The following is a 115,343-nucleotide window of genomic DNA, read 5'->3' as shown; positions in this document are numbered from 1 at the left end:
TTCATCCTTCAATTTTGATTTAGTCAAACCAACTACTAACGGATTTGAAGACTGATTTCCCAAAATCCTCAACTGCTCCACCAATCTTTTTACCAACATCCTCTGCGAATCCAGCTGCTTTCTGACCAAAATCCTTAATTTGATTACCATACTTAGAGCTAACAAATCCACCTACTAGTCCTCCAACAGCTCCACCAACTACGATTCCCACAGGGCCACCGAAGCTTCCAATCATAGCGCCAAGCTTCGCACCACCGGCGATTGCAACCATATCTGCTCCAACTCCTGCACCAAATCGGCCAAATTTTTCAGTCATTGATAAATTGGCGTTATTGGGGTCTACAAACTCTGTTGCATTCGCCCCTACAGAGATGACCTGACTCAAAATTGGTATTCTCTTTGCAACACTTGTAAATCCTCTTGCCTTAGCTAAGCTCTTCGCTACGTCTTTTGAACCAATTGTAATACGCTCTTGGAAACGCCCCATTAATGTTGAGCCGTGCATGGCTGCATTTACATTCTTCGAAAAACCTGCAGCATGCTTTAATAGAGCAGCTGGCCCATTATAGGAACTAACAAAGGAATGTATGGCTCTAGAAACAGCATTCGTAGGTGTGGACCTTGAAAAATTGTGGATATACCTTGCTATTTTCGAACTATAGCCACCTCGACTCGTCCAGGAAGGCTTTGCAGTTACAGTGAATTTATATTGGCCGCGAAATCTTTGCCCTTTAGTTGGCTTTCCACCAATATAGTTTATTTTTAAATTGCGCATTAAGAAAGAAGAAGTTGCCACAGACAATAATTGTGACCCTACTAATGCGACGTCTCCTGTACTCAGTCCTTTATTGACGGCATCAAAGTAAGTAAGGATTTTATGTGCTAGTGAAGATGTATCCTTGCTTGAGGTTTCAACATTTTTTCCATTTGCTGGCTGATTCGCCGGGGCCATACCCCGAACTGCCTCCATCGCCATAAACGAAGAGTTTAAATAACGCTCTGTTGACGAATAGCGAGTTACAGCTAAATTTAAAAAGGACTGCAGCTTTCTTACTTTTGCTTCCAATTGATCGATTGAAGAAGTTACCTCTGTTAGTTGCGACCGGATGGAGGTTCTAGCCAAGATTCGATAATCAATGGAATTTCTGACAGAAGCCACGCCTCCCTCAACCTGCGAAAGTTTTGAGGCTACAGTCCCTACCATGGGACTTATTCCGATAACTTGATTCGGCTTAATCGTGATTCTAGACAAAACGATGCCTCCTTTTATTCTAACAAACTACTTTTTCTAAAAACAGGCATCCGCAAAATGCGAATGCCTACATTTTTGTTACATATCTTTCTCATCTTTTCTGCGGATGATGGTTCTGCGGAGAGCGACAGCACCTGCTGCTGCAATTCCAACAAGACCTACCATTGCGCCCGCAAATAATGGTTTATTTTCATAGAACTTTACAAGTACGCTTTTTTCAACGATTTCGAATTCAATGACTTCGTTCATTTCATTACCCGCTTCGTCTTCGGCTAATACTTCCACCTTGTATTTGTTGATATCAGATAGTGTTACGGAAATGACTTTCGTTCCGTTCGTGTCTTTTACCTCACCATTGAAGAGTTCCCCATTAATCATGACAGACTTGAGTGTATCACTAGGATTATCAAGGCTGATTGAGAGTGTTACAGGGTCACGATATGTTTCGTTTTTCTTGACTCCATCGACAACGACTTTCGGAGGAGTTTTATCAATAATAAACTCAACACTTAGCTGTTGGATATTTCCTGCTTTGTCCTTCACCTCAAAGAAGAGCACGTGCTTTCCTTCTTCCTCAATTGGGTCACCAAGATTATAAGGCTGACCGTTCAAGGTTTGTGAGATGATGTCATATGCATTTAAATCCTCAATTAGCAATTCAGGAAGTAAGCTTTCCTTGAAATATCCCTCAGAAATAGCTTCATTAAATTTGATCACTGGTGCTGTTTTATCAATCGTAAACACAATTGTTCGGGATGAAACATTGTTAGCTAAGTCATAGATCTCAGCTTTTAAAATGTAGTCTCCCTCATCACTTAGCTGTACCCCATTTACAAACGGGCGACCATTTAATGTGACACTTGAGCGACTTGAATCGAGGTAACGATCCGAGTAGGTCACAGTCGGCATTTGATTGTTATTAAAGAATCCATCAATAACACCTGTGATATTCAAGTTCGGCTTTGTCGTATCAAGGATAAAGCTGATATCAATTGTTGACTCGTTACCTGCTTTGTCTCGTGCAAGAACACTGAAATCGTACTTCATTTCCAATGTAGCCGTTGGAATTCGACCTGTTACATTTGAGCCATTCATTGTTACTGAAACGATGGTGTCCTCACCTTGGTCTAGCGCAAATTCCGGTGTGAATACTTCATTAATATATTCGCCATTCTTGATTACACGGCTTTGACCTTTAAATTTCGGTGTGATGACCGGAGCTGTTTTATCAATTGTAAAAGCAATCTGTCTGCTAAATTGGTTACCCGCTTTGTCAATCGCTTCTACGTTGATCGCATAATCACCTTCCTGGCTAAAGTTGTGGCTAAGTCGAGCAGTTTGATTCGCTACTCCAAATCCTCCAGCGCTATAGCCTCTACCATTTCGTGTCACGGTGATGCGGTTCACATCTAAGTTCACATCACGAATTTCCACACTCACTGGCTTATCGACATTATAGTGTGCTGCATTTTCAACACCTGTAATTTCGATTGCAGGCTTTGTCGTGTCAATTGTGAATGTCTTGTTCGCTGTGATTGGACCATTGCCAGCCTTATCTTCAGCGCTGATTGCAATGGTGTACAAGCCATCGTCATTAAAATTGTAGCCTAAGCTTGAAAGCTTATTGGTGTTTTTCCAAGTTCCAATATTAAATACCTTGCCATCCTTTGTTACAGAAAGCACTACGTAATTTGTACCGAAGTTCAATTCATCAACAGAAACAGTTACGCGCTTGCCAGTTGGATTGAAGGACTGGTGGTCAACACCGTCAATTTTGACAACTGGATTGGTTTTGTCGATGATAAAAGCAATTTCCTCATGCGTTGTTTTGTTACCTGATTTATCCGTTGCATTGAAGTAAAGCACATAGCTGCCTTCTTCTGCAAAATTGTGCTGTAAACTTGCTTTTGTTCTAGATTGTTGTAGTGCTGGAATCTCATATGCCTTGCCGTTCTTCGTTACGCGTAATGAAGTTTGATCAATGTTCGCATCGGTTACTTCGAAAGAAACCGGCTTAGTAACATTGTAGTTCGTCATATGGTCGACACCTGTGATTTTTAGCGTCGGGAAGCTTTCGTCTACCGTGAACTTCACTTCTTTTGCGTCCGCCACGTTTCCAGCTGCATCCTTCGAAGACACCTTAATCACATAGTCGCCATCTTCGTTAAATGGAATCACAAGACTTGATTCAACACCTTGATTTTTCCACTCGTACGGTTTATTGTTGACTTTTACTTCTACTTCATTGTTTGCAAAGTTCAACTCGTTAACCTTGATTGTAGCTGTTTGCTTTTTATCGTAAAATGTTCCGTCTTTTACTTTTTCAATCGTGATAACTGGTTTTACGTTATCCACTGTGAATTTGTGCTTTTTCTCCGCTGCTTTGTTACCCGCAAAGTCATCAGAACGAACTGTTACTTCATATTCACCATCGTCTGGGAAGCTTTGCTTGAACTGATAACCTGTTGCTGTTTCTTTCCACTGTGCATCCTTAACTGGTTTGCCGTTTACTAGGACTTCATTTTTACTCTCGTCAAAATGTAGGTCATTGATGTCTACAGTTAACTTGTTATCACCTTGGACAAATCCACCATTCGGGATATCCCCGCTGATTTGGATTTCAGGTGAGGTGCGGTCAATTGTAAAGCCAAGATCCTTTGTGCTTTCAGCGCCAAAGTAGTCTTTTGCTCTTACTTGAGCTGAATAAACACCTTCTTCTTCTAGTTCAACAGTTAGTTCTTGAGTGATTAACCAGACGATTTTTTTCATCCATCCGTCTGTTGGAACCTCGATAGCTTTATCCCCATTTTTTAGTGTGATTTCGGGAACAAACGGTGTGTAGTCATCGACAGTAACAGTTAGGTTCACTTTTTTATCATTAAAATACGTACCATCTTTAATTGAGTATTTAATTGCAGGTCCTGTTTTATCGACCGTGAATTTTATAGTTTCTGAGCTTTCGTTTCCTGCTTTATCCGTTGAAACGACGTGAAGCTCGTAAACCCCTTCTTCAGTGAAGGTGTGTTTAGTTGTTGCCATCTTGCCTTCAAGCACAAGTGGGTCAATCTCATATGACTCCCCGTTGTACTTAACTGTTGCATTTGACTCACCCATATTTAGATCAGTTACCGTTATGGTTACTTCACGATCATCATTGTATCTGCCATCTTCACCGATGTTTGTCACAACGATCTCAGGTTTGATTTTATCGATTGTAAAACGAACTTGTTTTTCTGCAGATATATTTCCTGCTTCGTCAGTTGACTTTAGTTTTACAACATAAACGCCATCGCCAGTAAAGGTATGCTCTGCCTCAGCGTATCGGTTCTTTTGTTTCTTGAATTTGATGCCGTCCGTCGGATAAGCTTTACCATCCTTCGTAATCGTCAGTTCAATGTTGTCTAGGTCGATATGCGAATCCTCAACCCTAAACGTGACTTCTTTGTCTGTATTCGCAAACTCATTTTCATTTACACCAGTGATGTCAACTTCTGGTTTTGAGTTGTCAATTACAAATGTAATCGTTGAAAAATCAGCTTTGTTTCCAGCTTTATCAAAGTAGTCTACATTGATTTCATAGACACCTTCTTGTTTAAAGCTATGTTTCTCATGTGCCTTTTTACCTTCAAACGTTTCTGATTTCCCATCTTTTGTTACTGTTAAAATGGTCTTGCTATCATCTTTGTTTGTGTCTTCTCCTACAATCTCCACATCCACTTGGCGGTTGTACTTCTTATTATTTTCAGCGCCAGTAAGAGAAACAGTTGGCTTCGTTTTGTCGAGTGTGAATGTTTTCGTAACTTTTTCTGCAGCATTTCCTAATTGGTCTGTTGCATTTAACTCGATTGTGTATTTACCTTCAGTTTTAAACGTATAACTTGCTTCGGCTACTGTACCGTTCTGTTCGAATTTGATTGCTTCCGCATAGTCCGTATCGTTGTGCTTTACAACAAGAGTTGTTTTCGCCAAATCAAGTGTTAAATCTTTTACTGAAAAACGAACGGTTTGATCTTCAGGATAATACTTCCCATTTTCAACTCCAGAAATCTCTAACTCTGGCTTCTGGGTATCAATTGTAAAATTCAGTGCTGGAGATTTCGTTTCATTCCCAGCTTTGTCAAACACACTTAGTTCAACAGCGTATTCTCCATCTGTTAAGCTGCGTTTTTCTAGAGCATCTTTTCCGGTGATGGTTTCGGCTTTTCCGTTTTTCGTTAGCTTTAACACGGATTTGTTTTCATCCAAATATGTGTCAGTTGCTGAAACAACTAAATCCTTGGATTTTGTATATTTACCACCATTTTCAACACCACTAATGGTTATTTCAGGTTTCGTCTTGTCGATGATGATATTTTCATAGGTTCCAAGATCAAACCCATTTGGTCTCCAATAGTCTGTTATCTTTGCACTAAATGCATACGTTCCTTCTTCTGAAAGGGAGTATGTTGCAGTCTTTGAAAACAGAGTATTTTTGATGTCCATATCCGCAGTCTGTGGCTCGCTTCCATCCTTGATGTATGTGAGCTTAGCAGAGTGGATAGAAAGTGGGTTTTCGACCACGATATTTACGTTATCTTTATAAAAATTATTTGCTGTTTTATCTTTGATGTACAAAATCGCATCTGTTTTTACATTGGCAAAGGAAACCGATTTTGCATCGCTCACGTTACCCGCTTTATCGGTGGCAGTTATGGTTACCTCATAATGGCCAACTTGATCAAATTTAATGGACGTTCTTTTTCCATCCCATTGAACAGGATTTTGTAAATCGAAATCTGAACCGTCCTTTTTAATTGAAATAGTCACTTTGTCTTGTAAAAAGTGTTCTTCATCCACTTCAATACCTAGGTCAACATCTTTCCGATAAAACTCACCATTCTTTGGTCCAGACAGATTTACGACTGGAGCCTCTGTGTCTTTTTGAACGGTAAATGTTGTTTGTGTAGTTGGTGGCTCATTTACCCATGTGTCTTTTACAAAGTTGATCGTCACTGGGATTTCACCATCTTTATTATTAACACCAGAGATGGTTACTTTATACAGACCTGTGAACCCACCCTCTGTAATTGGAGTTATAGTTGCTTCTTTATGTCCCTTTGATAGTGTTACGTCAAAAGGTAATCCGCCTTCAGGTACCTCACCTGCTACTGGAGTTGTCGCTGTATTTTCAGGGGTCGTTTCCCCTTCAGTTTCCTCCGGTGTTTCCTTTGGCTTCAGGTAATTCTCATAGTCCTCACTTAAATCGACTTGGACTTGAAAGGTATCTCCATTTATGTACCACTCATTTGAGAACTTTTGCCCAATTTCCCATTGCTCATTGTTATATTTTATATACTGTTTTGTTTCAACCTGAGATGATACGTTCAGGCTAAACAATACCACCGACAGCACCAAAATAAATGCGATCGGTAACCAGAGTACCGATTTGTTTTTTCGGTAGCTTTTTGAGATCATTGCTATCACTTTACTACGCTCCTTTTTTCGATCAGTTTATTTGTATGGACAATCATGACATCGACTTCGATTTGGAAATCAGATTCTTCTTCTTTTTCAGTGAGAATTGCGGTTTCGCCATCGCCTTCAAGGAGAATCGTTGTTTCGTCATCCCCGACTAGCAATGTCGTCTCGTCGTCATCCTGTAAAAGGGCCGTTTCCTCTGATAAAAGTGAGGTCTCCTCCAGTAATGAAGTTTCTCGGGCAGCTTGGTTTTCTACCAACAATTCCGTCGGTGCTTGTGAACTTTCCACAAGTAAAGAGGTTGGTTCCAGTCCCTGACTCATGAGGGCTGTGTCCTCAACTGATGCTGCAACTGGATCTTCTTTTTTCCGAAGCCTGATTTCACTTGTTGTTCGCTTCGTTTCTTGAGCCTCAAGGGAAACGTGGTTGTTTTGCTTCTTTCTCATAAACCGGTTTCCCGTAATATCCGCAAAAACTTGAGAGATTTGTAGTTTCATATAGACGAGGATGGAAATAATGAGCGTAATCACCGCGCCCGCTAATCCCCCGTAAAACATGATGTTGTATTCCAATCGAGTGCCCCCCTTTCATTCGAAATGCACCGCTGGGACAAGGGACCTGTCCCTTTGTCCCACTATCTGATATTTAGATTATTCATGCGTCTGGATAGTTTTTTGTAGGCTTCGTTGTCTTTAGCGCCTTCTAGTTTTCCTGCTTTGTCAAAGGCTTCTTTTGCCTTGTTGTAGTTGCGCTGGTCTTCTTGCTTTCCTTGCTCAATGTCTAGCAAGAGATTGCCTAGCTTCACGTACGCATTCAGGCTTTTCGGATATTCCTTAATCGTTTCTTCAAATTGCTCAACTGCTTGGGAATGCTCGCTCATCTCCTGATAAATCACTCCGATACTGTTCATTACCTCTTCCTTATTCGCTACGTTCAAATCAAGAAGATTGTTGTAGTGCTGTGTCGCCTGTTCGAAATCATCTCGTGCTGCAACTTGATCCTCGGAGTTCACTCCTCTTGAGTAAAAAGCTTGCGCGAGCTTTTGTTCGAACTCAATCTCGTATTTTAACTGTAGCTGCTCATCTGGAGCTAACTCGAGAACCCTCTGCGCTTTCTGAACAACCGTGATGGCCTTCGTATTGGCATCCGCGATTTGACCTTTATAGGATATGTAGATGTTCGCGAGCGAATTATAGTTATCTACCTTTTTCACGTTGTTCGGAAGATTGTCATTGAACAATTCAAACTCTAAGAGATTTGTAGAAAACTGATCATAATCAATGTTCATGCCGCCTAATGTTGTTGCAAGCGTGATATAGTAACTCGCGTCAGGAATGTCTTTTTCATTCACCTGTTTAAAATACTTCAGTGCCACAGGGTAATCACGTTTCCGATCAAAATACGTCATCCCCAGCTTAAAAAGAACCTCACTGTTTTTATGGATGTTGCCGTATTCGTCATTTACATAGGCCTCAACTTTCGCAAGACCTGTGTCCACTTCATTTCGGTTAATATAAACATCAAGTAGATTGATATAAGCAGAAGCACGGCCCTTGTCGACTTTAATTGCTTGTTCTAGAAGCTTGATTGCCTCTGTATCATTGCCCTCGATTAACGAAATACTAGATTCATTGACAAGCCCCATATAATCCTGGAACTGCTCATTTTGCATCCCTTGATAGCCGAGCACGGACGTCGTTGAAAAACCAAGACATAAAACGGCTGGAACCAAAAAGAGATAGAGCCGCTTCATCATTTTTTTCCGGTAGCCTGCCGTGAGCTTGTTGATATTTTCAAGATCGTATAGGAGCTCCTCACTGGTTTGGTAGCGATTTTCCGGTTCTGCCTGGGTACATTTTAAAATGATATGCTCGAGTCCCTCTGGTAAGGTTGGATCCCACTGGCGAATTGGCCTTATCTCATACGGCGGGTCTGCTAAACTTTTACCCGTTATGAGTTGATACAGGGTTAGACCTAAGCTGTATATGTCAGTTCTGGCATCTGTTCGCTTACCTGACAGTTGCTCGGGCGCAGCATAGGTTTTCGTTCCGAGATTAGTCGTATCGGTCAGGCTCTCATCCTTAAACTCCCGCGCAATCCCGAAGTCAATCAGCTTGATTTTTCCTTCTGGCGTAAGCATGATATTATCCGGCTTCATGTCGCGGTAAATAATCGGATGCGGCTTTCTCGTATGTAAATAATGGAGGACCTCTGCAAGCTGCTTTGCCCAATTAATCACAAGCTTCGCCGAGATAACTTTTTCCCGCTTCAGCTTTTGCTTGAGCGACTCGCCCTCGACATAGTCCATGACCACATAAATGTCACCCTCAGATTCAATGATGTCGTAAATCTTGGGAAGTGAACCGTGGTCAAGTTTTTTGAGCATGTTCGCCTCGACAACCAGACTATTAATGAGGAGCTCGTTGTTACTGTTGTCGCGCTTACGGATATCCTTGACGACCAAAGACTTGTTAAGTCGGTTGTCCATCGCCAAATAGACAATACTCATTCCACCGCGCCCGATTTCCTTCAATATTTCGTATCTGTCATCTATAAAACTTCCGATTTTAATCAACGTAATTCCTCCTATGAATGGCCTCGACCATTCACACTACATGCGCAAGAACGATTGAGATGTTGTCGACCTCTTTTCGTTCCTTTACCGCATCGACGAGTTTAATCGCCTTGTATTTTAATTGTTTTTCATTTAAAAATTGGTTTGGACGGAGCTCCTCAAGAATCTCCGTATCCGTGATTTTATGATAAAAACCATCCGTACAAAGTAAGAACACAGTTCCCGGCTCTGTCTCGCCTGTTAGAATCACGACTTCAAGCTCCCTTGTCGCACCGACACATTGTAAAAGGACATTGCGCCGTGGGTCCTTCAAGGCTTGCTCAGGTGTAATGTTTCCGCGCTCCACTTCACGTTCGACCAAGGTTTGGTCCTTCGTCAGCCTTGTTACCTGCTGCTGAATTTGATAAGCACGGCTGTCTCCGATATGTAAGATATAATATCGCGAATGAATGATGAGGAGTGCTGTCACTGTTGTTCCGACCTGGGTGTTTGTTTCGTCCCCATATTCTAAGATTCTTTCATTTTGCTCCGTAATACAGGCTCCGAGAGCTTTGCGGATGTCTTCATCCTGTTGGTCAGAATGAAGTAGTTCTGGCAGCTCCTGTTCAAACCAGTCGGAGAGCCCTCTAACTACTGTTGCGCTGGCGAGTTCCCCATGATCGAGTCCGCCCATTCCGTCACACACGACGAACATCCCCACATATCCATTCGGCGTTTTCGCCGTTTTGACGAGCAACGCATCTTGGTTAGTTTTCTTTTTAATTCCCACATCAGTGTGGTAAGCATGTATGAACGACACTTATTTCACCTCTTTATTTCGATTCGGCAGTGTCTGCCGAGTCCCATTTCCCTTTTTTAAAAAAGCCTAAAAACAAATTCCTCGTTCGCGAGCTTGATTTTGTCTTCATGTTTGATTTTCACCTTATTTTTAGGGACAAGCTTGACGCCATTTACATAGCTGCCGTTTCTCGATTCTTGGTCCACGATGAAATATTCCCCGTTTTCGGTAATCAACTCCGCATGGACACGCCCAATGACTTTATTGTTGGATGTATAATCAGTAATCCCTGGATCACGGCCAATTTTAAACACTCGCTTGGAAAGAACGATTTTTTCCTGAGTAGACGTTAGTAAGAATGGCTGCTGCTGTTGGAAACGTGCGCCCACACCCAGCGCCGTTGTTCCTTCTTCCTCTTCCGGCTCTTTATACGCGGTGAGGACAGTTGTACCCTCTTCTTCATCAGGTTCATCTGTATCAAACGAAATCGGACTTCCCACATTTGGCTTGATGTTAATGGAAGTTCCACCTGATAGGAGTGGATTTCCTTCACCAAGCTCGGTGCGAGTGATTCGCTTGTACTGAACCTCTTCCTCGATTTCAAGCTTTTGTTTTGTCTTTTTATCGACCTTTTTACTGCTATATTCTGAAGTAATCACGCCGTTTTCTTCGGATGCCTTGATTTCACTGCTAGGACTATAATAGTTCGGTGTTTTGGGTTCTTCGTCCTGAATCGGCAGCTTTCTGAAACTTTGAGGTGAAGTTGGTTTATTCAAGAGCAACTCATTCAGCTTTTGTTGAAGCGCATATAAATTGATTTCCTCTGATGTTGCAAAATAATTATGTAGCCGCACAAAAAAAGCAAGGTCATCATTTTCATCATAGGAGTGGGAGTGTAAGAAACTGGTGAAGTATTCCCGGATTGATACCTTTTCAAAAATATTATTTTTAATCGGCATGTACAGTAGAATTAATCTGTTTGAAAAATTATCAATAAAGATGTAGTTCTCATCAAAAACAAAGTTGTTCACATTTAAACCAAGTCGCTCGGATTCAATTAATGTTTCGATGATGTTTGAAAAATAGCTATGGAGCTGATCCTTTGTGAATGGGTTCGTTGTCTGTTGGCTAAGAGTCACTTCAGAGACTAGGTCATAGCGAAAATACGCCTCATCTTCCTTGTTAATCACAACACATGGCAAAAGCCCGGGAACCTTGTTGTTTTTAAGCTTATCAGCCTCTGTAAAATCAACACGAATTGCAGGTGGCACCTTGTAAAATATGAACTTCGAAACACCGTAATTTTCAATATGTAAATCAACATGTTTAATCATTTTCTTGCACTCCCATTGTTTATCAAATGCGTACTTCAGATTTTTTTGCGCCATTACTGAATAAAGTTGGTGAGGACAACCGGCGAGGCCAATTGCCCTCCTCATGGATTATTTAAATGCGCTAGCGTTATTGTTGATTGCAGTTTCTGCAGCGTTGTAGTTTGTAACTGTGTTATCTAGGAATTTCGCATAGCTATCAATAACTTGGCGATACTCCTCAAAACGTGGAGCCAACGCATTGAAGTTTCCGCGAATTGTATTAGAAGCATCAGAGTTCCATGTAGCAGATAAGCCATTCATTTCCTTCTTAATGTCTTCTAGTGCAGTTGCAAGCTGTTGGTTTAGGTTACGGATTTGCCCAGCGGTTTTACTAACCTCGCCAAGGGAAATCTTGATTCCATCAACTGACATCGTGCCACCTCCTTTTTTAGTAGTTTTATAGGTACCTGAGATTAGTTAGTTAAGCGACGAGCTTGGTTCACTACCTCGCTTTGTGTTTCACGGTATGTTTTTGCGCTAAGCTTTAAGAACTCAGAGTATTGTCTCATCAAGTTCGTCATTTTTTGGAAGTCATCCATGAAGCCCTTGATTTGAGAAACATATGCTTGGTTATCAGTACCTTGCCACGCAGCACCCATGCCTTCAACCTCTGTGTAAAGAGCTTTGTAAAGTCTCTCATAGTCAGCAGATTGTTGGTCAATTTTAGTAGCCGCAGTGTCTAATTTCGCTGGATCAACAGTAATTGAACGTGCCATTGTTTTTTCACCTCCTTTAAAGGGAATATGTATGAGTTAACTCGGTTTTGGGGCCGAGAGAACTTTGGATTGTATTGAGTAGTGGTCTAGTAATCTAGAATTCTATCTAACTCAAATCCTTCTTAGGTCATTGCCGACTCTACGGTATTTGTCCGCTGCACTTTGCAAGCTTGATGCACTTTTGGTAGAGCCAATCCCTTTGAATTCGCGGTTGAGACCATTTGAGATTTCATCGAGTTCCCTTGAGATGGCATTGATCTCATAAATAATGCTATTAATCTTTCGTCGAACATGAGGTTTCATGGGTTACCTCCTTTTCATTGTCAACTTATTGAATAATCCTTGCCTTCCCAACTAACTTCGTTTCGTTCGCATCTAGCAATCGGGCAGCCGTATTTAGGTAGTTGATGTTTTGATTGAGCCTGTAAGAGAAAGACGTTAAAATATCGGCGCTCAACACATGACGGATATCTAAAAGGTCAACCTCCCAGTATAAAGAGTCAATCTGATTATTAAGTGCATTCACTCGGCGTTTGATACTTTCAAGTCGTTGTGCATAGTAGTAGAGCCTTGCGACGTTGACTTTCAGGTATGGTTCTACCGGGAAGTAGCCCCCAATCTTTGCGGCTACTTTTACAAAAAGTATTGCCGCCTTCGTTGCCACATTCGTGATGAATTGGTTAATTTCATCTTTCACCTGTTGTGTTAGTTCTTTTACTTTTGCAATGAATTTTGTTGCTTGTTCTTTCACCGAGTTAACTGCTTTTTCAAGTCCTCTTTGTGCAGCTTCTAGGATGTATAAAGTGGCATCGCGAATCGCTGCTGCTGCTCGATATGCCAACACTTTTGGATGAAGTGAAACTGCTAGAAAAATAGTTCCAGCAACTGGATTTGCAATATCACGTACTAGTGAAGCACCATCAGATGCATTATTAAAGTCTCCACCTGGGGTAAAATCAACACTATCAAGTCCATGAGCATACATAAGACCTTCTTCAGTGCTATTTAATTTAACTGTTTTATCCACATAAGGTGCGTATCCTAGGGATGAAACGAAGTCACCCTCGTGTACGATAAATGTATTTCGATTACTTAATGCATCTCTTTGTTCCTGTGTTAGAGTCCAATAATATAAAGGTGCACCATTCACAATATAAGATGTCAATTTTTCATCGTCTAGATTGTTGACAAGTACATATTCTGCCAAATTTCCACCTTTCGAGTGGCCAAATACATACTGTTCCCCATCTAGACCTTTAATGTATCGTTCATAAAATTCATTTGCTTCCCTTTGCTGCTGGATCGTTACTCCAATACCAGCCTCAACATTGGATACCCAGTCTGTTGCGATGTGAGCCACATTTGTTAAATCTTCACTGCCTCGATAAACAGCTGTACCGTTCCCTTCCTTATCGGTAAAAGCATAGCCTACAAATCCGGTATGGGAATTCCCACCTGAATTATTACTTGTAGTAGGGTTATTATTTTGATAGCCTACCAGCTTAATATCATGGAGTGGGGAATCACTATTTTGGTGCAGATACTTCTTTATTTCAGCAAAATTAGTATCCGATGCATCCGGTTTATTCTGATATTCGATCGACTTAATCATATCCTCGATGGTTAGAGGTTTTTTTTCATTAATTGGTGTTCTTGAATCTAGGTCATAGTACGAAAGCTGTAGTAAAAGATATTTTTCCTTTTCACTTAAATTAGATAGCGACATCTTCCTCACCCCTCAAAAGGCGTGTAATTTTCGACCACGTTATTTTCACTGTTAAGGATTAAAGCAGGGTCAAAACTTTCGCTCGGATTGTCAGGATTATTTCTCTCATCCAAACCAAGTTCACCATAAACCTTAGCATTTAAATTAGACCAGCCCATGTTATTCACATTAATTGTGCGAATATACTCTGAGATATCTTCAGATGAATCAACGAACCCAACTGAAACAATATAGGATTCCACACCAAGTCCTTTTAGAAGATTGTAAAGGTTAAAGATACCTTGACTATAGGCATTCACATCAGGTTCCCCAGATGATTTTATACCCGCAGTCAACACGACTCTTACATTTTTATTCTGCGATAAGTATTCATCCACTGTCATATTAGTCATAGATGGCTCGAATTCTTTTGAATTCACATGAAATGTAAGCTTATATGGACTATCCTCAGGCAATTCGTTTTCAATGCTATCTGCAAGCTTGCTCTGCAATTCTTGCCCCCATTTTGCTGGAATATAACTATCCATTAAATCGCCTTCGGTGTTCGCCTCCTCAACTAGGAAAATTGCCTCAGAATCATCCTTGGGGTGAACAACCACTTTATCTCCCCCATATAAATCCTGAAAAAGTTTACTTCCCTCTTTTGCAAACATGACCTCAAATTCTTTGTCATACTTCTCTTCTAAATATTGAATGGCTTTATCTTCCGTACTCGTACTGCTCGAACTCATACACCCTGTTCCTCCTATTATTAGAATGAATAGAAGAAGGAATAAGACTACCCTCTTTTGTAACCTCATTTGGCACCTTCCTTACGTAAAAATGACTTTGATTCGTAGTATGCTGGTCTAGTTGATTTAATAATTGGTCTCTGCCACTATGTAGTGGCCCAGGACAGCTTTTTTTTGAGATATCGGACATAGTTATGAATTTATCGGACATTGATTTGGATATATCGGACACAAGCTCGGGATTATCGGACCATTTAGGCCAGATATCGGACAAACTTTTTAATATATCGGACAAAGCCGTCATTTCCGGCCAGGCCGGTGGCTCCGATTGTGCCCTAACTTTCGATAACTGTGCCCTATCCCTTGGGAATTCTGCCCCAAGTCCAACTAATTGCGCCCTAAGCCAAAATCCGCCCTAAACCAACATCAATTTCTTCCCATTCATAAATCCTAGTTCTTCCACCGTTTGGTTAATGTCGAAGATCTTGCCGGTTTCGCGGTCGCACACCACGGTGGTGTCGGTTGCGACGAAGTAGCCGTTGGATAGCTCAGTCATGGTGTTTGCGAGTAAAAAGGTTACTTCATAGAGCTTGCTTTGGGCCGGGATGAAGACGTCGTAGGATTCACCGGCGGCTGGAATGAATACTTCGACCAACACTTTATCCATTGAAAACTGCCTCCTCTTCACGAACTGCCGAACCCGTCAGTAACTTGACTAACTTTGGCTTTCCTTTAGTGAGCACATATCCGAAGTCTTCTGGAATCTCTTGGTACATGCTGTTTGTCACTTTTGAAACTTTTAATAAAAATTGATCGGTAATGCCGTTTCCAACCCAGATACCGTCGCTTAGTGAGACTTGCTTTTTAAACCAAGGCTCAAATGCGACTGAGTTCAGTGCATCGGCGCGGTCTGAGATGATCATAAAGACATTGAGTCCGTCGATTCGTTCTAGGAATACCTTCAGCTTATCCTGACCATCCTCTGATAACATCAGCAGCATGTCGTTGAAGGAATGAACGATGCAGTAGAGCGGTTCGAACACTGGTGGTGTCGCACCTTCCGCAATCGCATCCTTCGATGTGTTATTACGGAACACTAATGTGTTAAACAACTCTACGATGGTTTCCTCAATTTCCGTTGGACTTGAAACATGTTTCCCACCAACTTCAATGAGTTCTCCATTCGGGTCAATCACGACCACTTCATTTTTCTCATTCTTAGTAACGATTTCTGAAATTCCCTGCATCACTCCTGCGCAGGCATCGCTGCTACTGCCGAGGACTAGATTTACAGGCGAATCCCCGAAATCAAAATACGTGATGGCAAGGGACTCTTTTTCAACACCAACTGGTAGTTTACTTGACTTGTTGTACTGAATTTCATCGTGTAGATACTCAATATCTACTTTTTCAGGCAAGACTGGAATTCGTTTCGCAGCACCCTTGCCCCAATTGTCGCGCAGGCGACGACAGTAGTCCGTGATGTATTGGTACATGTCCTCGACACCCTCTGTAATAAGAGCTACTTGGAATTCATACACACTGTCGGCTTTGAAAATGCCCCGACCTTTATGCTTGGATGGGAAGACGCCATCCACATTACCCAGTACCGCTGAATATTCAGATGTGTCATTAAGCTGCAACACATATAGCTGCTTGAAGTTTTGCATCAAGCGGTAGCGAACCGCACCGGTATGTGCCGCTGTCACGATGAAATAAATGCCGTATTTCGTGCCTTCACGGGTGAGGTAAGAAATTGCCTCTTCGTGTGACTCGTACATTTCAGAAAACGCGGCGTAGTTGTGAATCACAATCACAATCGATGGCAGGCCATCCTCTGACAGACGGTTGTAAGTCTGCAAATCACCGCCATAATTGGACAACTGCTTTTTACGTTTCTCAATCTCGCTGTTCAGCATTTTAAAGAGATTATCAATCTTCTCACTATCATGGGATAACAGAACGTCCCCGATATGTGGCGCTTCACGGAACCAACTTAATGTCTCTGAGCTAAAATCTAGTAAATAAGCATGTAGCTCATCTGGCGTATGGGATTCCATTAGCGAGTACATCAACGATGCAATGAACGTTGTCTTTCCGCTACCGGCAACTCCATAAATGATAGTATTGCCATCCTGTGTGATTGGTAGTCTCATAACATTTTGGCGTTGGTTTGCCGGGTCGTCATATTCCCCAATCACTGGGTTCAGATCAAAGCGATTCGTTGTCTCTTCACTGTATTTTTCAACTAACTGATCTAAATAAATCCTTGCAGGTATCGGCTCTAGCCATAGCTGCTTGACTTTGATATTTTCCTGTTTTGCAAGAGTTTCTAAGTACTTTGTGACTTCATCAATTTGCTTCGGTGGATTCTTCACCATGGTTCTGCGGTCGATTTTTGCACTCTTGATGACGCGACCTAAGTGGTCAATCACGCGAATGCTTTCATCCACACGTTTTTCAATCTTATCGGAAGGATAATAAGGTGCCCCTGCCCATGCCGATTGCCCAAGTTCGAACAACTCGTTATACCCCACTTGCAGGTAAAAACGGCCGGTTGTTGATAGCTCGGCAGCATCTGGTCGTTTGATGACCTCCATACTATCCGCTTTTTCCTGTACCTTCAGACTGATTCGAAATTTCGAGTTACTCCAAATTTGATCATCCACAACACCAGATGGCTTCTGTGTGGCTAAAATCAAGTGGACACCTAAGCTTCGTCCAATACGAGCCGCACTTACCAGTTGTTCCATGAACTCAGGTTGCTGGGTTTTCAGCTCGGCGAACTCATCGGAAATCATGAACAAATGCTGAAGTGGCTCACTCACTAAGCCTTCACGATACAGCTTTTGGTATTTATAAATGTCAATATTACTTGTATTCATACGTCGACTCGTCTCACTGAAAATGGACTGACGACGCTTCAGCTCACTTTGGATTGAAATCAACGAGCGTTTCACCGCTGCCCCATCGAGGTTTGTAATCGTACCAGCCAAATGCGGCAGATTTAAAAAGGCATTCGCCATTCCGCCACCCTTGTAATCTATTAGAATAAAAGCAACCTCATCCGGGTGATAGTTCACAGCAAGCGATAAAATGAACGTCATAATGAACTCAGACTTACCTGACCCTGTCATACCTGCAATCAGCCCGTGTGGACCGTGGTATTTTTCATGAAGGTCTAATTTGAACGACTCACCCATTGTGTCGACCCCAATTGGTGTTTCAATGGAGAGCACTGGGTTGTTTTCCTTCCAGCGAGTCAATGCGTTCAAGTGCTCGATTTTACTTACTCCAAACATCTCAAGGAACGTGATCATGTCTGGTAGCGCGTATGCCTCAACGGAAGATGCAAGCTGGATGTTCGCTAGGCGAATCGCAACCTCTTCAGCATCCTCACGCTCATAAAACTCCGCATCGAATGCTGTGTACAAGCCGGAAATATCGTCCTTGTCATAAATCTTAGACATATCATCCGCAAGCTCGACAACCATCGTACATTCCTTCGGTAGATTTTTAAGCTCATCGTATAAAGTGACGAGGCTAATTCCGATGTCCTTATTTTCCTCTAAAAGGAGGTTGATCATCTCAGCCCTTGACGCAAGTGACTTACTCATTGAGAAAATCAAATAATGCTGGTCAAGATCCTTTATCTCTGTCTCATCAAGGCTTGCACGGTAGGCAATTTCCTTTTCAAAATAGGAAGACAGCTCTTTTACCTCTGTCGCATCTGTTGCGATAAAGCGAATTTGCATCGCCTCATCCCACACATGCGGTAGCCATCTCGCAAACTTCCAATACTCTTCCTCATTTTTATCGTAAAGAAACACAAGCTTCAGCTCGTCATAACTATGTAGGGCCGTTAATTGAAAAATAAGTCCCTTTACAAAATCCTGTACGCGACTGCGGCGTCCAATCACACCACTGACAAACTCCTCTACAAAACTTAAGGTTACGGGCACCTGTTTTAAAATGTGAGGTGTTTCAACCAATTTATAAAGATCATCCTGGAGATTATCATCCTCTAAGGTGAATTTTTTCTCAGGGTATTTCAGTTCTGCATTTAATGGAAGATCGCCGATCCCAAGGCGAACCTTAAGGAAATCGTCTTGACCAATGGCGCGCTCCCACAGATTTCTTTTTCGCATCGTAATTCGTGAAATTAAATTTTGGAGGGCGACATGGTTTTCATGAAGAATTTCACTTTGACGTTGACATTCTTCTTCTATCTCCTGCGCCATTTCTTCAATATATTTTGAGTATTTTTCCTGACGTTTGCCTTCAAGCTTTATCCGCTGCTTCTTCTCATATTTCTTCGTTAAAATTGGCCAAAGCACCGTTCCGATCAACATACTAAAGGACATGATCAATGTCGGCATCGCGTACGTAAGACTTTCGCCGCGAGCCAATACGTTATTTAGCATAAATATCCCCATGGACAAGGATGCCATTCCCATTGTGAGAGAAGGTCCGAGGATGAACATCAAAGGGGTCTCATCGATATTCGGTTTTGAAGGCGGTGGGTCGATTCTGATCTCCGTCCTCTTTATATCCCGCTTAAAACGTGGTGAACGATAAAAGAGGTCATCATTTAATTCCTCGGTATCGAAATCATCAAGTGGTTCCTCGTCCTCTATAATCGGCTTTTGCACCTCAAACGGACGAAAGGCATTGCGGTCTAAAAATACCAATTGATGCGGATTATTCAGGGATAATAACTTGCCATTGTAGATGATTTTTAATCCCATGATGTAAATGACATCACCGGTTGAAAGAACTTTTTCCGTTACACGCTCTCCGTTGACATATGTACCATTCGAGCTATTATTGTCACGGATGATCGCATGGCCCTGTGCATCATACTGGATCACGCAGTGGGAGCTAGAGACAAGCTTATTCGAAAATCGGATGTGGCAGTCATTGCCTCGACCAACCCGAATGCTACCGCCCGTCACCTCATGCTTTGTAAACTCATTTCGATCGTTAGTCGGTGGCTCCACATAGAGGAGAGCAGATGCATCATTGTTCCGCGAAATCGAGTATGTTTTAAACGGCTCTATTTCCTGTTTGACAAGTATTTCTTGCTTGTCATTTGCCAGGAATGCCGACTTGTTCGACTTCAAGAACCATTTGCCATCCTCTGCCTCGATGGCAATTAAATCTTTCGGTTCCCCATGAGCATCTTCAGAGGTTAAGATATAGCGGCCTGTGATGCGCTCTGGCAGTACGTATGTAAATGCCTTTTCCCGATCAAATAGAGTTAATATCAAAGCAAATCTCTCCTTCATAAAAAAAGCGCAAGGCTGTCACATCTTTTTCCTAGCGCCAGTATTAACCATTGCAATTGTCTATTTTTTGTAAACAAAAAATAATAAAATATCTCATTCTAGCAGTCTTAGCGTAGATGAGGTGCTCTTGCGTCGGCTCTTTTTTGTGCTTCTTCTTCAGCCTTTCTTCTCGCTTCCGCTGCTGCACGAGCAGCTGCCTCTTCTTCTCGCTTAATTTGGTTTGCAACTGATATGATGTCTGGCGCTACAGAGTCTAGTTTAGAGGCAATTGAATTTAATTCGCGGTTAATCTCAGCGATCGCTTGGTTGATATATTGAACCTCGGTTGCCTGCCAAGCTGAGTTGATATTACCTTGAAACCCATTTAAAGAGCTTTTTAGATTGCGAAGCTGTGTGGCATAATTGCGAAGTTGGTTTGCCTGTGAAATTGCTGCTGAAACACTGATTCCCATAAAATCACCTACTTATCGTAAATAAGTTTTATATAGTGTAATGCCCTTATATGGGGCAAAATTGACATAGTACGGTCACATTTTTTCCAGATATATACTAAAAATTACTCGATATTTTGGATTAGGTCAATTTTTCCAGAATATTCGACCAACTTAGTAACCGAGACCAAAGGCCTGTTTATTCTACATTTTTCTACAAATAGTCGTTCCTTTCGGAGTCACTTACTACCTAAGATGTACTACCCGTCTAGTACTTTTGAGAAAATCATAAAACGGAAGAACGTTGATATCCCTCGACATATTATCTTGATTTCAAGCCTCTTGACTCCCTTTATTACAAATAGTAGGAAATTAGTCCTTTTATCATTAATACTTGTAATATAATTGTAACTTGACAATATTTTTTTACTCCCTTGACACTTGTAAACACTTTCATTAGTGTAGAGTTATAAATTCATCTTCCCCTTAAAATGAAGTAATGTTTTTGTAAAATAGGATTTTATTTTCGAAGAATGGTTGTTTGAAGTGGTAAATGCTGGTGAATAGGTAAGGAAAAGGTACGAGGATTCGACTTAATTCTCTGGGAGTTTCGTGGTTGTTGCAGGGGATTTTGTAATCTTTCTTTCCTATTAAAATGAATTGTAAAAAACCTAGTCAGGTGGTTGACTAGGTTTCTCGTATCACTAATTTAGTAGCAATGAATACTTTTTTCGGAATTTGTCTCCCGTTGATTCGTTCAAGGATGGTGTCGACAGCAGTTTCACCCATGACTTCGGTATGGACTTTGACCGTTGACAGTGGCGGGAAGACGTATTTGGAGACGCTGATATCATTGACCCCAATCAGGCTTACTCGGTCAGGTACGGCGAGTTTTTCTTCATTTAATGCACGTAATGCACCGATTGCAATCAGGTCATTGGCAGCAAAAAAGGCCGTTGGAAGTTCGTTTTCTTTTTCTACGATCGCCTGTTTCATCAATTTGTACCCATCCTCGACCGTAAAGCTTCCTATATATTGGTTGCTCTCATCTAGTAGATCTGCTTCCGATAGATAGGTTCTGAACGTTTTCTCTCGTATTTCTTCAATTTCCGCAGAGTGGTCCTTGAATTCCTCACGTCCACCAAGATAACCAATATTCGTATGACCATTCTCAATAAAATGCTTCAACACGGTATGTGTCGCTTTTTCAAAGTCAACAACAACCGCATCATACACATCCTCATCAGGGTTTGAATCAACAAACACGATGTGCTCGGCCATTTTGGATAGTTCATCAACTTGATTCGCGCTGAACTTACCAACCGCAATGATTCCCTGAAACTCCTCTTGCTTCATGCTCTCAATGCTATTGTAAAAATTGACCACTTGGATGCCATGCTGCTCACAGCGCTGCTCAATCCCAAGACGAATCGACATGTAATAAAGATCATTGAGCTCTTCTTTTTCTGTATACCAAAGGAGAATCCCAATCCGAGCAGAAGATGACTTTTTAGAGGGACGCTTTTTATACGAAAGCGCCTCAGCAATCTCAAAAATTCTCTTTTTTGTCTCGTCACTGACCGATAAGCTGGAATCATAGTTCAGCACCCTTGATACCGTTGCAATGGAGACACCCGCTTTTTCCGCGATATCTTTAATTGTCGCCATGATTCATCTCCTTTCTGTGGAACCAGAGGGACGGTTCTCTTGGTTCCCCTCCTGGTCACTATATGGGACCAGGAGAACCGTCCCCTTGGTCCTTATCTCACCGAAAATGTGTACTTCGTTTCCCAATGGTATTCTTCATCCTTTTTGACGATCGTGGATGGGAAGTTCGGGTGATGGATTGCATCAGGTGGTGCTTGTGTTTCCAGGCAAACGCCTAAATATGGGCGTGCCTTGCCACCACGCATCTCAAAACCTTCCATTGTGTTGCTCGTGTAAACGACAACAACCGGTTGGTTTGTTTCTACCTTTAATAGACGGCCAGATGCTTCATCATACAGCGTAACCAAATTTTCATCGAGCAAAAATGGATGATCGTATCCTTGACCAACAAGGGCAATCTGCTCATCCTTTGAATTTGGTCCGTCAGCGATTTTTCGACCCTTTCGAAAATCAAAAACAGTGCCAGTGACATCAAGAAGTTCACCGGTAGGAAGAAACTCTCGGTCTAGCTCGAGAAACTTACTGCTTTTAATAGAGAGTTCATGATCAAGTATGTCCCTTTTCATGTTGCCTGATAGGTTAAAATAAGCATGGTTTGTGATATTTAAAAGAGTGTCTGCATCAGGAACACCTACTGCAGAGATCAAAAATTCATTTTCATTATTAAGTGAATAAGTGACTGTCATTTCAACCGTTCCAGGATAGCCCCCTTCACCGTCCATACTGACATACTTAAACTCAACGCCGACATGACTTTCTTCCTTTATAATAGTAGAATCCCACACGACTTTGCTGAACCCTTTTACTCCACCATGGATGTGGTTGGTGTTTTCATTTTTATCAAGATGATAGGTTTTGCCGTTCAGTTCAAATTCCCCACCTCTAATGCGACCTGCAATCCGACCAACAATCGCCCCTTGATACGTTTGATCTGCAAGATATCCATCAAGGTTATCGAATCCAAGCACGACATTCTCCTGTGCACCGTTTCGGTCTGGAGTGAGAATTTCCGTGATAGTGCAGCCAAAGTCAATGCAGGTAACGCTTAATCCGTGGTCATTTATTAACGTATAAGCTTGGACTTGTTTGTTTTCGAACTTTCCGTAGGGACGCGCTGTAACTTCCATATTATTAGTCTCCTATTTTGTAAAGTAGTTTATAAATCTCTTAAATGCATTTTGGCCAACTTCATCACGCTTGTACACGCCGGCGTCCTCAAGCACACGCATGAACTTTTTGCCGACTTCCTGTTTTACAAGCTCATGAACATTTTTTTTCGTCGGGTTGTAAGCTTTCAGTTCATCCGCCCATTCTTGGTGGATTGAATTGACTGAGTCTGCTTCGCCGATTAGGTAATTTTCAACTTCTTGTAGCTCCGTTTTAAGTCGAGCTGGAAGCACCGCTAATCCCATCACCTCGATGAGACCGATGTTTTCCTTTTTAATATGATGCACATCCGCATGCGGGTGGAAAATGCCTAGTGGATGCTCGTCATTTGTACGGTTGTTACGGAGAACAAGGTCCAGCTCGAATTTGCCGTCTCGTTTCCGAGCAATCGGTGTAATTGTGTTATGCGGCGTTTCACCAGAAAACGCGATGATATCGACTTCTGGATCGCTGTAATTGCGCCATGTTTGTAAAATCTGGTCACCCGCTTCCACCAAGGCATCCTTATCGGTGCTTTTAAGGCGAAGTACAGACATCGGCCAGTTTACCGTTGAAAATTCGATGTTGTCATAACGGTCCCACGTAAATTTGATATCGTCTTCTGCTTTGGCCATCGCAAATTCATAGTTTCCAGCCTGATAGTGATCATGGGTTAAAATCGAGCCCCCGACAATTGGGATATCTGCATTTGAACCAATGAAATAGTGTGGAAACTTTTCAACAAAGCCAAGTAATCGCGCAAATGTTTCCTTGCTAATTTTCATATCACGATGTTCTTCGCAAAGCAGAATGCTGTGCTCGTTGTAGTACACATATGGCGAGTACTGCAAATACCAGTTTTCTCCCTCAAGTGGCACTGGAATGATACGGTGATTCGAGCGAGCTGGATGACCGATGCGGCCCGCATACCCTTCATTTTCTACACAAAGTAAACATTTTGGATACGTTGAACCAGCTGTTTTCGTCTCTTTTTCAAGCGCGATTTGTTTTGGATCTTTTTCAGGTTTTGACAAGTTGATGGTGATATCAAGCTCGCCGTATTTAGTTTCTACTTTATATTCAATGTTTTTTTCGATTCTCTTCATTTGAATGTAGTTGCTATTTTTACTTAACTCATAAAAATAGGACGTTGCTGCCGCCGGGTCGTTTTGGTGAAGTTCATAAAAATGACGTGACACCGCTGACGGCAGTGGGATCATCACGTTCATGATTTTACTTGCAAGTATTTCTTTTGCATCAAAATAGTCCTCGATAACACCTTGTTCACATGCGTATTCAACTAGGTCCTCAACCAAAGTTGGGATGTCTTTTTCCGGTGAGACTTGCTCAGTTGGCGCGAAGTCCTCCAGATTTAGTAATGATAGGACCTGGTTGCGAACGTAAATCTCGTCTTCTTTTTCAATAAGCCCGACCTTTATAGCTTGCTCCGTTAACCGCTGAACAGTTCCGTAGATAGTCAAGTTGCTCCCCTCAGCTTTCATACCCATTTGGGTGGTTTACATGCCAGTTCCACGCATCCTTAATGATTTCAATGATTGACGTACGCTTTGGCTCCCAGCCGAGCACTTCCTTCGCTTTTCCTGATGATGCGATCAGAATGCTTGGGTCACCTGCACGGCGCTCGCCAATATTGACGGGAATATCACGCTGTGTCACCTCTTTTGCTGCTTCAACCATTTCTTTTACAGAGAATCCGCTGTTACTTCCTAGGTTAAAATAGTTACTATCGCCACCGTTTTGAAGATATTTTAGCGCTAAAATATGCGCATTAATTAAGTCCTCGACATGGATATAATCACGGATGCATGTGCCGTCTGGCGTATCGTAGTCCTCACCGAAGATCGTGATGGCATCTCTTTTTCCTAATGCTGCTTGTAAAATAACAGGGATTAGATGAGTTTCTGGGTCATGGTCCTCCCCAATTTCACCAGTTGCGCGAGCCCCCGCCACGTTAAAATAGCGGAGTGACACAAATTTAATGTCATGTGCAATCTCAGACCACTTCATCATTTTCTCCATTGCAAGCTTCGTTTCGCCATACGTGTTCGTTGGAACAGTCGGCATGTCCTCCGTAATTGGCACCTGCTTTGGCTCTCCATATGTTGCTGCTGTCGATGAGAAGACGATGTATTTCACGTTATTGTTTTTCATTGTTTCAAGGACAATCTGTGTACCGAACACATTGTTGTCATAGTATTTTAACGGGTCAACCATTGATTCACCGACAAGGGAATTTGCCGCAAAGTGGATCACCGCATTAATATTTTCTTTTTCAAAAACAGATTGTAAAAACGCTCGATCACGGATATCACCTTGATAAAACTTCGCTTTCGGGTGAACCGCCTCCTTGTGACCTGTTTGAAGATTGTCAACAACCACAACCTCCTCGTTCGCGTCAATTAACTGATAAACAGCATGCGAGCCAATATAACCCGCTCCACCTAAAACTAAAATACTCATAACTCATTCGCTCCTTTTTGTGGGTCAATGGGCTTTTCCTTGGGTTGGGTCAAGGGGACAGGTCCCTCGCCCCACCATATTTTTACAGGGACAAGGGACCTGTCCCTGTGTCCAATTCTTTTGCGCCGTCGCCGATGCTTACTTCATAGAAGGATGCTGGGTAGCCGATGGTTTCTTCGTAGATTTTCCCTACAGCATCGATGATTGCTTGCGCTTTGTCTTTTTCGACGAGCGCAATTGCGCAGCCACCAAAGCCAGCGCCTGTCATTCGTGCACCCAGTACACCCTCCTGCGTCCATGCTGCTTCTGCTAAAGTATCAAGCTCTTTGCCGGTTACTTCATAATCATCACGTAATGATGTGTGGGATGCATTTAGCAAACGACCGAATTCTGCGAGTTCCCCTGCTTTCAGGGCTTTTAGCGCTTCTAATGTTCTTTCATTTTCGTAAACTGCATGTTTAGCACGCTTTTGTAATACTTCATTTTCAATTAGATACTTGTGTTGTTCAAATTGCTCGCTGGTGATATTACCAAGCGCTTGAACATCCAGCTCCTTTTGGAGTTGGACAAGTGCCTGTTCACACTCACTGCGACGCTCGTTATATTTAGAGTCCGCTAACTCACGGCGCTTGTTTGTGTTCATGATTAAAATGAGATGTTCGTCCAACTCGATTGGTGCGTATTCATACTTTAATGTATCACAATCTAGTAAAATTCCTGCATTCTTTTTACCCATTCCGATTGCAAATTGGTCCATGATTCCACTGTTCACACCAATAAACTTATTTTCTACAAGTTGGCCAATTTTTACAAGTTCAACACGTTCAATTTCAAGGTTAAATAATTTTTCGAACATTACGCCTGCCACAAGCTCAATGGATGCCGATGAGGAAAGGCCTGCAGCATTTGGAATATTACCGTAAAAAAGCACGTCAACCCCAGTTTCAATCTCATAGCCTTTTTCACGTAAGTAACGCAGCATCCCCTTCGGATAATTCGCCCAATCATGTGCTTTATTGTAGTCAAGGTCGCGTAAGTCGAACTCGATTACCCCGAGGTCTTCAAAGTTCATTGAGTACATTCTGATTTTTTCATCGTCACGTTTTCTCGCAAGCGCATACGTTCCTTTTGTGATTGAAGCAGGAAAAACATGGCCGCCATTGTAATCGGTATGCTCGCCAATGAGATTAATACGGCCAGGCGCGAAGAAGCTTCTGTAATCGGTTTCGTTAAATACTTCTATAAATCTATTTGAAAGTTGTTTGAGATCCATGGTGGATTTGCCTCCAATACTTTAGTTTCTATCTTTATTTTAGAGGCACTAGTAAAAAAGGTCAATTATTTTAGTTAAAGTTTTACTAAAATTAATATTAGTGCAGTTTTCAGTCCCCATAAAAAAAGAACCAAAGAGATCAGCCCTTCGGTTCTTAATGAAAATACATTCGAAACCCTATGATAATTAATAGAAAAGATAACATTTGCATGATGACTCGACTTGGGATTTTTTGTGAGAGGATGACACCCAGCTGTGAACCAATGATAATTCCAGTTCCACCAAATGCAACGATCAGCCAATCGATATTCCCATGCCAGACCTGAAGAAAAACACCTACAGAAGAATACAAGCATAAAGAAAAGATTGAGGTTGCGGTTGCGATATGGGTTGGAACACGAAAAATGTATACTAAAATCGGAACAAGCATCCAGCCTCCACCAATCCCAAGATAGCTTGAGAGTATTCCCATAAAAAAACCAAGTGGAATGAGCCATTTGCCCTGTAGTCTTGTATTTTTTTGAAGAGTAGAGGTGACGTTACCTGCTGATTCTCCCGTTGCTGCAGCTTCAGTTTTTGCTTCCTTCGTCATATTCTTCTTTTTTAGCAGATTCGTATTTTTCACTACTAAAAAGAAGCCCAAAAAGACAAGTACACTAGCAAAGAAAAAGTAAAAATACGTAGAAGAATAGGCTTGAAGAAGTTGCACACCGATAAAAGTTCCCGGGAACGCACCTATTCCTAACATGATTCCGGTTCGGTAATCAATCCGTTTTTGCTTCGCAAATCCAAAAACACCAGACAATGAATTAATTAGTACAATGACTAGCCCTGTTCCTGCAGCAATAATGGGATCGACATGAAAAAGGAGCAAAAGTGCCGGTACAAATAAAAAACCTCCACCAGCCCCAACAATCGCCCCATAACCACCGGCAAATATCCCGATTGCGACTAGTAAAACACCTGTTACTATATCCATGATTACCTTCCCCCTATGTATGACTCTCTATTAACCTATCAAATCTTCAAGTTGTAGTAAAATAACAATGTATAATAGGCCATAACAAAACGTAATACTGTTTACGATATAGAATAATACGAACTCATTCTTATATAATGAAGTAAAGGCTATTGAAAGTACGTTTAAAGGGGGGATACCATGAACATTGAGAATCTTAAACTCTTTTGCCTCGTGGTAGAAGAGGGAAGTATTACAAACGCTGCACGGATAAGTTATATCTCTCAACCAGCTGTCACGAAAAAGATAAGCCAGCTTGAAAATGAATATGGCACCCTTCTATTTGAGAGAAACGGTGGAAGACTTGAACTAACAAAGGCCGGGGAAGTCCTTTATCCTTATGCAAAAGACGTTATCGAAAATATCAAAAGATCATTCGATGCTGTTCAAAAAATGACTGGCAATGAGGAAGTCAATTTACATATAGGCGCAAGCTTAACGATCGGTGAATATCTATTACCTCAAATTCTTGGAATGATAAAAAAAGGATATCCACATATAACGTTCAGTCTTACAATAGGAAATACCCCAAATATGACAGCAATGCTTGAAAACAATGAAATTGATATCGCTCTTGTGGAAAGTCATGTAGAAAATCCAATTTTAAGAATTGAAAAGTTTGCCGAAGATGAGCTTATTTTAGTCACCTCGAATGACCACCATTGGAAGCAACGAAAAACAATTACGATAAATGAATTGGTCGAGGAAAAGATGATATGGAGGGAGCCTGAATCAGGTTCTCGTCTGATCGTTGAAAATTACCTTCGTGATCACGGAATCCTTGATGACATTGAAAGCGAAATGGAGCTCGGGAGTATTCAATCTATCAAAAGTGCGGTTGAAGCAGGCCTTGGCATCAGCATTCTCCCAAGGATTACGGTTTTAAAAGAATTAGAACTAGGAACATTATGTCAGATTAACGTGACCAATTTTTCACTCGCGCGTACACTCTGGATGGTTCAAAAACCACATCGTTTCCCAAAAATAGGATTGCAACATTTTGTAGACTTTATCCGAAATCACTGAGTAAACCAGAGGGACGGTTCTCGTGGTCCCATCCAAGATGGGAACCAGAGGAACCGTCCCTCTGGTTCAATATAATAGAGGAGTAACCTAATCACAGGCTACTCCCCTTTTATTATGCGCTGTAATAGTATACCTACTTTTACAGTGAATTATGCTCTATTTTTCTTTAAAAATTTCCATCAGTTCGGCTGTTGCGTCGTCTGTGTTTTGAACGTAGGAGACGAGGTGCTGCATTTGGCCGTTCTGGTTTTCGATGGATGCTGTAATTTCCTCAAGAGATGCTGTTGTTTCTTCAATGATTGCTGCGAATTCACTGACTGATGTTTCAATGGAAACCGATGAATGGCTGATTTGGTTTGAGATTTTCTCGAAATGCTTAACGGCTTCGTTCAGTTCGGACACTGTGTCATCGATAACGGTGAAGACGCCTTTTGCATCCTTTGTAAGCTGGACACTTTCGTCCATTTTTAACGCATTTTCTGCCATATGCTTCTGTGTTAATGTCGTGCTTTCGTTTACTTCTTTTAAATTCTCAGATATGAGGTTTGCTGTATTAGATGTCACCTCTGAAAGTTTTCTAATTTCAGATGCAACTACCGCAAAACCTCTACCACTATCACCTGCACGGGCCGCTTCAATCGAAGCATTCAGCGCGAGTAAATTCGTTTGTGACGCAATCTCCTGAATTCGGTCCGTAAACCCGTTTGTCTCATTGATTTTTTCAACTAATAAATTCATGGTTTCAGACATCGAATGTACGGATGCTTGAAAGTCTGTAATTTTTGAGAGTAAAAGGTCGATCGATTCATTTCCGTTGTCAGCTGCTAGATTCGTATTCTCGGTCTGATTACTAAGGTGGTTCGAACCTTTTACAAGCTCCTGGACAATTCGATTAAGATCTTCGATGGATTCAGTTATGGTTGTCGCTGCCTCATTTTGCGTGTTCATTCCGGATGAGATTTCCGTAACGGCGATTGTCATCTCATTAAAGGAGTGCATTTGCTCCTCACCTTGGCGGCGGATGTTTGTGATGTTCTCACTGATCACTTGTGAGTTTTCCTCAAGCTGAGCCGCATGATGCTTTCTCATCTCAAGAAGGTGCTCGGTGTGCTTATGCGTTGCCTGAATATCCTGAGTCAACCTTCCAGTAACAATACTTTGGAAAAATAGGGTTGCGATAATCACCGCAAAGATCAAATAATAGATCACAATTTCCTTTGATGTATAGCTGAATTCATTTCCACTTGTTATAAAAAATAAAACCGTTAAGGCAATGGCACAAACCACGCCAAAGATTAGCGTTTTCCGTTTATTATAGATTGCAACCGTAGTTAATAAGTATAACGGTAAAAGGACGATTGGCGCAGACTGTGAGCTAGACATAATCACAAAGATTACCACCGAAATCCCTACTACTGAAATATAAGGTGTTTGTGTTAATAGTACCTTCTTGTAAATCAGTAAAAATAAAATGGCAAGAAAAATTGCCCCACCGATTCCGATCGTAAGAATCATCTGAAGTGGTTGTTGAATCGAAACCTCTACAATAATTGCTAGAATGATAGAAATAAGTGAAACGATGCCGACCAATTTGTTTTTCCGGATAAGATCCTCTCGTTTTAACTCCTCAATAGATAAAACCGTTTCGTTCATAAGGTTGTCCCCCATTTTTAATATCTCCCTCTATTTTACCGTTTTTTAGGAGGTTTGAATATAGTAATTATGGGAAGTTGGGATTCAAACAAACGTTTATTTAATGGACTAGGCTAACAACCACAAGGGATTGAGAATTCAAACAATCGTTTGTTTGGAAAATGTTATTTAAAGGTTACGTTCACTGTATAGCCTAGATTGTCAAAAAAGCCTACTAAGACTTTTTCAGCATTTTTTTCAGCTGTTTCTATTAGTCCCATCTCGATTGCTTCTTTTCGAATTTTCTCCTGAGCTTCTGCAGCTAAGTTAAAGCCTTCATCCCACTTCATCTCACCACGGAATATTCCTTCGTCTGAAAAGGTAATCAACTTTTCCATCTGTATAGCTGGATCCTGGATAAGGTCAGCATGCGGGAGAACGATATCTAGCACTTTTTCTTTCTCATTTACTTTTAAATCTTCCTCGCTGATTCCTTTTAAATCAACGCCAGCAATGACAGTGGCTGGAACAATTAATAAGCTTTCTCTCTTTGTACCAGGGATCTTAATCCGTTCCGGTATATCATTTCCAAACAACTTATTATCCTCTTGCTCCATTACTACTTTCACAGAGGCTTCAGCTGTTGCGAGTGTCGCTAATTCTTTGATATCCTCAACAAAAACCGTACTTTCTTTTTTTAACGTACTCCCAGATAGAAACCAAACTCCCCCTACCGAAACCGCAATGAGAAGGACGGCAACTAGGAGAATCCTTGCTCCTAGAACTCGAAACAGTAACTTAGATAGCGTCCCAGAAATGTTGCGATTTCCTCTTCTCCTGCCAACAACAGCAGTTGCCGCACTTTCTTCCTTTGCTATTTTAAGTTCCTTTAAAATAGCTTCCAACTGTGCTATTGTTTCATCCTTTTTCCTCATAGGATCCAACCCCTTCTTTGACTAAATATGATAGATTGCTAGTTTTTTAAAAGGCAAGATGAAAGGCTACACCTAACTGTGGTGTAGCCTGCATATTAATATGAGGTGCATTCGTCATATTCTGTGTCATTTCTACTATTTTTCACAAATTCTCTTATGGTTATTTTATCATAGGTCATTTTTAACTGTCACTTATTGATTGTTACAAATTAAGATGAGAGATTTGAGGTGATGCTAGGTCGAACAAATAACAGTGATGCCATATTTTCAAAATTACAAAGGTTACGAAACATTACAAGTTTTTCTTTTATTAACGAAGGTTAACAATTCATTTAAGAGTTGTAAATTCCAGATGAATCGACAAATTTTAAATGTAAGATTGTCTATAATGACAAGAGTTAGAGGGTTCGGAGTCAAAATTTGTTGTACCTTCTGTAATTAGAAAAGGAAAAATGGAGGTAAATTTTTATGAATATCGTTAACTTTATAAGCATATATTTATTGGGTTCGCTTATTTTAATTTTTCTGTTGAACCTATCTTTCAGTCAGTTAAGTCATAAAATCTTCAAAATCAAAGAAAATAAGCACAATAGCCGGTGTTAAATACATAGGTCTTGTTACTAATAGAGGTGATAAAATGGGAAATCTACTACGATACGCTGTTCAGTCAAAAAAGAAAGATTTGATTAACAAGCTAATTAAGCAAGGAATCTACAAAAAAGATGAAAAGCATCTTTATGAATTAAGTTTGAGTGAACTTGAAAATGAATATAAATTAATTTACGACCGCGAATGACCTTATCTTTTTCATGCTCAAGGGTGCTTCGAACCTGCTTATGGCCGATAAATCAAATTTATGGCTGTTAGCTAAAGGCTAATGGACGATAATTTTGATTTATAGCTGTTATTTCACTTTTTCGGCCGATAGCACTTTTCCGCTTAAAAAAAAGAGACAGCCAATGGCTGCCCCTCTCCAATTATTAATTCAATTTCGATCTCAAATACGCATCAATAAACAAGTCAATCTCGCCGTCCATGACGCTTCCCGTATTACCAACCTCTACATTCGTACGGTGGTCCTTAACCATGGAATATGGGTGGAAAACGTAGGAGCGGATTTGGCTGCCCCAACCGATTTCTTTTTGTTCACCGCGGATTTCGTCGAGTTCGGCTTGTTGTTTTTCAATCTCAAGCTGATACAATTTAGACTTCAACATTTTCATTGCTTGTTCGCGGTTTTTGATTTGTGAACGCTCAGTTTGACACGTTACCACGGTATTTGTTGGTAAGTGTGTAATACGAACGGCTGAGTCAGTAGTGTTGATGTGCTGACCACCCGCTCCACTCGCACGGTACGTATCGATTTTTAAATCTTCACTGCGAATATCAATTTCGATATCATCGTTAAACTCTGGCATGATCTCACATGACACAAAAGAAGTGTGACGACGGCCTGAAGAATCGAACGGTGAAATCCGAACAAGACGGTGTACTCCTTTTTCAGCCTTCAAATAGCCGTAGGCATTGTGTCCTTTGATTAAAAGAGTCACACTCTTAATCCCAGCTTCGTCTCCAGGAAGATAGTCCAAGGTTTCAACTTTGAATCCTTTTTTCTCCGCCCAACGCGTATACATGCGTAGAAGCAAGGAGCCCCAGTCCTGTGATTCAGTACCGCCCGCACCTGGGTGAAGTTCTAGGATCGCATTATTTTTATCATGAGGCTCGCTTAAAAGGAGCTGCAATTCGAAATCGCTTAGGCTCTTAGACAACTGTTGAATTTCCTCGTCTAGCTCAGCTTGTAAATCTGCATCTGGCTCTTCTTTTACGAGCTGATAAGTGAGCTCAAGATTCTCATAAGAATCATTTAAATTTACAAATTCAACTACTTGATCCTTTAATGCATTGGCTTCGTTGATGAACGTCTGAGCCGCGTTTTGGTCGTTCCAGAAGTCGGGCATTGACATGATTTCGTCAAGCTCGGTGATACGCGCTTGTTTGGCCTCTAAGTCAAAGAGACCCCCTAAAGCCCGCTAATTTCTTAGCCATTTTATCAAGTTCATGCTTAATTTCTACTAATTCCATTATTTTTCCTCCAAGGTGTAATCTTTAATTTATATCATGATTCCTACTTCATTATCTTACTCATTTTTTTAGGTTTAGTCTCTGATTTTTTTCGAAACAAAAGGTGAGAGTTGGCTCTCACCTTTTTCAATATTGATGGCTGGGACAAGGGACCTGTCCCTCTGTCCCATTATTGACCGTGGCAGTTTTTGTATTTTTTACCGCTTCCGCAGTAGCATGGGTCGTTACGACCGATGTCAACGGATTTTTGGACTGGGCGTTTTTTAGGTTTTTCTTCGCCGCCTTCTTTTGGTTGAACGGCATGGCCTTTCGCTACTTCCTCACGTTGAAGGTTGCTGCGGATTTGTGCCTTCATGACAAACTTCGCAACGTCGTCTTCAATGGAAGCAACCATGTTTTCAAACATCGCAAAGCCTTCGAAATTGTATTCGCGAAGTGGGTCGTTTTGACCGTATGCACGTAAATGGATACCTTGGCGAAGCTGATCCATTTGGTCAATGTGGTCCATCCACTTGCTGTCAACGGCACGAAGTACAACAACACGCTCGAATTCACGCATTTGCTCAGGTTCAATTTGCGCTTCTTTTTCATCATAACGCACTTTTACCTTTTCAAAAATGAGCTCGGACATTTCTTCAGGCTCTTTACCACGAAGGTCGTCAATGGATATGTCACCTTCATTTAGAAGGTTCGCATTTACATGATCAACGATTCCTTTGTAGTTCCAATCTTCCTCTACCTCATCCTTTGGTGTATGGGCGTGAATTACACGATCGAGTGAAGACTTAATCATATTCTCGACAACATCACGAAGATTCTCAGAATCAAGAACTTCATAACGCTGTTTATAAATAACCTCACGTTGCTGACGAAGGACATCGTCATATTGTAAAAGTTGTTTACGCGCATCGAAGTTGTTACCCTCAACGCGTTTTTGCGCAGATTCAACCGCTCTGGAGACCATTTTACTTTGAATTGGCTGGGAATCATCCATGCCAAGGCGCTCCATCATATTTTTCATATTGTCAGAACCAAAACGGCGCATGAGTTCATCTTCCATAGAAAGATAGAACTGTGTGACCCCTGGATCCCCTTGACGACCTGAACGTCCACGAAGCTGGTTATCAATACGACGGCTCTCGTGTCGCTCAGTACCAATTACCGCAAGTCCACCAAGATCCTTGACACCTTCGCCAAGCTTAATGTCCGTACCACGACCAGCCATGTTTGTCGCGATTGTTACCGCACCTTTTTGACCAGCATTCTCAATGATTTCAGCTTCACGAGCGTGGTTTTTCGCATTCAAGACATTATGCTTAACGCCTTTTTTCAATAAGTACTTCGAAATAATTTCAGATGTTTCAATCGCAACTGTACCAACTAAGACAGGTTGTCCCTTCGCATAGCGCTCAGCAATATCCTCAGCAACCGCACGGAATTTGCCCTCGATAGATTTATAAATTAAATCAGGACGGTCATCACGGGCAATCGGACGGTTTGTTGGAATCACGACAACGTTCATGTTGTAAATGTTGCGGAATTCCTCTTCCTCAGTCTTAGCTGTACCCGTCATACCTGAAAGCTTCTCATACATACGGAAGTAGTTTTGGAACGTGATGGTCGCAAGTGTCATACTTTCATTTTGAATTTCGACGCCTTCCTTCGCCTCAATCGCTTGGTGAAGGCCTTCACTATAACGACGCCCCTTCATCAGACGACCAGTAAACTGGTCAACAATGACGATTTGGTCTTCTTCAACCACATAGTCAATATCACGATGCATACTTGCATTCGCTTTTAACGCTTGGTTGATGTGGTGAATCAAAGCCACATTTCCAATATCAAATAGGTTTTCAACACCGAACACCCGCTCAGCCTTTGATATCCCTTCTTCAGTGAGTTGAACACCTTTTGTTTTTTCATCATAGGTGTAGTCTTCTTCTTTTTTTAGTGTCGTCACAAATCCGTTCGCTTGAACGTAGAGTGCTGCTGATTTTTGAGCAGAACCGGAAATGATCAACGGTGTACGCGCCTCATCGATTAAAATCGAGTCAACCTCGTCAATTACCGCAAAATAAAGCGGACGTTGGACCATTTGTTCCTTATAAAGGACCATGTTATCACGCAAATAGTCGAAACCAAATTCATTGTTCGTACCATACGTAATATCCGCGCGGTATGCTTCAATTTTTTCATCACGAGACATCGAGTTAAGGTTCAACCCAACAGATAGACCTAAAAACTCATAAAGCTGGCCCATCTCGTGCGCATCACGGCTTGCAAGGTATTCGTTGACAGTAACAACGTGAACGCCTTTTCCAGTGATTGCATTCAAATAAACAGGCATAGTGGAAGTTAATGTTTTACCTTCCCCTGTTTTCATCTCAGAAATATTTCCTTCATGAAGGGAAATACCCCCCATTAACTGGACGCGGTATGGGTGTAGACCCAACACACGCTTTGCACCTTCACGAACAACAGCGAAAGCTTCAACTAGTAAATCATCAAGTTTTTCACCTTTTTGAAATCGTTCCTTGAACTCTTCGGTTTTGTTGCGAAGGGCTTCATCAGAAAGCTTCTCCATCTCAGGATGAAGGGCCTCAATTTTATCTGCAAGTGTTTCCAAGCGCTTGATTGTGCGTTTGTTTGGATCAAAAACTTTGTTTAAAATTCCAAGCATCATGTACGCTCCTCTATCGTAAAATTCGTCAATTACGGGATTATGTATATTTACCATTTTACCACTAAAAAAGACAAGGGTAAAATATTATCGAGTTTCGTGATGTGAGGGGATTCGACAAAAGCACTATGCATAAAGCGCTTCGTGCGAGACAAACCAAAAAAGTACCCCGCACTTCACGAGATACTTAAATCGCATAACTAATTTGATTCCGGCCATTTTGCTTGGACGCATATAAGGAGTTGTCCGCTTTTTCAATCGCTTAATAAAGATGATCCGGGTCTTTCAGTTCGGAAACACCGATCGATACAGTAACAGTAAGCTTCTTATTATCCGCATAAAACGGCGTTGACTCGATCCCGCTACGAATGTCAGAAACGATATTCATCAATTTTTCTTTCGATTCTGCCTCTAAAAATAAAATAAATTCCTCCCCGCCATATCTTCCAAGTATCGACCTATGAGGGTGAACGATTTTATATAAGGTTTGTGCGACATTTTTTAAAATCGAATCGCCATTTAAGTGGCCGAACGTGTCATTCACTTTTTTAAAATGGTCGATATCAATCATTACAATGTACGTGTTACGTTGGCTTGAAACTTTTTTAACGCGACTTTCAAAGAAGCGCATGTTGTATAAACCTGTAAGTGGGTCACGTTCTGCATAAAACCGGAGCTTTCGTTTCAACTCTATTTCTCGACTCAACAGGTTAATGAAAAAATACAGAATAAACGCGGACACCTGAAGCGCCAACATCCGAACAAGATGGATTTCATCAAATAATTCCCAACCATTTGGCACAAGAAAAATAATCGGTACATCCGATATGAGCCAGCTAGCCATCACGATCATGAACAATGTTAGAGGTTTAGGCATGACTCGATCTTTTTTATGAAAAAAAAGAGCCAGTAACACCGGTAGTGTCATTCCGAATAACACGCCTGGCCAAGCTCCCACGCCACCCATGCCAAGCCTCCAGCTAACCGTTATGATTAGGATAGGAATCGCATGTTTCCACCCCAACAAGAGTGAAAAAATCACCAATGGCACAAGTCGGAGGTCGAACTTATAACCTTCAAAATGGATTGGCAAGTAGAAAAGAGATATCACACAAGTCGCAGTAAGAATGAGAATACTAGCTGAAAACAGATACTTGTGAATGGATTTCCGGTTGGATACTAATAGACTGATACACATATACAAGAACAAGATAATTGCAATATTCGAAAGGGTAGGTTGTAGGATAGTTGTCATCTAGATCCCTGCTTTATTAAAAGATCACTTTATGAGGGTTGTCCCTCAATTGTATTATCTATGATGTGGGAGTTTTTGGCTATGGGGATTTCCCCTATTTTTCGTATAGTAGGTTTGGCCTTTACATTAAAGAGGCACAGCCTGAAAATCAGACTGTGCACTCGTAACTAGTTTTATTAGCTAGGTTCAATGATACCGTATTTACCATCTTTACGTCGATACACGACATTGGTTGTATTGGTTTCCGCGTTTGTGAAAACGAAGAAATTGTGGCCAAGCATATTCATTTGTAAAATGGCCTCTTCACTATCCATCGGCTTCAAATCAAAACGCTTCGTACGTACTAATTCGTAATCTTCGTCCTCGATATCCTGAACTGCAGTAGCAGTAGTTGCCCCACCATTCTCCATCAGAGTGCGAGTAGATCCTTTCTCGCGAAGCTTACGGTTTACTTTTGTTTTATGCTTGCGAATTTGACGCTCAAGCTTATCTGTCACGAGGTCAATCGCTGCGTACATATCCTCATTAGACTCCTCAGCACGAAGCACAAGCTGCGTCATCGGAATCGTAACCTCTATTCTATGATCCTTTGCATTATTTACTTTTAAGTTAACATTTACTTTTGCATCTGGAGTGCCATCGAAATAGCGTTCAAGCTTTCCTACCTTTTTCTCAACATACTCTCGCAATGCTGGAGTTACCTCAATGTTTTCACCACGAACGTTGTAATTCATACATGAACTCCTCCTTTTAACTCTAATGCATTGGACACAGCCAAGACCCTTTTTAGGGTAACCAACCTGTGTAACAATATAACCCTTTTTAAATTAAGGTTATATACACTAATTCTACACACCCCTCCCCAATTCCTGCTTTTTCTTTAAGTAAATATGAAGAAATTGTGAATTTGTAAACAATATTTACATAGGTCGCGCATGGGCGTGGGTCACGAACTGGCCTTGGTTGGGTCACAGGGACATGTCCCTTGTCCCACCAGAAGTTGGATATAGTTATCCTAATGTTCCTGCTATTATTGTAAATTTGTAAACATTATGTGTAGGTGTATAAATATATGCATGTCTAAAGTGAGTTATGAATGGAACTTGTGTGGTTTCTTAGATGGGATTACTTGAAGAATTCTTCATCAGTAGTATGTCCAACTATTTATTTTTTACCAGAGTTTACCTTAACTAGTAAAAGATTCAATATTTTGTTTTCCCCAATCGTACATCATGAAAACAATCGGCATTAAACTTTGACCTAATTCTGTTAATGAATATTCCACTCTCGGAGGAACTTCGGGATATACTTTCCGATGAACAATACCATCTTCCTCCAGCTCTCTAACCTGAGTCGTTAACACCTTATGTGTTATTTTGGGGAATAATCGTTTAATTTCACTAAAACGTAATGGACCACCTGATGCTAAATAATAAATAATCGTTATTTTCCATTTGCCACTAATAATGGATAAGGTTAATTCCTTTTCACAATTAAATTCACCATTCTCAAGTTTCTTTCTGACTTCCCTCCGTAAATCATCCATTCAATACTTCTCCTCCTCACTGGCTCAAAAGTATCCTTAAGGTAATCTTCTCACAAAAAAGTGCGTTCTTCCAAATAAAAGATTTATTTTTTAGACTAGATGTAAGATAGAGAATATTTAAATTCAAATAAAACGACTTAAAACTCTATCAAAAGAAGATTGGGGGAAGGAAGAATGGCAGGAAACAGAGCTGTAGTATACAAAGGTCCTGGACGTATAGCGATTGAAGATATTAGCTACCCAGACCTGATTCTTAGAGACGGACCGGGAGTAAATCCTTTAAATGTTGGTCGTAAGTGTGACCATGGGGTCGTTATAAAAGTTGTTACAACTAATATTTGCGGAAGTGATCAGCACATGGTTCGCGGTCGGACGACTGCTCCATCGGGGCTTGTTCTCGGTCATGAGATTACGGGTGAAGTCATTGAAGTAGGGCGCGATGTTGAATTTATTAAAAAAGGAGATCTTGTCTCCGTACCTTTTAATATTGCATGTGGTCGTTGCCGCAGTTGTAAAGAACAAGACACACATATTTGTGAAAATGTGAACCCAGATCGTCCAGGCTCCGCATACGGGTATGTCGACATGGGAGGCTGGGTCGGTGGGCAATCCGAGTATGTAATGGTTCCTTACGCTGACTTCCAGTTGCTAAAGTTTCCAGATAAAGATCAAGCCTTAGAAAAAATCCTTGATTTAACGATGCTTTCTGATATTTTCCCAACAGGCTATCATGGTGCGGTGAGTGCTGGCGTGAAGCCTGGTTCGACTGTATATGTGGCAGGAGCAGGCCCTGTTGGCTTAGCCGCAGCCCATTCCGCTCAACTTCTAGGCGCCTCTGTTGTAATCGTGGGTGACTTGAATAACGCGCGACTTGCACAAGCGAGAAGCTTCGGTTGTGAAACGGTAAACCTTAGAGAGCATCCAGACCTCGGTGAGCAAATTGAACAAATTTTAGGTGTTCCAGAAGTGGATTGTGCTATTGACTGTGTTGGTTTTGAAGCCCATGGACATGGTGCGGGTGCTGGAGAAGCGCCTGCTGCTGTACTGAACTCCATTATGGAAGTAACCCGTGCTGGAGGTCGACTTGGGATTCCAGGACTATATGTAACAGGTGATCCTGGTGCGGCAGATGAGGATGCGAAGATTGGTACGTTAAAAGTTCGGTTAGGGCTTGGATGGGCAAAAGCACATACTTTCGTAACTGGCCAAACTCCTGTTATGAAATATCATCGCGACTTAATGATGGCAATCCTTAGTGGAAAAGCGCAAATTGCGAAAGCGGTAAATGCAACACTGATCTCCTTAGATCAAGCACCAGCTGCATATGCTGAATTTGATCAAGGTGCTTCCAAGAAATTTGTCATTGACCCTCATGGAATGTTGAATAAATAAGGTATTTAAAAACAAGGAGGCCATTATTATGAGTAAAATTACATTGGATTTAGCAAAAAAAATCATCGCAGGTGCGGAAGAAGAAGCCAATAAAATTGGGGTTTCTATGGTGATTTCAGTCGTGGATGAAGGTGGAAACCTGATTGCGATTCACCGCATGGATGATGCGTGGTTAGCAAGCATTGACATTGCCCAAAACAAGGCTTGGACATCTGTAGCCTTAAAAATGCCTTCAGCAAACTTAGCCGATGCAACGGTTCCTGCAGCCGAGCTTTATGGATTGAATACAACAAACAACGGACGTCTTGTCGTGTTCGGTGGTGGGATTCCACTTGAGATTGATGGAAAAGTCATTGGTGCTGTCGGGGTTAGCGGTAGTTCGGTTCCTCATGATGTTCAAGTGGCGGAGGCTGCTGTAGAGGTATTTAATAGCTTACATCGTTAATAAATATCAACATGATTGGACTGTACGCTAACCTAAAATAGTTATTAATAAAGGCATCCAAATGCAGCAAATGCTGCTAATTGGATGCCTTTTGACAAATTTATTTAATCACTTTCACATCAGCTTGACCTTTTACAACAAAGTCTCCAAGTTTCCCTTCGAAGTTCATATTCATTTGACCACGAACCCAGTAGAAATCTTGTCGTTCAAACTTGAACTGGCCTTTCTTCGCTTGTTGGTAATAGCCTTTGTTTGATGTTAGAGCTGATACCCCATCTAGAGTCACTTTATCTAAATCAAAGTCTTTAGAGTTATAACCCATTGGTAAAGATACTTGAACTGTGAAAACACCTTTGTTTCCATACATAACCTTAGGTAATACTTCAACAGTTGCTGGAATATAAACAAGGATTGTTTTCGTAATCTTTGTTGTCCATCCAGCATGATCTGTTGCTTCAACTTCAATTACATATTGTCCTGGTTGATCGAAAGAAACTTTTCCACCGTTTTGAACGATTTGACCATTAACAGTCATTTGTTCTTGTGCAATTCCTGATAGATTGTCTGCTGCAGAATAAACTAATTGTAAATCAGTTCCCAAAGCATATTCTTTAGCTACATCTAGAGAAATGGTTGGTGCTGTTTTATCTATTTTTATTTGGACTGTTTGAACTTCTTCTTTGTTCCCAGCATTATCTACACTGTAGTATGATACTTGGGTTACACCTTCTTCACTGATAGTTAAGCTTGTACCTTCTACAAATTCTGAGCCGTTTACTGAATAGTATGTTTGAGCTACTCCACTTAAATTGTCAGTTGCGGTTAGTTCAATCTGGAAGTCGGTATTGTTCCAAGCATCTTGTACATTTGAGGTTGTAACTGGTGCTGTTTTGTCGACCTTCACTTGTACTGTTTGGACTTCTGCAATATTTCCTGCATTATCAACACTGTAGAATGATACTTCGGTTATGCCTTCTTCACTTACTGTTATGCTTGTACCTTCTGCAAATTCTGAACCATTAATTGAGTAAAACGTTTGAGCTACTCCACTTAGGCTGTCGGTTGCGGTTAGGTCGACTTTGAAATCTTTCTTATTCCAAACATCTTCTACATTTGATGCTGTCACTGGTGCTGTTTTGTCGATCTTCACTTGGACTGTTTGGACTTCTTCAATGTTTCCTGACTTATCAACACTGTAGAATGATACATCTGTTATTCCTTCATCACTTACTACTAAGCTTGTACCTTCTGCAAATTCAGAGCCGTTTACTGAATAGAATGTTTGGGCTACTCCGCTTAAGTTGTCTGTTGCGGTTAGATCAACCTTTACTTCTTCGTTAGTCCATACATCTTCTACATTTGATGTTGTTTCTGGTGCTGTTTTGTCAATCTTCACATGTTCTGTTTGTACTTTTTCAACATTTCCAGCTTTATCAACACTGTAGAATGATACTTCGGTGATTCCTTCTTCACTTACAGTTAAGTTTGTGCCTTCTACAAATTCAGATCCGTTTACTGAATAGAATGTTTGGGCTACTCCGCTTAAGTTGTCTGTTGCGGTTAGACCAACCTGTACTTCTTCGTTAGTCCATACATCTTCTACATTTGATGTTGTTAACGGTGCTGTTTTGTCGATTTTGACTTGTACTGTTTGGACTTCTTCTTTATTCCCCGCTTGGTCAATGCTGTAGAAGTAAATATCATTTACCGCTTCGTCTTTAACTGTAAAGCTTGTACCTTCTACAAAAATCAGACCGTCGTATGAATAGAATGTTTTTTCGATTCCACTTAGGTTATCAGATGCTGATAGTTCTACTTTGAAATCCTTTTTGTTCCAAACATCTTTAATATTTGATGATGTAGTTGGTTTTGTTTTGTCTATCTTAACTTCTGTTGTTTTTACTTCTTCTGTATTACCGACCTTATCAACAGAGTAATAAGCCACCTTATGGATACCTTCCTCATTGATAGTGAAGGTAGTACCTTCAACGAATGCGCCATTATTTAGAGAATAGAATGTTTTTTCAACACCTACCTCGTTATCGGTTGCAGTTAGGTTAACATCCACACTCTCATTAACCCAATCAGTCGGTGCATCAATTGTTGTAACAGGAGCTTCTTCATCAATAATTAATTTAGCAAGTACAACATCTGAAGGTGCTGATTCTCCAAATGAATTACTGTAAGATGTCACTATATATTCATGGTTAGCATATGAAAGATTATTAATCGTATAAGTTAGGTTATTGACCTTTTCAGCTATTAAAATTTTCTCACCATCTATAATTTCATAGATGTTGTATCCATTTGCATAGGTTACGAAATCCCAGCTAATTCTTAAACTTGTGTCGCTTAATAGCTTCAAGCTAGCAACAGGTGGTTGCATAATTGGATAGATGATATTTTCTGTAATCTGATTTGATGGTTGAGATTCACCAAAACGATTACTATATGCTGTTACCTCAAATGAATGAATGTCTTCAGTTAGATTGTAAACTTTGTAGCTTCTTGCTGTACCTTCATATATTAATTCACGAACGCCGTCAGTAATTTGATATACACGATATTTATTTGCCCACGCAGCAGCTGGCCAAGTTAAAGTAATATTATTCGCGTTAAATACTTCTCCTGTTAGTTGAGGCGGCTGTACAACTGGCCAGATGAGGGTCAGTTCTACTGAACTTCCTTCTGGTGACTCTTCAAAACGATCACTATATGAATGGACAACGTACTCGTAATCACCTTCGGGCATGTTTGAAAATGATACTGATGTTCCAGTAACCTTTCTTTGGAACACTTTTTCGCCTTCAATCATTTGATACACATTATATCCTGAAGCATATTCTGCTCTATTCCATCTAAGAACGATGTCATTTCCATTTGCAATACTACCAGTAACATTCTCTGGTGCCTGCATAATAGGATGAACTACTGTCGTAGAAATCTCACTACTTTCAGGTGATTCCCCAAATCGACTACTGTAAGAATGAATCTCATACGTGTAGTCACCTTCTGGAAGGTTTGTAAAGGTAATCCCGGTCCCCTTAACAGTAGTTTGTAACACCTTTTCTCCATCAATAATTTGATACACATTATAATTCGTTGCAAATGTTGATGAATTCCATTTTAAAACAAGGTCATTACCGTTAACAAAACTTTGTGTTATATTCTCTGGAGCCTGCATCACAGGGAAATCTATAGTTATAATCATTTCATTTCCTATTTCTGATTCTCCAAAACGGTCACTATATGAATGAATCAAATATTTATGCTCCCCCTCTAAAACATTTACAAGGGTTGCAGTCGAATATCTAGTTGTAGCCTTAGATACCTTTTCTCCATCAACTAATTCATATATTTTGTATGTGTTCGCATATTCAGCTTTATCATACGTAAATACAATATCATTACCATTTTTTATTTCATACGTTACAGTTTCCGGCGACTTCATTATAGGATGAACAACATCAAATGTAATTTGACTTCCATTTGTAGATTCTCCAAATCGTGAACTTACAGAATGAACAACATAAGTATGTTCACCAGCAGATACATTAGATAGGGTTATCGACAAGGAAGAAGTTTTCTGCTTATAAACTAATTCTCTATTAACGAGTTCGTAAATGTTATAACTATTTGCAAACTCTACTGACTCCCAATTTAAAACAACATCATTGCCATTTTGTACCTTATAAGTAAGATTTGTTGGAGTTTCCATCGTCGGGTGATCTAAAGAGAAAGTTAGTTTAGACCCATACTTCGATTCTCCAAAATAAGGTGAATAAGAATGAATAACATAATTGTATTCACCTTCTGGCATATTTCCAAATGTAAATCCTGTAATGGTGACAGTTCTTTTTAATTCTTTTTCACCGTCAACTACCTGATAAATTTTGTAGCTTGTTGCATATTCAGAAGCAGTCCACTTTAAAGAAATATCATTTCCATTTGAAATACTAAAGGTCGGGTCTGTCGGAGCCTTCATAGTTTGACCTTCTAGGGTAAATGATAATTGGGTACCCGCTTCGGACTCACCAAATCGAGATGAATAAGAATACACCTCATAAGAATAATCGCCAGATGGCATTCTTGTGTAAGTGATACTTGCTCCAGATACATTATTCTTAAAAACTTTTTTGCCATCTACAATTTGATAAACCTTGTAAGATGTTACGTATTCAGAAGCATCCCAACTTAATGTAAATGACGTATCATTATTAATTTCTTCTTTTAAATTTTCTGGTGGAGTCATTTTTGGATGAATAATTGAAATTGAAATTTCTGTTCCTTTTTCTGACTCTCCAAATCTAGTCGAGTTCGAGTAGATTGCGTATCTAAAATCACCCTCGGGTAAATTCGCGTATGTAACTGTAGTACCTGACACTGTACTTTTTAAAACCTTATTACCATCTTCTGTTATTTGATAAATTTTATAATTAGTAGTATTTGATGTACTATCCCAGTTAAGAACAATATCATTTCCATTCTGGACTTTGTAAGTAACGTTAGCTGGTGCTTCAAGCTGTACGTTTTCTACAGATAAAGAAACTTTACTTCCTTCATAAGATTCACCAAAACGATCACTGTATGAATGAACTTCATACACATGTTCACCCGCTTCTGCTTTTGCATATGTAACACTTGTACCTGTCACATTACTGCTAACTATTGTTTTTTCACCCTTAATTATGCGATACACTTTGTAACTTTTCGCAAATGGAACGCTATCCCAAGTCAAAATGATATCGTTAATATTCTGTAGTTTATATGACAAATTGATTGGTGCAGTCATTATGATTTCGTCAATAGTTACGCTAAGTTGCCCTTCATCTCCCACAGACTCACCAAAACGGTCGCTGTAAGACTGTATTTCAAATTTATAGTTACCTGCTGTAACATTAGTCAATTTTGTTGATGTGCCAGTTAATGTGCTTTTGAGTTCTTTTCCAGCATCAGTAATCTGATAGAGTTTGTAATTCGTAGAATAAGGAACAGAATCCCAATTTAATGTGATGTCATTACCATTTGTAGTTGTATACTTAAAGTTACTAGGTGACGTCATTACTGGAAAAATGACGTCTGCTTGAGCAATTTCAGAAAGTGAGGATTCACCGTAAAGTGAGTTTTCAGCACTTACTGCAAACTTATAGCTTCCTTCAGCAGCATTAACGATTGTGTATGTTCTAGAATTTGTTGAAGTAAGTAACGTTTTTTGTCCATCTTCATCAATCTGGTAAATATGATATGTTTCTGTATACTCCGAAGCTCCCCACGTTAGTACAATATCGTTTCCGTTTTTAATCGTTTGAGTAAGCGTTTGTGGTGCAGCCATTTCTGGATATGTGATATCAAACGATATTGGGGCGCTTGGCCCAGACTCACCATCTGTACTTAAAGTTGAAACAACAAAACGGTAAGATCCTTCCGCTAAATTATTCAAATTATAACTTGTTGTTTTTACTGTATCCATTAATAGAAGTTGACCATCTGTAATTTCGTATATGTTATATCCAGTAGCACCAAACACTGGACTCCATGTCAACTTTACATCATCAGGTGTTACATTTTGAGATGATAGATTACTAGGTGGTAACATACTACCATTTGCTAGTGCATTGCCAAATGGAAAGAACAGTTGAGAAACCAATAGGAGCAATGCAAAAATCGTGATATTCTTTTTAACAATTTTCCTCATTCAATAGTCCTACCTTTCTAAAAAAAGCCAAAAGAAAAAGAACCTTAAACAAGGTTCATAGGTAAATAGACTATGATTCCTTGTGGCAACCGGCTACCATCCACTAGTTGTGGGTCAGGCCCTTGGCTTTGCGTCCTATGATTTCCCATAGTTTGCCTTTTTCACTTTGGTTTTTTGGTTGATTTATTACTAATATAATACTATTTTACCATTCAATTGAAAAGGTCTATTTTACTATTTTGAATATAAAAATGCACCGAGTATAAGTACTAGGTTAAGCCGTACTTAAACTCGGTTTTTAGTTTCTATTTTCTTTTATCAAAAAAAATTCCATCTACAGGAGCTGATTGATATTGTTTCAAATATTTAGTATTATTCTGTTTACTCTTTTTCAACTTTGACAAATCAAATTGTATATTGCTTTTTACATCTTCAATCTTTGAATCAATGATGGTATTCATCCTAACAATCTCTTTACCCAATTTAGTTTCTTCCTCATTATAAGGTGGTTTTATATCCTCAATGATTGTATCTCTATATTCGAGTAAATGGGTTATTTGAATTATTAGTTCGTCCCTATTTCCCCCGGGTATAGGGTGTTCCAAGATATCCATGAGTTCTTTTGTGACTCGGTATAGTGATACTATTGGGTTCACTACACTTTTCCGCCTTGGGTATGTTGACGTTGACGATTAATTTGAACAACTTCCTTCCATGTATCTCGGAATTCAGTCATATACTCTTCAACCTCTGTTAAAATAGTTAAATCATTTCTTAGGTTCGCTTCCATTAGTCTTCGATTCATATAATCATACATGGACATCATATTTTTTGAAACAGGTATATCCATATTTAAAGTAATCATTAATTCGCTTATAATTTTTTGGACCTTTTGCAAGTTAATATTCTTTTCTTGCATATTCTTCTCTTGAATCGCTTCTCCAGCCTGCTTTATAAACTTCAAACATCCATTATAAAGCATTAATGTTAGTTCCCCAGGTGTTGCAGTAGTAACCGAGTTAGATTGATATGCTTTATATGGGTTATTAATTACCATGATATATCACTCCTAAAATTAACTAAATTGCTGCATAAGATACATAGATTGCTGATTTGCTCTCTGGATTGCTTTTTCCATCTCAGTGAATTGACGCCAATATCTATTTTCAACTTGAAGAAGTCTGTCTTCAAAACGATCAATTTGGTCATCCACATTGTTTAACAGTTTTCCGATTGAGAAGGTATTAGTTACACTAGATGATGTTCCAGCTTTCTTCTCAAGTGCATCCATGACACCTTCATCTGGATGTTTACTATCTCCTTGAAGGATATCCCGGAGTCGCCTTGCCAGTCCTTTTTCCTGAGAAGTTGTTCCGTCTTTCGCAAAAACGTCAAAGATTGCTTTAGGGTCTTTTGTGATAGCTTCTCTCAACTTATCCTCATTAATAACTAATTTTCCCTTATCAAGATAATTCTCAGACGTTGTAATACCGAAATCAGATAATTGATTTAATCCATCCAATCCTGAAACAGGAGTATAAAGGGCAGTTCTCATCTTGTTTATTGCTGATGATAATATGGAATCATTTCGTAATAATCCACTACGAGCCTTTTCTTCCCAAAGTTCAATTTCTTTCTCTTCCATTGCTTCTTTTTGTTCGTTTGAAAGTGGCTGATAATCGCGATAACTTTTTTCAACTAGTTTACCATTTACCTTTTCAATTAATTTGTTGTAATCATCAACAAACTTTACAATTTTCTCTAATATCTTATCCACATCTGCTGAGGAATTAAAGTTTACATCTTCACCACTATTATTTTTTAAGGTTACTTCAAATCCATTGATAGTGAAGACATTTGAAGGACGTGTTGTAGTTAAACCATTATAGGTAAACTCCGCATTTGCGCCTTGAATTTTGGTTACTTGTTTTAAAGGATCCGAGTCCGAATTATCTAACTTTAATGATGAAAACAAACTACCTTGAACATTTGATAGAATTATTTCATCTTGCCCACTTATATCACCGGTATTTTTAGCTGTAATAGCAAGTTTTCCAGTTTGAGAGTCAAAGAAAGCCGACACACCTGTTTCACTGTTGATTTTTGAAATCACAGTACTTAAAGTATCAACCATTGGATCAAAAGAGAGTGTCTTCCCAGTTGAATCCATCGTACCATCAGCTTTAATTGCTTGGATTTTTACTTCTTGAGTTCCAGTTAATCCAAATAGTTCGTTTAAAGTTTTAGAAGAATCAGTGACACCTGTTTCGCCACTAATAAACGTTGAGGACTTAGCCAATTGAGTAACATTGATCGTACCAGAAAAGTCACTGGTTGAATTTATATTACGAACTGATATTTCATCTGGATTTGAAATACTAACTGTCTTTTTATTATAGGTATTTGATAATATCAAATCATCAAACAAAAACTTATTAAAATTTAACATCATGGAATTGACTTCACGATAATCGTCACGTTGCCATTCCAATTTCTGCTTCTTCTGTTGGAGCTTATCTAGCGGAATTCGTTCTGCCTTCATTAAATCACTAACAAGTGTATCAGTATCCATTCCACTTGCTAATCCACCTATTCGCATATTCATCGGTGTTCACCGCCTTTAAATCTTTTTATCTACAACGAAACCAAGAAACTCCGTCATAGCTGCGTAAATATCTAATATTTTCTTAGAAGGAATTTCCCGAACAACCTCATGCGTATCATTATTAACAATTGTCACGTAGTATTCTTTTAAATCCTTATGAAGCTCAAATTTTAAAGATGTATTATTCGGTTCCAAAAATTTATTCAGGCTATCGATCACCTGTTGGACATTCTCTTTTGACACTATTTGGGACAAAGGGGCAGGTTCCGTGTTCCTCAAGGCATCCACTTTATTTTCAGTTTCATATAATTTTTTATGTTGGAAATAGTCTGTGTTGAAGTTCATCGTTGTGTTAGAAGAGATTTTATCGATCGACATTTAGCTTCCTCCTAAACGAACGGGTCTTTATTAGTTATATCGGAAGGATTAAAAAATTATTAAGCTAGCTTCGTTATGTTTCTCCCAATTATTTTTAATAAGCTTCTTATTCACGGGACATATGTTCGGTATAATGAGAATAAAGAGGGAATAAGATGAATTTTTACAATCTAACAGCCATTCAACAAAACGTACTAATCGGAAGCATTATTGGAGATGGTGAAATAGTCAAGCTGTATAAAGGCACGCGAAGTAAAAATAATAGTTACCGTGAACATTTTGGTATCAAACAATTAGACTATCGAAAATGGAAGATGTCATTTGTTCCGGATTTATTGTACATCACATCTAAAAGCAATACGTTACGGTCAAAATCATTGCCACTATTTACTGAATTATATCCGCATTTTTACAACCCTGCTGGAGAAAAAGTTATTTCCGTTGAATTATTATCTAAGTGTACACTTTTACATTTTTCAGCTATTAATTACATGGATGATGGAACTCTCTCAATTACCTCAAGAATTAATCACAAAAAAGGCTAATCTATTTAACTCCAAATGTATATCTGTACTTACAAAACTTTCATCTTGAACAACTACAAATCCTTAGTCTTCATATTCAAGAAACCCTTCACATTAAATTTTCAATTAACAAACGCAGGGATGGACATGATCACATACTAAGGTTTACTTCAACAGACAATACATATGATTTTCTAAAAAGTATATCCCCAGTCACTGCTACTTGCCCAAGTATGTACTATAAAACTAATTGGGAGTGGAGGCTTCAACAAGAAACTGAAATCTATCACAAAAAATACCCAGATTATACTATTCTTTCATCCAATAGTGATCGAAATAAAAATTTTACAGAAGCGTAGATTCTAAAAATGGTTGAGCTGAAACTGAAAGGAGAAAAAGATAAGGTTATTGCAGAATGTTTAATAGGTCCTATTGGTCAATAGTATACAAATTAAAAGAATTAAGAAAGGATGGCCGCCTATAAAGGTAGCCATCTTCAGTGAATATTTATTAACGAATAAGTTGTACAACTCCTTGTGGTTGTTGGTTCGGTTGCTTTGCGACTGTTATCTTTCAATTACAGAATAGACTATATCTTCACCCATTTTTTATGGAGCTGGGCACTTCGAACAGCATTTACTGCCCTACGAGATTCATTATCATAGCCTTATGCCTTAGACCGTATTCTCTAGTCGTTGAACCTTCTCCAGAGTTTCCTCACAGAAGCTTGCCTGCTGCTTGCCCATATCTTTTCTTTTTCGAACCATCACGTTTGTCGTTTCCAACTACGTTGTGGTAAGAAAAACTCTATGGGTTTTCCAGCAATTCACCCGATTATTATCACTAGCCGTTATCAGCTAGGACGACTGTCCTTTCCACTGCTTAAGCAACTAAAGCATAATCTACGTCACGGATACGAGATTCCGCATAAACAATTACTCTTAAAACTCAGCATTTTGGATAAATCTCTTCCGCCAATTCGATTTTAAAAAGGCTTAAGAAGCATGAATAACACTACTAAGAATCTATTAATAAGTATCTAAATAAACAATTCAATCAATATTGCTTTTTACTAACCGACGCAAACGATCAATAGCAGGTTCATATTGGTATTGACTTGCATTTTGATAATAGTAAATTCCCTTCTTAATATCCCCTGTAGTTTCATAATAAACACCTAAGTTATAACTAGCTAAAAAGCTACCGGTTCCTTTAACACTATCATACTCACTTGTCTCTCCAATTGCTAAGCAGTTAAGAAAGCTTTTCTCGATATTTTTAAACAAGTGACCGTATTGCTTGATATTATAAAAGACTAATTCCATATAAAACAAACCACAAACAAAATGAAAATCTGGCATATCTGCCAACCTCTCTTGTTCTTGATGAATAATCCTTAGCCCCTTAGCAAAGGACTTATTATTTATAATTACATATAAATAATCCACAATAAGTGATGGTCTATACCAACTATCTGACGCTATTAATTTATTACTTTCACCAAAATACTTTTCAGACTCTTGTAATCGTTTTTTTAATTGATACTGTTTTCCAACCTGATAGAGGATGTAATCATCATAGGGCTTTTCTTCAAGTTCTTTTAGTAATATAGATAAATTCCGCTGTGTTTTATCTTTTTCAAAGTAACCATCATGAAATACTTCAACATTTATATTTTTTCTAACAAAATCCGACTCTATTTGTTCATGTATACGCCCCGTATATCCGATACCCTTTGGAATTAATCTAGATACGAAAGCCTCGGAGTATCTAATTTCACTGTTTTGAACAAACTTATTAACAATTTTAATACGTCCGATGATGTTCTGATTATTTTCATTATTTATAAAATCAACAATATCTACATTACAATCATTGACTATATACTCATCAGCATCCAATATAAGATTCCAATCCCCAGTTGACTGTAGAAGAGCAAAATTTCGTGCAACTGAAAAGTCATCAATCCATTGATAGTCATATATTTTTGCTTGAAAAGAAGAAGCAATAACTTTTGTATCGTCCGTAGATCCAGTATCTACAATAATAATCTCATCAACAATATTTTTAACGCTATTTAAACACCGTTCTAGATATTTTTGCTCATTTTTAACAATCATTGTTAATGATAATTTTGGCAAAATCCCACTTCCTGACTTTAGTCAATCAGAATATCTTACAATACTCTTTAAAGATAAATTAAATTAATAAAAAGTTACTATAAATTTAATATCGATATTTAGCAATCTATATAGTGTTTATTATTTTATTCAGTTACTGATGCCTATGAAAAACTTCAAGTATTTAAGTACTGATTTGTAGCTATGTCTTTGTCCATAGAATAATCTAAATCTTCATTTACTATAAGGAGAAAGATTATTTTACATTTAAGCGATTTAGAATATATTCTTATGCGTTTGCGCGTTTAATCATTCTAATAAAAAATAATATACCGAGTACTGCTCTAGATTCACCTAACTGACTAATAACTTTATCCAGTTCTTTTATTATTTGTAAGCCTTGTAGTGAAAAATTTAAATACTGAATTTCACTGTTCATTGCAATTTGTTTAGCCTTTTCAATATCTTCCATACACTCTTTAAGTAAATCATTATTTGCCATATATAATGCTCTTTCAAGTAAAGATTCAATCAAATAAACATTGTTGTCCTTAATTCGAATGTCTTTTGGATAAATCTCTTCAATAGGAATATCATGTACTTTTTTCACTACTAACTGATGATACTTCATAGTGGATTCCTGCAAATTATTTATTTGGATGCTTTCCATTTTTGTCCCACGAGTTCCTGAATGTAATCGATAATGTAAGGTTGGTATTGGTAGAGCTAATGTGTTGAAATACCTACAAATTCGTGTCCACATATCATAATCTTGAGCTCTTACAAGACTTTCATCCCACTTACCTACTTTGTCGTAACATTCTCTTCGAACAATAACACTAGGAGTAAAAAAGTGATTCCCCTTAATCTGTTCTTTCAAAGCAAATTGGGATTCTACATTCCTCGCATTCCACATCCCAGAATGAATTAAGGAATTGTTATACTCTTGAAGATAGATAGCAGATGTATGAATAAGTCCAATGCTTTTATTTTCTTGAAATTTTCTAATTTGAATCTCTAACTTTTTTGGTAAGGCGATATCGTCATCATCAAATATCCAAATATAGTCTCCTGTCGCTTTTTCCATCCCAAGATTTATTGCAGAAGATTTTCCACCATTTTCTTTTGAAATGTAAGTTATTGAATGTTGATATTCTTTAAGTATCTTATCCGTTTCATCAGTTGAACCATCATTTACAACTATAATTTCCTTATTTGGATAGGTTTGGAATAATACACTTTCTAATGATTCTTTTAAGTAACTAGCCCTATTATAGGTCGGTATTATTATTGATACTTTTTCATTGTAATCCATCTCGTTCAATCTATGGGATGGTAGGAAACTAGAGTTTCTATTAAAATGACTTTCTTCATCACTTTCCTTTTCTATGTCTATATAACACAATATCCACTGACTAGGTACTTCATTTACCCAATTAATATGGCAACTTGTAAAATTATTTATTAAAGCCACTAAATTTTCCCTTGTAAATATTCTTACATGATCGGGATCTGGGATAGAATATCCTTTGGGAACACTAATAATTATTCTTCCTCCATGTTTACATACCCTTAATGCTTCTTCAATAAAAGGGACAGGATCTGGAACATGCTCCAACACTTCAGCAAGAATAACCGTATCAAATGTATTATCTTGAAATGAGAGATTTGCCCCATCGCCAAGATTAAAATAACAATTGCTTAAACCAAAAGTTTTCACTTTGTATCTAGCTAATTCAATTGCAACAGGATCAATATCTATACCGAATACGTTGTTAACATGCATGGCAATAACTGATGATAATTCACCACTTGCACATCCTACTTCAAGTACATCTCCACTACATATGGGGGCAGTTATAGCAATTCTATTTAGTTCATTTGTATTTTTTGGTCTTCTATAGTTATTCCATTCCCTATTTTCAATTTTATTTGTTAATAGGGTATCTAAGAGTTTTTTACTTCTATCAAAAGCCAAATATTTTTTATATATCTCAAGACCTACCTCACCTATATAATAATCTGATATTTCTTGATTACCTGTTGAAAATGAAAAAACTGCTAAAAATATTTTTATTATTTCATTATCAGGATTTTTTTTCAATTCATCGAACAATATACCATATGCTCTAAAGTAATCCTCATCTAAAAAATATTCCAGAGACTCATAACATTTTGTTTCAATATTAATATCCATGATGTATTATTCCGTCCTTTATTATGATTGTAAATATTGGTTTCTTAACCATAGGCTATCCGGATATTCCATTAATGCATTAGTAATATACTTCTCTTTATTCTCATCATCACCTAGAGCATTTAGGATTTCTATTGCAAACTGATAAAATCTAAAATTATTTTTATTCATAATAGCGTAATTAGAAACGTCTAATGCATTATTTAAACTGTTCGATTTCATCAAACAATTTATAATATTAACAAAATCCTGTTCATCAAATTTATTCCAATCACATAAATTATATAATTGTAATGCCTCCCCTTTAAATCCATTATTAAATAATACCCTTGCAATTTTTAATACTGTATTGTTATCAGTTGTTTCTATTTCATCTAAAATTACATTACAAAGGTCGTATTGTTTATAAGCAAAAAATGCCTGTAATGCATATATCACTAAGCCTTCATCAACATTTATGACTGATTCATTGCCATCTACTAAATCTATTAATTTATTGAGTTGTTCGTTCTGTTTTAATGAATCGAATACTTGCAATATATTTTCATATGAAGTTGCATAATTCCTTAACAATAAAATATCGATAATATTTATCCAATTCGATTCAATCAGTTTTTTTATTATTTCTGGTTTAAATACCTCATGAAATTGTTTAATTTCACCTTGCTCGTAGATAATCAGGTTCTTTAATTGAGCAACTTTCTTTAATAGTTGGTACTCATCAGAATAATCTTCTAAAATTTCTATTGCTAATGAGGGATTGCCTATTTCAAAACACGCTTTAACGTAACTTGTAATATTTTTTTCATTAATTAGTTCTTTAGAAATTAAAAAACTTGCAATTTCTTCAATAGTATGAACCTCACTTAGTATTTCCACTACTTTACTAATGGCTTCATTATTATATTTATTTATGTTTAAAACACTAGTATAGTGATATATTGCACTATTATACTCTTCTTGAAAAAGGTAAATTTCTCCTAAACGTAGATGTGGTCTCTGATCCTTTAAATCAGGCCTGAAGATAATATGACTATATTCCTCTTTATCATTTATGATTCCCTGAAATATTACCTTTGCATCTTCTAATTGACCTCTTTGAAAAAATACCTCTCCTTTTAAATACGGAAATTCAGGTGAATTAATATAAATATTCTCAGCATCCTTAGCGACATTTATTGCATCAGTATATCTTTTCAAGTTAATTAAACAGAGAACAATTTGAACTAATGTAGTAGAAACCCACGCAAGTCGAAAATCTCTTTTAAGTTTATAAGCCTCTAAATAAGAATCTAATGCTTTACCATAATCGCCCAATGAGCTATACTCATTACCTAAATTAAAGAAATCAAATGCATTATTATTCCCCGACTTCATTTCTTGATCAAGTAGCTCCCTGTTACGCTGATTTTTATCTTTTTCAGAAACAGTATGTTTTAGGTACCCTGAATGGAAGATTAATAAATTCGATTTATTATTTCTTAATGGGCCTCCTGTTGCGCTCCTAAATTGCTCATGTATTTTACGATGGTATTCAATATCACCATTATTTTTATAAATCCTATCATGAAAGTTCTGAACTAAATGTTCTCCATAATCACCAGTAAAGTTTAATATTTTTGCGTAATAGGATTCATATTGACCGTTATCTTTTTTTAATTCAAGAATAAATTCCTTGAAATTTTCCTCATCAATATATTCATCTGCATCAAGTACAAGTATCCATTCTCCTGAAGCTTTTGATGCTGCATAATTCCGTGCAGCCGAAAAATCATTTATCCATTCAAATTCATAAATGCTTTTTGTGTATTGTGCGACTAATTCTATAGTGTTATCTGTTGAACCTGTATCTACAACAATTATTTCATCTACTAGATTGACTATAGAAGATAGGCAACGTTCAATTACTTTTTCTTCATTTTTTACAATCATGCATAATGATATAAATGGCCTCATCTTGTTAGTTCCCCTCCTTAAGTAGTAAATTCAATAAAAATATCGTGCTAAATAATATATAGCACGATATTTCTTTCAAGTTACTACTTCCTAATATTTAATATTAACGAAGTAGTTGTAAAACACCTTGTGGTTGTTGGTTGGCTTGCTTTGCCACTATGTCTTTCGATCATAGAATAGACTATATCTTCATCCATGACTTTCATGGAGCTGGGCACTTCGAACAGCTTTTCACTGCCCTACGAGATTCATAGTCATAGCTTTCGCCTTAGACCGTACTTCTCTAGTCGTTGAACCTTCTCCACTCTTTCGAGACAGGAGCTTGGCTGCTGATTATCCATTGTTTCATCTTCATCATTTTCGCACCGTCACGCTGACCGTTTCCAGTTACGTTGTAGTTGGTGAAGCTTTAGGAAGTTCCAGCAATTCACCCAGTGATAATCTTATCCATTACTAAATAAGACGCCCTTTCAATCGTTACCGTAGAAGTTGTAAAACACTTTGTGGTAATTGTTGAGATTGAGCTAACATTGCTTGTGATGCTTGTGCTAAGATTGAGTTCTTAGTTTGTTCCATCATTTCTTTCGCCATCGTGCGAACATTTACTTTCATAAATGACTAGACTATATCTTCACCTTCTAGCAATCTAGTAAGGGTCGGGCACTTCGGATTCACAATGCTGATGGACACTGTTTCACCTACGAATTTCATCATCTTGAGCTTAGCTTTTAGATGGTCTATCCTAGTCGTTGAACCTTCTCCACTCTTTCGAGACAGGAGCTTGGCTGCTGATTGCCCATATCTTTTCTTTTTTCAAACCATCACGCTTGCCGTTTCCAACTACGTTGTGGTAAGAAAAGCTCTAAGGGTTTTCCAGCAATTCACCCGATAATAATCACTAGCCGTTACCAGCTAGGACGACTGTACTTTTCACCGCTTAGGCAGCTAAAGCATAATCAACGTCGCGGATACGAGATTCCGCAGCAGTTAGGTTTTCTGAAGAAGTACCTAAGTTATTAATTGTGTGATCTAAACGATTTTGTAAAGCACCTAGTTGTGATCGTTGTTTAGATACAGCTTCAATCGCACCATCTATATGCGAAATAGCTATACTTGCTGTCGCATTGTCTTTAACAGAAACGTTCGCAGCTGTCATGTTTAATGAAGTTGCACCCATCCCAGAAATTTGAACATTAATGACTTGGCCATCATTTGCTCCAATTTGTAATGTGCCTGAGAAATCGCCTTTCAATAAGTTTTGAGTATTGAACTCTGTATTATTCGCAATTCTATCAATTTCAGACATTAATTGATTTAACTCATCTTGAATTGCTCCACGATCAGCAGTTACGTTGGTATCATTACCACCTTGAACAGCTAATTCACGCATACGTTGAAGGATTGCATGTGTTTCATTTAAAGCACCTTCAGCTGTTTGGATTAGAGAAATCAAATATGTTATCGCAGTGGCTTTTTATCCTCTGCTTCTTTATGTTTCCATAAAGTTCAGGTCATATCTTCATCCTATCAGGATGCCCCGCGCTCGTGGGTGGGTTATTGGTACGGTTCCTCACCACCTGACCGTCACACCTTCCTAATTACTTGTTACCGATTCATTAGTCTTGGCTCGGTATTGCCCACCATCCACATATGTTGGTTTGGGGTTCCACCGAATTCACGGAGTGTTCATCTAAACATTACTGCTTAGAGCGGCATTTCTAGTCTACCGTCTTGAGCGTTTTTAGACGCCATATCTAATCCGCGGATTTGCCCACGCATTTTTTCAGAAATTGCAAGACCTGCTGCATCGTCTCCAGCTTTGTTAATACGAAGACCCGAAGATAATTTCTCCATTGATGATTGTTGTGCATTGTTTGCATTACCTAACTGACGATAAGTGTTAAGAGCTGCAATATTATGATTAATTCTCATTTTCTATTTCCTCCTTGAATTTTGGTAATCCCACGTCCTTGTGGAATTTAAAATATTTACAAATAGTACGAAAGTCGGCCGCCTTTTATACTTATTTGCATTACATACTTAATATCGACATGTATTGCAATTGTTTAATAGATTTTTAGATTTTTTTCAACAAATATTTCGTAAATAAAAATACCCGTAATATTAGTGGTTAACGGGTATTCTTAAAGTTAATATTAAGTTGATTAAGTAGATCTATTGAGGTTTGGGAGGCTTGGTTGTTTTCATTTTGTATGTCTAGATAAACTTCTTTCCGGTGAATTTCAACATGTCGTGGGGCATCTATACCAATCTTAATTTGTTCACCACTAACTGAGAGGATGGTGATTTCAATTTCATCACCAATTTTAATTGATTCATTAACTTTCCTAGTTAAAACAAGCATTCTCCCACCTCCTATTTCGTGAACACCTTTTCAAAGATCTTGTGTTTCGTTTGATATCGTGTATTGTTTAAGATCACTTGTTTACCAAGTTGTTTTTTATTATTTATTACTACTGGAGCTTGTAAGTTAGCTGTTGTTTTTTCAAACGGATCCTCAACTGTTAAAATAACAAACATAGTTACATCTTCTTCTGATATCAACTGTAGTTGATCGACCACTTGATCGTCCAACGCAAAATCATACTCTTTAAAAAAGAAAAAAGGGGTTGTAACAACAAATGCAAGTTGGTCCGTTCCAACTGACTGTAAAATAGAAATTCCTGTATCATCACCAAAAGGAAGCATCACAAATTTCTTTTCTTCCAAAAATCCAGGTAATCCATTCGCAAACGTAATAATTTCTTTTTCTTCTATATGTATCTCGCCATGATATTTTGTATCTATTCTCATTTTTTCACAACCTTATTTTTTATATCTCTTGCTCGTAGTTTACACCTTTATATTTTAAATTAACAAAATCAATCTTTAATGACTTATTTTGTTCAAGAGAAATATCTACTTTACCGGGGATATAATCATGAATAGGTTTATTGATGTTTGCATTTATAATTGGCTTGTTCTCCTTCACTTGAACATCAACCTTAGCTGGGACATAATTAGTCTTGACACTAAAGTGAGACGGTATCCACCCGATGTTAAATTGAAGCTCAAGGCCTTCGCTATTTCGTTTGGCAATATGGGCAATTGAATTTCCACCATTTTCAATTTTCATTAGTTCATTTCCTTCTTGGGCTCGTCTTGCTATTCCTTCAAGTGAATCTTGATAACCCTTATCGGCAGCTTCAGCTATTCGACGAGAAATATGTTTTAAATCCATGTCTGCCCAAGCTTCAGTTTGATCTATAGTAAGTTTTCCAGGTGTAGTTTCTATCGTCAACTCTGCATTTGGCTGTTCAATTGATAAATCTGCTTTAGGTTGTTGAATTTCTTGAACTGGTTTTGTAGTGCGAATACTTATTTTTGCATTTTGAGATTCTAAGCTAATTTGAGCTAACTCCATCGAATCCCTCCTATTAAAAAAGCTATCTCATAAAAAGATAGCTTAACGTAAAAAGTCCATCAGTGTTGGTTGCATAATTTTCGCGCCTACTCCAAGAGCTGCACGATGTACTGCTTCTGCTGTTGTTAAGTTAATAATAACCTTTTCCATTTCCGCATCTTCATTTTCAGAAATAATTTTAGTGGCAATGACTTCTTGAGAACCAAGTCGATCGTTGATGAGTTCAATACGATTATATCTTGCACCAAGATCCGCGCGATTTGCGACAACATTTGAAAGGTGAGAATCTAAAGAATCAAGGTATTTTCCAACATCACCATCGGAATTAAGATCACTTATTAGATTATCCAGTTCTGTGAAAATGTCATTAGTATTATTACCTTTTAAAAGGTCAGTAGACTTTACATTAACATTAATATGGACTCCTTTAGAAACCTCAAGTAAAACATCATTACTAGAGATAGGAATCTTATTAGCAACTAAATCAATCGGTGCTTCTGTAGTGTTTGTGCCATTAAAGATAAACTTATTCCCAACCTTTGTATTGGCGATAGTTGCAATATGCTCTTTTAATTGTTCAACCTCTAAAGCAATATTAGTCTTTTCGTCAGGTCCGTTTGTACCGGTACTTGCCTGGACAGTTAGTTCTCTTACACGATGTAGCGCCTGAGACATCTTATCCATCGCATCATCCGCTGATTCCATCCAAGTATAAGCCTCAGAAAGATTGCGTTGGTATTGCTCAATCTCAGCGAGGTCTGTCCGGTATCGCATACCTTTTATTGCTACAACCGGATCATCGGATGGTTTGGTAATCTTCTTTTGGGTATTTAATTGATCCTGGTATTTCCCAAGTCTTTCATAACTGTTACTTAGATTACGGAGCATGTTATTTGTTAACATGGATTGTGTTACGCGCATTTTTTACACCTACCTTCCACCAGTACCTAAGCCGTTTATTATTCTATCTAGCATTTCGTCCAGTACTGTAATCATTCTAGCCGAACCGTTGTATGCATGCTGGAATTTGATCATGTTTGTCATTTCTTCATCAAGTGATACAGCACTTACAGATTGACGTCGGTTTTCTACTGAATCCTTCAACACTGCTGCATTGTCAGCCATACGAATTGCTTCCTGTGAATCAACACCCATTGAACCGATTAAAGATTCGTAGAAGGACTGAATACTTCCAGCTGTTATCGGAAATCCAGCTAATTTACCAAAATCAGCATTTTTTACATTTGCTAGATTGGTAGCATTGTAGCCATTTCCTGATTCACCTTGTATCGTTGAAACAGCGATGTTGCTGAGGTTGTCAATGTTAGATGAAACACTAATAGTCGATGCGGCACCCGCATGTACTTTTGCCCCAGTTCCAGTAAATGGATTGAAAAAGTCACCACCCTGCGCACTTGGTTCTGTTGAAGTTTTTAACGTATATCCTTGTTTATGAACGTTATTAAACTGATTGGCAAAAGAATAAGCCATTTTATCCAAGTCATCTAGCATTTTGTTGTAAATGCCTTTTTCTTCGCCATTTTCGATATAGCCATAAGCTTCAACTAATGCCTTCATTTCTCCGCTACGTACAAAAGGAATAGTTTGTCCATCTAATTGGAAACCTGTAACAGGCCCTGTTGGTTGGTCATTTACTCCGTCTCCATCTGAATCCATTGCAGGAACGACTGAGAGCTTTTTATAATTACTACCTTCGATCAGTTTGGTCTCTATACCGTTCTCACCGACGATTGAAATGTCTAAAATTCCCTCTGCAACTGGGAGCGAATCGCCACCGCTGCTTCTTGGAGGGTGAACCTTAATTTCCACGTATTTTGAAAGCTCATCAATTAACCGATCACGTTCGTCGTATAAATCGTTTGGTAAATAACCGACTGGCTCAATCTCTGAAATTTGTTTATTTATTTTACTAATCTGATCAGAAAGCGAGTTGACTGTTTTCACAGTTACACTGATTTGTTTGCCAAAGTCGTCTTTTATCGCAGTTAAAGAGTTTGCTAGATAATTGAAAGTGTTTGCTACCATTTCTCCACGTTGGCGCACTACCGAACGTGCACCTTGGTCTTCTGGGTTAGCCGCTAAATCCTGCAGAGACTGCCAAAACTGGTTCATTGTGTTTGCAAGACCTGTTTCAGATGGTTCGTTCATAATTTCTTCCATTTTCCCTAATGCATTTGCGCGTGTTTCCCAATAACTTGTTTTTGTTTGCTCACCGCGGAATTGTACGTCTAAAAAGCTTTCGCGCACACGTTGAATCGTACCAGCTTCAACACCTGTTCCAAGTTGTCCAGGAAATTTGGGTGCATTTAGACCAGGAGATGGATACGGATTTGTCTGGGTGAAGTTGACACGTTGCCTTGTGTAGCCAGGTGTACTCGCATTTGCGATATTGTGTCCAGTTGTATATAACGCACTTTGCTGGGTCATCATGCCGCGGCGTGCAGTTTCTAGTCCATGAAAAGTTGATACCATTTTTCCATCCTCCGTTTAAGCTTTTGAGTCGAACATCGAACGTGTTTGCTTTTTCTCTTTTGTTCCCGCTGGGTTTCCGTAGGTAGCGGTTTGTTCTTGTGGCAGCAGCATGTCCAACGACATGTTCACGTACTGCAACGACTGGTGTGTGAGCTGCTGATTTAATTCGTTTACTGCCTTTAAATCGTGAGTCACTTTTACCAAATCATCATGTAATTCCACCAACTCAGAACGAATTGGCTCAGTAGCAACTTCAATACATTTCGATAATGTCTTCTCTTGAACACGTGGTCCAAGCAAATTATCGACAATGGTAATCCGTTCATTTTCCATTTGCCTTATTGCCAAAATGTATTTTTGCTCTTCTTTCATTTGTTCGTTGAGGGCATCGATGTCGCCTTTTTTCAAGATTTCTGTTTTTCGCTCAGAGAGCTTAAGTAAATTTTGATGTAACGTTAAGATCTTTTTGAGCGTTTCGACTAAGTTTTCAGCTGACATAATGACCCTCCTTTTTCACATTATTTTTTAAAATAAAAATCGTAAACGCTTTTCGCAACGTCCTCTGCGTTCACTTTATATGTACCACTTTGAACTTGTTGCTTTAGGGCTTCAACCTTTTGTTGACGTTCAACGGTTATAGGTGATGTTTCCTGCAACTGTTTTGCAGCCGAAGAGATCTCCACTTTATCCGTTTGAGTTGATTTTTCTGTAGTAGCAACCTTGTTCATTTGTTTTTTATATGGATTCATTCCGACTGGTCCGAACTGGTTAATTTTCATGGTAAAACCTCGCTTTCTATCCGAACTTTATTTCTTTTTTATTATATCGGCAGCGACATGAAAAAGTTTAGATTATTTATCAACATAATACGTTCTTTTTTCACGAATTCGCAGTTCTCGCATTCGTTCCTGTTCTTTTTGGAAACTAGATAATTCACTACGAAGTTCCTTTGTACAGTCGTCGCATAGACTACCTTCCCTAATTATGGTGCGACATTTTTGACATGGATATCCAAGGTTTGGGAATTGCGCAAGACGCAAACGTCCGCTTTTAATAAATTTGATGATTAATTCCTCAGTAACACCCGTTCCCTCTGAGGTCTCAAAGATAGTTGCTGTCCGATTTTCTTTTTTTCGAATAAACGTATAAACCGTTTCGAATGCGATTTGCTCTTCTTTATAGCATTTTTCACATACATCACGTAGATTCGTTTTTACAAATAGACCTCCGCAATTTGGGCAATTCATTAGTTCCGCCATATTGATTCTCTCCTCGAACACCTTTTTTCTATCTATTATATCGGTGGTTTTGGAGGAGTTTATAGTGACAGATTTTTGAAATATCTACCCCCTCATCAACGTCAACGATGAAACTGATCTTGCACCTGCCTCTAGCAGCACCTTCCCCGCTTGCCGTAACGTAGAACCAGTAGTATAAATATCATCCACTAACAAAATATCCTTATCCTGAACTTCTCCAGTCACTCGGAAGACATTTTCACCAGAAATCCGTTCTGAACGGCCTTTTTTCGATTGTTTCTCAAGGTGAGTCCTCGCCAGCGCATCATGAATTGACACATCCAACAAACCCGCTAACGCCTTAGCCTGGTTAAATCCACGTTCATACAAACGCTCGTCACTTAATGGAATTGGTACAACAAGATAAGTAGGATTAAAATGAGTTTTGAAAGCTTTTGTAAGAGGGGTTTTAAATATAGAAGAAATCACAAAATCTCCGCGGAATTTATAGAGGGAGATCACATCTTTTGCAAAGTCATTATAGAGGTAAATCGACCGGTTCTTTGTGAGGACACCCTGCCAGCGAGGATCCTTTTCCCAGCGAACGCAGTCATAACAGAGGTTTCCCTCGCGATATTCGTCAGACACATCAGAAAAAGGCCGACCACAACCTTCGCAAAATTCATCTTCTATTTTTTCGAATTTCTCACTACAAGTAGAACAAAGTGGATCAGGTTCTACTAAAGAAAACAAGGTTGCCCATGAATCCACTTCTTCAAAATATTGATTGCAAAGAATACATGTAGACATCGGTTAGCTCCTTTGAAAATTAGCGCATTGAGGATTTTTTGCTACGATGTTGACAGCTTCTGCGATTTTTACATAGATATTCGCCATCATTTGTTTATTAAAATATTGAGCCCGAACATACGCCATACCACTATCTTTCGAGACATATCGCGGTGGTATATTATTAAGCGTGAGGGCGAACACATCATTTTTACATTGTTCACATTTACAAGGCAGGTTAAATTCAGACCAGTTATCATTGATTGCTTCAGCCACTAATGGCTCCATTGCATTAAAAACCTTCATATGAACCTCTCCATTCTCTTTTTTCATCATCATACAATAAACATAAATTGGAAATACTTTTGGCCTACTCATTTAATTTGACAGTCCTTCGTATTATTCCTTTTTAACGATCGAAAAATAATGCTTTGGTCCTATCCAAAAACCCCTATGCCAGATTCCGTCCAGCTTAGGGGTCACAAGGTCAATTAACCATTTTTCCATAAAAAATAAAGCGGTGTGGCGCGTTTCCAATGTATCCGAACGGAAAACAGGTTGTTACAATAAGCTCCTCGTTTGGCGCTGTTGATTTAATGATGGTCCGGTCGTCCGCATCCACGATTTTCGTATCCACTATTTCATAGGTAAAATCACCGTATGGCATTTTCACAACAAATGTGTCACCGATTGCAAGTTCATCAAAACGTCTAAAAGTGGTATCGCGGTGGCCTGAGAGAACGATTTGATCATTTTGCGTCGGTAGCGCGGTGCCGAGATAATGACCTACGCCCTTTGCGAGTTCATCCTCATCTGTTCCCTCGATGATTGGCATTTTCTCACCTAGCTTTGGAACTTCTAAAACTCCCATTGTCTCGCCTTTTTCAAAGGTTGGAATTACAACTTCCTTCTCTGCCTCTTCCTCTACAGGAAGAGCTGAAATGAGTTCCTCTGCCTGGACCAATGCTTCTTTTTGTGCTTGATTTGAATCCCAAATTTGAAAAATCGAGTACCCTGTTAATGATACTCCACCGATGATTAACAAAAGAGCAAACGTATAAACAACCTTTTTCACTGGAAATCACCACCATTTTCGTTCTTTGTCCGTTATCTTTATCATAATCAAAATGGGTTGCAAAATCAATCAATGAAGCCGTTTTGGAGGGCCTCTTTGTTCATTTTTTCGATATGCTGTTTTGCCTTCACCATTTCTTTTGTTTTTCCGAAATGAAAAAACAAAATCTCACCAGTCGGAAATTGTGCACTTCTACCAACCCGGCCTGAAATTTGGACCAAAGCACTCTCCGTAAAAATGCGATCCTCCGCTCCCAAGACAGCCACATCAATATTCGGAACGGTTACGCCTCTTTCTAAAATGGTTGTTGTGACAAGGATTGGAATTTCGCCGGTACGGAAGCGCGCTACCTTATCTTTGCGCTCCGTATCCTCGGCATGAACACCTTGAATTCGTAGATCGAGCGTTTGTAAAATCTGGACAATGCTTTCAAGATACGTAATCCGCGTGACAAACAGGAAGGCTTGTTTTCTGATATCAAGATGTTCCTTAATCCATGTCATCACATTCCCTGGCAACCTCTTCTTTTTTAGTCTCTTCTCCCAGTTCCCACACCATACAAATTCAGGCACAGGCAATGGATGACGATGGTACCTAGCCGGAATCGTGACAGCTTTTCTTTTACCAGCTGAAATTTCATTTTTCCATGTTTTGTTTGGTGTTGCAGTAAGGTAGATGGTCGAGGAGATCTCTTTTTTCGCTTGGTTAACTGCATGTTGCAGCATCGGTTCCACGGAATACGGGAAGGCGTCCACTTCATCAATGATGACCATATCGAAGGCTTTGTAAAAGCGAAGCAATTGGTGGGTTGTAGAGAGTGTGATAGGGGCTGTCTTGTTGCGATCCTCGCTTCCTCCATACAAGGCGATGACATCAACTTCTGGGAATGCGGCTTTTATCCGCGGTGCTAGCTCAATAACGACATCGGTTCGTGGTGTGGCAATACAAACCTTTTTACCTGCTTCAAGTGCCGTTTCAATTCCTTCAAAAAGAATCTCCGTTTTTCCCGCTCCACACACGGCCCAAATCAGGAGCTGATCATTTGTCCGAACCACTCGAATAAGTTCTGTGGAAGCTTTTTGTTGTCCAGCAGAGAGTGTTCCTTCCCATACAAGTGGTTTATCCGGGATTTCTACTGTCAGTCTTGGCCCCGCCCAACTCACCATAACCGTACATTCGCTCATCCGCCCCATATTAATACACTTCCTGCAGTATGTACATTCCTGCCGACATCTTGCACATTGAAACGACGCAAACAGCTTTTGATCCGAATTGCCACAGCGAACACATGAATAACCTTCTTTTGTTTTCGTAATGCATTTTCGATAGTGCACAAAACCATTCAAATAATGTTGTTGTATGTCTTCAAGGGAAAATGGAATTTCTTCGAGTAGGAGTTGCTTGCGGTAGAGTAGGTATTGGAGTTCTGGGGAGTAGTCATAAGAAGGGTTTAGTGGTTGAGGGTATCCAGATTCATGGTCGGATATTCGTTTAAAACCATGTTTGCCCGATAATGGTTCGGGGATTAATATTTCGTTTTCTAGTATAAACCTCATAGGTAACCTCCAATTTTTAGTTTATGTTTTTTTATTGGGCTAATAGTACCCGATGTTTCTCTAATTTATAGAAAAATCTCCTTAACAAAAGGTTTCCAAACTAAAAATCAAGTAAACGCCTAATCTTATGTTTAATAAACCAATTATTGGGGGAGATTAATATATTGAAAGGTAGGGATTGACAAGATGAAATGGATTATAAAGCATGGGTTGTTGCTTTGCATCGGTTCGATTCTACTCATAGGAGCATTGACGGTTTTATTTCAGGAGAAAATTCAAATCACATCATCAACGTGGACTGTACTGTTGTTACTTTACTTCGTCGTGCTAAGTTTATACAGTAGCTATGAGTACAGAAAAGCACCTGTTAAAGACAATAAAGAATCTGTACCCCAAGATGAAAATTTACTAAAAAATTAGGAGCATATCCTAATTTCTTTTTTTGTCCAAAAACAGCGCCGCACCCGAGCACGGCGCCAACCAAACTTATTTCTGATACCACCCTAACCCAATCGCACCTTCACCTAGATGGGTTCCAATTACAGGTCCGAAATAACTTAGTAAAAATTCAACATGAGGGTACTTCTGTTCGAGCTCAGCCTTTAGTTGCTTCGCTTCTTCTTCGATGTTTGCATGAATTAATGCTGCACGCATGGGTACACCTTTACTTGCATGTTCATCAAATAATTCAAACACTCGATTTAATGCTTTCTTACGTGTACGAATTTTTTCAAAAGGTACAATCACTTTTTCTTCGAAATTAAGGATTGGTTTCACCTGAAGCAAACTCCCAACAAAAGCAGCAGCCCCACTCAAACGGCCACCACGCTGTAAATTAGTGAGGTCATCTACCATAAAGTAAGCCCTAATAGTTTGCTGCATTTCTTCGAGCCGAGCTACTATTTCTTCAACCGGCTTACCTTCATTCGCCATCTCCGCTGCCTCAAGCGCATAAAAGCCCTGTACGATACAGCTGATTTCAGAATCAAACGAGTAAACCTTCACACCCTCTACCATTTCGCCCGCTGTCACGGAACCTTGGTAAGTCCCGCTAATTCCACTTGAGAGATGAATACTGATGATGGCATCATTTTCTTTTCCAAGCTTTTCAAAAAGCTCTACGAACTCACCAATTGGGGGCTGTGATGTTGTTGGCAATTCCTTTCGTGCTTTAAGTTCATCGTAAAACGCTTCCGCTGTAATGTCGACTTCCTCGCGGTAGCTTTCATTACCAAACACGACACTTAACGGAATCATATGTATATTAAGTTTTTCACGGAGTTCCAGTGGTATGTAAGCTGTACTATCAGTTACAATCGCCGTTTTCATATATTTTACCTTCCTGTCCTCTTTCTTTATAGTTTCCATTTTAAATGATAATGACGGGTATGTCACTTCCTGAAAGCATAAAAATAACGGGTTACGATGTCGTTTCCCGTCTTTTCACCTCTTTATGTTCTTATTGTTACAGTACCCACTAGTTAACATCCTCATTTGCCTCATCTTTGGTTTTAGTTTCTTCTAGCTGTGCATCTTCAACCTTTTCTAACTTTTCAAGAGTCGTTTGAGGCTCCACTTTTTGCTGTTTCAGTGCTTCAATTTCCTCAAGTAGTTTTACTTTTTCATTGTTTTTTTCATCAAGTTGTTTCCGTTGAGATTCAAGCCTCTCTAGCAAATGCGGTGCAATGGTTTGAACGACCGCCTCACTTGATTCTTCCTCCCAATTAACACCCTTAGCTAAAAAAGTAATCAGGTTCGTTAAGTCTTCAAGGGCTTTAGGATCATCAACCTGTTCTAAATTCGGATTGTTTCTTACAATCTTATCATCGATTCGACTTAACAAATATTCAATATCTAGTTCTATGTCTTTTGTTGCGATGACCTGACCATCATAGTTTTTTGCTTTGAGTATTCCTTTGACAGTTGTTTCTTTTTCGGAAAACTTCATTGTTAAAAGCTCCAAAAATTGATAGGCGTTGACATTGGCTTCAAGGGGAATAGAGTAGGTTCCGTTTATTTCAGCCTTGATTGGATTAACATGTAAGATGTATTCGGCCAAATCCCCTTCAATCGAAAAACCTACATCAGGTCGATAGCCATAATCACTATCACGAACGACCTCAACAACCAAACTACCATCTTTTTTCTTAATCACTTCTACATGTTTAATTAGATCTTCTGCTGAAGCAGTCGAAACATTGATTACATCTTGATATTGGGTGGTAAAGTATGAGAACGTAGGAGTATTTGCTTGTAAAATGGCAGAAATTAATAGACCTGCGGATAAAAAACCCGTTGCTCTTAGAATTGTTTTTTTCAATAAAGTCACCTCCCGATTATAGTGATGCATAGACTGACAACATTATGTCAGCCTATGCTATTTTAATAATTAGTTTGAAGTAAACCAGTTGTATAGAGCTTGCGATTCGATGGATAGATATGGTCCGAGAACCTTATCGAATCTTACTACTCCTTCAACAGAAGTATCGATTTTTTCTGCTGGTGTTCTCCATGCATTTGATTCGTTTGCGAAATATTCTTTTTCCGTATATACACGGTAATATGGCTTTCCATTAAATGTTTCGCCCACTACTCTCACTTTACCAACCTTTTCTTCAAAAACCCCAGTTCCGTCACCCATGCTAATTTCAATTACTTTATAACCCTCTTTATTCAAATAAAAGGTAACTTCTTTGTCTGTTGTTTTAAAAGTAGAACCATTTGGTGTTGCTTTAAATGCAACTTCCCCAGTAAAATACGGTGGCCCTTCAGGTTCTTCTTCTGGATCAACCTGAGTCGCTTTTACCTCTAATTTCATGTTTCCTGTTTTACCTTGGAATGCAATGTCATTTTCACCATGCGGCCAGCTTGCAAGAATACGGTAGCTTTCAGAGTCATTTTCTGGCTTAAATGTTGTGGAGTAGTCAACCTTCGTCCACACACCCTCTACATCCTTCTGAAGTAGAAGAGCAATAGGTGTATCTCCAGTCAATAATTCACCACTTGGCGTAAAGTTTACACTGTACTGCACAGGAAGCTCAGTATCATTTTTGTTAATTGTAAAGTTATACACTTCAACAGGTTCCATACCTGGATAGAAATCTTCCCCTAGATTGAACTTTCCATCTCCAATTGTTTGGCCATCGCCATCCACAACATCAACATTAAATACAGCTGCCTTCGCTTCGTTATTGTCACTAACAAACTGCTTCGTAAAATAGGCTGTTGTTGCAACAATCGCAATTGCAATAATTAAAAGGGAAGCTAGGGCGAATAAGGCTTTTTTCTTCACTTTGGTTCCTCCTTTTTCATATGTTACGGGTCGTCATAATGCACGATATATTCTTAATAAAGAACAATAAGACAAGACTTGTCCCTCAATTATTTCTTTTCTACTAACCAATCACTCTCAATTTGCCATTTGCCGTCACCAAGGTTTGTGAAAGTTACATCGATACTCTTTACTCCACCATCGAATCTTAATCCATTAAATGATACAGTATCACCGACTACTGGCTTCACAAATGAAAAATTAGAGTACTTGAGATATTGCATATTGTCGCCTTTACCCATAGAGTTTAGGTAAAGTGGGTTATTGTTTTGTGTTCTAGATGACTGTCCGGCGGTGACTTTTGCTGTAAGCTTTAATGCAAGCTGCTCAAAATGTGTTTCTGCTTCCACAACTTCATAATACACATAACGAGATGCCACTTTTTCGTCAAGAGCTTTTTGTAACTCCGCTACTTTCGTTTTTAATTCAGTCTTTGTTTTTCCGTCTACTAAACCATCAACGTAAGAAGCTAGCTCATTAAGTGAATCTTGCACTGCATCTGATTGAGTTTTTGTGAAGTTGCCTCTATTAAAAGAAGTGTTATTATGAACTTTATCTAATGCAAGGAACTCTTCGTTTACTGCCTGATACTTTTCTTTTGCTACCTGAGCGCTACTTGCATCAACCTGTGTCGCAATAACCTCTAAGTGGATGTTTCCACTTTTACCTTCAAAATCAATATCATTATCACTGTGTGGCCAATCAACTAAAATACGATAGTTTTCCTTGTCCACCTCTGGCTTGAATGCAGCTGAATAATCAAGCGCTACCCATTCTCCATCGATATGACGTTGTAATGTAAAGGTAACCGGAGACTCCACACCTTGTGGGAAAAGTTCACCACTTGGAGATAGTTTCACTGAGTACTCCACTGGTACCTCAGTCCCTGTCTTATCAACCTCAAAACTATAGGCTTCTACTGTTTGCATTCCGGGATAAAGTTCATCATCTAAATCAAATTGGTCATTACCAATAGCCTGTTCATTCGATGTTGCTTCGACCTTAAAGCTAGCAGCCGTTGCAATATTTTTATCACTTTTAAAACTGAGTGAGTAGTAAGCAATCGTACCTACAACCGCAATACACACAACAAATAAAGAAACTAATCCAATAATACTCTTTTTCTTCATGGTATCCTCCCGTTTCTACTAAGGTATTAAACTGCTAAAATATTTTAATTACACCTCCTTCGTCATAAAAGTTATGAGTAATAACGGTGGAATGCATTATGTATGACTACTTTCTTCTCGCTGTGCTGTTAGCATCTTTTTGATCATTCCAAGCGTTATTATCAACAAAATTAAAAGAGAGATTATGATAATACCAGTAGGGGTTTGTAAGACTTGGGCCAAATGCCCAGCCTTAGGTATCGTTAAAGCTAAAACGCCTACGATTTGTTCCTGAGACACAAAGCCATTGTCCACCACATTATTTGCATCACCCTTTGTTTGATAAAGGACTACTCCATCCTTTTCCACCAAATCAACGATTCGATGTGTTACGAGTGTGTGTTCGTTTAGTTGATAGGTGATGACATCTTCTACTTGGAGTTTACTAGGATCCTTCTCCTTAACGATAATCATATCTCCAGGTTGTAGTTCCGGCTGCATACTACCTGTCATCACGGTCATGATCTTAAAACCAAGAATGGAGGGGACTTGTCCAACCTGATTTTTTGATTGAAAGATCGACACCAACGCTAAAACACTTAACAGAACTAATAAAACAAATAATACATTTCCACTCCATCTCAATGTCTTCTTAAGCATCTTTTCACTCCTTTTCAAAAAAGGATATCCTGGATTTGTTCTTTAGAAAGAACAATCTGTATATACCATAACGTATTTTCATTATGTTTTCAAGCATTTCCAGTAGTTTTTTTCTTTAATAAGAACGTTTTTGTCAAAATATGAAAGGTACAATACTTCCTATAAAAACAAAAAAGCCAAGCCCCATCAAAGAGCTCAGCCTTCTACTATATTAGTATTCTATTATTTAACCTCAACCCAGCCATTTTTAATCGCTACTACCACAGCTTGAGTTCGATCGTTTACGTTCATTTTTTGTAATATGTTACTTACGTGGTTTTTAACCGTTTTTTCACTGATATATAGGTCATCGCCAATACCACGGTTGCTGCGTCCATCCGTTAATAGTTGGAGAACCTCGCATTCTCTTCTAGTTAGTAGATGTAATGGGCGGCGAACCTCCATCGTTACCTGTGAATGCGCGGAAACAGACTGACCGCTTGCAACAGCTAGGCGACGGAATTCTTTTACTAAATTATGTGTTACTCTTGGATGCAAGTAAGATCCACCCTCTGCTACGACTTTAACCGCTTCGACTAGAGAATCCGCATCCATTTCTTTTAATAAATAACCAGTTGCTCCAGTTTTTAGGGCATGCGTCACATAGCTTTCATCATCGTGGATGGATAAAATAATGACCTTCGTATCAGGATAAGTGTCAATTAATTGTTTCGTTGCTTCAATCCCGTTCAAGTTCGGCATATTAATGTCCATAATGACAACATCAGGCTTATGCTGCTCAATGAGAGCTAGTGCCTGTTCCCCATCGTCACCCTCTGCTACGACTTGAAAGGTTGGTTCAAAATCTAGTATTCGTTTTACACCTTCACGAAATAATTGGTGATCATCAATAATAACTATGCTTGTTTTCATAATAACGCCTCCCCCTTTCATTTTACAATCGAGGCAATTTCGGTCAATACTCCTAAAGCAGTATTAACGTACACATTTAATAGTTTTAGTGTTATTTTTCCTATATAAATAAGCAGCTTATAGTAGTTGGACCATTTCTTGTAACGTATCAATGAATTACCGAAATTTTCTCACGGATTGAAAAGGGAAAAATCAAACTTCAATCGGTACCTGTATCATTACAATCGTACCGGCACCAACACTCGAATCAATGGTAAGATTTCCATCCAGTAAATCAACTCGTTCTCTCATCCCGATTAAGCCAAATGAGTCTTTTTTCTTTTCGCGGATATCAAAGCCTTTTCCATTATCTCTAACGATAACTGTTACATGATTTCTACTTATTTCAAGCTTCACGACGATTTCACGAGCTTCCGCATGCTTTAAGGCATTTTGAACAGCTTCTTGAACCATACGGAATAAAGCAACCTCAAATTTTGACGGTATTCTCTCCTCCGAACCAACAAACTTAAATGAAATCGTAGTATCTCCATTATATTCTTCGATTGTGGATAGATACTTTTTGAGGGTCGGAACTAATCCAAGATCATCCAATGCCATCGGACGTAAATCATAAATAATCCGACGAACCTCATACAGCGCCGACCGGACCATTTTACGCAAATCATGAATTTCTTTCACACCTTGCTCCGGACTTTCACGATAGACTTTATCGATTATTTGCGAGCGGAGCATCACATTAGCGAGCATCTGCGCTGGTCCATCATGAATTTCACGAGAAAGCTTACGGCGTTCTTCTTCTTGCGCCTCAATAATCTTCAATCCAAAAGCCTGCTTTTGCTTAGCGTCCTCTAATATTTCCCCGACCATCTTAAAATCACTGTTTAAGTAATTGAGCACAACGGAAATTTGACCGACAAGATGATCCGCGCGCTCAATTGTTTCATTTAAACCAAACAATCTTCTTTCAAGCTCATCGCGACGTTCGCGCAGCTGCTTTTCTTCCTGCCTTACTACAGTCAGTTGCATTTGTAGGTCATGTGCCTTCTCATAAGCATTGCGGATTTCCTCTTCTGAATACTTATTAAAATGGCTGCTCACTTCAGAAAGTCGCTTTCTAGCGAAACGTGTATGGACTTCAAGCTTATCTACTTCATCAATAATCGTCCCAACACGTTCCTTAATTTCTTTTAACTCGTCAGTTAAACTTACAAATTCTTGGCGTGATTGCTCACCAATTCGAAAAATCTCTTCTTTACTATGATCAACGGTATGCACCATTTTTTCCAAAATTGAATCCAGAATTTTAATATCAAGTCCTTTGGTGGCCATCTCCCCACCTCCATCTAAATTATATACCGATTTGTTTTTTACAGCGTTTCATAACAGTTACATTTGTATTACATTCAGCCTATGCCAAAAACAAACCATTGATGTAAAAATTATGTCGTTTTATAATAGAAGAATGGGCAAAAAATTACAGAAAAACTAGATAAGTGCCGAATTATGTCGCACTACTATTACCCAAGCCTATTTTTCGCAACAAAGCCCAGGATAGGAGGTATTTCATAATGCTTCATTCCTATTATACAGTAAAAGGGTATGGCGAGCATGAAATAAATATTCAAAAATCACGCTTTATTGCATATATCGACCGCGTTACAACTGAAGAAGAAGCGCAAGTATTTATCCAAAAAATTAAAAAACAAAACTGGGACGCTACCCATAATTGTTCCGCTTATCTAATCGGCGAAAACGACCAAATTCAAAAAGCAAACGATGATGGTGAACCAAGTGGAACTGCAGGTGTGCCAATACTTGAGGTTTTAAAGAAAAAACATCTAAAAGATACAGTTGTTGTCATAACTAGGTATTTCGGCGGAATAAAATTAGGTGCAGGGGGACTTATTCGCGCATACGGAAAATCAACCTCAGAAGGCCTCCAAGCAACCGGAATCGTTGAGCGGAAGCTAATGAGAGTCATGCATACAAAAATCGAATACACTTGGCTAGGCAAGGTCGAAAACGAACTACGCTCATCCATTTACCAAATTAAAGAAATCAAGTATATTGACGCAGTAGAAATCGAAACCTATGTAGAAGAAAAACAAACACCACAATTTACCGAATGGATGACAGAACTTACAAATGGACAAGCAGAGATAACAGAAGGTGTTGTAGAGTATTTAGAATTAGAAATTTAAAATTCAAACCTTGAGGAGATTAGTTACATGGCGAAGAAACCTGCTAGAACCGCTTTTAGGAAAAAAAAGCGGAGAAAAAGAATTATAAGATTTATTTTTATTCCCTTGCTCCTACTACTAATTGGTGCTGGGGCATATGGAGTTTATTTAGTAAATAAAGCTGCTGACGCCGCTGCTGGTTCAAAAACTGAGCTAAATCGCGGTGAAAAATCTGAAAGACGTGTTGAACCGGTCGATCCAAAACATGATAATATCTCAATTCTCTTTATGGGAGTTGATGATAGTGAAACCCGGAATATGGGGGAGGCAACACGGACAGATGCACTTATTTTAGCAACTTTGAATGAAGATTTAAAAACAGTTCATATGATTAGTATCCCTAGAGATTCGTTAGTTTATATACCCGCTAAAGATGAATATGATAAAATCAATCATGCCCATTATTACGGTGTAGATGGAACGATAGAAACCGTAGAAGAGTTATTTGATATTCCAGTTGATTACTTTGTAAAAATGAACTTTGAAGCATTTATCGATGTCGTTGAGGCACTTGATGGGATTGAAGTTGATGTTCCGGTATCCTTCTCAGAACAGGACAGTAAGGACAGACCAGATGCAATCCATCTAGAAAAAGGCCTTCAAAAGCTCGATGGGGAAGAAGCGCTTGCTTTAGCAAGAACAAGAAAAATTGATAGCGATATAGAACGCGGAAAAAGACAGCAATTGGTGGTTAAAGCAATCATTGATAAAGCCATTTCTGTAGGTTCTATTACAAAATATGGTGATGTAATTGATGCATTAGGAAATAATATTCAAACAAATTTGTCTTTTGGTGAGATGCTTTCATTATATGACTATGCTGCTTCAGGGCAAAAACTCCAAATCGAAAGCCATGTACTTGAAGGTGCAGATTCATGGACCGACCACGGATATTATTATGAAGTGAGTGAGGACAAATTAGATACAATCTCCGATACTCTTAAGGATCACCTTGAAATTACGGAAACTGGTCAACGGTTTGATCAAAATTAATTAATTTACACCAAAGAGATGGAGCAATTCCATCTCTTTTCTGTTACCTAAATATTTACAAAAAAACCGCCCTATTAAGAGCGGTTTTTTATTACTTATTTCATTTTCTGTTGAGCTACTTTAATACCTCTGAACATATTTAACAGCGGTCTGTATTCCTTCCCAACTAGTCCAATCTTTTCTACAATCAATTCAATCGCTATTAGCAATACTACAATAACCACCAATGATCCCCATACAGTAGCTTGTGAAAAAACAACTGCTGCCAATCCAAAAATTGCACTCATTCCATAAATCATTAAAACAGTCTTTCTATGGCCATAACCTAATTTTAATAAGCAGTGATGCAAATGTGACTTATCTGGTGCTGAAAGAGGTTGTTTATTTACGATTCTGCGAATAATTGCAAAGAATGTATCTGAAATTGGAACCCCTAAAATAATGACCGGTACGATGAACGAGATCAAAGTAACGTTTTTAAATCCTAACAGTGATAATACAGCAATCATATATCCTAGAAATAATGCCCCAGTATCACCCATAAAGATTTTTGCTGGATGAAAATTATAAAATAAAAATCCTAACGTACTAAAAAGGACTAATACCCCGATACTTAATACAAAACCATCACCCATAATAATAGCCATTCCTGAAATCGTAATTAAGGCAATGGAAGATACACCTGCAGCGAGCCCGTCTAATCCATCAATTAAATTAATGGCATTTGTTATACCAACAATCCAAATTATAGTTAATGGGATTGTCAAATATCCAAGTTGGAGCTCTCCAATACCAAATGGAAGGTTGACCATCTCAACATCTACACCATTAAAGATTACGACTAATGCTGCAGCTAACTGACCTAACAACTTCCACTTCGCGGATAATTCAAACAAATCGTCAAGAATTCCAGTAATAATAATAATGATACTACCAATTATGATTGGCCACTTATACACACTATCTGGTTGTAAAATTAAAAATCCAACAATAAAACTAACAAATATAGCTAAACCTCCAAGACGAGGCATTACCTTCGAATGTACTTTTCTTTTATTTGGTTGATCTGTTGCCCCAATTTTTATAGCGAGTTTAATTACAATAGGGGTAATGAGGATTGAAACCAAAAAACAGATCATTGCAGCAATATAAAGCATGAAAAAAATCCTCCTCATCCTTACTTTAGCCATTGTTCTATTTCTATTTAGTCATTTACAGTATTCGTTACTACACTTATTTTTTGGGTGTTAGTGTTTATCTACAACCCCAATGTGGATTATACCATACCCTGTGGATTAATGGGAACATATTAATTTTTTTATATTCCTATTAACAATAGGTTACAAAAATAGACGTATCGTAACTTAGTTTTGTTACAAAAAAGATTCTTTAATTAAAGTGTGCCCACGAAAATACATCTTTTACATTTTTTGTTCAAGTTCATAAAGAAAAGTACCCAATTTACAGGGTACTTGATTGAAGTATATAAATGAAAATTATGGTACTAACTTTTTAATTACTGGGATGCGTTGAATTACTGAAATTATAACAGTACTTAAGGCAAAGGTAATGGCAATATTTACAGGAATCGCGAGTAGAGGATTAAAAGCAGCATCTACTTTAGGTAGTGTTTTCCATAAATAATTATTTAACAACCAGTAATGAATAATATAAATACCTAAGCTTGCGCGATTGATCTCTTTAAACAAAAAGGGTAATGATTTTTTATTAAACTGATACTTAAATAAAATAAATAACCCTATTGCACAAAGTAAAACGGTCGGTGAAAAATAGGAATACCAAAAGTCGTTTATTCCTCCTTCACCATTTATTGTATAAACATATGTTAAAGCAAACGTTCCAACTAGTCCTATTATCAAACCACAATAAGAAAGTGTTCTCCATCGTTTGGTTATCTCAAATTGATAAAGATAATATCCTAAAAGGAAATAGCCGACATAGTCTGTGACAAAAAATAATTCTATTGAAAATTTCATGCCAATAAAAAATTCCGTCAATCTGGTAATTACAGAGGCATACAACCATAGGATTAAAAAATACTCTAAATGATGCCTTTTTGCATGTGTTACAAGTAATTTCAAAAGAGGCGTAATAAGATATATCCCTATAATCATATAAAAAAACCAAAAGTGATAGGTTATACCATTATTTATAAAATATTTGATTGCTTGTTTTAAAGATACAGGGAAATAGCCCTTATACGCCCCATATAGGTAAAACAAGATACTCCACCCAACAAAAGGGATAATTACTTTACTAGCACGCTTTTTCAAAAATTCCCAAAATGATAATTCCCTTTGGTCTCTTAATAACAAAGCCCCACTAATCATAACGAAAATTGGGACTGCCCATCGAGTTAATGATTCAAAAAAGTTTCCGACAATCCACCTTAACCCTTGTTCCTGATTATATACTCCAACATAGCCCGCCGTAACATGTATAATTACAACGCCAAAAGCCGCAAAAACTCGGAGCCAATCTAAATATAACAACCGATTCATTTTCTACCTCCAAATAAAAAAACAAAAACAAATTAATTATGAAAGTATCTCCATGTATGTTTCATAAACGCTATTCGCGAAGTTCTCTAGTGAATAAGTTTTTGATGCTTTTAAATACAGATTTTCCCCTAAAGTTTCAAGTTGCCCTTTTTCTTTTAGCTTAACAAAATCAATAATATTCTTCGATAAAGCTTCTACATCTTCGACAGGAATGACTCTTCCTAATGAATCATCAGTTATTAAATCCTTTACTCCGCCTACATCGGTCGAAATAACCGGAACTTTCGCTCGAGCAGCTTCCAAGATAACTAAAGGAAAGCTTTCACTATATGATGTTAAAATTTCCGCATCAGACACCAAAAAATATCCATGAATATTTTCTTGATGCCCCATAAAAAAAACTTTTTCTGTCAAATTTAACTCTCTTACTTTTTCTTTTAATTCATTTTCAATAGGGCCATCACCAATTAATAAAAGCTTAATACTCGGAAAGTCTGTCTCAATACTTTTAAGTGCATCAAAAGCAATCGTATGTCCTTTAACCGGGTGTAAGCGAGCAACCATAATGATAACAAAATCCTCTTCATTCAAGCCAAGGTGCGTTCTTTCGATGATATCATGCTTTGGCTCAGAAAAATCAATCCCATTATAAATAGTGGTGATTTTTTCTTTACTAACACCAAAATTTGTTAACATTTGTGTAAATCGCTTTGAAATAGCAAAGAAATGGTCCATTTTTTTCAACGAAAAAAAGTGTAACTTTGTAAAAACAGTCCCTTTTATTCCCGCTCCTAAAAAGTCATCTCTAGGATCACTGTGTATTGTAGTAACCCATTTACATTTCGTAAAAGGTTTTAAAATAGAAGCATATAAATTTGCCCGAGGTCCATGTGTATGTACGATATCTATAGCGTTCGTATTTATATAGGTTACAATTCTTTTTAATATTGAAACATCATATCTCGAACTTTGATTAAAAAGCTCCACTTTTATTCCTAAATCTTTTGCCCTACCGTACATTTCACCTTGTTCAAAGACACCTAAAATAAATTCCTCTTTATTCAGCTGGTTTAACAAAGAAAGGATATGTACCATACCCCCCCCAGTTTCAGCGCCAGCATTAAGATGGAGAACTTTCATTGCATATCCCTACTTTAATATTTTTTGATTTTAAACTTTTGTTCCATCACTTTTACTACGAATACGGGTAACACTAGCATCCGCTTCAATCTCCACGGCTGTTTAGCCAATCTGTAAAACCACTCCAGATTTAGCCTTTGCCAAATTTCCGGTGCTCTCTTTACTTCACCTGCTAGTACGTCAAAACTACCTCCAACGCCCATAAATAAGCCAGATTTAATTCCGCCTATATTTATGGAAATCCAAAGCTCCTGTTTAGGAACACCTAGGGCAACAAAAATAAGATCAGGTTCTGAATCAATAATCTGTTGCTTAATCTCCTCTTCTTTTCCATCGAAAAAACCATGGTGATACCCAACGATTTTAGCTTCCGGATAGTTTTTAGTAATAGTATTTATTGTCTTAGGTAATACATCTTCTTTAGAGCCTAATAAATAAATCTTTAGTTTGTGTTGGTTTGCTACCTCTAGTAAATGAATCATTAAATCAAAACCTGCGACTCTTTCGGGAAGTGGTTGATTTAATAGGACAGAAGCCTTTACAACTCCAATTCCATCTGGAATCACATAATCAGCTAAATCAATTGCATTTTTATATTCGGCATCGTTTTTGGCAACCATGACAATTTCAGGATTTGCTGTTACAACAAATGTCTTTTTTTTCTGTAGGATTCGCTCAGTTAATGTATTTAATAAGCTTGCCATTGTAGAATGATAAAAATTCACACCCAAAATATTTACTCTTTTAGCTTCCATTTCAAATTCCTCATAACATGTTTAATTTGTATCTCTATCAAAAAAGATTATATTAATAAGAATTACCACAAAGTGATATATTATTCAATCTACTAAACTCTCTTTTATATTACATTTGTATGATATTTATTAAATGTATTGGTAGATATTTGTCGAACCTATCCGTTTACCATAATTGCAAAATGTTGTATTCTAATATGAGTAATTGCAAAAGTTATATATAAAGAATAATGTGAGGTATTTTTTATGAACATAAGAGATAACACGAAAGTTAACTTTTTTAAAAGTATTTTCTTGCTATTTATTATATTGCAACCCATCTTAGATCTTGCCACGTCCTTATCTATTATGGTGTTTAAAGCGGAATTTACAGCTGGAGTCCTTATACGTTTTGCCATGATAGCCATCGGAGCAATATACATTTTCTTCTTTTCAAAGTCAACAGATAAAAAATTTAGTATCATATATTTGGTAATTTTGGGAGTTTACCTTGCTTTAAATATTGCAAATAACCTGATGGTAAAGTCACCCTTTAGTTTTAGTCAAGAGGTAAAGTACATAATTAAAACTGTTTACTTTGTCGTCATTTTTCTTAGTTACTATTTCGTTTTCAAAGAACTAAGTAAAGAAAGTAATTGGGAAAATACCATTCAAAAATTAATAACATATGCTATGTCCATTGTAGGAGTATCAATGGTTATTGCAGCGATTACGAATACACAGCTCAGTAGCTATACCTATAATAAAACTGGACATAAGGGTTGGTTCTTTGCTGGAAATGAATTAGGTGCAATATTAGCAATTTGTTTTCCAATTGTCGTATTATTTGCCATAAAAAATACAAAATCTTTAAGAAATAGTTATTACTGGATTCCTTCCATAATATTGATCTATTCACTTATGGCTGTTGGAACTAAGGTTGGCTTTGGTGCTGTTTTAATCACACTTTGTATCAGTATAGTAATGTTAGTATTTAATTTAATTCGTAAGTCAAAGTCTCCAATTCCTAAAGTCAATTTATTCATAAACTTAATTGTTTTGGTTGGATTTATTGTGTATATTCCGTTTTCGCCAATTGCGGAAAACACTCAAATTCATTTATCTCTATTGGATACACCTGACAAATCAACCGAAGAAGGTATTGACTCTGAGGAAAATCCTGAAGGAAACGGCACTTCACATAAGCCAAAACAAAATCTTAACGAGCAACAAATTGAAAACCTTGTATTAAGTGGAAGAGATCAATTTTTAACTCAACAAAAGGAATATTTTGAGGAAGCACCTCTCACCCAAAAATTAGTCGGAATGGGCTATGGTGGAAATTATGAAGAAAAGCCTAAATTAATTGAAATGGATTTCCATGATATATTTTTCTCATTCGGAATCATTGGTTTCATCATTTACCTATTACCACTGATTTTAATTGCAGGACTACTTCTTTACAAATTCCTTTTAAATATTAAACAGGAATTTACTATCGATAACGTCCTTATTGGCAGTGGTATCTTATTAGGATTAGGGATTGCACTGACCGCTGGACATGTTCTAACTGCTCCTGCCGTTAGCATTTATTTAGCCATCTTAATCGCGTACTTGTATATAAGGATTGTAAAAAAGTCCTACAACAATTAATAATGAATTTCTGAAAGGAAGTATTAACATTGAAAAAAGTAAGAAAAGCAATTATACCAGCTGCAGGTTTAGGAACAAGATTTTTACCTGCAACTAAAGCTATGCCAAAAGAAATGCTTCCGATTGTAGATAAGCCTACAATACAATATATCGTTGAAGAAGCAGTTCAATCTGGAATTGAAGATATTATTATTGTAACCGGAAAAGGGAAAAGATCGATTGAAGATCATTTCGACCATGCTTTTGAACTAGAACAAAATTTATTGGAGAAAGAAAAGTTCGATATCTTGGAAACAGTTCAAGCATCCTCTAATCTTTCTGATATCCACTATATTCGTCAAAAAGAGCCTAGAGGATTAGGTCATGCTGTTTGGTGCGCTAGGAAGTTTATTGGAGACGAACCATTTGCTGTACTTTTAGGTGATGACATTGTACAGGCTGAAACGCCTTGTTTGCGCCAACTAATCAACGAATACGAAAAGACGTTATCATCTGTAATTGGTGTGCAAACCGTACCAGAAGAAAAAACACATCGATACGGAATCATCGACCCTCTATCTCAGCAAGGAAGAAGCTATCAAGTAAAAAGATTTGTTGAAAAGCCTGAGCAAGGTACAGCACCATCTAATTTAGCCATAATGGGAAGATATATTTTAACGCCAGAAATATTTATGTTTCTTGAACAACAAAAGGTTGGAGCTGGTGGAGAAATTCAATTAACAGACGCCATTCAAAAATTAAATGAGATCCAAAGAGTGTTTGCATATGACTTTGAAGGAAAACGCTACGATGTAGGAGAAAAGATTGGATTCATTGAAACAACAATTGAGTTTGCACTTCAAAATGAGGAATTACAACCTGAATTGCTGAACTTCATGAAGGAAATTATGAAAAAATATAACTAACTTTATTTCAACTAAAGCGTTGCATATAATGTGCTACGCTTTTTTTGGTATAAAAAAGGACTGACGATTGTCAGTCCCTACTAAACTATTTGGTCAAATAAACAGGTTTATCAATATATAATGTATAATTATCAAGCATTTGATAATAGTTATATAGATTCGTAACTTGTTTAGACGCCCATCCAATATCTGTTGCATATTGATGCCATGTTTGAACAGGATTCCATCTCATTTTATAGAGTGTATCTTGTTGGAATGTATCATTATAGATATAGCCAGCTCCAATTAGCTTAGCGCCACCTATAATGGCTAATTCAGGCGAAAACCATCCCTCATCATATGCTTTTTTCGCACCACAGTCAACTGCACAACCGTCAAAAGCATTATAGCCGTACATATTATAAACTGTTTTTCCATTATACTGTACGCCAGTTGCAAGTTTTGAAGTACCATATCCTGTTTCATGAATTGCATGAGCAATCAGGTACAATTCATTAACTCCATATTGCTGTGCAGCTTGAGCAAAGACAGCTGCAGTACCTTTCAAAGTACCAGCTTTATCATTCAATATTTTCTCATTAACTTCATCAATATTGATACCTGCTGTCTCTGACAATTTTAGAAATTGATAATACTGATCACTTGTTGACGATATATTACCAGGATTAAGATAATATAATACATCCTCTGGCTTTGCATTTTTCCAAGTAAGAGCTATTTTATACCAATCGCCTTCTTTACCAAGGATAGTAAATTCTTTAAATCCTTTTTCAAGCTTTCTGACAGATTCGAAGTTTGTTCCAGGACCTTTACGTACATTCAGACCCTCTTCAGTAACAACATTCTTTGCTACATCAATATAGGCTGCATATACATAGGCAGGATCATTTTTGTACTTATCTGTCTGCGGTGAATTCTGCATTTGTTTATCTAGCATTTGCTCTAAAGTCATTCCATAATCAGTTGTAGTTACTTGAGGTCCCTTCTTTTGATTAACAACAGTAGTAGACCACCCATAACGTTCCTTGATCATGTTTGCATTTGCTAATGTATTTTCATAACCTTGGAAACCACCGGTTACGATTTTAAATACCCCTTCGGATTTCCCAGTTGGGTTTGATGAAGCCCACCATTTATGGCTCTTAAAGAAATTCAAGGCTTTATCGCGATCTGACTCACCTAAAATTGGGTTGGACTTGATATAAAAGGTGGTATATCCTTTTTTATCAGTTTCATTAGTAGTAACCCACCAGTTATTAGACTTAAAGAAGTTAACACCCTTATTAACTTTATTCTTATCAAGTAAAGGCTCACTTACGATATTAAAATATACAGTTATTTTTTCACTAGTTTGTTGTGTGGTTACCCACCAACCTCTAGTCTTAAAGTAGTTTAAGCCTTTATCCATTGACGCTTGGTCTTCAAAAGGGTTGGTTACAAGACGGAAATAGTTATATGCTTTATTACCAGATTTACTTATAGTTGCCCACCAATTTCGATCCGAAAAGAACTTTATTGCTACATTAAGCTTGTCTTTATCAAGCATTTCCTCAGAAACAATCCGGAACATTACTGGAACTTTCTTTCCTGTAGCAACCTTTTTGTACCAAAAACCAGACTCATCAAGGTAATTTGTTGCGTTATTAAGAGAGTCACCAGATAGACTATCAATTTTCACCTTAAAAAATCCTGATTGATTAGTAGGTTCAAAGTATGCACTCAATCCAGTAGCGTTATTAAGGTTAGTAACAACGGATTGAACATTTGCTTCGCCATAAAAGCCTCCAGTTTCAATTGAATAATATTCAATATATTGAGTAGGCTCATAGGAAGCTTTCATACCTGTTACTGTAGCAAATTCATTAATGACTTGTTTTACATTTTCTTCACCACGGAATCCGCCAGTTACGATTCGATAGTAGTCTTGAGCGGCACCTGTGTTCTCATAAGTTGCCGTAATTCCAGTTTGACTTTGGAAGTCCTGGAGGACATTTTTCACATTCTGCTCTCCGTAAAAACCACCAGTTACGATTCGTTTCTTGTATTGTGTCCCCGTTCCAGCAGGTTCAATAGCACCAGTGACTCCTGTCTCATTTTGGAATTGCTGTAAAATTTGTTCAGCATTTGCTTTTCCATAGTATTTTCCAGATACTATTTTACGATACGGTTCCTGATCACCTTTCGCTTGGTATTCGGCTTGAAGTCCAGTCGTAGTTTGAAAGAGATTAAGAACCTCTTTTACGTTGTCTTCACCATAAAAACCACCAGAGTTTACTTGGTAATATGGAATTTGATTCCCTGAACTTTTGTAAGTAGCCCACCATCCGGTATCGTCGATTAGCCTCTGTAAGGAACTTTTTACGTTTTCCTCTCCAATAAAGTCACCAGTTTCAATTCGATGAATAGAGTAATCAGTGTAAGCAGAAGTTGAACTAGGCGAATTTAATAGCAAAAGCGAAAATGCAAATGTTCCAAAGATACTGGCTGCAGCCTTTTTCATACTACCTTTTTTCAACTTTAGTATTCTATTGTTCTTCACTTTACTTAAAACCACCTCCGAGTGTATTCGACAAAGCTAGTACAATATTTGTCTATGTTTATCTTATTTTGTAATTACTTGACTGTCAATAAATATAAATAGAAAAAGGATTTCTAAAAACAAAATAAAAAGCACTAGTTCAATGTTTACTAGTGCTTAGAAATAGTTTTTATCCTTCAAATGGTAAAGGTGGATTTTCTTTAAATCCGAAATAATGTAATATGGCATGTACGATTCGTTGTGAAGCTTTTCCATCTCCGTAAGGATTTGATGCTTTTGCCATTTTTTCATATTCATCGGAATTGGTTAAAAGCATTTTTGCTAGAGAATAAATATTTTCCTCATCAGTACCCGCAAGTTTTAAGGTCCCAGCTTCAATTCCTTCAGGTCTTTCGGTTGTATCTCGTAATACTAGAACAGGAACTCCTAAGGAAGGTGCTTCTTCTTGTACACCACCTGAATCAGTTAAGATAATATAAGCTCTTGAAGCAAAATTATGAAAATCAATGACTCCTAATGGTTCTATTAAATGGATTCGGTTATCTTGACCCAAAATCTCAGACGCAATTTCTCTTACTACCGGATTTAAATGAACAGGGTATACAACTTGAACGTCATCATGTTCATTGACCAATCTTTTGATTGCTCTGAACATATTCTTCATCGGTTCTCCAAGATTTTCCCGCCTATGTGCGGTTACTAGGATTAATCGATCTTCTCCTAGTTTATTTAATACCTCGTGTGCATATTCTTCTTTTACCGTTGTATTAAGTGCATCTATTGCGGTGTTACCTGTAATAAAAATATTCTTTTTATCTTTATTTTCACGTACTAAATTCTCATATGATTTTCGTGTCGGCGAGAAATGTAAGTCAGCAATTATACCAGTTAATTGACGATTCAGTTCTTCAGGGAAAGGAGAATGCTTATTCCATGTTCGTAAACCAGCCTCAACATGCCCAACAGGAATTTGATTATAAAATGCAGCTAAACCCGCAACAAATGATGTTGTCGTATCCCCATGAACTAACACAATATCCGGTTTTGTGTCTTTCATAATTCTATCTAGACCTTCTAAAGCTCGTGTTGTTACACTTACAAGTGACTGCCTGTCCTTCATGATATTTAAATCAAAATCAGGTTTAATGTCAAAAACCTCAAGTACCTGATCTAACATTTGTCTATGTTGTGCAGTCACTGCAACGATGGATTCAATTTGATCTGGGTATTTATCTAATTCTAGAACAAGTGGAGCCATTTTAATCGCCTCAGGCCTTGTCCCAAATACGGTCATTACTTTTATTTTTTCCACATCTTCACCCCTATTATCTAATCTTCCTATATAAATGCTTTGCTATAATATATCCGATTTCTTTTGGTGTCGCTTTAACATTAATTGCTTTATTAAGTTTTGAAAAAGTATTCAACCTCGTGGGCAAACTTAATTTATGATTATTTATAGTAAAGAAAACAGCATCGTGAATAATTGTTTTTAACATTTCCTCTTTAAAAAGCTTATTCTTTTTATTTTGGTCAATCATCTTGATGACCACATTCGGTATTTGTAGTAGTGAATGCTGGTCTACTTCACTCGATGTATCATTAAAAAAGTCGTTATAAACTTCCATTTCTTCATCGGTAAAATCCATTTTATAATAAGTTAAAATATCTTTATGGATTGAATCGATTATCTTTTTTCTTTTTGTTGCCTTTTCCTGTTGCGACTTTTTAGTGATATTAGAATGACCGGTTCTGTATTTAAGAAGTACTTCGGGCAATATATGTAGATTTCCAACCTTAGAAATTTGAACCCACATATCATAATCTTGTGCTACAAAATAGGAAAGATTGTATGTAATTTTATGTTTTTTCAGGGTACCTAAACGTATCATTGCAGTTGGGTTACCTATTTGACTGAAAAAGAGCAACTGGGCCTTAATTTCATCCGATGTAATATATTTTGGTTTAAAGGTCCGAGTTAACCTTCCACCAAATAATTCATAAAAAGTGCCAATAGCATCAATTTCTTTATTTTTTTCCATAAATTGAACTTGTCTTTCAATTCGATTAGGCAAAGCAATATCATCCGCGTCCATTATCGCCATATACTTACCTTTGGCATGTTCTAATCCTACATTCCTAGAATATGGAATCCCTTTATTCCCATCATTACTTATTACATGTATTCTAGAGTCATTTATAGAATTAATAATGCTAACTGATTGATCAGTTGAACCATCATCAACAATTAGAATCTCCAGGTTTTGATATGTTTGGTTTATTATACTTTTTAATGCTTCTTCTAAATATTCCTCACTATTGTAAACTGGAATAAATACAGTTACTAAAGGGGATTCCATTAACAAAACACTTCCTTTAACTCTCATTATGCTCCGAACGAAAAAGCTGCGCATGTACTTGTCCAACATTATATTATAGTATACATCAAATTTGTCTATTTCATTTTACAATTTACCAACAACTTGTTGTTAAAAGGTAACAATTCTCTTCCGAAATTTTAATAAAACTCAAAAGCTGATGAATGCATCATTCATCAGCTGCGTGATTATATTGTGTATTGTTTTTCAAAATATTGTTTATACTCTCCGCTTATAATCTGCTCCCACCATTCTTTATTGTCTAGATACCACTGAATGGTTTGTGCGATGCCTGTTTCAAATGTGTACGTAGGTTTCCAGCCTAGTTTTTCGAGTTTAGTTGGATCAATTGCGTAACGTTTGTCATGACCTAAGCGATCTGTTACAAACTCAATTAAGTCCTCTGATTTACCTAACGTTTTAATAATTGTTTTTACAACCTCTAGATTTGTTCGCTCATTATGTCCACCAACATTGTATACTTCACCATTATTACCTTCATGCATAACGAGGTCGATTGCGGCACAGTGATCTAAAACATGCAACCAATCACGGATGTTTTTCCCGTCTCCATATACTGGCACTTTTTGATCATTCAACACTCTGGAAATTGTTAATGGAATTAATTTTTCTGGAAAGTGATAAGGACCATAATTGTTTGAACATCTTGTTATATTCACCGGTAGCCCAAATGTCTCGTGGTAAGCACGAACCAATAAATCAGACGATGCCTTACTTGCACTATATGGACTATTCGGCTGCAATGGCGTTTCTTCAGTAAAAAAAGTCGTAGGATCAAAATCAAGCTCGCCATACACTTCATCCGTTGAAACATGTACAAACTTCGTTACTCCAATTGTTTTTGCAGCATCTAATAATACTTGGGTTCCTAAAACATTTGTAGTGACAAATATTTCAGGTTCAGTAATTGAACGATCCACATGACTTTCTGCAGCAAAATGTACTACATATTCAAATTTTTCTTTTTCAAATAATGGCATAATTGTTTCACGATCAGCAATATCTGCTTTGACGAAATGATAGTTTTTCTTACTCTCGATATCCTTATGCTTTGTTAAATCACCTGCGTAAGTTAATACATCAAGATTATAAATATCATACTGTGGATACTTTTCAACCATATATTTAACGAAGTTTCCTCCAATAAAACCTGCCCCACCAGTAACAACTACCTTTTTCCTTTCCAATTTACCTCACCCCATGTGTAAGTTCATTAATGTATCGTTTCAGTGCATCCTGCCAAGGTGGTAATAGTTCAAAACCATTATTAACAAGATTTTGTTTAGACAATCTAGAATTTTTAGGCCTAACTGCTCGTGTTGGATAATCTTCTGTAGCAATTGGATTTACTTTAATATTCTTATTGGCTAAATGAAAAATTTCCTTTGCAAAATCAGCCCAACTACAGTAGCCCTCATTTGTAGCATGATAGACTCCATATTTACTACTTTTTACCATATCCATTAGCAACTTTGCTAAATCAAAAGTGTATGTAGGTGAACCTATCTGATCTGCTACAACATTTAATTCATCTCTCGTCTCAGAAAGACGTAGCATTGTTTTTATGAAATTGTTACCGTTTTTTCCAAATACCCAAGAGATTCGGACAATAAACCACTTATCTAATAAGGATTGAACTATTTTTTCACCCTCATACTTTGTTAATCCATAATAACCTACAGGATTTGGTTGATCTGACTCTTTAAAAGCCTCAGTACCTTTACCGTCAAATACATAATCTGTACTGATGTACATAAATTTTGCATTTACTTCTTTGGCTGCATTTGCAAGGTACTTTGTCCCCTCGACATTTACATTCCAGCAACCCTCTTTATCATCTTCTGCTTGATCGACAGCAGTATAAGCACCACAATGAATAATAGCATCTGGTTTGAGTTCTTTTACATAAGAATGAACACTACTTTCTTGTGTAATATCAAGGTCTTTCGAACCAACACCATGCATTTCTAAACCTTTTCTTAGACCTTCTTGTACTACATCATAGCCTAACTGCCCAGTATAGCCTGTCACTAATATTCTCATCGACTACTCTCCAAAAGTAAAATTATGTTCCGCATCCTTTAACAAAGGTGCATTTTCATCTTTGTTTGAGAGAACTGGGGTAATTTCCATTGGCCATTCTATACCAATAGTTGGGTCATTCCAAACAATTCCCCTATCATTTTCAGGTGAATATAATTCATCTACTTTATATTGGACCTCTACATCATCTGTTATCGTCATGAAGCCATGAGCGAATCCTTTTGGTATTAATAGTTGCTTTTTATTTTCTGCACTTAGTTCAATACCAAACCATTTTCCAAAAGTGGGGCTACCTTTTCTAATATCTACAGCCACGTCAAAAATAGACCCTTTCGTACAACGTACTAACTTTGTTTGAGCTTTTGGGTTTAATTGATAGTGTAGCCCTCTCAATGTTCCTTTAGTGGCTGAAAAGGATTGGTTATCTTGTACAAATTGTAAATGAATACCTGCCTCTTCGAATTTGGCAGTACTATACGTTTCCATAAACCAACCTCGATGGTCACCAAAGACTTGTGGTTCGATAACTAAAACCCCAGGTAAATTTGTCTCAGAAATATTCACATTTCCACCTCATTTTATTGAACTTTTATTAATATTTAATGTCACCTTTAGCAACCTTTAATAGATACTGACCATATCCTGTCTTTGCAAACCTTTCTCCTGAATCTATTAACTGCTCCTTACCAATCCATCCATTGATAAATGCTATTTCTTCAGGAGCAGCAATTTTTATCCCTTGGTGTTCTTCAATAGTTCGCACAAAGTTAGTTGCATCAACTAGGCTTTTATGAGTACCTGTGTCAAGCCATGTAAAACCACGCCCCAATAGTTCTACCTGTAATTCTCCTAATTTTAAATAAGCTTCGTTTATAGAAGTAATTTCTAATTCACCACGAGAAGAAGGTTTTACATTTTTCGCAATTTCAACAACTCGGTTATCGTAAAAATATAGGCCAGTTATTGCATAATTTGACTTAGGAGATTGTGGTTTTTCTTCCACACTTAACACCTTTCCAGATGCATCAAATTCTACAACTCCGAATCGTTCTGGGTCTTGAACATGATATCCAAAAACAGTAGCGCCGCTTTCTTTTTCGGCTGCATTTTTTAGAATTCTTCTTAACCCACTACCATAATAGATGTTATCCCCAAGAATCATTGCTACTGAATCGTTTCCGATAAATTCATCACCTAAAATAAACGCTTGAGCCAAACCATCTGGACTTGGCTGTATTTTGTATTCAAGAGTGATTCCAAATTGTTCCCCATCACCTAATAATTCTTGAAAGCGGGGAGTGTCCTCTGGAGTAGAGATAATTAATATTTCTCTAATCCCTGCTAACATTAATGTGGATAATGGATAATAAATCATTGGCTTATCATAAATCGGCAATAGTTGTTTACTAGTAACCATTGTTAGAGGGTATAATCTTGTACCACTCCCACCTGCTAAAATAATTCCCTTCAAAATGAAGCACTCCTTTTATTTATCCGTTCTATTTATATAATGTTTATTTTGATCCTATATATTGTTCATCAACAATATAATCTTTATAATACTCACTGTCATTCATGATCTTTAATAATTCCTGTAGCGATTTGCGGTTATTTTCATAAACGAAGAGTCTCTTTTTACTTTCCTTTTTATAAACCGAGTTAGTAGAAGCATCTTCTTTATGAAAAATTTTGATACTAGGGGTGTAAAGTATTTTTAGGTTCTCCTTAATAGCTATGTAATAAAGGATTTCTTCCTCAACGTACATAAATGTATTACTATATAATCCATTAAATTTCTGGATATAAACTTTATCAAATATCAAACAAGAACCGTGCAACTGAACATTTTCATGTTCATGTTGCCATGCTGAACTTTCACTAATTATTTCTTGAGTACGTTTTGTGATTTTTTTAATAAACCTAAAGATACTAAGGGTTAGATCCTCAATTCCCAGTTTATTCAAAATAATTTTTGTTCTATGTTTCTTTCTCTCCAAAATTATTTGCTCTTCTGTAAGAGGCTTCATTCTTACCGGATTTTGATGTACCCCATCTCTTGTAAGTATATCAGGACCTAAAATATTGAAGTTCGTTTGTTTATGTTTTTCTAAGATCCTTGTTATGAAGTCCTTTTGTTCTATTATCGTATCATTATTTATCATGATGATAAAATCGGCTTTTAGCTCCTTTTTTGCGAACATAAATCCGACATTATTTCCCTTTGCGAAACCCAAATTTTCCTTATTCCTGATAAGATAAACCTTCTCTTCCTCTTTAAACCTTTGATCAATCTGATTAGCACTGTCGTTTGTTGAACCATTATCTACAACTACAATATTATAGTTATCATATGTAATGTTTGATAAGATTGACTCAATACATTCTATAGTATCTTGATGCACCTGATAATGAAGAATGACAAATGAAAAGTTCATTTTCTGCCTCCATACTTTTTTTCTCCAACCATTTCGTTATAGTTAATTGTTAATAACAAAACCATTCTTTATTGTAGAACACTCTAATAGTTATTACAAATACCAATTTTCCTAGCTACTAGGCAACCCATAAATGCTGTGACCAGAAATAGACTAATAAAACAAGCAGACTTCCGAAGGAAAGAACTAAAAAAAAGTATAATGCCTTCCTTCTAAAGACTTCATATAATGCAATATATAATGGAACAATTACCAAGGTATATCTCGAAATACTCACAAAATAATCTTTGACATTTTCATAGGCTGGGGCTGTTAATGGAATGATTAAGGAGTAAAGTATAATAATCCAATATGAAATTCGAATTCTCTTAAAAGAAAGGAGTAACGTAATAAGCAAAAGACTTATAAATATAAGTTCGATCACATTATAAATATCAAAATATACTCTACTACCTAACAATATCTTTTTTACACTTAACATATTAAAAGCATAGCCATGCGCAATTGTTTTCCAAGGTACCATAAAACCTCTACCAAATAATTCTTGAACACGAGAGAATGCAAAAGGATCTCCAAATCTTCCCCATAAATAACTCATATATAATATAGTAATTAAAGGAATAAAAGTTCCCCATAGAATACCTAACAATCTTTTGTTCCAAACAAATCGTTTATGTTGCTTTATATGATTTAACAAGTATTCAATTACAAATGGGATCGTTAGTAATACCCCTGTATTACGTGTGCCTCCAGCAAACATTCCAAATATGGGGGCAACTTGCCAATTTCCTTTCCTAAGATAATAAAGAAAAAGAACAGAAAAAAGCATAAAAAGGGATTCAGTGTAAAACGATGAGAAATAATAAGATGTTGGAAAAAGAACCAACAATAATGTGATTTTATAAGTTTCCTTTAATGAATAATCTAACCTTACCAATTTCATAAAAAAATAGATAAGAAGCACAAAGCAAACATTTGAAATGACTATTCCTACTATAAGTGGCTCAATAACATTAAAACTAAGTATCCTAACTAGCATTGGATATAATGGAAAGAAGGCTGTTGCTTTCCAGTTATATCCCTCATTAATAATAGTTAAATACCAGTTTGAGTCCCATCGTGAAAAGTTTTGAAAGAGAATTTGATTCACTTTTGATAAAAATGTGTAATTGTCCATTGAGTTTCTGTGCACATAAATCGTTGGTAGTAAAATTAAGATCTTATTTAAGAAGAACATCAATACTGTAATTTGAATCAATTTCTTTGTTTCATTTTCCAACCAATATCCCACCATTCCTTTCCATATTTCATTTCTATTGTTTCTTACCCCAATGATATTTAACCATTTAAAAAGGGAGACTATTGTCCCCCTAAGTATTTCTTATTTATGTTGTTAATTACTTGAAATAAAGTAGTTCTTTAGATAGTCAGCCCAAACCTGGTGTCCTAATTCACTTGGCATACCTTCTGTTAAATAGTTCTCAATCTCAGGTGATTGATGATCAGGCCAAGCTTCCCAGTGATTTAAATATATGTAGCCATTATTTTCAGCAAACATTTGTAACTCTTCAACCTCTTTTGGATAAAAGGTTGCATTGTAAAGTGGATTAGCTGGCTGGATTAAGACTGTTACATCTGGGACTTGTGTTTTAAATTCATTGACAATTGTCGTTAGGTTTGTAAATCGATCTTGAAGTTCAACTAAACCATTATCATATAAAATAAATGGCTCAAATAATAAAATATCTGGTTTACTCTCAAGTACGTCTTGATATAAATATTCTGCTACAACATCGGAGGATTTTTTATTAGCGATTTCTTTAATGGTTACCTCAAAGATTCCTTCACCGTATGTATTTAGTAACTCTTCCTTTAACATTGTTGGCCAACCATTTGGCCCAGATGGCGTCGATGCCGATCCCATAATCGCCAAGTGAACAGGTTCTTTAGTAGTAATCGCTTCTTTAATCTTTGTAACAATTTCCTCCGGAAGATTTCCTATATATTTCAACACGTCTTCCTTTACAATATTCTGCGCATTATTTTCTTCCGCTGTGTTATCTGTTTTTCCAACATTTCCGGATTTAATTTCAGTTTTTTCAACATTTTTTGTTGTAGCTTCAATCTTATTATCCCAATGAACCTTACCAGCAACTACACTAGCAAGGGCAAGTATTGCGACAACCACTATAAATAATTTTTTCAAGATACTCCCCCCAAAAACGCTACTATTAGACTACATTATACTACAAATTCTAAACGTATTTTAGCATTATTGGGCAATTTTTGTAATATTTCCTCGGAAATTGCTAATAATTACAAAAAAACTGATGAAGCTTATAAACTCCATCAGCATAAATTACTTATTTTAACACCTTTTCAAAAATAGCTTTTACTTTAGTAGTCACATCATGACTTCCATTTTCGACATTTTCCATGATCATGGCTACCAGCAGCTGAGGATTTTCAGTATTAAAAGCAACAAATAAGCCATTTTCCTGTCCGTCTTCCTCTTCACTCGCCTTTAATTCTGCTGTACCGGTTTTCCCTGCAAGTGGAAGGCCGTCGATTTTCGCATCTCTACCAGTACCATTAGCATCCTCTATTACTTGAACGAGATTATTTATAATCAACCTCGCATTTTCCTGTGTCACAACGTTTTCCTTCCAAACATAGTTTCCATCTTCTTTATCTAAGAGAAGGCTCGGCTTAAGCAAGTTTCCATTGTTAAGCAATGGGGTATATGCAATAGCTAAATGGACAGGACTCATTTGTAATTCACCTTGACCATATCCCGTATCAGCGAGCAAAATTTCTTTCTTTAAACCTTCATTTGAAATTTGCGATTCATATAATGGATACTCAAACGGGAACGGTTCACCAAATCCATATTTCGTTAGCTCAGATTCAAACAAGTCACCACCAATTTCTAAAGCAGCCTGGGCAAAATAGATATTATCAGAAAATACGAATGCATCTCTTAAGTTAACAGGTTGACCTGGGTCTGTTACCCGAGTAACATGATACCCTCCCCAAGAGTTATCCTTTTGCCAGTCCTTCCCTTTCACATCAATCGTTGTCTCAGGCGTAATTACCTGATTTCCAAGGGCAATTCCAGCAGTAATTGGTTTAAATGTTGAGCCTGGTGCATACGTAGCACCAAAACGATTGATTAGTGGTTTCAAAGGGTCCTCGTCATAAATTTTTGTTTTCTCTTTACTTAATACATAGTCGTTCGGATCGAAAGATGGACTACTAACAAGTGCTAACGCCTCACCCGTTAATGGATGAATAGCGGCGGCTGCACCAGCCTTTCCATTAAATTGCTCATATGCTGCTAATTGCACATTAATATCAATTGTCAGTTGAATCGTCTCTCCATCTATAGCAGGTTTTTCTGCGAGTGTTACTTTACTTTCATTATCTGCTCTTTTGATAAAGACACTAGCACCTTTCTCTCCTCTCAACTGATCCTCATATACCATTTCTAGTCCCTTTTTCCCTACTACATCATTTTGGCCATATCCTTTTCCTTCAAGTTTTTCTAAATTCTCTGCTGTTACTGTCCCGACAAATCCGACTAAGTGTGCTGCTGCTTCTTTAAAAGGATAGACACGAGAATTTACCTTTTGAGATAAAACTCCATTTAACTGTGTTACCTTTGTAGCAAGTTCTTGTTCACTTAAAGAAAGTCTTGCAATTGGAACAAAAAAGTGTGGCTGAACCCATGATGCATTCAATTTCTTTTCAATGGAATCTGGACTCATTTGCAACATCTTTGCAGCTTCTTGGATAACTGAATCCTTTTGCTCCCCTAAATCTTGAGGAACCATTCCAATTTCATAGACAAGTCCATTTTCAGCTAAAACAACCCCGTTTCGATCAACAATTTCACCTCGAATAGGCTTTGAAATCGTTAAACCAATTTCATCTTCCTCATTCATATCCGGAAAGAACATGGAAGGTTTCCATTTCACAAACCACTCATTTCTTTCACCTTTTTCCTCAAGGACCAATATAGCCTTCTCGGAAAATTCAATTGGACCAGCTATTGTTTCCATTGAAACGTCATATGTAAAAGTAACCTCGCCCTTTTCATTCGGTTCAAAATCCTCTTTAGGAGATTCAAATGAAACACTTAAATCTCTAACATTAATGTCACCATAGATTTTCCCAAAACGCTCAACGAACTCTTTTTCATTAACTTCAGCTTTTACCTCGGTTGAGAACTGATCATACATTTTTGCAAAGTCATGCTTCTCCCAATTCGCAATAAAAGTTTTAAAAGCATCCTGTGGCAGTGGATCTTTATTACAAGCTGCAAGAACAATAATAAAAAGCATAAAACCGACAATTATTCCTATTTTTCGAATCATTACATCCTCCCCTTTATTAAATTTTAATTATATGTATCTTACCACAAAATATATACGTTTATATTAATTTATTATCCTATTATTACTATTGCCTTTGATAGAAAATAGGACTATAATCTTAGAAGGTATTTACATTTTTAGACAATGAAGGAGAAATAAGATGGAAACTCGACATAAAAAGAAAATGAGTGTAGGAAAAAAGGTTTTTATTTCGATACTCAGTGTTTTTGTTTTAGTCGTACTCGGAATTGGTGGATATGCCTTTTATTTATATAATTCAGTAGAAAAAACAGTTGAAACAATGCACAAACCAATAGAGCGCGAAAAGTCGGAAAAACGTCCAGACAATGTTGTTTTCGAAAAGCGTGACCCAATCTCGGTCCTACTAATGGGAGTTGACGCCCGCCCTGGAGACAAGGGTCGTTCAGACTCTTTAATCGTTCTAACAGTTAACCCAAGTGACAAATCTATGAAAATGGTAAGTATTCCTCGTGATACAAGAACTGAGATTGTTGGAAAAGGATTTCAAGATAAAATCAACCATGCCTATGCATTTGGCGGTCCTGAAATGGCAATTGATACTGTTGAAAACTTTTTAGATATTCCGATTGATTATTTTGTTCAGGTAAATATGGAAAGTTTCAAAGACATTGTTGATGCAGTTGGAGGAGTTACCGTAAATAATAGTTTTGCGTTCAGTTCAGGCGGGTACACTTTTAATGAAGGTCAGATTTCTCTTGATGGAGCGGAGGCCTTGGCTTTTTCACGTATGAGATATGAAGATCCACGTGGAGATTTCGGTCGTCAAGATCGTCAGAGACAAATTATTCAGGCAGTAATTGAAAGAGGAGCAAGCTTCTCTACACTCACAAACTTCGGTGATATATTATCTGCAATTGGTAAGAACATTCAAACCAATTTAACATTTGATGAAATGATTGATATTCAGAAAAACTATAAAGATGCCCGTCATAGCCTTGAACAATCTATGGTAACAGGAAGTGGAACTAAAATAGATGGAGTTTACTATTATATTGTTCCTGAATCAGAACGCACTACCCTTTCAACTATGCTAAAAGAACATTTACAAATTAATGATAGTGTAACTAAGCGATAAACCTTATGGGTTTATCGCTTCTTTCATTTCTATAAATTCCCACCTCAAGATTAGGTCCTTAGACCTATTAAACTTTCGACAAATTTCGCCGATAATATTGTTGGATTACAATGAGCCTCATAAATAGAGAGAAAAAAGTAGTAGATTTAGGTAACGAGTAAAAGGGGGAGCACACATGCAACACTGGTTAACACCAGAAGAGGTAGAAAGAAGAAAAAATAGAAATAAAATTATATTATACTGTACATTACCCATTGTCGTAATTGCAGTAAGTGCTTTAATAACAATTGCAACAAATCAATTATAATAAGAAAAACCGACATTTTATGTCGGTTTTTCTTATTTGTATATTTCAACACGTATATTAGACTTAGGTTTTGATTAGTTACTCCGACCTCTTCTTAAAAAAAGTGATTTTATCGTACTAAATTGTCCAGTAACAAGCAATCCTACTATAAAGCCAACGGAAGCAACTATTAACTTAAATACTGCGCTAATAATAACATTACTAAATTCAAATTTTATTAAAAAGAAGAACCCTGCCATAATAACTACAACTATTATTGTATTTTTCATTTCCTTCAACAGAGAAAAAGTTGAAGATTTAAACACAAATCGGCCTAACAAGAAAAATACTTGGAAAAAGTTGAGCCCAAATGCGATTAGTATACCTAAAGCTACATATTCTATTTTTCCAAATAAACTACCTATAATCATTGAAGTTATATTTACAATTGATGATATAACCCCTGAAATAAATAGAAACTTTACTTTATTTGTTGATTGAAAGATTGATCCCGAACTGGAAGTAACCATTTGGAATATTAATGACAGTGCTAGTATTTTAAAAGTAGGAACACTTGGTAACCATTGTTCCCCAAACAGAATTCTTATAATTTCTTCTGCCGCAAAAAAGCAATAAACGGAGAAAAAGCCTCCAATTAAAGATAAGATATTTATTAATTTTTGATAGGCTTGATGAATATAACTAACATCGTCCTGATACTGGGATAGCACCGGATGTAAAACTGGTGTTATGACAAATGTTATACCTTGAAGAGGATATAGCATTAACCTATAAGCTTTATCATAATAACCAAGAGCAGTAGGTCCCATTACTTTACCAATCAATAGGTTATCAAAGTTCCTTGAAAAATAATTCACAAAGTTAAATAAAAATTGATAAGTAGAGAAATTAAGTATCTTCTTTACGGAGTAAAATCCCCATTGCCACTTCATTTTAAGTTTGACAATCCTTGTTCCAATGATAAATCTCATAAAAATAGATAAAATCGATTGAAAGATTAACGCATAGTACCCATAGCCCAAATAAGCAAGTATAATTGCTATTGCTCCAGAAAAAACATTAGCAACGACTCCAATGATTCCAACTGTTAAAAACCTCTTATCTTTATAAAGCAGATTTTCGGGAACAATATTTAGAATCGAAAATAGGACAACGAGACTTAACATTAAACTAATATTGATATAAGCAAGGTTGTCATAAAAGTCTGCAATAAACCTTCCTGAGAGAGCAAAAACGGCACCTAATACTACACCTATCATTAACGTAAAATTAAATATATTTCTTATGTCATTTTCATCTAGGCTTTTATTCTGAATGATAGCTGGTCCTATCCCCATATCACCTAACATGTTAAAAAACGTAATAAAAACTAAAATTAACGCTACAATTCCGAATTCCTCAGGAGTCAATAACCTTGCTAAAATACTGGTAATAATAAGCTGAATAATAATTGTACTATATTTTGCTATAAAGTTTATTAATATGCCTTTTTTCAATTCTTGTTGTATCATACATACATCCCACTTTGTACTTTTATTTTTATCTTTTGCCCCAATACTTGTAATTGGATTATACATAATCTTATAACGAAAATGTACTTTACAACATATTTTTAATATGTTGTTACCAATTCTTTCGAAGGTTTTATTTTAACACAATAGTAATGAACAAAAAAGAAGATGCCTGTAATATTACAGACATCCCCATAGAAAATAATCCTATAGCTAAAAGGTCAGGTTTCACTTTATACTTACTTAATAAAAGGATTAGTTGTGTTTCCAGGAGCCCCGTTTCCTTTTGGTACTATTTTAATCTCTATTCCTTCCAAACGCTTTGCCTTACCTTCCGTCCCCGAAGATTGTCCATTTTTTGCCCAATCTAACCAGCCATAGCTTTCTACATGGACTCGATAATAGATGTCATACCTTTTTGATAAATCACCGGTTAATTGGATTTGGATCGCTTCTAATCTTTTCGCTTCTCCTGATGTTCCACTTATTCGTCCATCACTAGCCCAATTTTGCCATCCGTAGGTTTGGACATGTGTTTTATACTGAACTCCACCTGAAGTTGGTAAATCTCTAAGTTGTATTTTTATCGCTTCTAATCGTTTTGCCTGTCCTGAAGTTCCACTCATTTGTCCATTTTCTACATATCCCTGCCATCCATAGGTTTGGACATGTGTAGAATAGGAAACGGTTGGTTCTTTCTGAATAAATGGTTTAGTAATAGAACCAGGTGCGGATTCTCCTTTTGGTACAAGCTTTACTTCAATTCCTTCTAGACGTTTCCCTAATCCAGACGTTCCTGCAGATTGTCCATTTTTCGCCCAATCTAACCATCCATATGTCTGTGCATGAACTCGATAATAGATGTCATAAGCAGATGCAATTTCTCCAGTTAACTGTATTTGAATCGCTTCTAACCGTTTTCCTTCTCCTGATGTTCCACTTATCTGTCCATTACTTACCCAATTTTGCCATCCATAGGTTTGGACATGTGTTTTATATTGAACCTCACCTTGATTTTGTGATATATCTTTGAGTTGTATTTTTATTGCCTCTAGTCGTTTTGCCTCGCCAGAAGTACCACTCATTTGTCCATTTTCCACAAAGTTCTGCCATCCGTATGATTGTATGTGTGTTGAATAGGTGATAGTTGGTTGGTTATTAACATAAGGTTTAATTGTTAAATTACCCGAAATAAAATCGTAATGATTTTCACCATATAATCTACTATTATACAATGGTGATATACTGCCATCCTCTTTATATTGTAGAACACTGTCAACAACCCAGTCCCCTGTATGAATATCGCTACTTATAGAGGATTGTATGATATACTTTTTTTGGTTCGCGTCGTAATAGCCTCCGAATTGTATGTTCTCATTCGTTTCCTTGTTGAAATAGTTAATTCCTATTTGATTTAGGATTTCAGCCCCCTGAATTGGTTTAACCGAAATTTCCAAAGTATCACCAGCGGAATAAACAGTCTTATCAATTTGAACTGATGAAACATCAATCATAGGGGTACCAGATACTCTCTTCTGTAGTATTAAATTTCCGGCACTTAGCTCCGCGGTTCCAAAGGTCCTGTTGTTACTTGAATTTTGCTCACTGTATTGTGTATCATATAAAACTTTACTTCCAAAGGGGTCCTTCATGACTAAAGAGATTGAAATTAATTTCCATTCACCTAACTCATGTTTTTCGGTAAATTGTTCAGTAATCCTACTTCTATTAACATTCCCCTCATCATCGCAATATAAATCAAAGTACTCAATGTTTGGATAAAGTGAGTTTTCCTCCTCTGGTCCCATAAACCCAACTCGAACAACCCTACTCCCTAATAATTCAGGATTATTTATTTTAAAACTTAAATCTAAAAGATTATCATAGCCTAAGACTCTAGTTACAGAGATAGAACTTACATCAACTGATAATGGATTTGTATTTTGCACAAAAAAGGAATGATTGGTCAAATCCTCGCTACGAAATAAACTGTCATTAACATAGTCCGCATAAATCTTGGTTACTTCATTTTTGCTATCACGTGCATATATCTCGTATAAAGTCCATTCACCTATATCAAAATCATCTTTAATTAGTAAGGATCCTTCATATAAATGAGTGTCAGAATTATATGTCAGCTTAATTAATTTATTTATATTCAATTTAGATTTAAACGTTGCCGTAACTAATTCGATAGAATCGTTATCTGTTACTTCCATACTGATGGTAACTCTCTCATTTGGACCTATATCCTTAGGAGTTACCTTTATAGATTCCAAATTAATCGTCGGACCTTCATCATAGAGTATTGCTTGGACTTTAGGATTCACAAGAAAGATAGTAAAAATAAACGAAGCTACCAATATACAAGAAAGCCTTTTCAACCCAATCACTTGTTTCGCCCCTTTTTCAAAAATCATATATACTAATTATATCTTGTATTAGAACATGTATATAGTGAATTTTTCAAGTGTTCTATATTAATATTCGTATATATTCATTGAATTACATTAACCGACATAATCCGAGTGATAACTTCGTATATATTTATGATATGGTATTCGACTACCTAAAAGGACAAATGAACCAAATTTAACATCAAATGACAGTGTGAGACATTCTGGGATAAGAGTACCTGTCCCTTGACCCACTTTCAATTACGTATGTATATGGTAAAATACAGAAGGACCCGTCCGATTCTCAGAGGTAGAAAAATGGAGGATATCATGAGGAAAATTCTGTTTATTATTAAACTGATAACATTAACAGTAATTTTTTTAAGAGAACTTTTTAGATATAAGGTGAAAAAGAATGACAAAACATTAAATAGAAGAAATAAAAAAATTCTTAATATGAAAAGGGACCAAATCAAATGATTTGGTCCTTCTTATTGGTTTGGCGAGAGACGGGGTCCGCCGGCCCACTATTTTTCACATAGCTCCTTATTCCTTCAGCACATACGACTTAAAGGACGTTTAATTGAACAAAGCATTCCTATTTAGTACAATCCTTTTAAGGCACATTTCATTTTAAATAGATTACTATTTTCATTTCTCCAATAATCGACATAAAATCAGCTTTTAAAACGTATTAATATATGATTCGGTATACGAATACCTATAAAAGAACAAATGAACCAAATTAAACATCAAAAGACAGTGGGACACAGGGACAGGTCCCTTGTCCCAGAGCGTGGCGAGACCTTGATGGGGATCTGCCCAATGGGCGAGGACCCACCGACTCGATTCCACTGTCTGAGCATTGGAGGTTTACATATGACATCTGAGCATGAGTTTATTACGAAGACGTATTATCAAACGTTTATTTCTGAAAATGACACGAGGCATCCGGTTGAGATTCTTGGTGAGGCATATATGGCTGAACAGGAGAAGGAGCTGTATGACCTGTCCTATATACGCTTTGCGCAAGGGGAAATTTATTTTCATTACAAGGATTATGAGGCGGCGATTTATAAGTGGGAGAACATCTCGAACGACTTAGAGCCGTGGGCGAAGAAAAACATTGCGGATGCGTATTATGAGCTTGGCTTGCTCTCAAATGCGGATGAAGTGTATGGCTCAATTATTTCGAGTAATAAAACCCTGACCAGTGAGGTTTCGTTGAGCCTATTCTCACTTTATCTTGAGGATAACAAGATTGATGCAGCTTACCGTGTTATTCAGGAAGCAGTTGAAGGAAATCCCGATTATCCAAACATTACAAGGGTTGCCAAGCATTTTTACGAGGAACAAGAAGATTGGAAAAATGCGATTGAACTGGCTATCAATGAAACGAAGCGAACAGAGGGTCTTGAATGGTTTGACGCTTTAATTGATTACTGCGAATTAGGGCATAGCAGTTCATTTGCACCTGATACATTCGTTTCGGTATTGCGCAAGTTATACGAACTTGACCAAGCAAGATTTAAACAGCTAATGGCAGCTGTTTGGAAAAGCTACCAGAATACAAGCGAATATCTAAACTGGCTTCAAGCGGTCGTAAAAATCATGAAGGATTTAGAGATTAATCCTTACGAACAGTGGCATACCATTACTCATTTATTCGAGGAAGCGTATCTTGGATTAACGACTGGTGATTATTTACTACGTGATATCGGGCAGCTTATGCCAAAATTACTGGTCAATTGGTTAAATACAACGACTGCAACTAATGGGTTAGCTGCAGCGGCAGCCATCCTTGCGTGGGATGATATTTTCCCTTCCGCCATCAAAATGGTAATCGTAAAAGAGGCTGAAATTGTCGTAGAAAACGCACATAGTCGTTCATTATCGCTGGATGAATGCCAACACTTCATGAAAACAATCATTGATTGGGCTCAAAAAAATAATATCGAAACAAGCGACCGTTTAATATGGGGCTTTGATCAACTTTTTGATACGAAAACAACGAATTTACTTGTTCTAGGAAAAGGTAAGTTTTCATTTGTAAATTCCATTTTAGATGAGGAATTGCTGACTCCAACTCTTTCTAATTTTACAAGCATTCAATACGGAGCAGAAAAAGGGATATCCGACGTGTCGGACGCTGGTCGTCATCCTCTGCCAAGTCCGGAGGAAGCCATTACTCCAGACTCTATTTTAGAGGTGACAGTGCCATCTGCCCAGTTACGAACGTCTGAACTGCGATTGAATACCACTGGATATAAAGAGTATTTTATGGAGAAGAGAAAAACGTTCGGCTTCTTACCAGTTGTCGATGGCGTATTATTCGTGAGCGATGCAGAAAGCCTGTCAGAGGCTGATTTTGACTATCTTGCACAAATTAAACATAGCGCAAAGGATACTCCGGTCCATTTTGTATTGCGTAATACATTGGACACAGTGAAAATACAGGAATACTTCCCAGATGCGGTGATTCATTCAGTAAGAAACATGAACTTCTTACGCGATATTAAAATAGGCTTCGGAACGAATTATCGTGTTGGAAAAACCCTATTTTTATTGAGAAAAGTGATTTCAAGCCTATTGAAAAAACGTGCCGATGCAGAGAACAAATTACTCGATGTAATCGCGCATAATGAAGAATACAATACAAGGTTAGCTGGATTTTTAAATAGCCTTCATGATAAGGAAACCGAGAAAAGTAAAGAGATTACGGATTCATTCTCCAAAGTAATCGCGGACGTTAAACGAGATCTTTCTGAAAAAATACCAAAGATCCTTACAGGCTGCTCGGAGATTATTACAGAAGACAGCAACCTCAACCAATTGCATATTGAGTTAAATGAAAAAATGAACGAAGAGATTCAGCGTTTATTCCATCAAGAGGTTATACCAGGTCTTTCTACTAAGCTTCAAGAGTGGCTCGAAAACTCCAATTCGAAGTTGGTTGCAACTCAAGAATATTTAAATGACATGACTCAGTCACTGTCTGAGGTCTATCCTGAAAAAGAGCTTAAGTTGGAATGTGACTTTAAAGTCGTTGAGGACTGGCGCCGAGACATTGGTCGCATGACTTATCAAATCCAAATTGATAAGGAGAACATCATGCTTCGCCACAATCCAGCGCAAGTATTGCTAAAAGGCGCAGGCAAAGTGTTGGGCTTGCTACCACAAAAACAGCAATCCTACATGCTCAACCAGTACAAAAAATATGTAGAAAATGCTTCTTACGCTGAAGTTGTGGAATCCATCCAACGTAAGTTCTGGCAGCAATTCGACTTTTTCAAGCGGTCATTGCCTCAGGATGTCAGCTTATTCTATAAGGAACCTTTAGATGGACTTTCACGAGCAATCGACCAAACAAAAGACCGTATAGAACAAGACAAAGAAACCTTGGCAAAAATGAAATCAAACCCAGAAGTCTACTACGACCCATTAAAACTATTCGAAACAAGACTCGTACACTACGAAAAAATAGTGGGACGCAGGGACAGGTCCCTTGTCCCAGCAGCTGGGGACACTGGGACAGGTTCGCTTCCCCAATCCTAATAAACACAAATAGGCACAATGAGTGGTTTTAGCTACTCTTTGTGCCTTGTTTGTTCTCATAAAGTTTTCGTGAACTTCTTACTTTTATAAATTTTCATTTACATATTTAAGCGTATCATCAAGATGTGAGCTAATGCCCCCAACGTTATGTCCAGTAAACGGATAAACGACATAACTCTTCTCTGCTTCAATGTGATTATATACACCAAAAATCGATTGTGGTGGACAAACCGGATCTTTCAGCGCAATTGTTACTCTCGTCTTACTTTTTATCATGGAAGCAAAATTCAGATTATCAAAGTAACTTAGGTTATTGAAAACTTGATGTGTCTTTTCAGGATATCTTGCAAAGTAATTCTCGAGGCTAACTAACGATCCTTCTAGCTTCAGCTGAATAGCTAGTTCAATATTACACATATTCGGCACATCAGCTATTACTAATTTTGGCCGATTATCTAAGGCTGCCACGGCTAGGGAGATTCCTCCACCCATGCTTCCACCATAAATACAAATCCGACTTTTATCGATTTCAGGTCTTGTAAACAGAAAATCGATTGCACGTTTATTATCGATGTATACTTTTCGATAATAATATTCGGTTTTGTCTAGAATACCATGTAACACCCATGTCCCATTTGTTCCAGTCATGTAGCCAGAGTCGTCGCTACTCTCACCATGCCCACGATTATCAATCGCTAGAACTGCATATCCCTGTATAACCCATTTCATATAATCTGAAATAGACCCCTTATCCATGCCATAACCATGGTACAAAATGATACAAGGCAGGTTTTCCTTGGCTTCTTTCGGTAAAATATAATGTCCTCTTATTGGTGTCCCACCAAATCCTTGGTAGGTAACGTTATAGGCGTCGATCTGCTTAATCGGATATTCTTCTTTTAGTAAATGGCTTTGCAAAGGGAGTTGCTCAGACTCTTTTAACGTATCTTCCCAAAATGTATGGAAGTCCTTCGTCTTTGTTAAAGGTGGTTTATATGTTTCATATTCTTTGATTTGTTGTTCGAAATATAACAAAATAACCCTCCCAAATACTTTTAATCGTTTCTTGACAGTGACTAGGAACTACTAATCACCTTTATGAGTCTTTAAAAATGCAAACGCACTCTCCATACGATTTGCCATTTCCATGAATCCTAGGTCATTCGGATGGATTCCATCGACTGTGCATTCATGCCAGTATTCCCCTAACAATGTAGATCCATCTATAAATGAAATATTTTTATCGCCTTGTTGCTTTAATTTTTCCACAGTTGATTTCGAGTACTCTCTACGGTTTTGATAATCCTCGTACTCTCCAATTTCTTTATCCAGTACAAATGGAATTCGTGACACTATGACAATAGGAGCATCCGGATGAACTTCCCGATAGGTTTCGATAAAAGGAAGTAGTGTCTCTTTATATTCCTTGTATGAAACATTTGCCTCATAATCGAGGACAAAGCAGGCTGGCCGTTCGATTTCTCTGATGGTTAAGGCCACTCCTTGCTCACCTCTCCCACTTCCGGAGAATCCTAGATTAATAAATTCAAAATTAAATCTTCGGTTAAGGATATTTGTGTACGACATGCCGGGCCTACTGGCACAAGCCCCCTGCGTAATGGATGTACCATAGAAAATCACTCGTTTATCTGAAGAATACGGAGTAGGCGGTTTAATAATTGCACTTGGATTAGTTCCGATTAAAACCTCTTCTACCCCCTGATACAAAGGAAAATACAACGTTACCTCTCTGAAATGCTCACTCGAGTGCTGATTACTATTGGTAAAATCCCATACCATTTTCTCATAAGATTGATCGTCTAGTGATGGAATCGCAGTTGTATAATACTGTTGTTGCCCAGGTTCCCCCACGTATACATCAAACCCACATTGACCAGAGGCCGTCATATGCCCCATGTAGGCTGCATCCGTTAGCTTTACTTTTATTTCAAGCTTTGTAGCATTTGTCCGAAAACTAATTTGCCCACCGGAAGTATGATCCGCTAATTCATCCACACGTGGCGGAATATGATATTCCGGATTGACAGGAAGTCGCCGATATCGTTCTTCCTCATTAAACCACGCAAAACCACTTAAACGAAAAGGCTTTTCTTTTGGACTGTACCACTGCAACTCCTCTTGCATTTTTCATCCCCCCATTTGGGTCAAGGGGACAGGTCCCTCGTCCCACCATTTTTTTACAGGGACAAGGGACCTGTCCCTCTGTCCCAGACTTATGTTGCGCTTGCTGTGGCGATTCGGTTGTAGGTTTCGCCTCTTCCTAGTGTTACGTTTTCAGGGAATTGTTCTGGACCGTCGTAACGAAGTCGCACTTCTTCTAGTTCTGCCAGTGTTGAAATGTTACCGTTCAGCCATTGATTCAACCGATAGTCTGCTGTTTCGATCCGTGTTAGTAAGCCGCCGTATCGCATGTCTAGAACTTCCCATCCAAACGGTTTATTGACGGTAAACCATACATCCCTGTTTGCCTTTCGTAAAGCATCAATTTCTACTCTAAGAAGCTCTACCTTTTCAAGGCACACCTTTACCCCGGTTTTATCCCCGTTATCATAGGCAAGCTTTAGCTCAATTCCCAACTCAGCCTTTTCACTTAAGACTTTTGCTAGTTGCTCATAAAAGTGAAACAATTTTTCAGCACCTAGATTGCGTTCCTTAGCTGTCTTTAGCTTTTCCACTAAACCCTTGTAATGGTCAGCAATCGGCAATCCTTTTATATTTTCATCAAACAGTCCCATTAACACATCCTGCCAAAGCAAGAATTTAGACGAATTTGAGGAATATAAGTTATCCTCCATGACTCCTGGGATCTCATCCATTTGGTTTAACAAAAAGAAATCATTTAACTGATAACCTGTGCAGTAATAAAAACGTTCTTCCAAATGTTCTCGGCTCACCTCTTGATGATATGTGTGCTCAGCAAACAATTGCAGTCCTGGAAGCGCGGTTTGAATTGGAGTTTCAGCTCCATTGTCACCCCACATTGTTGTAAATACTTCTTTAATTCCTGTTTTTCTACAGGCATTTAATGCGGCCTCCGAATTTCGAAAGGCCCTCGCATAGTTCGGAGAGATTCCATTCCAGGTCCATATACCGCCTGCAAAAAGTGGATCCGATACGATTCGTTTATGGGTATTTAACATTCCCTCATAAAATTCCTCTTCGGCATGATAGTAATCCCAATACACCATTTGGACGTTAGGAATAGATTGTTTAACCTGTTCCAATACCGTCTCATCAAAGTCATAATAATTCCCGTTTTTAGAAGCTAAACGAAAATACATATCACTCCAAATCATTGGTTCCAAGCCGAATTCCTCGGTAATTGATACAACTTCCTGAAGGTGCTTGTTCATAATTTCAAAACGGTCATCATACCCATTTTTCTCCATATACTTACCGCGACCTAACTGCAAGGCTTCATCCATTCCGATATGGATCCTTTTTGTCCGATACGGTCTAACAGCTGCCTCAATCAAATGTTTTAAAAACTCGTAGGTTTTCGGTTCACCGACGAGCAGTATATCATCTGTATCCTTAATTTCATTCGCATAACCCCATTTCAGTGCTTCCTTTAAATGGGCCAATGTTTGGATACACGGTATCATTTCAATCCCTAATTGAAAAGCATACTCATCACAATCACGAATTTCCTTTTCCGTATATCTCCCACGCATATATCCGAAGTAAGGAACTTCTGGAACCTCATACGTATCCTCTGTATAAACCATCGCCATGTTTAGGCCCATCACGGCCATTTTACGCAGCAGCATTTTAATGCCGTCTACCGTTAAAACCGCGTTTCTAGATACATCAATCATCGCTCCACTTGTTTCAAATTGAGGCTCTTCGGTTAGATGGAAATCATTGTTCCTTTCTTTGTGTTGAAGCCATAGCCCTAATCCTCTGAAAAAATGAATCTTTTTATCAAAGATAATCTGTTTGTTCGTAACGACTAACGGACCTTGCCGATTTACTACTTCAATCGGGTATCCGTCCTCCGTAACTTCTAATCCCAAATCATCACAAAGAATTCGAACCCCATCTAGCACCTCGGCTAAATCACCTGTAAAATGAATCCTCATCTCAAACCTCCTTCACTGGGTCACGGGGACAGGTCCCTCGTCCCACCATATTTTTACAGGGACAAGGGACCTGTCCCTCTGTCCCAACAGAAAAATTCAAGTGCGTGGGGTAGGTCCCGCTCCCACACTTTCCACAGATGTTCATCTTCTGTTTCGATATATTTCACGTTTATCTTTTTGGATGAAAAGCTTTTATATAACTCTCGGTTTCTAGTTAAGATATACAATCTTTCATTCGATATCGAGGATACAAATTCATCTTCATAAGTCCCAACGGTTTGTAGCACATTCCATCCAGAAACGTCCACCTCTCCTACCCGCTGAATATCCCCATCAGAAATAGCCGGAGACTGTAGCAATAAGTGCGTCCAGCTTTCCGGCTTCTCTAATGCGATATTTAAACTTATATTCCCCGCTAATGAGTCGCCAAGGAGACCTCTTTTAGAAATGCTAGCGCCTAGGTTTTTTTCAAACTCAGGAATGAATTCATCATTCATAAAACGCAGGTATTGATGAAAGGAAGATCCTGATCTACTAAACGATTCCCATCTTTCAATCGAATCTCCAGGGTGAATCAGCACGAGTACAAGGTGGCTGGCCAACTCAGGATTCCCACGTACTAAATCCTGAATTGCATTTTCCAATCCACCTAGTTCTAAATAGTCACGGCCATCCTGGACATATAATAGATAAGCATCCTCAATATTTTCACTTAACGTTAAAACCATGTAATCTAGAGTTTTGTTTAAATGAGAACTATAAAATGTTCGATTGGATTTATTCATTGTATTTAGCCCCTTTTCCCGCATTAACTGGCAGTTAGATCCCCACTTCAGGACTTTTCAATAGCGAAGAAGTATAAGTGGAGGGGATCACTGCCAGTAAAAGCCCGATTGGTTTAACTAACATTCAGTGGGGGATGTGGTACCCCCACTGGAATGAAGCTTCACTTTAATAGCTAAATTTTGTGAAGCGAAATCGCTCCGTAAAGCCCAGATTTATTGCCATTTTTGGATCTCAAAATTTCAACACCTGAATAACTGTCCATAATGTGTTTTTGAACTTTATCAGATACAAGTTTGACAGCTAAGTCCTGTTCCATAATGCCTCCACCTAAAATAACACAAGGAGGGTTGAAGATATGAATTAAACTAGCAAGACCCAGAGCAACTTCATTCGTCCAATTATCAAAAACTTCATATAACTGTTCATCACCATGCTGAATCATTTCAAACAGCTGTCTACCGTTCGTGCAGTCGGCATTAACCTTTTTCGCTTCCCTGATAAGGGCTGTTGTGGAGCCATATTGTTCATAGCACCCTAACTTTCCACAACCGCACTGAATCCCATTCGGATATAGATTCATGTGACCAAATTCACCTGCACTGCCAGTAAAACCGCGATACAGCTTTGAATCAATCACAATCGCTCCACCGATACCTGTTCCAAATGTTAAAAACAGAAAATCACGATATTCCTTGCCAACCCCATAATATTTTTCACCAAGAGCTGCTGCATTCACATCGTTTTCTACCTTCACAGGTATGTTAAACCTTGATTCTAGTAAATCCTTTATCCGGGTACCGGTATAGTTTGGTAGATTTTCATTTGCAAAGATAATATACCCTTCTTCGCTATTCACCTGACCAGCCGTACTAATGCTGATTGCGTCTATGTCTGGGTAGTTTGCGATGATATCTCCCAATTTTTGAATAATATGTGGGCCACCTTTTTTACTTTCCGTTTCAACCTCATCAAAAATCTGTGCCGTACCGCTCTCATCAGTCACACAGATTTTGATCGAGGTCCCACCAATATCCGCAGCAAATATTTTCATCTCTCTCTCACCTCATGGGTCACGAGGACAGGTCCCTCGTCCCACCATATTTTTACAGGGACAAGGGACCTGTCCCTCTGTCCCTAATCCTGTAAAGCGTTTAGGAATCGTTTTGTGATTTCTTGTGGTCGTGTGATTGCGGATCCAACTACGGCTGAATGGACTCCTGTTGCCATGACTTCCTTTAATTCCTCGGGTGACGAGATTCCACCCTCAGCAATGATTGGTACACTCAAACGTTCCACAAATTCTTTTATCAAATCAATATTAGGTAATTTTACATTCTTCGTGTATTCGGTATAGCCTGACAATGTGGTTCCAACCGCATCAAATCCTAATTTTTCTGCTTGAATGCCCTCTTCTAAGGTAGAGCAGTCTGCCATAAAGAGTTGATCGGGATATCTTCGTCTGATTTCTGGAAAAATCTCAGTAATTGTATGGCCATCTGGTCTTAGTCGGCTTGTCGCATCTAGTGCAATCATATCGACACCTTCATTTACAAGAAGCTCAATTTCTTTTAATGTTGGAGTGATAAAGACCTCCGAATTATCGTAATCCTGTTTAATGATTCCGATGATTGGTAGATCGGTTACCTTCTTTATCTCATGGATATCCTCAACACTATTAGCCCTGATACCACTTGCACCCGCCTGAGTTGCAGCCACCGCCATCTTACTCATGATATAGGAGCTATGAAGAGGCTCATCAGGCAACGCTTGGCAAGACACAACTAACTTTCTATATATTTTGTCAAAAAACCCTTGTTTGTTCTCCATCTCATCCACTCCAGTTACTTACTAATGGATTTTTCTAGCTCATCCCACCACTGATAATCCTCTAAATACACTGTGTCAAATAGCATAACTCCATTTGATTTTTCCTTACAAAGCTGCACAGCCTTCTTAAATTGTTCAACATTGTCGGTATAATCTTTTAAATATAAGCTAGCAATCACAGGAATTTGTCCATTAATTGCTTCCTTACTCATTTCAATCGCGCCCTCAACACTATACCAAGTTGCAGGTCTTTCGTTGACTAACGCTTCCTCAATCGTTACCTCTGGGTAATAGCAGCCTGTCATGATAAAATCAAATTCCTCTGCATATCCAGACGTATTGTGCGTATCAGATGTCCAATCGAAAGAAGGGTGATAGGTCTCACTGCCCCAGTTGACGCCTTCGTTATAATACAATGGATACCACGAACCCACATAGATTGTGAAAATCAAATCTGAATTCCTTGTTTTAACCACATTTTTTGCTTTTTGAACAAAATTTTTAATATTTTTCGCACGGAACTCCGCCCATTTCGGAAAAAGGCGACCAAATACAGGTTTCTTATCCTCAACAGTCATAATATCCTGCGGCCAGTTTTTAACTTTTTCCCCAATATAAGCTTCAAATTTCGAACGGCTCAAACTACTAAAATCTCCATAAATGTTCGGATAGCGGCATCTGTCTAAAACAACACCATCTATTTCATAGTTACTTACAATTTCTTGAACGATGTTTAGTTCATAAGCCTCTACTTCTGGATGAATCGGATTCACAAATACCGTTGGATCATTGTGATTCTCCGCAGCTGTCGGCATATTTGAAAGGGCCTGGTCATAGTGAACTACCTGCCACTCAGGCTTGGCATAGACCATTCCTTCTTTATCGATTCCATTTCCTTCTGCAAATACATCGACATTTGCGATCACTTTCATCCCAGACCCTTTTGCATGATGAATCATTTCTTGAAGAAAGTCTCGGCCTTTCCAATCATGGTATTGTTCATCCTTCAATTCACTTACATGATAGGCAAACTCACTTGGGTACGTTGTGAATCCATATGGAATTTTTGCATCAACTACTAGATGTGTAATCTCGCATCTAACGGCATGTTTGATTAACTCTTTCATTTTATCCGGGTCTAATAATCGAGAACCATTGGCTAAAAAGTCAACCCATAATATGTTTGGTTGTCCCATTTGGTCTTCGCCCTCCTTATAGGTCAATATCATCTGGCCAGTGAAGCTGAACGCCATGATTTACTAATAGATTTTGATATTCCTCTAAGCTCTCCTGCTGTTCTCTTATCTGATGTGGAGTCACATTGTTCAATAGTGAATACGCCACTAAATATCCCGCTGATTCTCCTATATTCCATTCTGTTGGATGAAGCCTGTAGCAACCATTTGTAATTTGGGTAGTTCCTATGTTCTTACAAGCAGGAATCAAATTCTTTACACGTACTGGCAATAGGGCGCCAAGCGGTATTTCGTATGGATAATTCGGGATATAAAAGCTACGGTTTGATACCGTTGTGTGATGTAAATCTAAATGATAGCTTCCAACACCAACGCTATCATAATACTCACAAATCCCTTGGTCCCCTCTTATTTCTTTGCTAACGTCATGTTCTGTAATGGTGTAGACGGCTTTAATTCTTCTCGATTCACGAATGTATGGATATTTCGCCAGGCCATCCTCCGTGTCTAATACATCCTTTCGAAGTCGTAAACCAGGGAATCCCTTCCCACCATCCAGTCTTGGCGCTTCCGTTTGCAACCAATATAAAAGTGACAAGCTTTGTTGTTTTGCATTCAATAGGTTTTTTTCAATTTCTTCTTCAGGCACTTCATAGATTGGGCCTAGAAAATAGTCATTTTGCGCCCAATTGATAAGGGAAATATCACCCTCATACAAATTCCCTTCCAAATTCTCTGTATCTAGTATTCTTCGATAGGTAAATAAGGAAGGAATACCTTCATCATTAGGGAAAAGCGTAAACTGCTTGAGCTTTGATGTATCATCCGCATCTGTTGCATACCAGCTAAAGAGAGGCAAATGAGAGAAACTCGGCATATATTCACGCCAAAAGTCATACTGTTCGGGCTTATCGATTACAAAATTTCCGCCCTCTACATAGTCCACTGCGAACACATAGGTAAAGGATTGCATATCGAGTGGATCCGCTTTTTCTAAAGCATGCGGTTCACCAGTTTCCTTAATCGATTCTGCTCCCGTTACATATTCAACACCGGCAATGGGTAAAACATCTCCACTTTCGGTAGCATCTAAAAAATATTGACCGATCAACTCGATTTTTTTAGGCTCACTGACGTGAGTAACTGTGACAGATTTTACGACGTCCTCTTCTGTCTTTGCCTCTAAAGGCTTATAGTTGTAGAGGATTGTTATTCTCCCGCTATTAATATATGGGGCAAGCATATCCTCAATTACTTTTAATGAAACCTTTGGTTCATGCGCTAACCGACTTACCCAACCATTTCCAGGATTCAATATGTCGTTTTCCATTGCTTCCTGCGTAAGCGGATAGTTATCCCGATAATATTGGCGCACGCGATCCCGAAATTCACGGTAAGTGGCGGTACAACCATATCTTTCAATCCATTTATGTTCATCTGGAGGTACTGCCTGACTCGTAAGCTGTCCACCTAGCCAATCAGTTTCTTCCGTCATAATGACCTTTAACCCCATTTTGGCAACAGCCAAGGAAGCCATACACCCTCCTAAACCTCCACCAATCACAACAACATCTGAAAATCTGCGCTCCATCACT

The 115,343-nt window shown here is 38.0% G+C and carries 93 protein-coding genes, 2 pseudogenes and 1 riboswitch; of the genes and pseudogenes, 13 read left to right on the top strand and 82 right to left on the bottom strand.

The window, feature by feature from the left end; genetic code table 11:
• Positions 1 to 19: 19 nt before the first annotated feature.
• The 20 genes from CKK03_RS04055 to CKK03_RS03960 all read right to left on the bottom strand — a co-directional run bounded on the left by CKK03_RS04055 (position 20) and on the right by CKK03_RS03960 (position 27,874).
• Positions 20 to 1,252 carry a hypothetical protein gene (locus tag CKK03_RS04055; protein WP_099361344.1) on the bottom strand — a complete coding sequence of 411 codons (1,233 nt, stop codon included), beginning with the start codon at positions 1,250 to 1,252 and terminating at the stop codon, positions 20 to 22.
• A gap of 78 nt (positions 1,253 to 1,330) precedes the next feature.
• Complete coding sequence (locus tag CKK03_RS04050; RefSeq protein ID WP_245864026.1) at positions 1,331 to 6,706, bottom strand: Ig-like domain-containing protein; 5,376 nt, start codon at positions 6,704 to 6,706, stop codon at positions 1,331 to 1,333.
• Between the two features lie 5 nt (positions 6,707 to 6,711).
• Positions 6,712 to 7,281 (bottom strand): hypothetical protein, encoded by a 570-nt coding sequence (locus CKK03_RS04045; RefSeq protein WP_099361342.1) that lies wholly within the window; start codon positions 7,279 to 7,281, stop codon positions 6,712 to 6,714.
• 62 nt (positions 7,282 to 7,343) lie between these two features.
• A complete protein-coding gene (locus CKK03_RS04040; protein WP_099361341.1) occupies positions 7,344 to 9,284 on the bottom strand; it encodes a serine/threonine-protein kinase in 1,941 nt (646 codons plus the stop codon).
• 31 nt (positions 9,285 to 9,315) lie between these two features.
• On the bottom strand, positions 9,316 to 10,083 hold the full coding sequence (locus CKK03_RS04035; protein WP_099361340.1) for a PP2C family protein-serine/threonine phosphatase: 768 nt from the start codon (positions 10,081 to 10,083) through the stop codon (positions 9,316 to 9,318).
• Between the two features lie 56 nt (positions 10,084 to 10,139).
• The gene (locus CKK03_RS04030; protein ID WP_099361339.1) at positions 10,140 to 11,396 is read right to left on the bottom strand and encodes a DUF6382 and FHA domain-containing protein; all 1,257 of its coding nucleotides are present in this window, start codon (positions 11,394 to 11,396) and stop codon (positions 10,140 to 10,142) included.
• A gap of 108 nt (positions 11,397 to 11,504) precedes the next feature.
• Complete coding sequence (locus tag CKK03_RS04025) at positions 11,505 to 11,807, bottom strand: pore-forming ESAT-6 family protein (RefSeq protein WP_099354912.1); 303 nt, start codon at positions 11,805 to 11,807, stop codon at positions 11,505 to 11,507.
• Positions 11,808 to 11,848: 41 nt separating this feature from the next.
• Complete coding sequence (locus tag CKK03_RS04020; RefSeq protein ID WP_099354911.1) at positions 11,849 to 12,151, bottom strand: WXG100 family type VII secretion target; 303 nt, start codon at positions 12,149 to 12,151, stop codon at positions 11,849 to 11,851.
• Between the two features lie 111 nt (positions 12,152 to 12,262).
• On the bottom strand, positions 12,263 to 12,454 hold the full coding sequence (locus CKK03_RS04015) for a hypothetical protein (RefSeq protein WP_099361338.1): 192 nt from the start codon (positions 12,452 to 12,454) through the stop codon (positions 12,263 to 12,265).
• Between the two features lie 25 nt (positions 12,455 to 12,479).
• Entirely contained in the window at positions 12,480 to 13,877 is a 1,398-nt protein-coding gene (locus CKK03_RS04010) for an Mbeg1-like protein (RefSeq protein ID WP_099361337.1), read from the bottom strand.
• A gap of 5 nt (positions 13,878 to 13,882) precedes the next feature.
• Positions 13,883 to 14,608, bottom strand: coding sequence for a hypothetical protein (locus tag CKK03_RS04005; RefSeq protein ID WP_099361336.1), 726 nt, complete (start codon positions 14,606 to 14,608; stop codon positions 13,883 to 13,885).
• A 415-nt stretch (positions 14,609 to 15,023) separates the two neighbouring features.
• Positions 15,024 to 15,275, bottom strand: coding sequence for a methyltransferase (locus tag CKK03_RS04000; protein WP_099354906.1), 252 nt, complete (start codon positions 15,273 to 15,275; stop codon positions 15,024 to 15,026).
• On the bottom strand, positions 15,268 to 19,878 hold the full coding sequence (essC, locus tag CKK03_RS03995; RefSeq protein ID WP_099361335.1) for a type VII secretion protein EssC: 4,611 nt from the start codon (positions 19,876 to 19,878) through the stop codon (positions 15,268 to 15,270). The genes CKK03_RS04000 and essC overlap by 8 nt, the downstream gene beginning before the upstream one ends.
• A gap of 125 nt (positions 19,879 to 20,003) precedes the next feature.
• Positions 20,004 to 20,348: a kinetochore Spc7 family protein gene (locus tag CKK03_RS03990; protein ID WP_099361334.1), complete on the bottom strand. Its 345-nt coding sequence runs from the start codon at positions 20,346 to 20,348 to the stop codon at positions 20,004 to 20,006.
• Positions 20,349 to 21,014: 666 nt separating this feature from the next.
• Positions 21,015 to 21,995, bottom strand: coding sequence for a LacI family DNA-binding transcriptional regulator (locus tag CKK03_RS03985; protein ID WP_099361333.1), 981 nt, complete (start codon positions 21,993 to 21,995; stop codon positions 21,015 to 21,017).
• 92 nt (positions 21,996 to 22,087) lie between these two features.
• Positions 22,088 to 23,122, bottom strand: a complete 1,035-nt coding sequence (locus tag CKK03_RS03980; protein WP_099361332.1) for an aldose epimerase family protein — start codon at positions 23,120 to 23,122, stop codon at positions 22,088 to 22,090.
• Positions 23,123 to 23,134: 12 nt separating this feature from the next.
• Positions 23,135 to 24,622, bottom strand: a complete 1,488-nt coding sequence (galT, locus tag CKK03_RS03975) for a UDP-glucose--hexose-1-phosphate uridylyltransferase (RefSeq protein ID WP_180271142.1) — start codon at positions 24,620 to 24,622, stop codon at positions 23,135 to 23,137.
• A 10-nt stretch (positions 24,623 to 24,632) separates the two neighbouring features.
• Positions 24,633 to 25,622, bottom strand: a complete 990-nt coding sequence (galE, locus tag CKK03_RS03970) for a UDP-glucose 4-epimerase GalE (RefSeq protein WP_099361330.1) — start codon at positions 25,620 to 25,622, stop codon at positions 24,633 to 24,635.
• A gap of 82 nt (positions 25,623 to 25,704) precedes the next feature.
• The gene (locus CKK03_RS03965; protein ID WP_099361329.1) at positions 25,705 to 26,895 is read right to left on the bottom strand and encodes a galactokinase; all 1,191 of its coding nucleotides are present in this window, start codon (positions 26,893 to 26,895) and stop codon (positions 25,705 to 25,707) included.
• A gap of 154 nt (positions 26,896 to 27,049) precedes the next feature.
• Positions 27,050 to 27,874, bottom strand: a complete 825-nt coding sequence (locus tag CKK03_RS03960) for a sulfite exporter TauE/SafE family protein (protein ID WP_099361328.1) — start codon at positions 27,872 to 27,874, stop codon at positions 27,050 to 27,052.
• A 180-nt stretch (positions 27,875 to 28,054) separates the two neighbouring features.
• Here CKK03_RS03960 and CKK03_RS03955 point away from each other — a divergent pair, with 180 nt between their 5' ends.
• On the top strand, positions 28,055 to 28,939 hold the full coding sequence (locus CKK03_RS03955) for a LysR family transcriptional regulator (protein ID WP_099361327.1): 885 nt from the start codon (positions 28,055 to 28,057) through the stop codon (positions 28,937 to 28,939).
• Between the two features lie 156 nt (positions 28,940 to 29,095).
• Here the strand turns inward: CKK03_RS03955 and CKK03_RS03950 are convergent, their stop codons facing one another.
• Both CKK03_RS03950 and CKK03_RS03945 read right to left on the bottom strand, forming a co-directional pair.
• Positions 29,096 to 30,592 carry a methyl-accepting chemotaxis protein gene (locus CKK03_RS03950; protein ID WP_180271141.1) on the bottom strand — a complete coding sequence of 499 codons (1,497 nt, stop codon included), beginning with the start codon at positions 30,590 to 30,592 and terminating at the stop codon, positions 29,096 to 29,098.
• A gap of 164 nt (positions 30,593 to 30,756) precedes the next feature.
• Positions 30,757 to 31,506 (bottom strand): DUF4230 domain-containing protein, encoded by a 750-nt coding sequence (locus tag CKK03_RS03945; RefSeq protein WP_099361325.1) that lies wholly within the window; start codon positions 31,504 to 31,506, stop codon positions 30,757 to 30,759.
• A 637-nt stretch (positions 31,507 to 32,143) separates the two neighbouring features.
• On the opposite strand from CKK03_RS03945, the gene CKK03_RS03940 reads away from it, so the two are divergent.
• Entirely contained in the window at positions 32,144 to 32,302 is a 159-nt protein-coding gene (locus tag CKK03_RS03940) for a Fur-regulated basic protein FbpA (protein WP_099361324.1), read from the top strand.
• Positions 32,303 to 32,486: 184 nt separating this feature from the next.
• Here CKK03_RS03940 and prfB read toward each other — a convergent pair.
• From prfB to CKK03_RS03915, 5 genes are all read right to left on the bottom strand, one after another.
• A protein-coding gene (gene prfB, locus CKK03_RS03935; protein WP_099361323.1) for a peptide chain release factor 2 occupies positions 32,487 to 33,588 on the bottom strand; the annotation gives its coding sequence in 2 pieces (ribosomal slippage) (positions 32,487 to 33,515 and positions 33,517 to 33,588; 1,101 coding nt in all).
• A 169-nt stretch (positions 33,589 to 33,757) separates the two neighbouring features.
• Entirely contained in the window at positions 33,758 to 36,268 is a 2,511-nt protein-coding gene (gene secA, locus CKK03_RS03930; protein WP_099361322.1) for a preprotein translocase subunit SecA, read from the bottom strand.
• 262 nt (positions 36,269 to 36,530) lie between these two features.
• Positions 36,531 to 37,523 (bottom strand): GGDEF domain-containing protein, encoded by a 993-nt coding sequence (locus CKK03_RS03925; protein WP_099361321.1) that lies wholly within the window; start codon positions 37,521 to 37,523, stop codon positions 36,531 to 36,533.
• A 176-nt stretch (positions 37,524 to 37,699) separates the two neighbouring features.
• Positions 37,700 to 38,257: a ribosome hibernation-promoting factor, HPF/YfiA family gene (hpf, locus tag CKK03_RS03920; RefSeq protein ID WP_099361320.1), complete on the bottom strand. Its 558-nt coding sequence runs from the start codon at positions 38,255 to 38,257 to the stop codon at positions 37,700 to 37,702.
• Between the two features lie 452 nt (positions 38,258 to 38,709).
• Entirely contained in the window at positions 38,710 to 39,069 is a 360-nt protein-coding gene (locus tag CKK03_RS03915; RefSeq protein WP_099361319.1) for a winged helix-turn-helix transcriptional regulator, read from the bottom strand.
• A gap of 174 nt (positions 39,070 to 39,243) precedes the next feature.
• On the opposite strand from CKK03_RS03915, the gene fdhA reads away from it, so the two are divergent.
• Together fdhA and CKK03_RS03905 are read left to right on the top strand one after the other, a co-directional pair.
• Complete coding sequence (gene fdhA / locus CKK03_RS03910) at positions 39,244 to 40,461, top strand: formaldehyde dehydrogenase, glutathione-independent (RefSeq protein WP_099361318.1); 1,218 nt, start codon at positions 39,244 to 39,246, stop codon at positions 40,459 to 40,461.
• Between the two features lie 28 nt (positions 40,462 to 40,489).
• Positions 40,490 to 40,906 (top strand): GlcG/HbpS family heme-binding protein, encoded by a 417-nt coding sequence (locus tag CKK03_RS03905; protein ID WP_099361317.1) that lies wholly within the window; start codon positions 40,490 to 40,492, stop codon positions 40,904 to 40,906.
• A 100-nt stretch (positions 40,907 to 41,006) separates the two neighbouring features.
• Here CKK03_RS03905 and CKK03_RS03900 read toward each other — a convergent pair whose 3' ends face one another.
• The 5 genes from CKK03_RS03900 to flaG all read right to left on the bottom strand — a co-directional run bounded on the left by CKK03_RS03900 (position 41,007) and on the right by flaG (position 49,584).
• The gene (locus CKK03_RS03900) at positions 41,007 to 46,601 is read right to left on the bottom strand and encodes an OmpL47-type beta-barrel domain-containing protein (RefSeq protein WP_099361316.1); all 5,595 of its coding nucleotides are present in this window, start codon (positions 46,599 to 46,601) and stop codon (positions 41,007 to 41,009) included.
• An 81-nt stretch (positions 46,602 to 46,682) separates the two neighbouring features.
• Positions 46,683 to 46,768, bottom strand: a riboswitch (cyclic di-GMP riboswitch).
• Positions 46,769 to 46,906: 138 nt separating this feature from the next.
• Positions 46,907 to 47,257, bottom strand: coding sequence for a flagellar protein FliT (fliT, locus tag CKK03_RS03895; RefSeq protein ID WP_099361315.1), 351 nt, complete (start codon positions 47,255 to 47,257; stop codon positions 46,907 to 46,909).
• Positions 47,257 to 47,658, bottom strand: a complete 402-nt coding sequence (fliS, locus tag CKK03_RS03890) for a flagellar export chaperone FliS (RefSeq protein WP_099361314.1) — start codon at positions 47,656 to 47,658, stop codon at positions 47,257 to 47,259. The genes fliT and fliS overlap by 1 nt, the downstream gene beginning before the upstream one ends.
• An 18-nt stretch (positions 47,659 to 47,676) precedes the next feature.
• A complete protein-coding gene (locus CKK03_RS03885) occupies positions 47,677 to 49,206 on the bottom strand; it encodes a flagellar hook-associated protein 2 (protein ID WP_099361313.1) in 1,530 nt (509 codons plus the stop codon).
• Positions 49,207 to 49,221: 15 nt separating this feature from the next.
• On the bottom strand, positions 49,222 to 49,584 hold the full coding sequence (flaG, locus tag CKK03_RS03880; RefSeq protein WP_099361312.1) for a flagellar protein FlaG: 363 nt from the start codon (positions 49,582 to 49,584) through the stop codon (positions 49,222 to 49,224).
• A gap of 155 nt (positions 49,585 to 49,739) precedes the next feature.
• On the opposite strand from flaG, the gene CKK03_RS23955 reads away from it, so the two are divergent.
• Complete coding sequence (locus tag CKK03_RS23955; protein WP_245863998.1) at positions 49,740 to 50,129, top strand: hypothetical protein; 390 nt, start codon at positions 49,740 to 49,742, stop codon at positions 50,127 to 50,129.
• A 1,031-nt stretch (positions 50,130 to 51,160) separates the two neighbouring features.
• Here the strand turns inward: CKK03_RS23955 and CKK03_RS03870 are convergent.
• From CKK03_RS03870 to CKK03_RS03785, 18 genes and pseudogenes are all read right to left on the bottom strand, one after another.
• Positions 51,161 to 52,249, bottom strand: a complete 1,089-nt coding sequence (locus CKK03_RS03870) for a glycosyltransferase family 2 protein (protein WP_245863997.1) — start codon at positions 52,247 to 52,249, stop codon at positions 51,161 to 51,163.
• Between the two features lie 268 nt (positions 52,250 to 52,517).
• Complete coding sequence (locus CKK03_RS03865; RefSeq protein WP_099361311.1) at positions 52,518 to 54,425, bottom strand: glycosyltransferase; 1,908 nt, start codon at positions 54,423 to 54,425, stop codon at positions 52,518 to 52,520.
• Between the two features lie 21 nt (positions 54,426 to 54,446).
• Positions 54,447 to 56,381: a tetratricopeptide repeat-containing glycosyltransferase family 2 protein gene (locus CKK03_RS03860; protein WP_099361310.1), complete on the bottom strand. Its 1,935-nt coding sequence runs from the start codon at positions 56,379 to 56,381 to the stop codon at positions 54,447 to 54,449.
• A gap of 477 nt (positions 56,382 to 56,858) precedes the next feature.
• The gene (locus CKK03_RS03855; RefSeq protein ID WP_281254470.1) at positions 56,859 to 56,960 is read right to left on the bottom strand and encodes a flagellin; all 102 of its coding nucleotides are present in this window, start codon (positions 56,958 to 56,960) and stop codon (positions 56,859 to 56,861) included.
• A 358-nt stretch (positions 56,961 to 57,318) separates the two neighbouring features.
• Positions 57,319 to 57,831, bottom strand: a pseudogene (locus tag CKK03_RS03850) (flagellin N-terminal helical domain-containing protein); the annotation flags it as partial.
• 278 nt (positions 57,832 to 58,109) lie between these two features.
• Positions 58,110 to 58,313: pseudogene (locus CKK03_RS03845) on the bottom strand (flagellin N-terminal helical domain-containing protein); the annotation flags it as partial.
• 199 nt (positions 58,314 to 58,512) lie between these two features.
• Positions 58,513 to 58,746, bottom strand: a complete 234-nt coding sequence (gene csrA / locus CKK03_RS03840; protein ID WP_099361308.1) for a carbon storage regulator CsrA — start codon at positions 58,744 to 58,746, stop codon at positions 58,513 to 58,515.
• Positions 58,747 to 58,757: 11 nt separating this feature from the next.
• Positions 58,758 to 59,195 (bottom strand): flagellar assembly protein FliW, encoded by a 438-nt coding sequence (gene fliW / locus CKK03_RS03835; RefSeq protein ID WP_099361307.1) that lies wholly within the window; start codon positions 59,193 to 59,195, stop codon positions 58,758 to 58,760.
• 19 nt (positions 59,196 to 59,214) lie between these two features.
• The gene (locus tag CKK03_RS03830; RefSeq protein WP_099361306.1) at positions 59,215 to 59,805 is read right to left on the bottom strand and encodes a DUF6470 family protein; all 591 of its coding nucleotides are present in this window, start codon (positions 59,803 to 59,805) and stop codon (positions 59,215 to 59,217) included.
• A 42-nt stretch (positions 59,806 to 59,847) separates the two neighbouring features.
• Positions 59,848 to 60,726: a flagellar hook-associated protein FlgL gene (flgL, locus tag CKK03_RS03825; RefSeq protein ID WP_099361305.1), complete on the bottom strand. Its 879-nt coding sequence runs from the start codon at positions 60,724 to 60,726 to the stop codon at positions 59,848 to 59,850.
• A gap of 9 nt (positions 60,727 to 60,735) precedes the next feature.
• Positions 60,736 to 62,298: a flagellar hook-associated protein FlgK gene (flgK, locus tag CKK03_RS03820; protein WP_099361304.1), complete on the bottom strand. Its 1,563-nt coding sequence runs from the start codon at positions 62,296 to 62,298 to the stop codon at positions 60,736 to 60,738.
• 15 nt (positions 62,299 to 62,313) lie between these two features.
• Positions 62,314 to 62,796 carry a flagellar protein FlgN gene (locus tag CKK03_RS03815; protein ID WP_099361303.1) on the bottom strand — a complete coding sequence of 161 codons (483 nt, stop codon included), beginning with the start codon at positions 62,794 to 62,796 and terminating at the stop codon, positions 62,314 to 62,316.
• A 20-nt stretch (positions 62,797 to 62,816) separates the two neighbouring features.
• A complete protein-coding gene (flgM, locus tag CKK03_RS03810) occupies positions 62,817 to 63,077 on the bottom strand; it encodes a flagellar biosynthesis anti-sigma factor FlgM (RefSeq protein WP_099361302.1) in 261 nt (86 codons plus the stop codon).
• A 72-nt stretch (positions 63,078 to 63,149) separates the two neighbouring features.
• Positions 63,150 to 63,557: a TIGR03826 family flagellar region protein gene (locus tag CKK03_RS03805; RefSeq protein ID WP_099361301.1), complete on the bottom strand. Its 408-nt coding sequence runs from the start codon at positions 63,555 to 63,557 to the stop codon at positions 63,150 to 63,152.
• Between the two features lie 84 nt (positions 63,558 to 63,641).
• Positions 63,642 to 64,346, bottom strand: a complete 705-nt coding sequence (locus tag CKK03_RS03800; RefSeq protein ID WP_099361300.1) for a ComFC family protein — start codon at positions 64,344 to 64,346, stop codon at positions 63,642 to 63,644.
• A gap of 3 nt (positions 64,347 to 64,349) precedes the next feature.
• Positions 64,350 to 64,703 carry a late competence development ComFB family protein gene (locus CKK03_RS03795; RefSeq protein ID WP_099361299.1) on the bottom strand — a complete coding sequence of 118 codons (354 nt, stop codon included), beginning with the start codon at positions 64,701 to 64,703 and terminating at the stop codon, positions 64,350 to 64,352.
• Between the two features lie 109 nt (positions 64,704 to 64,812).
• Entirely contained in the window at positions 64,813 to 65,400 is a 588-nt protein-coding gene (srtD, locus tag CKK03_RS03790; RefSeq protein ID WP_099361298.1) for a class D sortase, LPxTATN-specific, read from the bottom strand.
• 65 nt (positions 65,401 to 65,465) lie between these two features.
• The gene (locus CKK03_RS03785; RefSeq protein WP_099361297.1) at positions 65,466 to 66,956 is read right to left on the bottom strand and encodes an ATP-dependent helicase ComFA; all 1,491 of its coding nucleotides are present in this window, start codon (positions 66,954 to 66,956) and stop codon (positions 65,466 to 65,468) included.
• Positions 66,957 to 67,142: 186 nt separating this feature from the next.
• Here CKK03_RS03785 and CKK03_RS03780 point away from each other — a divergent pair, with 186 nt between their 5' ends.
• Positions 67,143 to 67,376, top strand: a complete 234-nt coding sequence (locus CKK03_RS03780) for a hypothetical protein (protein ID WP_099361296.1) — start codon at positions 67,143 to 67,145, stop codon at positions 67,374 to 67,376.
• A 66-nt stretch (positions 67,377 to 67,442) separates the two neighbouring features.
• Here CKK03_RS03780 and CKK03_RS03775 read toward each other — a convergent pair whose 3' ends face one another.
• From CKK03_RS03775 to CKK03_RS03745, 7 genes are all read right to left on the bottom strand, one after another.
• Positions 67,443 to 68,285 carry a DegV family protein gene (locus CKK03_RS03775; protein ID WP_099361295.1) on the bottom strand — a complete coding sequence of 281 codons (843 nt, stop codon included), beginning with the start codon at positions 68,283 to 68,285 and terminating at the stop codon, positions 67,443 to 67,445.
• A 148-nt stretch (positions 68,286 to 68,433) separates the two neighbouring features.
• A complete protein-coding gene (locus CKK03_RS03770; RefSeq protein WP_099361294.1) occupies positions 68,434 to 69,276 on the bottom strand; it encodes a hypothetical protein in 843 nt (280 codons plus the stop codon).
• A gap of 69 nt (positions 69,277 to 69,345) precedes the next feature.
• Complete coding sequence (locus CKK03_RS03765) at positions 69,346 to 70,248, bottom strand: hypothetical protein (protein ID WP_099361293.1); 903 nt, start codon at positions 70,246 to 70,248, stop codon at positions 69,346 to 69,348.
• A gap of 89 nt (positions 70,249 to 70,337) precedes the next feature.
• A complete protein-coding gene (locus CKK03_RS03760; protein ID WP_099361292.1) occupies positions 70,338 to 71,417 on the bottom strand; it encodes a hypothetical protein in 1,080 nt (359 codons plus the stop codon).
• Between the two features lie 96 nt (positions 71,418 to 71,513).
• The gene (locus tag CKK03_RS03755) at positions 71,514 to 72,056 is read right to left on the bottom strand and encodes a signal peptidase I (protein WP_099361291.1); all 543 of its coding nucleotides are present in this window, start codon (positions 72,054 to 72,056) and stop codon (positions 71,514 to 71,516) included.
• A gap of 222 nt (positions 72,057 to 72,278) precedes the next feature.
• Positions 72,279 to 72,971 carry a response regulator gene (locus tag CKK03_RS03750; RefSeq protein WP_180271176.1) on the bottom strand — a complete coding sequence of 231 codons (693 nt, stop codon included), beginning with the start codon at positions 72,969 to 72,971 and terminating at the stop codon, positions 72,279 to 72,281.
• A gap of 189 nt (positions 72,972 to 73,160) precedes the next feature.
• Entirely contained in the window at positions 73,161 to 74,300 is a 1,140-nt protein-coding gene (locus CKK03_RS03745; protein ID WP_099361289.1) for a sensor histidine kinase, read from the bottom strand.
• Between the two features lie 239 nt (positions 74,301 to 74,539).
• On the opposite strand from CKK03_RS03745, the gene CKK03_RS03740 reads away from it, so the two are divergent.
• A complete protein-coding gene (locus CKK03_RS03740) occupies positions 74,540 to 75,172 on the top strand; it encodes a YigZ family protein (RefSeq protein ID WP_099361288.1) in 633 nt (210 codons plus the stop codon).
• A gap of 27 nt (positions 75,173 to 75,199) precedes the next feature.
• The gene (locus CKK03_RS03735) at positions 75,200 to 76,204 is read left to right on the top strand and encodes an LCP family protein (RefSeq protein WP_099361287.1); all 1,005 of its coding nucleotides are present in this window, start codon (positions 75,200 to 75,202) and stop codon (positions 76,202 to 76,204) included.
• A gap of 95 nt (positions 76,205 to 76,299) precedes the next feature.
• Here the strand turns inward: CKK03_RS03735 and CKK03_RS03730 are convergent, their stop codons facing one another.
• From CKK03_RS03730 to CKK03_RS03715, 4 genes are all read right to left on the bottom strand, one after another.
• Positions 76,300 to 77,361: a glycosyltransferase family 4 protein gene (locus CKK03_RS03730; protein WP_099361286.1), complete on the bottom strand. Its 1,062-nt coding sequence runs from the start codon at positions 77,359 to 77,361 to the stop codon at positions 76,300 to 76,302.
• A gap of 339 nt (positions 77,362 to 77,700) precedes the next feature.
• The gene (locus CKK03_RS03725) at positions 77,701 to 78,726 is read right to left on the bottom strand and encodes an acyltransferase (RefSeq protein ID WP_099361285.1); all 1,026 of its coding nucleotides are present in this window, start codon (positions 78,724 to 78,726) and stop codon (positions 77,701 to 77,703) included.
• A 36-nt stretch (positions 78,727 to 78,762) separates the two neighbouring features.
• Positions 78,763 to 79,866, bottom strand: coding sequence for a glycosyltransferase family 4 protein (locus CKK03_RS03720; RefSeq protein ID WP_099361284.1), 1,104 nt, complete (start codon positions 79,864 to 79,866; stop codon positions 78,763 to 78,765).
• A gap of 14 nt (positions 79,867 to 79,880) precedes the next feature.
• On the bottom strand, positions 79,881 to 80,621 hold the full coding sequence (locus tag CKK03_RS03715; protein ID WP_099361283.1) for a WecB/TagA/CpsF family glycosyltransferase: 741 nt from the start codon (positions 80,619 to 80,621) through the stop codon (positions 79,881 to 79,883).
• A gap of 246 nt (positions 80,622 to 80,867) precedes the next feature.
• On the opposite strand from CKK03_RS03715, the gene CKK03_RS03710 reads away from it, so the two are divergent.
• Both CKK03_RS03710 and galU read left to right on the top strand, forming a co-directional pair.
• Positions 80,868 to 82,253 (top strand): O-antigen ligase family protein, encoded by a 1,386-nt coding sequence (locus CKK03_RS03710; protein WP_099361282.1) that lies wholly within the window; start codon positions 80,868 to 80,870, stop codon positions 82,251 to 82,253.
• A gap of 29 nt (positions 82,254 to 82,282) precedes the next feature.
• Complete coding sequence (gene galU, locus CKK03_RS03705) at positions 82,283 to 83,158, top strand: UTP--glucose-1-phosphate uridylyltransferase GalU (protein ID WP_099361281.1); 876 nt, start codon at positions 82,283 to 82,285, stop codon at positions 83,156 to 83,158.
• An 85-nt stretch (positions 83,159 to 83,243) separates the two neighbouring features.
• Here the strand turns inward: galU and CKK03_RS03700 are convergent, their stop codons facing one another.
• The 11 genes from CKK03_RS03700 to CKK03_RS03650 all read right to left on the bottom strand — a co-directional run bounded on the left by CKK03_RS03700 (position 83,244) and on the right by CKK03_RS03650 (position 96,950).
• On the bottom strand, positions 83,244 to 85,697 hold the full coding sequence (locus CKK03_RS03700; protein WP_099361280.1) for an N-acetylglucosaminidase: 2,454 nt from the start codon (positions 85,695 to 85,697) through the stop codon (positions 83,244 to 83,246).
• 169 nt (positions 85,698 to 85,866) lie between these two features.
• The gene (wecB, locus tag CKK03_RS03695; RefSeq protein ID WP_099361794.1) at positions 85,867 to 86,991 is read right to left on the bottom strand and encodes a non-hydrolyzing UDP-N-acetylglucosamine 2-epimerase; all 1,125 of its coding nucleotides are present in this window, start codon (positions 86,989 to 86,991) and stop codon (positions 85,867 to 85,869) included.
• Between the two features lie 31 nt (positions 86,992 to 87,022).
• A complete protein-coding gene (locus tag CKK03_RS03690; RefSeq protein ID WP_180271139.1) occupies positions 87,023 to 88,057 on the bottom strand; it encodes a glycosyltransferase family 2 protein in 1,035 nt (344 codons plus the stop codon).
• Positions 88,058 to 88,263: 206 nt separating this feature from the next.
• The gene (rfbB, locus tag CKK03_RS03685; protein WP_099361278.1) at positions 88,264 to 89,283 is read right to left on the bottom strand and encodes a dTDP-glucose 4,6-dehydratase; all 1,020 of its coding nucleotides are present in this window, start codon (positions 89,281 to 89,283) and stop codon (positions 88,264 to 88,266) included.
• A gap of 1 nt (position 89,284) precedes the next feature.
• Complete coding sequence (rfbD, locus tag CKK03_RS03680) at positions 89,285 to 90,139, bottom strand: dTDP-4-dehydrorhamnose reductase (RefSeq protein WP_099361277.1); 855 nt, start codon at positions 90,137 to 90,139, stop codon at positions 89,285 to 89,287.
• A gap of 3 nt (positions 90,140 to 90,142) precedes the next feature.
• Positions 90,143 to 90,703 (bottom strand): dTDP-4-dehydrorhamnose 3,5-epimerase, encoded by a 561-nt coding sequence (gene rfbC / locus CKK03_RS03675; protein WP_099361276.1) that lies wholly within the window; start codon positions 90,701 to 90,703, stop codon positions 90,143 to 90,145.
• A gap of 28 nt (positions 90,704 to 90,731) precedes the next feature.
• Positions 90,732 to 91,610 carry a glucose-1-phosphate thymidylyltransferase RfbA gene (gene rfbA / locus CKK03_RS03670; RefSeq protein WP_099361275.1) on the bottom strand — a complete coding sequence of 293 codons (879 nt, stop codon included), beginning with the start codon at positions 91,608 to 91,610 and terminating at the stop codon, positions 90,732 to 90,734.
• A 43-nt stretch (positions 91,611 to 91,653) separates the two neighbouring features.
• Positions 91,654 to 92,574, bottom strand: a complete 921-nt coding sequence (locus CKK03_RS03665; RefSeq protein ID WP_099361274.1) for a glycosyltransferase family 2 protein — start codon at positions 92,572 to 92,574, stop codon at positions 91,654 to 91,656.
• Between the two features lie 118 nt (positions 92,575 to 92,692).
• A complete protein-coding gene (locus CKK03_RS03660; protein WP_180271138.1) occupies positions 92,693 to 93,853 on the bottom strand; it encodes a mannosyltransferase family protein in 1,161 nt (386 codons plus the stop codon).
• Between the two features lie 114 nt (positions 93,854 to 93,967).
• Positions 93,968 to 94,780, bottom strand: coding sequence for an SGNH/GDSL hydrolase family protein (locus CKK03_RS03655; RefSeq protein WP_099361272.1), 813 nt, complete (start codon positions 94,778 to 94,780; stop codon positions 93,968 to 93,970).
• Positions 94,781 to 94,937: 157 nt separating this feature from the next.
• Positions 94,938 to 96,950 (bottom strand): penicillin-binding transpeptidase domain-containing protein, encoded by a 2,013-nt coding sequence (locus CKK03_RS03650; RefSeq protein ID WP_245863993.1) that lies wholly within the window; start codon positions 96,948 to 96,950, stop codon positions 94,938 to 94,940.
• 160 nt (positions 96,951 to 97,110) lie between these two features.
• Here CKK03_RS03650 and tagU point away from each other — a divergent pair, with 160 nt between their 5' ends.
• Both tagU and CKK03_RS24105 read left to right on the top strand, forming a co-directional pair.
• Positions 97,111 to 98,067, top strand: a complete 957-nt coding sequence (gene tagU, locus CKK03_RS03645) for a polyisoprenyl-teichoic acid--peptidoglycan teichoic acid transferase TagU (RefSeq protein WP_099361271.1) — start codon at positions 97,111 to 97,113, stop codon at positions 98,065 to 98,067.
• A gap of 175 nt (positions 98,068 to 98,242) precedes the next feature.
• The gene (locus CKK03_RS24105; RefSeq protein ID WP_281254467.1) at positions 98,243 to 98,374 is read left to right on the top strand and encodes a hypothetical protein; all 132 of its coding nucleotides are present in this window, start codon (positions 98,243 to 98,245) and stop codon (positions 98,372 to 98,374) included.
• Positions 98,375 to 98,448: 74 nt separating this feature from the next.
• On the opposite strand, the gene CKK03_RS03640 is transcribed toward CKK03_RS24105, so the two are convergent.
• Both CKK03_RS03640 and CKK03_RS03635 read right to left on the bottom strand, forming a co-directional pair.
• Positions 98,449 to 99,885 (bottom strand): lipopolysaccharide biosynthesis protein, encoded by a 1,437-nt coding sequence (locus tag CKK03_RS03640; protein WP_099361270.1) that lies wholly within the window; start codon positions 99,883 to 99,885, stop codon positions 98,449 to 98,451.
• Between the two features lie 239 nt (positions 99,886 to 100,124).
• Positions 100,125 to 102,278: a hypothetical protein gene (locus CKK03_RS03635; RefSeq protein ID WP_180271137.1), complete on the bottom strand. Its 2,154-nt coding sequence runs from the start codon at positions 102,276 to 102,278 to the stop codon at positions 100,125 to 100,127.
• Between the two features lie 882 nt (positions 102,279 to 103,160).
• Here CKK03_RS03635 and CKK03_RS03630 point away from each other — a divergent pair.
• Positions 103,161 to 105,836, top strand: coding sequence for a P-loop NTPase family protein (locus CKK03_RS03630; RefSeq protein ID WP_099361268.1), 2,676 nt, complete (start codon positions 103,161 to 103,163; stop codon positions 105,834 to 105,836).
• An 84-nt stretch (positions 105,837 to 105,920) separates the two neighbouring features.
• Here the strand turns inward: CKK03_RS03630 and CKK03_RS03625 are convergent, their stop codons facing one another.
• The 8 genes from CKK03_RS03625 to CKK03_RS03590 all read right to left on the bottom strand — a co-directional run bounded on the left by CKK03_RS03625 (position 105,921) and on the right by CKK03_RS03590 (position 115,339).
• Complete coding sequence (locus CKK03_RS03625; RefSeq protein ID WP_180271136.1) at positions 105,921 to 106,871, bottom strand: acetylxylan esterase; 951 nt, start codon at positions 106,869 to 106,871, stop codon at positions 105,921 to 105,923.
• A 51-nt stretch (positions 106,872 to 106,922) separates the two neighbouring features.
• The gene (locus tag CKK03_RS03620; RefSeq protein ID WP_099361266.1) at positions 106,923 to 107,981 is read right to left on the bottom strand and encodes an SGNH/GDSL hydrolase family protein; all 1,059 of its coding nucleotides are present in this window, start codon (positions 107,979 to 107,981) and stop codon (positions 106,923 to 106,925) included.
• A gap of 89 nt (positions 107,982 to 108,070) precedes the next feature.
• The gene (locus tag CKK03_RS03615; protein WP_099361265.1) at positions 108,071 to 109,939 is read right to left on the bottom strand and encodes a beta-N-acetylhexosaminidase; all 1,869 of its coding nucleotides are present in this window, start codon (positions 109,937 to 109,939) and stop codon (positions 108,071 to 108,073) included.
• A gap of 53 nt (positions 109,940 to 109,992) precedes the next feature.
• The gene (locus tag CKK03_RS03610) at positions 109,993 to 110,724 is read right to left on the bottom strand and encodes an alpha/beta hydrolase (protein WP_180271135.1); all 732 of its coding nucleotides are present in this window, start codon (positions 110,722 to 110,724) and stop codon (positions 109,993 to 109,995) included.
• Positions 110,725 to 110,897: 173 nt separating this feature from the next.
• Positions 110,898 to 111,776, bottom strand: coding sequence for an ROK family protein (locus CKK03_RS03605; protein WP_099361263.1), 879 nt, complete (start codon positions 111,774 to 111,776; stop codon positions 110,898 to 110,900).
• A gap of 83 nt (positions 111,777 to 111,859) precedes the next feature.
• Complete coding sequence (locus CKK03_RS03600; RefSeq protein WP_099361262.1) at positions 111,860 to 112,552, bottom strand: N-acetylmannosamine-6-phosphate 2-epimerase; 693 nt, start codon at positions 112,550 to 112,552, stop codon at positions 111,860 to 111,862.
• Between the two features lie 14 nt (positions 112,553 to 112,566).
• Complete coding sequence (locus CKK03_RS03595) at positions 112,567 to 113,748, bottom strand: alpha amylase family protein (protein ID WP_180271134.1); 1,182 nt, start codon at positions 113,746 to 113,748, stop codon at positions 112,567 to 112,569.
• A gap of 16 nt (positions 113,749 to 113,764) precedes the next feature.
• Positions 113,765 to 115,339: an FAD-dependent oxidoreductase gene (locus CKK03_RS03590; protein ID WP_099361792.1), complete on the bottom strand. Its 1,575-nt coding sequence runs from the start codon at positions 115,337 to 115,339 to the stop codon at positions 113,765 to 113,767.
• Between the last annotated feature and the right edge of the window lie 4 nt (positions 115,340 to 115,343).

The organism is Fredinandcohnia onubensis (assembly GCF_002734215.1).
GTDB lineage: Bacteria > Bacillota > Bacilli > Bacillales > Bacillaceae_L > Ferdinandcohnia > Ferdinandcohnia onubensis.
Note: the sequence above shows the minus strand (reverse complement) of the source record. Positions and strands in the feature narration are given on the sequence as shown.

Bases quoted from the DNA above. Each gene is read 5' to 3' on its own strand.
- CKK03_RS03980 (WP_099361332.1), bottom strand. From the start codon at position 23,122: ATGGAAGTTACAGCGCGTCCCTACGGAAAGTTCGAAAACAAACAAGTC.
- CKK03_RS03630 (WP_099361268.1), top strand. From the start codon at position 103,161: ATGACATCTGAGCATGAGTTTATTACGAAGACGTATTATCAAACGTTT.
- CKK03_RS03620 (WP_099361266.1), bottom strand. From the start codon at position 107,981: ATGCAAGAGGAGTTGCAGTGGTACAGTCCAAAAGAAAAGCCTTTTCGT.
- galE (WP_099361330.1), bottom strand. From the start codon at position 25,622: ATGAGTATTTTAGTTTTAGGTGGAGCGGGTTATATTGGCTCGCATGCT.
- CKK03_RS03785 (WP_099361297.1), bottom strand. From the start codon at position 66,956: ATGAGGTTTATACTAGAAAACGAAATATTAATCCCCGAACCATTATCG.
- CKK03_RS03900 (WP_099361316.1), bottom strand. From the start codon at position 46,601: ATGAGGAAAATTGTTAAAAAGAATATCACGATTTTTGCATTGCTCCTA.
- CKK03_RS03805 (WP_099361301.1), bottom strand. From the start codon at position 63,557: ATGGCGGAACTAATGAATTGCCCAAATTGCGGAGGTCTATTTGTAAAA.
- CKK03_RS03595 (WP_180271134.1), bottom strand. From the start codon at position 113,748: ATGGGACAACCAAACATATTATGGGTTGACTTTTTAGCCAATGGTTCT.
- rfbD (WP_099361277.1), bottom strand. From the start codon at position 90,139: ATGAGAATATTAGTGACAGGCTATACTGGGCAGTTAGGCTATGATGTA.
- hpf (WP_099361320.1), bottom strand. From the start codon at position 38,257: ATGAATTACAACGTTCGTGGTGAAAACATTGAGGTAACTCCAGCATTG.
- CKK03_RS03905 (WP_099361317.1), top strand. From the start codon at position 40,490: ATGAGTAAAATTACATTGGATTTAGCAAAAAAAATCATCGCAGGTGCG.
- CKK03_RS03860 (WP_099361310.1), bottom strand. From the start codon at position 56,381: ATGAGGCCATTTATATCATTATGCATGATTGTAAAAAATGAAGAAAAA.
- CKK03_RS03690 (WP_180271139.1), bottom strand. From the start codon at position 88,057: ATGGAATCCCCTTTAGTAACTGTATTTATTCCAGTTTACAATAGTGAG.
- CKK03_RS03600 (WP_099361262.1), bottom strand. From the start codon at position 112,552: ATGGAGAACAAACAAGGGTTTTTTGACAAAATATATAGAAAGTTAGTT.
- CKK03_RS04010 (WP_099361337.1), bottom strand. From the start codon at position 13,877: ATGTCGCTATCTAATTTAAGTGAAAAGGAAAAATATCTTTTACTACAG.
- CKK03_RS03605 (WP_099361263.1), bottom strand. From the start codon at position 111,776: ATGAAAATATTTGCTGCGGATATTGGTGGGACCTCGATCAAAATCTGT.
- CKK03_RS03775 (WP_099361295.1), bottom strand. From the start codon at position 68,285: ATGAAAACGGCGATTGTAACTGATAGTACAGCTTACATACCACTGGAA.
- CKK03_RS03665 (WP_099361274.1), bottom strand. From the start codon at position 92,574: ATGAACTTTTCATTTGTCATTCTTCATTATCAGGTGCATCAAGATACT.
- CKK03_RS03740 (WP_099361288.1), top strand. From the start codon at position 74,540: ATGCTTCATTCCTATTATACAGTAAAAGGGTATGGCGAGCATGAAATA.
- CKK03_RS04005 (WP_099361336.1), bottom strand. From the start codon at position 14,608: ATGAGTTCGAGCAGTACGAGTACGGAAGATAAAGCCATTCAATATTTA.
- CKK03_RS03710 (WP_099361282.1), top strand. From the start codon at position 80,868: ATGAACATAAGAGATAACACGAAAGTTAACTTTTTTAAAAGTATTTTC.
- CKK03_RS03745 (WP_099361289.1), bottom strand. From the start codon at position 74,300: ATGGCCACCAAAGGACTTGATATTAAAATTCTGGATTCAATTTTGGAA.
- CKK03_RS03865 (WP_099361311.1), bottom strand. From the start codon at position 54,425: ATGGATATTAATATTGAAACAAAATGTTATGAGTCTCTGGAATATTTT.
- CKK03_RS04025 (WP_099354912.1), bottom strand. From the start codon at position 11,807: ATGTCAGTTGATGGAATCAAGATTTCCCTTGGCGAGGTTAGTAAAACC.
- CKK03_RS03800 (WP_099361300.1), bottom strand. From the start codon at position 64,346: ATGTCTACATGTATTCTTTGCAATCAATATTTTGAAGAAGTGGATTCA.
- CKK03_RS03735 (WP_099361287.1), top strand. From the start codon at position 75,200: ATGGCGAAGAAACCTGCTAGAACCGCTTTTAGGAAAAAAAAGCGGAGA.
- CKK03_RS03815 (WP_099361303.1), bottom strand. From the start codon at position 62,796: ATGTCAGCTGAAAACTTAGTCGAAACGCTCAAAAAGATCTTAACGTTA.
- CKK03_RS03990 (WP_099361334.1), bottom strand. From the start codon at position 20,348: ATGGGAATCAGTGTTTCAGCAGCAATTTCACAGGCAAACCAACTTCGC.
- CKK03_RS24105 (WP_281254467.1), top strand. From the start codon at position 98,243: ATGCAACACTGGTTAACACCAGAAGAGGTAGAAAGAAGAAAAAATAGA.
- CKK03_RS03925 (WP_099361321.1), bottom strand. From the start codon at position 37,523: ATGACAACTATCCTACAACCTACCCTTTCGAATATTGCAATTATCTTG.
- CKK03_RS04000 (WP_099354906.1), bottom strand. From the start codon at position 15,275: ATGGATAAAGTGTTGGTCGAAGTATTCATTCCAGCCGCCGGTGAATCC.
- flgK (WP_099361304.1), bottom strand. From the start codon at position 62,298: ATGGTATCAACTTTTCATGGACTAGAAACTGCACGCCGCGGCATGATG.
- CKK03_RS03940 (WP_099361324.1), top strand. From the start codon at position 32,144: ATGGGAAATCTACTACGATACGCTGTTCAGTCAAAAAAGAAAGATTTG.
- CKK03_RS03885 (WP_099361313.1), bottom strand. From the start codon at position 49,206: ATGAATATGCGAATAGGTGGATTAGCAAGTGGAATGGATACTGATACA.
- CKK03_RS03725 (WP_099361285.1), bottom strand. From the start codon at position 78,726: ATGAATCGGTTGTTATATTTAGATTGGCTCCGAGTTTTTGCGGCTTTT.
- wecB (WP_099361794.1), bottom strand. From the start codon at position 86,991: ATGACCGTATTTGGGACAAGGCCTGAGGCGATTAAAATGGCTCCACTT.
- CKK03_RS03915 (WP_099361319.1), bottom strand. From the start codon at position 39,069: ATGGATGATTTACGGAGGGAAGTCAGAAAGAAACTTGAGAATGGTGAA.
- CKK03_RS03855 (WP_281254470.1), bottom strand. From the start codon at position 56,960: ATGATGGAACAAACTAAGAACTCAATCTTAGCACAAGCATCACAAGCA.
- CKK03_RS03795 (WP_099361299.1), bottom strand. From the start codon at position 64,703: ATGAGTAGGCCAAAAGTATTTCCAATTTATGTTTATTGTATGATGATG.
- CKK03_RS23955 (WP_245863998.1), top strand. From the start codon at position 49,740: ATGAATTTTTACAATCTAACAGCCATTCAACAAAACGTACTAATCGGA.
- CKK03_RS04030 (WP_099361339.1), bottom strand. From the start codon at position 11,396: ATGATTAAACATGTTGATTTACATATTGAAAATTACGGTGTTTCGAAG.
- CKK03_RS04050 (WP_245864026.1), bottom strand. From the start codon at position 6,706: ATGATCTCAAAAAGCTACCGAAAAAACAAATCGGTACTCTGGTTACCG.
- fliW (WP_099361307.1), bottom strand. From the start codon at position 59,195: ATGAGAATAGATACAAAATATCATGGCGAGATACATATAGAAGAAAAA.
- CKK03_RS04015 (WP_099361338.1), bottom strand. From the start codon at position 12,454: ATGAAACCTCATGTTCGACGAAAGATTAATAGCATTATTTATGAGATC.
- csrA (WP_099361308.1), bottom strand. From the start codon at position 58,746: ATGCTTGTTTTAACTAGGAAAGTTAATGAATCAATTAAAATTGGTGAT.
- CKK03_RS03640 (WP_099361270.1), bottom strand. From the start codon at position 99,885: ATGATACAACAAGAATTGAAAAAAGGCATATTAATAAACTTTATAGCA.
- CKK03_RS03715 (WP_099361283.1), bottom strand. From the start codon at position 80,621: ATGGAAGCTAAAAGAGTAAATATTTTGGGTGTGAATTTTTATCATTCT.
- CKK03_RS03755 (WP_099361291.1), bottom strand. From the start codon at position 72,056: ATGCTTAAGAAGACATTGAGATGGAGTGGAAATGTATTATTTGTTTTA.
- CKK03_RS03760 (WP_099361292.1), bottom strand. From the start codon at position 71,417: ATGAAGAAAAAGAGTATTATTGGATTAGTTTCTTTATTTGTTGTGTGT.
- CKK03_RS03780 (WP_099361296.1), top strand. From the start codon at position 67,143: ATGAAATGGATTATAAAGCATGGGTTGTTGCTTTGCATCGGTTCGATT.
- secA (WP_099361322.1), bottom strand. From the start codon at position 36,268: ATGCTTGGAATTTTAAACAAAGTTTTTGATCCAAACAAACGCACAATC.
- CKK03_RS03650 (WP_245863993.1), bottom strand. From the start codon at position 96,950: ATGATTCGAAAAATAGGAATAATTGTCGGTTTTATGCTTTTTATTATT.
- CKK03_RS03945 (WP_099361325.1), bottom strand. From the start codon at position 31,506: ATGAGGAAAAAGGATGAAACAATAGCACAGTTGGAAGCTATTTTAAAG.
- flgL (WP_099361305.1), bottom strand. From the start codon at position 60,726: ATGCGCGTAACACAATCCATGTTAACAAATAACATGCTCCGTAATCTA.
- CKK03_RS03720 (WP_099361284.1), bottom strand. From the start codon at position 79,866: ATGAAAGTTCTCCATCTTAATGCTGGCGCTGAAACTGGGGGGGGTATG.
- CKK03_RS04020 (WP_099354911.1), bottom strand. From the start codon at position 12,151: ATGGCACGTTCAATTACTGTTGATCCAGCGAAATTAGACACTGCGGCT.
- fliS (WP_099361314.1), bottom strand. From the start codon at position 47,658: ATGGTAATTAATAACCCATATAAAGCATATCAATCTAACTCGGTTACT.
- tagU (WP_099361271.1), top strand. From the start codon at position 97,111: ATGGAAACTCGACATAAAAAGAAAATGAGTGTAGGAAAAAAGGTTTTT.
- CKK03_RS03955 (WP_099361327.1), top strand. From the start codon at position 28,055: ATGAACATTGAGAATCTTAAACTCTTTTGCCTCGTGGTAGAAGAGGGA.
- flaG (WP_099361312.1), bottom strand. From the start codon at position 49,584: ATGTCGATCGATAAAATCTCTTCTAACACAACGATGAACTTCAACACA.
- CKK03_RS03950 (WP_180271141.1), bottom strand. From the start codon at position 30,592: ATGAACGAAACGGTTTTATCTATTGAGGAGTTAAAACGAGAGGATCTT.
- CKK03_RS03590 (WP_099361792.1), bottom strand. From the start codon at position 115,339: ATGGAGCGCAGATTTTCAGATGTTGTTGTGATTGGTGGAGGTTTAGGA.
- CKK03_RS03610 (WP_180271135.1), bottom strand. From the start codon at position 110,724: ATGAATAAATCCAATCGAACATTTTATAGTTCTCATTTAAACAAAACT.
- CKK03_RS03985 (WP_099361333.1), bottom strand. From the start codon at position 21,995: ATGGCGACAATTAAAGATATCGCGGAAAAAGCGGGTGTCTCCATTGCA.
- flgM (WP_099361302.1), bottom strand. From the start codon at position 63,077: ATGAAAATTAACCAGTTCGGACCAGTCGGAATGAATCCATATAAAAAA.
- CKK03_RS03830 (WP_099361306.1), bottom strand. From the start codon at position 59,805: ATGGAGTTAGCTCAAATTAGCTTAGAATCTCAAAATGCAAAAATAAGT.
- fdhA (WP_099361318.1), top strand. From the start codon at position 39,244: ATGGCAGGAAACAGAGCTGTAGTATACAAAGGTCCTGGACGTATAGCG.
- CKK03_RS03960 (WP_099361328.1), bottom strand. From the start codon at position 27,874: ATGGATATAGTAACAGGTGTTTTACTAGTCGCAATCGGGATATTTGCC.
- CKK03_RS03615 (WP_099361265.1), bottom strand. From the start codon at position 109,939: ATGAGGATTCATTTTACAGGTGATTTAGCCGAGGTGCTAGATGGGGTT.
- CKK03_RS03965 (WP_099361329.1), bottom strand. From the start codon at position 26,895: ATGGATCTCAAACAACTTTCAAATAGATTTATAGAAGTATTTAACGAA.
- CKK03_RS03730 (WP_099361286.1), bottom strand. From the start codon at position 77,361: ATGCTTTATATTGCTGCAATGATCTGTTTTTTGGTTTCAATCCTCATT.